This window comes from Mesorhizobium sp. B2-6-2 (assembly GCF_006440615.1).
Taxonomy (GTDB): Bacteria; Pseudomonadota; Alphaproteobacteria; order Rhizobiales; family Rhizobiaceae; genus Mesorhizobium.
The window spans coordinates 109,572-221,081 of sequence record NZ_VFUG01000001.1; the positions used below are offsets into that span (position 1 = coordinate 109,572).

117 protein-coding genes (2 of these 117 running past the window's edge) are annotated in these 111,510 nt (G+C 64.3%); 54 read left to right on the plus strand and 63 right to left on the minus strand.

Features of this window, described 5'->3' with window-relative positions; translation table 11 throughout:
- Window positions 1-1,579: the 3' portion of a membrane protein insertase YidC gene (gene yidC, locus FJ419_RS00625; protein WP_140686802.1), read on the plus strand. 251 nt of this gene lie to the left of the window's left edge; 1,579 of the gene's 1,830 nt are visible here — the last part of the coding sequence; the start codon falls outside the window, past its left edge; it ends in the stop codon at window positions 1,577-1,579.
- A gap of 199 nt (window positions 1,580-1,778) precedes the next feature.
- Here the strand turns inward: yidC and secB are convergent, their stop codons facing one another.
- Both secB and FJ419_RS00635 read right to left on the minus strand, forming a co-directional pair.
- Window positions 1,779-2,282, minus strand: a complete 504-nt coding sequence (gene secB / locus FJ419_RS00630; protein ID WP_140542956.1) for a protein-export chaperone SecB — start codon at window positions 2,280-2,282, stop codon at window positions 1,779-1,781.
- Window positions 2,283-2,771: 489 nt separating this feature from the next.
- The gene (locus tag FJ419_RS00635; protein WP_140542957.1) at window positions 2,772-3,266 is read right to left on the minus strand and encodes an FxsA family protein; all 495 of its coding nucleotides are present in this window, start codon (window positions 3,264-3,266) and stop codon (window positions 2,772-2,774) included.
- Between the two features lie 201 nt (window positions 3,267-3,467).
- On the opposite strand from FJ419_RS00635, the gene FJ419_RS00640 reads away from it, so the two are divergent.
- The 4 genes from FJ419_RS00640 to FJ419_RS00655 are packed head-to-tail and all read left to right on the plus strand — an operon-like array spanning window position 3,468 to window position 6,210.
- Window positions 3,468-4,175, plus strand: a complete 708-nt coding sequence (locus FJ419_RS00640) for a Tim44/TimA family putative adaptor protein (RefSeq protein WP_095767958.1) — start codon at window positions 3,468-3,470, stop codon at window positions 4,173-4,175.
- Between the two features lie 23 nt (window positions 4,176-4,198).
- A complete protein-coding gene (locus FJ419_RS00645; protein ID WP_140686803.1) occupies window positions 4,199-5,302 on the plus strand; it encodes a murein transglycosylase A in 1,104 nt (367 codons plus the stop codon).
- A complete protein-coding gene (locus FJ419_RS00650; protein WP_140686804.1) occupies window positions 5,299-5,823 on the plus strand; it encodes a Smr/MutS family protein in 525 nt (174 codons plus the stop codon). Before FJ419_RS00645 ends, FJ419_RS00650 begins: the two co-directional genes overlap by 4 nt.
- 24 nt (window positions 5,824-5,847) lie before the next feature.
- On the plus strand, window positions 5,848-6,210 hold the full coding sequence (locus tag FJ419_RS00655; RefSeq protein WP_140686805.1) for a helix-turn-helix transcriptional regulator: 363 nt from the start codon (window positions 5,848-5,850) through the stop codon (window positions 6,208-6,210).
- 220 nt (window positions 6,211-6,430) lie between these two features.
- Here FJ419_RS00655 and FJ419_RS00660 read toward each other — a convergent pair whose 3' ends face one another.
- From FJ419_RS00660 to FJ419_RS00675, 4 genes are all read right to left on the minus strand, one after another.
- A complete protein-coding gene (locus FJ419_RS00660; RefSeq protein ID WP_140686806.1) occupies window positions 6,431-6,670 on the minus strand; it encodes a hypothetical protein in 240 nt (79 codons plus the stop codon).
- Window positions 6,671-6,947: 277 nt separating this feature from the next.
- Window positions 6,948-7,565, minus strand: a complete 618-nt coding sequence (locus FJ419_RS00665) for a transglutaminase-like cysteine peptidase (RefSeq protein ID WP_095767963.1) — start codon at window positions 7,563-7,565, stop codon at window positions 6,948-6,950.
- A gap of 187 nt (window positions 7,566-7,752) precedes the next feature.
- Window positions 7,753-9,030 carry a polyhydroxyalkanoate depolymerase gene (locus tag FJ419_RS00670; RefSeq protein WP_140686807.1) on the minus strand — a complete coding sequence of 426 codons (1,278 nt, stop codon included), beginning with the start codon at window positions 9,028-9,030 and terminating at the stop codon, window positions 7,753-7,755.
- A 303-nt stretch (window positions 9,031-9,333) separates the two neighbouring features.
- Entirely contained in the window at window positions 9,334-9,696 is a 363-nt protein-coding gene (locus FJ419_RS00675; protein ID WP_095767965.1) for a septal ring lytic transglycosylase RlpA family protein, read from the minus strand.
- A gap of 309 nt (window positions 9,697-10,005) precedes the next feature.
- On the opposite strand from FJ419_RS00675, the gene FJ419_RS00680 reads away from it, so the two are divergent.
- Window positions 10,006-10,191 (plus strand): hypothetical protein, encoded by a 186-nt coding sequence (locus tag FJ419_RS00680; RefSeq protein WP_140645963.1) that lies wholly within the window; start codon window positions 10,006-10,008, stop codon window positions 10,189-10,191.
- 633 nt (window positions 10,192-10,824) lie between these two features.
- Window positions 10,825-12,165, plus strand: coding sequence for an FAD/NAD(P)-binding protein (locus FJ419_RS00685; RefSeq protein ID WP_140686808.1), 1,341 nt, complete (start codon window positions 10,825-10,827; stop codon window positions 12,163-12,165).
- A 4-nt stretch (window positions 12,166-12,169) separates the two neighbouring features.
- On the opposite strand, the gene FJ419_RS00690 is transcribed toward FJ419_RS00685, so the two are convergent.
- On the minus strand, window positions 12,170-12,940 hold the full coding sequence (locus FJ419_RS00690; protein WP_140686809.1) for a type 1 glutamine amidotransferase domain-containing protein: 771 nt from the start codon (window positions 12,938-12,940) through the stop codon (window positions 12,170-12,172).
- Window positions 12,941-13,052: 112 nt separating this feature from the next.
- Between FJ419_RS00690 and FJ419_RS00695 the strand changes: the two genes are divergently transcribed.
- Window positions 13,053-13,406, plus strand: coding sequence for a helix-turn-helix domain-containing protein (locus FJ419_RS00695; protein ID WP_140542967.1), 354 nt, complete (start codon window positions 13,053-13,055; stop codon window positions 13,404-13,406).
- Window positions 13,407-13,500: 94 nt separating this feature from the next.
- On the opposite strand, the gene FJ419_RS00700 is transcribed toward FJ419_RS00695, so the two are convergent.
- Window positions 13,501-14,148: a cysteine hydrolase gene (locus FJ419_RS00700; protein ID WP_140686810.1), complete on the minus strand. Its 648-nt coding sequence runs from the start codon at window positions 14,146-14,148 to the stop codon at window positions 13,501-13,503.
- Window positions 14,145-14,474, minus strand: a complete 330-nt coding sequence (locus FJ419_RS00705) for a hypothetical protein (protein WP_140542969.1) — start codon at window positions 14,472-14,474, stop codon at window positions 14,145-14,147. The genes FJ419_RS00700 and FJ419_RS00705 overlap by 4 nt, the downstream gene beginning before the upstream one ends.
- 170 nt (window positions 14,475-14,644) lie before the next feature.
- Between FJ419_RS00705 and FJ419_RS00710 the strand changes: the two genes are divergently transcribed.
- The 5 genes from FJ419_RS00710 (at window position 14,645) to FJ419_RS00730 (ending at window position 20,200) form a co-directional block, all read left to right on the plus strand.
- Window positions 14,645-15,043, plus strand: a complete 399-nt coding sequence (locus FJ419_RS00710; protein WP_140686811.1) for a RidA family protein — start codon at window positions 14,645-14,647, stop codon at window positions 15,041-15,043.
- A gap of 248 nt (window positions 15,044-15,291) precedes the next feature.
- Window positions 15,292-16,683, plus strand: a complete 1,392-nt coding sequence (locus FJ419_RS00715) for a pyridoxal-phosphate dependent enzyme (protein WP_140688055.1) — start codon at window positions 15,292-15,294, stop codon at window positions 16,681-16,683.
- Window positions 16,680-17,849: a PLP-dependent aspartate aminotransferase family protein gene (locus FJ419_RS00720; RefSeq protein ID WP_140686812.1), complete on the plus strand. Its 1,170-nt coding sequence runs from the start codon at window positions 16,680-16,682 to the stop codon at window positions 17,847-17,849. Before FJ419_RS00715 ends, FJ419_RS00720 begins: the two co-directional genes overlap by 4 nt.
- 268 nt (window positions 17,850-18,117) lie before the next feature.
- Window positions 18,118-19,359 (plus strand): D-amino acid dehydrogenase, encoded by a 1,242-nt coding sequence (locus FJ419_RS00725; RefSeq protein ID WP_140686813.1) that lies wholly within the window; start codon window positions 18,118-18,120, stop codon window positions 19,357-19,359.
- Between the two features lie 40 nt (window positions 19,360-19,399).
- A complete protein-coding gene (locus FJ419_RS00730) occupies window positions 19,400-20,200 on the plus strand; it encodes an aspartate/glutamate racemase family protein (RefSeq protein WP_140686814.1) in 801 nt (266 codons plus the stop codon).
- A gap of 45 nt (window positions 20,201-20,245) precedes the next feature.
- On the opposite strand, the gene FJ419_RS00735 is transcribed toward FJ419_RS00730, so the two are convergent.
- On the minus strand, window positions 20,246-21,136 hold the full coding sequence (locus tag FJ419_RS00735) for a LysR family transcriptional regulator (protein WP_140686815.1): 891 nt from the start codon (window positions 21,134-21,136) through the stop codon (window positions 20,246-20,248).
- A 96-nt stretch (window positions 21,137-21,232) separates the two neighbouring features.
- Here FJ419_RS00735 and FJ419_RS00740 point away from each other — a divergent pair, with 96 nt between their 5' ends.
- Window positions 21,233-22,228: an aldo/keto reductase gene (locus FJ419_RS00740; RefSeq protein WP_140686816.1), complete on the plus strand. Its 996-nt coding sequence runs from the start codon at window positions 21,233-21,235 to the stop codon at window positions 22,226-22,228.
- A gap of 261 nt (window positions 22,229-22,489) precedes the next feature.
- On the opposite strand, the gene FJ419_RS00750 is transcribed toward FJ419_RS00740, so the two are convergent.
- From FJ419_RS00750 to infC, 8 genes are all read right to left on the minus strand, one after another.
- Entirely contained in the window at window positions 22,490-23,092 is a 603-nt protein-coding gene (locus FJ419_RS00750; protein WP_140686817.1) for a nucleotidyltransferase family protein, read from the minus strand.
- A 39-nt stretch (window positions 23,093-23,131) separates the two neighbouring features.
- Window positions 23,132-25,540, minus strand: coding sequence for a phenylalanine--tRNA ligase subunit beta (pheT, locus tag FJ419_RS00755; protein ID WP_140686818.1), 2,409 nt, complete (start codon window positions 25,538-25,540; stop codon window positions 23,132-23,134).
- Window positions 25,537-25,974 (minus strand): GFA family protein, encoded by a 438-nt coding sequence (locus FJ419_RS00760; protein ID WP_140686819.1) that lies wholly within the window; start codon window positions 25,972-25,974, stop codon window positions 25,537-25,539. Before FJ419_RS00760 ends, pheT begins: the two co-directional genes overlap by 4 nt.
- Window positions 25,971-27,068 carry a phenylalanine--tRNA ligase subunit alpha gene (pheS, locus tag FJ419_RS00765; RefSeq protein WP_140686820.1) on the minus strand — a complete coding sequence of 366 codons (1,098 nt, stop codon included), beginning with the start codon at window positions 27,066-27,068 and terminating at the stop codon, window positions 25,971-25,973. Before pheS ends, FJ419_RS00760 begins: the two co-directional genes overlap by 4 nt.
- A gap of 141 nt (window positions 27,069-27,209) precedes the next feature.
- Entirely contained in the window at window positions 27,210-27,611 is a 402-nt protein-coding gene (rplT, locus tag FJ419_RS00770) for a 50S ribosomal protein L20 (protein WP_140686821.1), read from the minus strand.
- A gap of 93 nt (window positions 27,612-27,704) precedes the next feature.
- Entirely contained in the window at window positions 27,705-27,908 is a 204-nt protein-coding gene (rpmI, locus tag FJ419_RS00775) for a 50S ribosomal protein L35 (RefSeq protein ID WP_027166935.1), read from the minus strand.
- Between the two features lie 190 nt (window positions 27,909-28,098).
- Window positions 28,099-28,746, minus strand: a complete 648-nt coding sequence (locus FJ419_RS00780; protein ID WP_140686822.1) for an isoprenylcysteine carboxylmethyltransferase family protein — start codon at window positions 28,744-28,746, stop codon at window positions 28,099-28,101.
- A gap of 123 nt (window positions 28,747-28,869) precedes the next feature.
- Window positions 28,870-29,406: a translation initiation factor IF-3 gene (gene infC, locus FJ419_RS00785; RefSeq protein ID WP_095767981.1), complete on the minus strand. Its 537-nt coding sequence runs from the start codon at window positions 29,404-29,406 to the stop codon at window positions 28,870-28,872.
- 213 nt (window positions 29,407-29,619) lie between these two features.
- On the opposite strand from infC, the gene FJ419_RS00790 reads away from it, so the two are divergent.
- From FJ419_RS00790 to FJ419_RS00805, 4 genes are all read left to right on the plus strand, one after another.
- The gene (locus FJ419_RS00790) at window positions 29,620-30,393 is read left to right on the plus strand and encodes an alpha/beta hydrolase (protein ID WP_140686823.1); all 774 of its coding nucleotides are present in this window, start codon (window positions 29,620-29,622) and stop codon (window positions 30,391-30,393) included.
- Window positions 30,393-31,535, plus strand: a complete 1,143-nt coding sequence (locus FJ419_RS00795; RefSeq protein WP_140546772.1) for a benzoate/H(+) symporter BenE family transporter — start codon at window positions 30,393-30,395, stop codon at window positions 31,533-31,535. The genes FJ419_RS00790 and FJ419_RS00795 overlap by 1 nt, the downstream gene beginning before the upstream one ends.
- A gap of 116 nt (window positions 31,536-31,651) precedes the next feature.
- A complete protein-coding gene (locus FJ419_RS00800; protein WP_140686824.1) occupies window positions 31,652-32,131 on the plus strand; it encodes a DUF2852 domain-containing protein in 480 nt (159 codons plus the stop codon).
- A gap of 120 nt (window positions 32,132-32,251) precedes the next feature.
- Window positions 32,252-33,010 carry a M48 family metallopeptidase gene (locus FJ419_RS00805; RefSeq protein WP_095767984.1) on the plus strand — a complete coding sequence of 253 codons (759 nt, stop codon included), beginning with the start codon at window positions 32,252-32,254 and terminating at the stop codon, window positions 33,008-33,010.
- Between the two features lie 252 nt (window positions 33,011-33,262).
- Here the strand turns inward: FJ419_RS00805 and FJ419_RS00815 are convergent, their stop codons facing one another.
- Entirely contained in the window at window positions 33,263-33,478 is a 216-nt protein-coding gene (locus tag FJ419_RS00815; RefSeq protein WP_140686825.1) for a hypothetical protein, read from the minus strand.
- 110 nt (window positions 33,479-33,588) lie between these two features.
- On the opposite strand from FJ419_RS00815, the gene FJ419_RS00820 reads away from it, so the two are divergent.
- The 6 genes from FJ419_RS00820 (at window position 33,589) to FJ419_RS00845 (ending at window position 39,442) form a co-directional block, all read left to right on the plus strand.
- Window positions 33,589-34,248 carry a phosphoribosylanthranilate isomerase gene (locus FJ419_RS00820; protein ID WP_140546384.1) on the plus strand — a complete coding sequence of 220 codons (660 nt, stop codon included), beginning with the start codon at window positions 33,589-33,591 and terminating at the stop codon, window positions 34,246-34,248.
- 26 nt (window positions 34,249-34,274) lie between these two features.
- Entirely contained in the window at window positions 34,275-35,525 is a 1,251-nt protein-coding gene (trpB, locus tag FJ419_RS00825) for a tryptophan synthase subunit beta (protein ID WP_140546382.1), read from the plus strand.
- A 2-nt stretch (window positions 35,526-35,527) separates the two neighbouring features.
- The gene (gene trpA / locus FJ419_RS00830; RefSeq protein ID WP_140686826.1) at window positions 35,528-36,367 is read left to right on the plus strand and encodes a tryptophan synthase subunit alpha; all 840 of its coding nucleotides are present in this window, start codon (window positions 35,528-35,530) and stop codon (window positions 36,365-36,367) included.
- A 95-nt stretch (window positions 36,368-36,462) separates the two neighbouring features.
- Entirely contained in the window at window positions 36,463-37,389 is a 927-nt protein-coding gene (accD, locus tag FJ419_RS00835; protein ID WP_140686827.1) for an acetyl-CoA carboxylase, carboxyltransferase subunit beta, read from the plus strand.
- A gap of 254 nt (window positions 37,390-37,643) precedes the next feature.
- A complete protein-coding gene (locus tag FJ419_RS00840; protein WP_140686828.1) occupies window positions 37,644-38,969 on the plus strand; it encodes a folylpolyglutamate synthase/dihydrofolate synthase family protein in 1,326 nt (441 codons plus the stop codon).
- A 53-nt stretch (window positions 38,970-39,022) separates the two neighbouring features.
- A complete protein-coding gene (locus tag FJ419_RS00845; RefSeq protein ID WP_140686829.1) occupies window positions 39,023-39,442 on the plus strand; it encodes a VOC family protein in 420 nt (139 codons plus the stop codon).
- Window positions 39,443-39,528: 86 nt separating this feature from the next.
- Here FJ419_RS00845 and FJ419_RS00850 read toward each other — a convergent pair whose 3' ends face one another.
- The 16 genes from FJ419_RS00850 to FJ419_RS00930 form a co-directional block, all read right to left on the minus strand.
- A complete protein-coding gene (locus tag FJ419_RS00850; protein ID WP_140686830.1) occupies window positions 39,529-39,942 on the minus strand; it encodes a type II toxin-antitoxin system VapC family toxin in 414 nt (137 codons plus the stop codon).
- Window positions 39,939-40,187: a type II toxin-antitoxin system VapB family antitoxin gene (locus FJ419_RS00855; protein WP_140686831.1), complete on the minus strand. Its 249-nt coding sequence runs from the start codon at window positions 40,185-40,187 to the stop codon at window positions 39,939-39,941. Before FJ419_RS00855 ends, FJ419_RS00850 begins: the two co-directional genes overlap by 4 nt.
- Before the next feature lie 95 nt (window positions 40,188-40,282).
- Entirely contained in the window at window positions 40,283-41,059 is a 777-nt protein-coding gene (locus FJ419_RS00860) for a sulfite exporter TauE/SafE family protein (protein ID WP_348642806.1), read from the minus strand.
- Window positions 41,060-41,101: 42 nt separating this feature from the next.
- The gene (locus tag FJ419_RS00865) at window positions 41,102-41,383 is read right to left on the minus strand and encodes a cupin domain-containing protein (RefSeq protein WP_140686833.1); all 282 of its coding nucleotides are present in this window, start codon (window positions 41,381-41,383) and stop codon (window positions 41,102-41,104) included.
- Between the two features lie 131 nt (window positions 41,384-41,514).
- Complete coding sequence (gene trxA, locus FJ419_RS00870) at window positions 41,515-41,838, minus strand: thioredoxin (RefSeq protein ID WP_095767992.1); 324 nt, start codon at window positions 41,836-41,838, stop codon at window positions 41,515-41,517.
- A 74-nt stretch (window positions 41,839-41,912) separates the two neighbouring features.
- Complete coding sequence (gene addA / locus FJ419_RS00875; RefSeq protein WP_140686834.1) at window positions 41,913-45,425, minus strand: double-strand break repair helicase AddA; 3,513 nt, start codon at window positions 45,423-45,425, stop codon at window positions 41,913-41,915.
- Complete coding sequence (gene addB, locus FJ419_RS00880; protein WP_140686835.1) at window positions 45,422-48,541, minus strand: double-strand break repair protein AddB; 3,120 nt, start codon at window positions 48,539-48,541, stop codon at window positions 45,422-45,424. The genes addA and addB overlap by 4 nt, the downstream gene beginning before the upstream one ends.
- Complete coding sequence (locus FJ419_RS00885; RefSeq protein WP_140686836.1) at window positions 48,538-49,260, minus strand: nucleotidyltransferase family protein; 723 nt, start codon at window positions 49,258-49,260, stop codon at window positions 48,538-48,540. Before FJ419_RS00885 ends, addB begins: the two co-directional genes overlap by 4 nt.
- Entirely contained in the window at window positions 49,257-50,768 is a 1,512-nt protein-coding gene (gene tsaE / locus FJ419_RS00890; protein ID WP_140686837.1) for a tRNA (adenosine(37)-N6)-threonylcarbamoyltransferase complex ATPase subunit type 1 TsaE, read from the minus strand. Before tsaE ends, FJ419_RS00885 begins: the two co-directional genes overlap by 4 nt.
- A 10-nt stretch (window positions 50,769-50,778) precedes the next feature.
- Window positions 50,779-53,358 carry a PAS domain-containing sensor histidine kinase gene (locus FJ419_RS00895; RefSeq protein ID WP_140686838.1) on the minus strand — a complete coding sequence of 860 codons (2,580 nt, stop codon included), beginning with the start codon at window positions 53,356-53,358 and terminating at the stop codon, window positions 50,779-50,781.
- Between the two features lie 189 nt (window positions 53,359-53,547).
- The gene (ahcY, locus tag FJ419_RS00900; RefSeq protein WP_140686839.1) at window positions 53,548-54,948 is read right to left on the minus strand and encodes an adenosylhomocysteinase; all 1,401 of its coding nucleotides are present in this window, start codon (window positions 54,946-54,948) and stop codon (window positions 53,548-53,550) included.
- Between the two features lie 292 nt (window positions 54,949-55,240).
- Window positions 55,241-55,537, minus strand: a complete 297-nt coding sequence (locus FJ419_RS00905) for an HPr family phosphocarrier protein (protein ID WP_095767997.1) — start codon at window positions 55,535-55,537, stop codon at window positions 55,241-55,243.
- A complete protein-coding gene (locus tag FJ419_RS00910) occupies window positions 55,534-55,935 on the minus strand; it encodes a PTS sugar transporter subunit IIA (protein ID WP_140546869.1) in 402 nt (133 codons plus the stop codon). Before FJ419_RS00910 ends, FJ419_RS00905 begins: the two co-directional genes overlap by 4 nt.
- Window positions 55,936-56,099: 164 nt before the next feature.
- Complete coding sequence (locus FJ419_RS00920; protein WP_140686840.1) at window positions 56,100-56,561, minus strand: HPr kinase/phosphorylase; 462 nt, start codon at window positions 56,559-56,561, stop codon at window positions 56,100-56,102.
- Window positions 56,562-56,574: 13 nt separating this feature from the next.
- Window positions 56,575-58,359 (minus strand): sensor histidine kinase, encoded by a 1,785-nt coding sequence (locus FJ419_RS00925; RefSeq protein WP_140546871.1) that lies wholly within the window; start codon window positions 58,357-58,359, stop codon window positions 56,575-56,577.
- A 138-nt stretch (window positions 58,360-58,497) separates the two neighbouring features.
- The gene (locus FJ419_RS00930) at window positions 58,498-59,199 is read right to left on the minus strand and encodes a response regulator transcription factor (RefSeq protein WP_006201274.1); all 702 of its coding nucleotides are present in this window, start codon (window positions 59,197-59,199) and stop codon (window positions 58,498-58,500) included.
- Between the two features lie 340 nt (window positions 59,200-59,539).
- Between FJ419_RS00930 and FJ419_RS00935 the strand changes: the two genes are divergently transcribed.
- The 5 genes from FJ419_RS00935 to FJ419_RS00955 all read left to right on the plus strand — a co-directional run bounded on the left by FJ419_RS00935 (window position 59,540) and on the right by FJ419_RS00955 (window position 64,336).
- Window positions 59,540-61,150, plus strand: a complete 1,611-nt coding sequence (locus tag FJ419_RS00935) for a phosphoenolpyruvate carboxykinase (protein WP_140686841.1) — start codon at window positions 59,540-59,542, stop codon at window positions 61,148-61,150.
- A gap of 82 nt (window positions 61,151-61,232) precedes the next feature.
- Window positions 61,233-61,670, plus strand: a complete 438-nt coding sequence (gene arfB / locus FJ419_RS00940; protein ID WP_140686842.1) for an alternative ribosome rescue aminoacyl-tRNA hydrolase ArfB — start codon at window positions 61,233-61,235, stop codon at window positions 61,668-61,670.
- A 178-nt stretch (window positions 61,671-61,848) separates the two neighbouring features.
- Window positions 61,849-62,325 carry a peptidoglycan-binding protein LysM gene (gene lysM, locus FJ419_RS00945; RefSeq protein ID WP_140543261.1) on the plus strand — a complete coding sequence of 159 codons (477 nt, stop codon included), beginning with the start codon at window positions 61,849-61,851 and terminating at the stop codon, window positions 62,323-62,325.
- Window positions 62,326-62,429: 104 nt separating this feature from the next.
- Window positions 62,430-63,047 carry an alpha-ketoglutarate-dependent dioxygenase AlkB gene (locus FJ419_RS00950; protein ID WP_140686843.1) on the plus strand — a complete coding sequence of 206 codons (618 nt, stop codon included), beginning with the start codon at window positions 62,430-62,432 and terminating at the stop codon, window positions 63,045-63,047.
- Window positions 63,048-63,160: 113 nt separating this feature from the next.
- On the plus strand, window positions 63,161-64,336 hold the full coding sequence (locus FJ419_RS00955) for a glycosyltransferase family 87 protein (RefSeq protein ID WP_181170567.1): 1,176 nt from the start codon (window positions 63,161-63,163) through the stop codon (window positions 64,334-64,336).
- A gap of 242 nt (window positions 64,337-64,578) precedes the next feature.
- Here the strand turns inward: FJ419_RS00955 and FJ419_RS00960 are convergent, their stop codons facing one another.
- The 8 genes from FJ419_RS00960 to hisA all read right to left on the minus strand — a co-directional run bounded on the left by FJ419_RS00960 (window position 64,579) and on the right by hisA (window position 71,839).
- Complete coding sequence (locus FJ419_RS00960; protein ID WP_140686845.1) at window positions 64,579-66,078, minus strand: hypothetical protein; 1,500 nt, start codon at window positions 66,076-66,078, stop codon at window positions 64,579-64,581.
- Between the two features lie 226 nt (window positions 66,079-66,304).
- Window positions 66,305-67,855 (minus strand): hypothetical protein, encoded by a 1,551-nt coding sequence (locus FJ419_RS00965; protein WP_140686846.1) that lies wholly within the window; start codon window positions 67,853-67,855, stop codon window positions 66,305-66,307.
- Entirely contained in the window at window positions 67,852-68,028 is a 177-nt protein-coding gene (locus tag FJ419_RS30670) for a hypothetical protein (protein ID WP_181170568.1), read from the minus strand. The genes FJ419_RS00965 and FJ419_RS30670 overlap by 4 nt, the downstream gene beginning before the upstream one ends.
- A 72-nt stretch (window positions 68,029-68,100) precedes the next feature.
- Window positions 68,101-69,060, minus strand: a complete 960-nt coding sequence (gene coaA / locus FJ419_RS00970; RefSeq protein WP_140686847.1) for a type I pantothenate kinase — start codon at window positions 69,058-69,060, stop codon at window positions 68,101-68,103.
- A gap of 72 nt (window positions 69,061-69,132) precedes the next feature.
- Window positions 69,133-69,456, minus strand: a complete 324-nt coding sequence (locus FJ419_RS00975; protein WP_140686848.1) for a phosphoribosyl-ATP diphosphatase — start codon at window positions 69,454-69,456, stop codon at window positions 69,133-69,135.
- 9 nt (window positions 69,457-69,465) lie between these two features.
- The gene (hisF, locus tag FJ419_RS00980; RefSeq protein ID WP_181170569.1) at window positions 69,466-70,260 is read right to left on the minus strand and encodes an imidazole glycerol phosphate synthase subunit HisF; all 795 of its coding nucleotides are present in this window, start codon (window positions 70,258-70,260) and stop codon (window positions 69,466-69,468) included.
- Window positions 70,257-71,096, minus strand: coding sequence for an arginase family protein (locus tag FJ419_RS00985; RefSeq protein WP_140633647.1), 840 nt, complete (start codon window positions 71,094-71,096; stop codon window positions 70,257-70,259). The genes hisF and FJ419_RS00985 overlap by 4 nt, the downstream gene beginning before the upstream one ends.
- The gene (gene hisA, locus FJ419_RS00990; protein ID WP_140686850.1) at window positions 71,093-71,839 is read right to left on the minus strand and encodes a 1-(5-phosphoribosyl)-5-[(5-phosphoribosylamino)methylideneamino]imidazole-4-carboxamide isomerase; all 747 of its coding nucleotides are present in this window, start codon (window positions 71,837-71,839) and stop codon (window positions 71,093-71,095) included. The genes FJ419_RS00985 and hisA overlap by 4 nt, the downstream gene beginning before the upstream one ends.
- A 261-nt stretch (window positions 71,840-72,100) precedes the next feature.
- Here hisA and FJ419_RS00995 point away from each other — a divergent pair, with 261 nt between their 5' ends.
- Entirely contained in the window at window positions 72,101-72,382 is a 282-nt protein-coding gene (locus FJ419_RS00995) for a hypothetical protein (RefSeq protein WP_140686851.1), read from the plus strand.
- Here FJ419_RS00995 and hisH read toward each other — a convergent pair.
- From hisH to hisB, 3 genes are read right to left on the minus strand one after another with little or no spacing between them, the layout of a single operon-like run.
- Entirely contained in the window at window positions 72,379-73,029 is a 651-nt protein-coding gene (hisH, locus tag FJ419_RS01000) for an imidazole glycerol phosphate synthase subunit HisH (protein WP_140686852.1), read from the minus strand. The genes FJ419_RS00995 and hisH overlap by 4 nt on opposite strands.
- A gap of 1 nt (window position 73,030) precedes the next feature.
- Window positions 73,031-73,504: a DUF2628 domain-containing protein gene (locus tag FJ419_RS01005; protein WP_140686853.1), complete on the minus strand. Its 474-nt coding sequence runs from the start codon at window positions 73,502-73,504 to the stop codon at window positions 73,031-73,033.
- A gap of 4 nt (window positions 73,505-73,508) precedes the next feature.
- Window positions 73,509-74,105, minus strand: coding sequence for an imidazoleglycerol-phosphate dehydratase HisB (hisB, locus tag FJ419_RS01010; RefSeq protein ID WP_140686854.1), 597 nt, complete (start codon window positions 74,103-74,105; stop codon window positions 73,509-73,511).
- A 214-nt stretch (window positions 74,106-74,319) separates the two neighbouring features.
- Here hisB and hslV point away from each other — a divergent pair, with 214 nt between their 5' ends.
- The 5 genes from hslV (at window position 74,320) to FJ419_RS01035 (ending at window position 78,559) form a co-directional block, all read left to right on the plus strand.
- Window positions 74,320-74,871, plus strand: a complete 552-nt coding sequence (gene hslV, locus FJ419_RS01015; RefSeq protein ID WP_140543275.1) for an ATP-dependent protease subunit HslV — start codon at window positions 74,320-74,322, stop codon at window positions 74,869-74,871.
- A 66-nt stretch (window positions 74,872-74,937) separates the two neighbouring features.
- A complete protein-coding gene (locus FJ419_RS01020; protein WP_140686855.1) occupies window positions 74,938-75,462 on the plus strand; it encodes a GNAT family N-acetyltransferase in 525 nt (174 codons plus the stop codon).
- A gap of 4 nt (window positions 75,463-75,466) precedes the next feature.
- Window positions 75,467-76,066, plus strand: a complete 600-nt coding sequence (locus FJ419_RS01025) for a DUF2585 domain-containing protein (protein WP_140686856.1) — start codon at window positions 75,467-75,469, stop codon at window positions 76,064-76,066.
- A gap of 5 nt (window positions 76,067-76,071) precedes the next feature.
- Window positions 76,072-77,382 carry an ATP-dependent protease ATPase subunit HslU gene (hslU, locus tag FJ419_RS01030; protein ID WP_140686857.1) on the plus strand — a complete coding sequence of 437 codons (1,311 nt, stop codon included), beginning with the start codon at window positions 76,072-76,074 and terminating at the stop codon, window positions 77,380-77,382.
- Between the two features lie 217 nt (window positions 77,383-77,599).
- On the plus strand, window positions 77,600-78,559 hold the full coding sequence (locus tag FJ419_RS01035) for a DUF1402 family protein (protein ID WP_140686858.1): 960 nt from the start codon (window positions 77,600-77,602) through the stop codon (window positions 78,557-78,559).
- 9 nt (window positions 78,560-78,568) lie between these two features.
- On the opposite strand, the gene FJ419_RS01040 is transcribed toward FJ419_RS01035, so the two are convergent.
- The 3 genes from FJ419_RS01040 to FJ419_RS01050 are packed head-to-tail and all read right to left on the minus strand — an operon-like array spanning window position 78,569 to window position 81,267.
- Complete coding sequence (locus FJ419_RS01040; protein WP_140686859.1) at window positions 78,569-79,798, minus strand: FAD-dependent oxidoreductase; 1,230 nt, start codon at window positions 79,796-79,798, stop codon at window positions 78,569-78,571.
- 5 nt (window positions 79,799-79,803) lie between these two features.
- Window positions 79,804-80,118 (minus strand): MocE family 2Fe-2S type ferredoxin, encoded by a 315-nt coding sequence (locus tag FJ419_RS01045; RefSeq protein WP_140686860.1) that lies wholly within the window; start codon window positions 80,116-80,118, stop codon window positions 79,804-79,806.
- Between the two features lie 42 nt (window positions 80,119-80,160).
- Window positions 80,161-81,267 carry a fatty acid desaturase family protein gene (locus FJ419_RS01050; RefSeq protein WP_181170570.1) on the minus strand — a complete coding sequence of 369 codons (1,107 nt, stop codon included), beginning with the start codon at window positions 81,265-81,267 and terminating at the stop codon, window positions 80,161-80,163.
- 173 nt (window positions 81,268-81,440) lie between these two features.
- On the opposite strand from FJ419_RS01050, the gene FJ419_RS01055 reads away from it, so the two are divergent.
- From FJ419_RS01055 to FJ419_RS01090, 8 genes are all read left to right on the plus strand, one after another.
- On the plus strand, window positions 81,441-82,472 hold the full coding sequence (locus FJ419_RS01055) for a LacI family DNA-binding transcriptional regulator (RefSeq protein WP_140686861.1): 1,032 nt from the start codon (window positions 81,441-81,443) through the stop codon (window positions 82,470-82,472).
- A 488-nt stretch (window positions 82,473-82,960) separates the two neighbouring features.
- Window positions 82,961-83,902, plus strand: a complete 942-nt coding sequence (locus FJ419_RS01060; protein ID WP_140686862.1) for a sugar ABC transporter substrate-binding protein — start codon at window positions 82,961-82,963, stop codon at window positions 83,900-83,902.
- Window positions 83,903-84,083: 181 nt separating this feature from the next.
- Window positions 84,084-85,160 (plus strand): ABC transporter permease, encoded by a 1,077-nt coding sequence (locus tag FJ419_RS01065; RefSeq protein ID WP_140686863.1) that lies wholly within the window; start codon window positions 84,084-84,086, stop codon window positions 85,158-85,160.
- A gap of 2 nt (window positions 85,161-85,162) precedes the next feature.
- Window positions 85,163-85,933 (plus strand): ATP-binding cassette domain-containing protein, encoded by a 771-nt coding sequence (locus tag FJ419_RS01070; RefSeq protein WP_140543283.1) that lies wholly within the window; start codon window positions 85,163-85,165, stop codon window positions 85,931-85,933.
- Between the two features lie 80 nt (window positions 85,934-86,013).
- Window positions 86,014-87,006: an inositol 2-dehydrogenase gene (iolG, locus tag FJ419_RS01075; RefSeq protein ID WP_140686864.1), complete on the plus strand. Its 993-nt coding sequence runs from the start codon at window positions 86,014-86,016 to the stop codon at window positions 87,004-87,006.
- A gap of 302 nt (window positions 87,007-87,308) precedes the next feature.
- Window positions 87,309-88,103 (plus strand): SDR family oxidoreductase, encoded by a 795-nt coding sequence (locus FJ419_RS01080; RefSeq protein ID WP_140686865.1) that lies wholly within the window; start codon window positions 87,309-87,311, stop codon window positions 88,101-88,103.
- A 127-nt stretch (window positions 88,104-88,230) separates the two neighbouring features.
- Entirely contained in the window at window positions 88,231-88,497 is a 267-nt protein-coding gene (locus FJ419_RS01085; protein ID WP_140686866.1) for a type II toxin-antitoxin system prevent-host-death family antitoxin, read from the plus strand.
- A complete protein-coding gene (locus tag FJ419_RS01090; RefSeq protein ID WP_140686867.1) occupies window positions 88,494-88,916 on the plus strand; it encodes a type II toxin-antitoxin system VapC family toxin in 423 nt (140 codons plus the stop codon). Before FJ419_RS01085 ends, FJ419_RS01090 begins: the two co-directional genes overlap by 4 nt.
- Window positions 88,917-88,973: 57 nt before the next feature.
- Here the strand turns inward: FJ419_RS01090 and FJ419_RS01095 are convergent, their stop codons facing one another.
- The gene (locus tag FJ419_RS01095) at window positions 88,974-89,264 is read right to left on the minus strand and encodes a hypothetical protein (RefSeq protein WP_140686868.1); all 291 of its coding nucleotides are present in this window, start codon (window positions 89,262-89,264) and stop codon (window positions 88,974-88,976) included.
- Window positions 89,265-89,422: 158 nt separating this feature from the next.
- Between FJ419_RS01095 and FJ419_RS01100 the strand changes: the two genes are divergently transcribed.
- Window positions 89,423-90,514 carry a 3-deoxy-7-phosphoheptulonate synthase gene (locus FJ419_RS01100; protein ID WP_140686869.1) on the plus strand — a complete coding sequence of 364 codons (1,092 nt, stop codon included), beginning with the start codon at window positions 89,423-89,425 and terminating at the stop codon, window positions 90,512-90,514.
- A gap of 21 nt (window positions 90,515-90,535) precedes the next feature.
- On the opposite strand, the gene FJ419_RS01105 is transcribed toward FJ419_RS01100, so the two are convergent.
- Window positions 90,536-91,171, minus strand: coding sequence for a LysE family translocator (locus tag FJ419_RS01105; RefSeq protein WP_140686870.1), 636 nt, complete (start codon window positions 91,169-91,171; stop codon window positions 90,536-90,538).
- A 126-nt stretch (window positions 91,172-91,297) separates the two neighbouring features.
- Between FJ419_RS01105 and FJ419_RS01110 the strand changes: the two genes are divergently transcribed.
- A complete protein-coding gene (locus FJ419_RS01110; protein WP_140686871.1) occupies window positions 91,298-92,002 on the plus strand; it encodes a YafY family protein in 705 nt (234 codons plus the stop codon).
- A gap of 20 nt (window positions 92,003-92,022) precedes the next feature.
- On the opposite strand, the gene FJ419_RS01115 is transcribed toward FJ419_RS01110, so the two are convergent.
- The gene (locus FJ419_RS01115; protein WP_140686872.1) at window positions 92,023-92,820 is read right to left on the minus strand and encodes a class I SAM-dependent methyltransferase; all 798 of its coding nucleotides are present in this window, start codon (window positions 92,818-92,820) and stop codon (window positions 92,023-92,025) included.
- Window positions 92,821-92,997: 177 nt separating this feature from the next.
- Here FJ419_RS01115 and FJ419_RS01120 point away from each other — a divergent pair, with 177 nt between their 5' ends.
- Both FJ419_RS01120 and FJ419_RS01125 read left to right on the plus strand, forming a co-directional pair.
- Entirely contained in the window at window positions 92,998-93,711 is a 714-nt protein-coding gene (locus tag FJ419_RS01120; RefSeq protein ID WP_181170571.1) for an FAD-dependent oxidoreductase, read from the plus strand.
- Between the two features lie 56 nt (window positions 93,712-93,767).
- Complete coding sequence (locus tag FJ419_RS01125) at window positions 93,768-94,400, plus strand: hypothetical protein (RefSeq protein ID WP_140686874.1); 633 nt, start codon at window positions 93,768-93,770, stop codon at window positions 94,398-94,400.
- Between the two features lie 61 nt (window positions 94,401-94,461).
- Here FJ419_RS01125 and FJ419_RS01130 read toward each other — a convergent pair whose 3' ends face one another.
- From FJ419_RS01130 to FJ419_RS01145, 4 genes are all read right to left on the minus strand, one after another.
- Window positions 94,462-95,538, minus strand: a complete 1,077-nt coding sequence (locus FJ419_RS01130) for a nitronate monooxygenase (RefSeq protein ID WP_140686875.1) — start codon at window positions 95,536-95,538, stop codon at window positions 94,462-94,464.
- 212 nt (window positions 95,539-95,750) lie between these two features.
- Window positions 95,751-96,287 carry a GNAT family N-acetyltransferase gene (locus FJ419_RS01135; protein WP_140686876.1) on the minus strand — a complete coding sequence of 179 codons (537 nt, stop codon included), beginning with the start codon at window positions 96,285-96,287 and terminating at the stop codon, window positions 95,751-95,753.
- Window positions 96,287-96,592: a DUF1778 domain-containing protein gene (locus FJ419_RS01140; protein WP_140686877.1), complete on the minus strand. Its 306-nt coding sequence runs from the start codon at window positions 96,590-96,592 to the stop codon at window positions 96,287-96,289. The genes FJ419_RS01135 and FJ419_RS01140 overlap by 1 nt, the downstream gene beginning before the upstream one ends.
- 90 nt (window positions 96,593-96,682) lie before the next feature.
- Window positions 96,683-97,789 carry a LacI family DNA-binding transcriptional regulator gene (locus FJ419_RS01145; protein WP_176477055.1) on the minus strand — a complete coding sequence of 369 codons (1,107 nt, stop codon included), beginning with the start codon at window positions 97,787-97,789 and terminating at the stop codon, window positions 96,683-96,685.
- A gap of 612 nt (window positions 97,790-98,401) precedes the next feature.
- Here FJ419_RS01145 and FJ419_RS01150 point away from each other — a divergent pair.
- From FJ419_RS01150 to FJ419_RS01180, 7 genes are all read left to right on the plus strand, one after another.
- Window positions 98,402-99,364, plus strand: coding sequence for a sugar-binding protein (locus tag FJ419_RS01150; protein WP_140543292.1), 963 nt, complete (start codon window positions 98,402-98,404; stop codon window positions 99,362-99,364).
- Window positions 99,365-99,486: 122 nt separating this feature from the next.
- Window positions 99,487-101,052 (plus strand): sugar ABC transporter ATP-binding protein, encoded by a 1,566-nt coding sequence (locus tag FJ419_RS01155; RefSeq protein WP_140686878.1) that lies wholly within the window; start codon window positions 99,487-99,489, stop codon window positions 101,050-101,052.
- Window positions 101,049-102,044, plus strand: coding sequence for an ABC transporter permease (locus tag FJ419_RS01160; protein WP_140543294.1), 996 nt, complete (start codon window positions 101,049-101,051; stop codon window positions 102,042-102,044). The genes FJ419_RS01155 and FJ419_RS01160 overlap by 4 nt, the downstream gene beginning before the upstream one ends.
- 195 nt (window positions 102,045-102,239) lie before the next feature.
- Window positions 102,240-103,082, plus strand: a complete 843-nt coding sequence (locus FJ419_RS01165) for a transporter substrate-binding domain-containing protein (RefSeq protein ID WP_246679097.1) — start codon at window positions 102,240-102,242, stop codon at window positions 103,080-103,082.
- A 130-nt stretch (window positions 103,083-103,212) separates the two neighbouring features.
- Window positions 103,213-103,959 (plus strand): ABC transporter permease subunit, encoded by a 747-nt coding sequence (locus tag FJ419_RS01170; RefSeq protein WP_224525923.1) that lies wholly within the window; start codon window positions 103,213-103,215, stop codon window positions 103,957-103,959.
- A 9-nt stretch (window positions 103,960-103,968) separates the two neighbouring features.
- Window positions 103,969-104,700 (plus strand): ABC transporter permease, encoded by a 732-nt coding sequence (locus FJ419_RS01175; protein WP_181170572.1) that lies wholly within the window; start codon window positions 103,969-103,971, stop codon window positions 104,698-104,700.
- A complete protein-coding gene (locus FJ419_RS01180) occupies window positions 104,700-105,515 on the plus strand; it encodes an ATP-binding cassette domain-containing protein (RefSeq protein WP_140686880.1) in 816 nt (271 codons plus the stop codon). Before FJ419_RS01175 ends, FJ419_RS01180 begins: the two co-directional genes overlap by 1 nt.
- Window positions 105,516-105,799: 284 nt before the next feature.
- Here FJ419_RS01180 and phnN read toward each other — a convergent pair whose 3' ends face one another.
- The 7 genes from phnN to iolD all read right to left on the minus strand — a co-directional run.
- Window positions 105,800-106,426, minus strand: coding sequence for a phosphonate metabolism protein/1,5-bisphosphokinase (PRPP-forming) PhnN (gene phnN, locus FJ419_RS01185; RefSeq protein ID WP_181170573.1), 627 nt, complete (start codon window positions 106,424-106,426; stop codon window positions 105,800-105,802).
- Window positions 106,423-107,562 carry an alpha-D-ribose 1-methylphosphonate 5-triphosphate diphosphatase gene (locus FJ419_RS01190; protein ID WP_140686881.1) on the minus strand — a complete coding sequence of 380 codons (1,140 nt, stop codon included), beginning with the start codon at window positions 107,560-107,562 and terminating at the stop codon, window positions 106,423-106,425. The genes phnN and FJ419_RS01190 overlap by 4 nt, the downstream gene beginning before the upstream one ends.
- Window positions 107,563-107,684: 122 nt before the next feature.
- Complete coding sequence (locus tag FJ419_RS01195; RefSeq protein WP_140686882.1) at window positions 107,685-108,392, minus strand: DUF1045 domain-containing protein; 708 nt, start codon at window positions 108,390-108,392, stop codon at window positions 107,685-107,687.
- 247 nt (window positions 108,393-108,639) lie between these two features.
- Complete coding sequence (gene iolB, locus FJ419_RS01200) at window positions 108,640-109,452, minus strand: 5-deoxy-glucuronate isomerase (RefSeq protein WP_140686883.1); 813 nt, start codon at window positions 109,450-109,452, stop codon at window positions 108,640-108,642.
- A 404-nt stretch (window positions 109,453-109,856) separates the two neighbouring features.
- Window positions 109,857-110,069 (minus strand): DUF3329 domain-containing protein, encoded by a 213-nt coding sequence (locus FJ419_RS01205; RefSeq protein WP_140686884.1) that lies wholly within the window; start codon window positions 110,067-110,069, stop codon window positions 109,857-109,859.
- Between the two features lie 64 nt (window positions 110,070-110,133).
- The gene (iolE, locus tag FJ419_RS01210) at window positions 110,134-111,048 is read right to left on the minus strand and encodes a myo-inosose-2 dehydratase (RefSeq protein WP_140686885.1); all 915 of its coding nucleotides are present in this window, start codon (window positions 111,046-111,048) and stop codon (window positions 110,134-110,136) included.
- Between the two features lie 36 nt (window positions 111,049-111,084).
- On the minus strand, window positions 111,085-111,510 hold the 3' end of the coding sequence (iolD, locus tag FJ419_RS01215; protein ID WP_140686886.1) for a 3D-(3,5/4)-trihydroxycyclohexane-1,2-dione acylhydrolase (decyclizing). 1,419 nt of this gene lie beyond the right edge of the window; only the last 426 of its 1,845 coding nucleotides appear in the window; its start codon lies beyond the right edge, outside the window; the stop codon is at window positions 111,085-111,087.

Sequence of the window (111,510 nt, forward strand, 5' to 3'; positions counted from 1 at the left end):
CCAGGCGATTGCCGCCACCAAGCGCGTCAAGATCGACACGCCCAGCCTCGCGGGTTCGATCAACCTGACCGGCGCGCGCCTCGACGACCTGAGGCTCAAGCACTACACCGAGACGGTCGACAAGAACTCGCCCGAGATCGAGTTGCTCAACCCGTCGTCGCTGCCCAATGGCTATTTCGCCGAGATCGGCTTCGTCGGCAACGACACCACCGGCACTGTGCCCGGCGCGGATACGGTGTGGAGCGTCGACGGCAATCCGACGCTGACGCCCTCGACGCCGGTGACGCTGACCTTCACCAACGACAAGGGCCTGACGTTCAAGCGCACCATCTCGATCGACAACGAATACATGTTCACCGTTTCCGACGCGGTGCAGAATTCGGGAACGGCCGCCGTCTCGCTCTACAATTACGGGCGCGTCACCCGTTTCGACAAGCCGGCCGTCGCCAGCACCTATGTGCTGCATGAGGGCCTGATCGGCGTGACCGGCAGCGAGGGGCTGCAGGAATACAAATACGCCAAGATCGAGAAGGACAAGGAATACACGCCCAGCAAGTCGACCAATGGCTGGCTCGGCATCACCGACAAATACTGGGCCGTGACGCTCATCCCGACGGAGAAGCAGCCCTTCCAGCCGAAATTCTCCTATTTCGAGTTCAAGGACGGGCCGCACAGCCACAGCTACCAGTCTGACTACCTGTCCGACGCGATCAGCGTCGCGCCCGGCCAGTCGACGACGGTCGAGTCCGAGATCTTCGCCGGCGCCAAGGAAGTCTCGACCATAAACGCCTATGCCAAGGACCGGCAGATCCGCCAGTTCGACCTTTTGATCGACTGGGGCTGGTTCTATTTCATCACCAAGCCGATGTTCTGGCTCATCGACACGCTCTACAAATTCTTCGGCAATTTCGGCTTGGCGATCCTCGCCACCACCGTCGTCGTCAAGGCCATCTTCTTCCCGCTCGCCAACAAGTCCTATGCCTCGATGGCGAACATGAAGAAGGTGCAGCCGAAGATGGTCGAGATCCGCGAGAAATACGCGGACGACAAGATGAAGCAGCAGCAGGCGATGATGGAGCTCTACAAGACCGAGAAGATCAATCCGCTGGCCGGCTGCTGGCCGGTGGCGCTGCAGATCCCGGTCTTCTTCTCGCTCTACAAGGTGCTCTACATCACCATCGAGATGCGGCACGCGCCGTTCTTCGGCTGGATTCACGACCTTGCGGCGCCCGATCCGACGTCGATCTTCAACCTGTTCGGCCTGCTGCCGTTCGCGGCGCCCGCCTTCCTGCCGCATATGGGCGCCTGGGCGGTGGTCATGGGCATCACCATGTTCCTGCAGATGCGCATGAACCCGGCACCGCCGGACCCGACGCAGGCGGCGATCTTCACCTGGATGCCGGTGATCTTCACCTTCATGATGGGCAGCTTCCCGGCCGGCCTCGTCATCTACTGGGCCTGGAACAACACGCTGTCGATCCTGCAGCAGGGCGTGATCATGAAGCGCCAGGGCGCCAAGATCGAATTGTGGGACAATCTGACATCGATTTTCCGCAAGAAACCATCGCCGGCGGAATAGACGGCTCCTGAACTGCTAAGACGAAAAAACCCCGGCATCGTTTTGTCCGGGGTTTTTGTTGATCAGGCTCAGCGAGCAGCCGTCAACCTTCGAGATTGGCCGTGGCCATGTTCCCGGTCGTCATTCCAGGGCGGAACAAGCAGCGAAAAAAAGCCCGGCGCGAAGCCGGGCTTTCGATAGGGTGTAGCGCTGGTTCGCCTCAGCTCACCTGGACCTTGTCAGCCGCAGCCTGGTCCTCGGCGATGCGCTGCTGGAACATCTGCGCGAAATCGATCGGATCGAGCATCAGCGGCGGGAAGCCGCCATTGCGGGTGGCGTCGGCGACGATCTGGCGGGCGAAGGGGAACAGAAGCCGCGGACATTCGATGAACAGCAGCGGCAGCATGTGCTCCTGCGGGAAGCCGCTGATGGCGAAGACGCCGCCATAGACCAGCTCGACGTTGAACAGCACTTCCTGGTCGAAGGAGGCCTTGGCGTTCAGCGTCAAGTTGACGTCGAACTGCTTGTCCGAGAGCGGGTTGGCGTTGACGTTGACATTGATTGCGATGCCTGGAGCCTTGTCGCGGCCGCGCAGCGAATTCGGCGCGCCGGGGCTTTCGAAGGACAGGTCCTTCACATATTGCGCAAGCACATTGAGCGAGGGCTGGTTTTGGGTGCCGTTGCCGTTGGCGGCGCCGGTCGCGGCGTCATCGTTGCTGGCCATGAGCCTTTAAGTCCTTTTGCCTGGGCAGCATTGCTGACCGGATTGAAATCGCGGGTTCGCTACCATGCTCGGCCGGACAAAACAAGTTTTGCCGCCTCTGTCGGGCGATAGGTCCGGGACTGGTTCCCCGTCACAGGGATTTTGAAAGGTTGCGGTTTGTCTTGGTGCAAGTTTTTCCGTTCATTTCCGTGAAATCAGCGCAAACGCCGGGGATTGGTTGAAGCCGCCCCAACCTCGTCATTCTATGGCGGAGCAAGGAGCGAAGCGACGCGCGCAGACCATAGAATTCCGTGACTTGGAAGCGCCGCCACGGTGCAGAATTCTGGTCCGTTGCACGCCTTCGCGAAGGTAACGGCATGGATTCCAGGGTCTTCGCGACGGAGCTTCGCTCCTGCTCCGCCCTGGAATGACGATCGCGATAGGGCGTTTCGGCCAATCTCCAAGGCATGCCGCCTGCCAGAGCCGACCGGGCAAAATCCCCGTCCGGGACTAATCGTTCTTCAGCCGCCGCCAGGGCGAATTGTGGTCCGGCCGGTCCGGATAATCGTCGCGAGAATAGTCGCTGTCGTCGAGGTCGATGACGTGATCGCGGCGGCGCGCCGAAAAGCCGCGGCTGAAGCTAGTCGCCATGACGATGCGATTCTTGAGCAGGCGCCAGGCGAAGTCGCGCACCGGCGGCAACAGGAGAAGAATGGCGAAGAAATCGGTGATGAAGCCCGGAATGATCAAAAGGATCGCCGCCAGCACGATCATCGCCCCATGCGCGAGCTGGCGGCTGGGGTCGCGCCCGGCGTCCATCTCCGTGCGCACCCGCGCCATGACGCCAAAACCCTGAAGCCTCAGCAGCAGGCTGCCCGCGACGCTGGAAAGGATGACCAGCCCGACAGTCGCCAAAGCCCCGATCTCGCGGCCGACGACGACGAAGCCGGCGATCTCCAGAAGCGGCAGCAGGAGCAGGAACAGCGGGATGAACGAAATGCGCAAGTCTTGACCGATCGCTTTCTTCTTTTGCGGCGCTGGCGGACAATCGCCGCTGGCCTTGGCGCCTTTAGATAGGTATGGCTGCCTTTGATTTGAATGATTGCGCCTGCCGTTCTATATGCTTTGGGTGTTGAACGCTATGCGACCGCGGTCCCCAGGGGTTACGCCGGTCCGGCACGGACAGGGATCGAGTTGGCGGAAAATATGGGTTTCTTCGACTTCGGCACGATTTTCTTTCTGATTGCGGCGGTTGTGATCTTTTTCCAGCTGCGCAACGTGCTTGGACGTCGCACCGGAAACGAGCGCCCGCCCTTCGATCCTTATTCGGCGAGCCGCACGCGCGAGGCCGATGCGGCGCAAAAGCCTGAAAATGTGGTGTCGCTGCCGCGCAAACGCGCGCCGGGCGAAACCGCGCCCGAGATCTATGCCGACATCGACGCCTTCGCCAAACCCGACACCGATCTCAACAAGGGCCTGCGCTCCATCAAGGACAATGATGCGTCCTTCGAGCCGAAGGGCTTCGTCGACGGCGCCAAGATGGCCTATGAGATGATCGTCATGGCCTATGCCGACGGCGACCGTAAGACGCTGAAGAACCTTTTGTCGCGCGAAGTCTATGACGGTTTCGTCGCCGCGATCGGCGATCGCGAGGCCAAATCGGAGAAGATCCAGTCCTCCTTCGTCGGCATCGACAAGGCCGACATCGTCGCCGCCGAAATGAAGGGCTCGGAAGCGCATATCACGCTGCGCGTCGTCTCCGAGCTGATCTCGGCGACCCGCGACAAGGCCGGCGCCGTCATCGACGGCGACCCTGAAACGGTGGCCGAGGTCAAGGATGTCTGGACCTTCGCCCGCGACACCCGCTCGCGCGACCCGAATTGGAAGCTCGTCGCCACCGAAGAAGAAGATTGAGATCAAGCGGCGGGGCCCCAGTCGTGCCGCTCTCTTCCGCATTCGGCATAAAATCCTTCAGCGACCTTCCGGGTTGGGGCGAAGATGACCACGCCGCGGCATTCGCCGCGTTTCGTCGCTCGGCCTTCCGCGCGCCGATAAAATCTTACCGGACCGGATCGCTCGGCGTCGATTTCAATGCTTTTGCCGATGCCTATGCCGAGGCGCGTGCCGTTTCGGCGCCGAGCACGTCCGAGGCGCGATCCTTTTTCGAACGGCATTTCGTGCCGATGAAGGTGCGGCCCGAAAACGGCTCGGGTCTCGTCACCGGCTTCTACGAACCCGAGGTCGAAGCCTCGCCGGTCAGGACCGGGCGGTTCACCGTTCCGCTGCTGTCCCGCCCCGCCGACCTGATCGACATCGACGACGGCAACCGTCCGGCCGGCATGGATGCCTATCTGGCATTCGCCCGCCGGACCGATGGTGCTCCGGTCGAATATTTCGATCGTGGCGAAATCGAGCGCGGCGCGCTCGCCGGCCGGAACCTCGAAATCGCCTGGCTCGCTGAGAAGGTCGATGCGTTTTTCATCCACGTGCAGGGCGCGGCGCGCCTGAAGATGACCGACGGCAGGCTCGCCCGCGTCACCTATGCCGCCAAGTCCGGCCAGCGCTTCACCGGCCCCGGCAAGATCTTGAGCGATCTCGGCGAGATCCCGCTGGAAAAGGTAACGATGCAGTCGATCCGCGCCTGGTTCAAGGCGCATCCCGATCGGGTCGACGAGATCCTCTGGCTGAACCGCTCCTATATCTTCTTCCGCGAGGCCGCGGTCGATGATGCTTCGCTCGGCCCGATCGCCGCCGCCAAGGTGCCGCTGACGCCGGGTCGCTCTGTCGCGGTCGACCGCCTGCTGCACACATTCGGCACGCCCTTCTATATCGACGCGCCGACGCTCACCGCCTTCGACGAAAAGCCGTTCCGGCGGCTGATGATCGCGCAGGACACCGGCTCGGCCATCACCGGTCCGGCGCGGGGCGACCTCTTCGCCGGCTCAGGCGACGCCGCCGGCGAGGTCGCCGGCGTGGTCCGCAACGCGGCCGATTTCCATGCGCTGGTGCCGCGTGCGCTTCTGGACGGAGCGACCCCGTGAGCCGCCGCGACGATCATCTCAGCGACGACGACCGTATCCTGTGGAACCTGGTGGCGCGCTCGGCGCGGCCGCTGAAGGGCAAAACCGCCGTCGAGATCCCCGACATCGTCGAGCCCAAGCCCGAGACGCCCCGGCCCGCCGCCAATGGCGTAGCGGGCGTGGCCGCCAAGCCGAAGGCGCCGCATGTGGCGCATTCGCTCGACGACCAGACGTTGCACAAGCTGAAGAAAGGCCGGCTGCCGATCGAAGGCCGCGTCGACCTGCACGGCATGACGCAGGGCGAGGCCTATTCGCTGCTGCTCACCTTCCTCAACCGCGCGCATGCCGGCGGCATCCGTTACGTGCTAATCATCACCGGCAAGGGTTCGTCCTCGGGCGGCGACGGCATATTGCGCCGCGCCGTGCCGGCCTGGCTGTCAACGCCGGCCTTCCGGCATCTGGTGTCCAGCCACGATCATGCTGCCCGCAACCATGGCGGCTCGGGCGCGCTCTATGTGCGGCTGCGGCGGATACGGTCATGAGGATTTGGCGATGAGCCAGCCGACATGACCCCGTTCGGCGAGAAGCTCAGGACGCTGCGCGCCGAGCGCGGCGTCAGCCAGAAGGCGATGGCCAAGGCCATCGGCGTCAGCGCCGCCTATCTTTCGGCGCTCGAGCACGGCCGCCGCGGCGCGCCGACCTGGACACTGATCCAGAAGATCATCGGCTATTTCAACGTCATCTGGGACGACGCCGAGGATCTTGCCCGCCTCGCCGAAAGCTCGCATCCGAGGGTCAGGATCGACACATCCGGCCTGTCGCCGGCGGCCACCGAGCTGGCCAACCTTTTGGCCGAGAGCATCGAGAGGTTGGATGAGGCGGAGCTGAGGAAGATCACGGCATTGGTCCGAGCTGCGCTGAGGGGATAGTTTGCCCGGATGAAACGGGTGCGGCTAGCCGACGCCGCCCGAACTTCGTCATCCACGGGCGGAGCGGGAGCGAAGCGGACGCGCAGACCCGAGGATCCATTTCGCGGTTTCGCGCGAAGGGCAAGGCGGCGCAGAACAGAGATCGTTCTGCACCGCGGTGACGTTCAGCGAGGGCCACGGCTTCCGTGTGCTAGGCCGCGGACAGCCCTTATTCCTGAAATCACTGCTTGCCGGCGCCGGCGCCGTTCGTGCTACCGCGTCCGCCATTGTTGTTGTGATCGCGGCCGCCGTTACCACCGCCCAGACAAGCCGAGGAGCTGACGCTGCAGCAGCGGCCGCTCCACAGGTCGTTGAGATTGGTCTTGGCGCAGCTTTTGGTGGTCTCGTCCGCCAGGGCCGATCCGGTCAGGGCCGACACCGCGATGGCGGCAAGCAAGGTGTTTCGCAGGAAAGCAGTCATTGAAATTCTCCATGGTTGGGTTTGTCATCCACGGCTGTGTGTCGCCGGCCGGACGGAAACGGTTCATGGAGTTGCGTGAAAATTTTCGGCACGGCCGGGCTTTTTTGTTGTCATCGCCCGTTGCGCCAGAAGCGCCCCGCTCAATCCACCGCCACCTCCAGCCACAGAGCCTTTTCGCCGAGCGTCGAAACCAGCTTGGCATGCGCCCGCGCGGGGCGCTTCCTACCCACAGCGGAGGGGGTAGAGTGCCTCGCGAAGAAAGCAGGGTGTTCGAGGCTTACTGCACCGAGCCCACAAGCACAGGCTGGCCGTCGCGGATCGAGACCCAGCGTCCGGTGTTGTCGATCGCCTGCCGCTTGAGGAAGCGATAGCCGGTCGCGTCCCAGGCTTTGACCTTGTCGGTCAGGTTGTCGAGCACATAGTCGCCCTTGTCGGTGCGCACCGTCAGCACCGAATGGCCTTCGCCGTCCGGCTTGCGCACGACGGTGATCAAAAGGTCGGCCAGCGACATGCCCAGACGGTAGAGCTGGCGGCGCTTTTCCAGCACATAGTCCTCGCAGTCGCCATAGCCGTCGTCCGGATAGGCCCAGACTTCGTCCTTGCCGTAGTGATCGAGATCGCTCAGCGGCTTGACGGCGGCGTTGACCTTGGCGCTGACGCTGACCAGCCTGCGCCACAGGCCGTCCGTCATCGTGGCCGGCCCGAGATTGACCGGGCGGATGTTGCATTCGCTGGGATGCGATTTGCAGAAATCATAGTGGCCGATCGGCTGCGACGTCAGGCCGCCCGTGGCCATCGCGCCCGCCGCCCAGGCCGGCACCGCCCAATGCGCAGAGATCGCCAGTCCTGCGGCCGCACACAAGCGCAGAATCCGCGTCATCGCTGAGGAAGTCATTGTCCCCGCCCTGTTCTTTATTAACGAAACGTTAAAGGCGATTTACAGTCCGTGTCAATTGGAGACGATGGTCAGTTTGGCGGGATGGTTACCTGCGCGATCCCGTAGCGGCACTTTCGCAACAGAAGCGCGGATGCAACACCGCTGGCCGCCAGGTGGCGGCTAGGCTGATGCCGGGCTCCGGAGTTCAGCTTTTGGCGGAACGAACCAGTTTCGGCTTCGCCGCCACCCGGTGCTGGCGGCCATAGCTGGAAATGAAGTCGACAATGCGCGGCACGATCTCGGAGCGGAAGCGCGAGCCGTTGAAGACGCCGTAATGGCCGACGGCTGGTTGCACGTAATGCGCATGCCTGTCGGCCGGGATGTTGACGCACAAATCATGCGCGGCCTGGGTCTGGCCGAGACCGGAAATATCGTCGTTCTCGCCCTCGATGGTCAGCAGCGCGACGTTGCGGATCGCCCTCGGATCGACCGGCTCGCCGCGATGCGCCATCTCGCCTTTCGGCAGAGCGTGGCGCACGAACACGGTGTCGACCGTCTGCAGGTAGAATTCCGCCGTCAGGTCCATCACCGCAAGATATTCGTCATAGAAGTCGCGGTGCTTCTCGGCGCTGTCGCCGTCATGCTTCACAAGGTGCATGAAGAAGTCCTTGTGCGCGATGATGTGGCGGTCGAGGTTCATGCTCATGAAGCCCGAGAGCTGCAGGAAGCCGGGATAGACCGGACGACCGAAGCCCGGCACCGGCCACGGCGCCGGCATGACGACATTGTCGCGGAACCAGTCGATGCCCTTTTCCTTGGCCAGAAGATTGACCGCGGTCGGGTTGCGGCGCGTATCAACCGGTCCGCCCATCAGCGTCATGGTGGAGGGCACGAAGGGATCGCCGCGCTTTTCCATCAGCGCCACCGCCGCCAGCACCGGCACGGAGGGCTGGCATACCGCCATCACATGCGTGTCGGGGCCGAGCGCGTGGAACATCTCGATGATGTAGTCGACATAGTCGTCGAGATCGAAGCTGCCTTGCGCCGCCGGCACCATGCGGGCATCGACCCAGTCGGTGATGTGCACGTCGGCATGGGGCAGCATCGCCTCGACCGTGCCGCGCAGCAGCGTCGCGTAGTGGCCCGACATCGGCGCCACGATCAAAAGCTTCGGGTCGGGCTTGCGGCCGGCGGTCAGCGCGCGCTCGAAACGGATCAGGTCGCAGAACGGCTTCGACCAGACCGTCTTTTCGGTGACGCCGACGCTTTTCCAGTCGACCACGGCCTTGTCCAGGCCGAACTGCGGTTTGCCGTAGCGACGGGTGGTCCGCTCGAAGAGCTCCGCGGTCGCCGCGACCGAGCGGCCGAAGGGGGTGTGGGAAACCGGATTGAGCGGGTTGGAGTAGAAGAGCCGCACCGCGTCGGCATAGAAGCGGGCCGGCTGCAACGCCGCATGGTTCATTTCGTAGAGCTGGTAGAACATCGCGAACCCCGCTGCCGTCCGACGACCAAAAGGACGACGAACTGCGCCGAGCCTTGAATGTCTCCTGGCGAGGTTAACAAGATATTGTTGCGATGCAATACGTCATTTTGTCTGACGAATGCATCTTTCGTTCAACCTGTTGAAAACCGGCCTTAAGCGGGCGAGCCGGCTCAATGTGCGCTGCCGAAATGTGAAGGATATGTGTCCGGCTCCCTCATGCCGGGGATTGGTCGAAACCGTCCAATCTCGTCATTCTATGGCGGAGCTTCGCTCCTGCTCCGCCCTGGAATGACGAAGAGCGGCTCAGACGCGCGCCATGCAGACGGCGGTATGGCCCGAACCGATGAAGCCCAGTTGGCCGGCGGCGCCGCGGGAGAGATCGAGCATGCGCCCCTTCACGAACGGACCGCGATCGTTGATGCGCACGACGACGCTGCGGCCGTTGTTCTTGTTGGTGACCCGAAGTTTGGTGCCGAAGGGCAAGGAGCGATGGGCTGCAGTCAGTGCCGAGGGGTTCATGCGTTCCCCTGAAGCGGTTCTGGAATGCAGCGCATACCAGGAAGCGCGGCCGCACTGCGCGGCGGCGGAGGAGGCGGATGAGGCGCCGGCCATCAGGCCAGCCGCGATCGTTACCGCGACAAGCGCAGTCTGGTTGGTTTTCTTCATGCTTTGGGGATGGCTCCGTTAGAGATATGCCCCGCCGATAGGTGCCGAATGAGGCGGGAAATGCGGCATTGATCTGGCGGTTCCATGGCGACAGCACACGTTTGGAGTCGCCGCGAAACAGTTTGTCATGATATTCACAGCCCGTTAAGGCGTATTCTTAATGAATATCGGGCCGGCATGCGGGACATTCTGGGCAAGATCGGCCCACAAGATTTGAGGTACTGAGGGACGGAACTGCTTCGGTTCCTCGACGTCTTTTGTTGCGTCCCCATTGACGTTCAGGATCGACTTCCGGAGAGGGTCCAGCCGATGCGATTGATCAGGTTTGTGCTGGCGCTGATTGTGCTGGGGCTGGGTGCGCTGTGGTCGCTGCAAGGCCTCGGTCTGGTCAAGGGCAGTTTCATGACCGGGCAGACGCAATGGCTCTATATCGGCCTCGTCACCATGCTGGTCGGCGTGGTCGGCCTCCGTTGGGCGAACCGCTCGCGCATCTGACCTTGCCGGACGGGCGGAGACGGCTGGCGAAAAAGGTTAGTCTGCGACCCGATCATTGCGACCAGTGCCGCCAGGCCCAGTAGAAGCTCTCGTCGCGTGGCGGCAGGCCGTCGCGTTCGCGGAAAGCAGCATCCTTGCGCATTGGCTGAGCGTCTCTTCGTCATTCTAGGGCGGAGCAAGGAGCGAAGCGACGCGCGCAGACCCTAGAATCCATTCCGTGACATAGAAGCGATGCGGCGGTGCAGACTATCCGGTATCGCGAGGCCTTCGTCTGCACCGGGGTGCCTATCATGGATGTAACGGCATGGATTCTAGGGTCTTCGCTCCGCTTCGCGTCGCTCCGCCCTAGAATGACGAAGGAAGATGGTCGCCGCCCTCCCACGAACACCCCAGCGAACGAAAAATCCGCCTGTCATCCCATTCAAGCAAATCCATGCCACAAAGGGCGGGCGAATTGGGACCTTGGTTTCGTGCTTGGTACGGTTAGTATAGTAATCTTATCAACATTGGCAGTGAGAGAACGATGCGCGACCTTCAAAAAACCGTTCCGGCGATCGTTCGTGGCTTGCGGCTGAGGCCGCCCGCGGCGCTCGCCCCGCGCTGATCGCTCAAATCACGTTTCGGCTAGCAGTCATGGTGGGACGCGGCAACTCCATCATCATTGTCGGCGGCGGCGCAAGCGGCGTCGTGCTGGCCGCGCATCTGTTGAAGTCGCCCAATCCGGATCTGCGCGTCACATTGATCGAGAAGCGGCCGCATTTCGGCCAGGGCATGGCTTACTCGACGCTGCTTTCGGCGCATGTGCTCAATGTCAACGCCTCCGGCATGAGCGCCTATGCCGACGACCCGACGCATTTCGCGCGCTGGGTGCTGGAACGCGGCCTCGCCAGGCCGGACCAGGGACCGTTCTACGCGCCGCGCAGCCTCTATGCCCGCTATCTGCAGGATGTGCTCGAGGGCCTCGAGGAGCGCGAGCGCGAGACCGGGCGTCTCAGGTTGATCCGTGAGGAGAGCCTGTCGATCGCGCCGACCTCGTCGGGCGTCGAGGTCGCACTCGCCAACGGCACCAGCGTCGTGGCGCATCTCGCCGTCATGGCCACCGGTCACGACGAGCAGCCCGGCGCCTTCCAGGGTCACGCCGTCCGGATGGGGACGGAGGCCGACACCGCGCTCGATCCTGAAGCCCAGGTGCTGCTGCTCGGCACCGGCCTGAGCATGGTCGACGCTTTCCTGTCGCTGGAGCAGCGCGGCCATCGCGGTTCGATCGTCGCGGTGTCGCGGCGCGGCCTGCTGCCGTCGCCGCATCGCAAGGGCAACCCGATCAAGCTCGATATCGCCGATATCCCGCTCGGCACCCAGCTTTCCTATTTCGTCGGCTGGTTCCGCAACCTGATCCGCGAGACCCAGAAAGCCGGCGGCGACTGGCGCGACGTCGTCGATGGTCTCAGACCCTTCAACCAGACGATCTGGCAGAATTGGCCGTCCTCGGCCAAGCGCCGCTTCGTCGAGCACACCAAGGCCTGGTGGGACATCCACCGCCACCGCATGGCGCCGGAAGTCTATGCGCGCGTCACCGAGGCGGTCGCCTCAGGCCGCATCCGCCTCGTCGCCGGCCGGGTGGTGGACATAGAACCGAACGGCGGCTTTATCGTGAAGATCCAGCCGCGCGGCACGCAGGACGTCGAGACCCTGGACGTCGCCCGCCTTTATGATTGCATGGGCATCGCCCGCGACATTTCGCGGACGTCGAACGGCGTCGTGCGCTCGTTGGTCGAGCGCGGCCTGGCGCGTCCCGATCCGCTGCGCCTCGGCCTCGATGTGACCGCGAAATGCGAGCTGATCGCGGCCGACGGCACGGTGTCGTCGAAGCTGCTCGCCGTCGGACCGCTGACGCGCGGCACCTTCTTCGAGATCGACGCCATTCCCGACATTCGCGTGCAATGCGCGAAGCTGGGCAAGCAACTGCTCGGATAAGGCTCTAGCCGCCAAGCGCCTCGATGACGACGCGGGCGGTTTCGGCGCCGGAAAAATTCTGCTGCCCGGTGATCAGGTTGCCGTCGCGTACGGCAAAGCCGCGCCACAACCCGGCCTGGATATAATTGGCGCCGATCGCCTTGAGCTCGTCCTCGATCCGCCACGGCATCAAATGCTTGCCGCGTTCGAGTGCCCCCATCGCCCAGGTCGCGTTGTCGGCAAAATCCTCCTCGACATTGGCAAAGCCGGTCACCGTCTTGCCCGCGGCAAGCAGCGATCCGTCGGCGCGCCTGGCATAGCGCAGGATGGCGGTGCCGTGGCAGAGCGCGGCGGCCACCTTGCCGGCCTCGTGGAAAGCGACGAAGATTTGCTGGAGACCGGTCGCGCCTTCATAGGTGAACATCGGCGACTGGCCGCCGGCGACGACGATGGCGTCGAAGCCAGCGACATCGATCTCGGCCACCGGCCGTGTGTCGTCGACCAGCGCCTGGAGCTTCGGGTTCGAAATGAAACCGAGCGAGATGAGATCGGTCTCCGAATAGCCCGACGGATCGCGCGGGTCGCTCAGCGCATCGGCTTCGCATTTGCCGCCGTCGGGCGAAAAGATCTCGACCTCGTAGCCGCGCTCGGTGAATGCGAACCAGGGATGGGTGAGCTCGCTCCACCAGAAGCCGACCGGCCACCCCGTTGTGGTGGAGACGGCCGGATTGGCGATCACGATCGCCACCCGCTTCGGCTTTCGTGCGTTGACCGGATTGGGGTCCCGAACACTCATTTTGCTCTCCCTTTTATGAAGTCGTCGCCGACAAAGCCGGGCACGGCAATCTGGCCATATGGCGGGGTAAATTCCGCTTTTGCCGCGCGCGGCCCTTGCCTAGGATCGGCGCATGACACAACGCGGTAGACTCTATGGCTGCCCGGTCGAGTTCGCGCTCGACGCGCTCGGCGGCAAATGGAAGACGGTGATCATCGCGCGGATCAAGCAAGGACCGCTGCGCTATTCCGAACTGCGCCGGCTGATCCCTTCGCTTTCCGACAAGATGCTGACGCAGCGCCTGGCCGATCTAGTCGAGATCGGCTTCGTCACGCTCGAAACCTCGCCGGATGGCAAGGCGCGCTACGCGCTGACCGAGCGCGGCCGCGACCTCGCAGCGGCGCTGCAGGCACTCTACGACTGGGGCATCCTGCATGGCCGCGCCGAGGGGGTGCGCTTCCGCACCGACATCGAAGCAGCGGCCTAGCGCAATTCCAGGAAAGCGCGTAGCGGTTAGGCTCGGCGACTTCGCCGTAGCCTTCCGTCCGCAATTGCGTAAAAACAAGGCCTCTGGCCTGAGATCAAGCGGCATCGGCAAGCGCGCCGCAAAAGCCCGCGACATCGGTGACGATGGCTTCGCCAAGAAAGCGCAGCGTCGCCATCGAGCGGTCGCGCGCTTCGCTATTGCCGAAGCCGCAGGCGTCCTCGATCACGACGGCGACGAACCCGTTGTCGGTCGCCTGGCGCGCGGTCGGCTCGATGCCGATCTCCATGGCGATGCCGGCGAGCGCCACCGCGCGAATGCCGCAGTCACGCAGCGCAAAGCCGAGCGAGGTGGAATCGAAGGCCGACATGGTCAGCTTGTCGAACACCGCCTCGTCCGCGCGCGGGGCGAGCTCCGGCACGATCCGCGTCGCTTCGGCATCGCGCGGGAACCATGGCTGGACCGCGTCGGGGCTATCACGCCGCTGCCAGGCCATGGCGGTGCGCAGCTGCGTGGCGCCCATCCATTTTTTCGGCAACGACAAATGGCGCGTGAATGCCACCCGCATGCCGGCCGAGCGCGCCGCTTCCAATGCCGTGCCGGTGCGCTCGACGATCGCCGCGGCGCCTTCCACCTGGCGGCAGATGCCGACCTGCATGTCGTAGACGACCAGCGCCATGCGGCGCGGATCGCACCATTCGGCCAGGCGCTGCGGAATCTCGATGCCTTCGCCAGAGCGGATCATGCCGCCGTCCGATCCCAGGGTTTAGCGATGTCGACTGTCGGGTCGAACAGGAATTCCAGCGGCAGCGGCGCGTCGAAAGCGATGAAATGCCATTCCAGCAGCCCGGCCTTGGAGAGCGGGAAATCATCGGTATAGCGCATGGCCTGCTCGACGCTGTCGAGCTCGAAAACGATGATGACGCCGCCGACATCGGCGCGCGCATAGTTCTCGCGCACGATGCCTTGCTTCCACAGCCGCCATACATTCGAGACCTCGTCGCGCAGATAGGGCCTGAGATCGTCGAGCGTGACGCCGGGCTTGAAATTGTCATAGGCAAGAATCTTCATCGGCCGCTCCTTGGCACGCGCTGTTCGTCCCGCGCTTCGTTCGGCTAGCATGATGGAAAAGGCATCGGCAACGAACGACATGGTGCGTTGAACAAGCCCTCAAGCTGGGCCTCCGTGTCGCTTTATTGAGGCAAAATGCGGCCGGTCATTGCCGGCACGGAGGAACGAGAATGACCATCGAAAGGTTGAACCCGCAAGGCATGCACAGCAATCCCGCCTATTCGCAAGGCGTGTCGCTGCCTGCTTCCGCGCGCATCGTGCTGGTCGGAGGGCAGAACGGCGTCGATGCCGAAGGCAACATCGTCGGCAAGGGCGATCTCGCGGCGCAGACGACGCAGGCGCTGGCCAATCTGGCCAAGGTTCTGGAAGCTGGCGGAGCGACGCTGGAGAATCTCGTCAGCCTGTCGGTCTATATCGTTGGCGATCAGGATATCGCTCCGGGCTTTGGCGCCTGGATGGCGTTCTGGGCCAACCGTGCTCCGCCGCCCATCATCAAGGCGCTGCGTGTTGTCGGCCTCGGCAATCCGGACTTCCTGATCGAGATCGAGGGCCAGGCGGCGATTGCGTAGACTCCCGCTTGAAGGGACACACTACGCGTCCGTGAAATTCCATTCCTCCACTCGCCGTCGGATTGGCACGATCTATCTTCTTTCCTGATGAAAAGGGCTGGACAAGACAGGGCGCGCGATCCGCGAAACCGGAATGGATTCCCGCGGCTCCACGCGCGAGATTGCCGACATCCCCCTCGAACTGCTTCGATGGAGCACTCAAGATGAGCGAGCAGACAAAAGCGGCGCCGCAGCGCGCGCGCATCAACATGTCGAGATTGCGTCCGCCTTACGCTTCGGTGCTCGACCTGATCGGCCAGACGCCGGTCGTCGAGCTGACCAGATTCGACACAGGCAAATGCCGGCTGTTCATCAAGCTCGAAAGCCAGAATCCCGGCGGCTCGATCAAGGACCGCATCGCGCTGTCGATGATCGCGGCGGCCGAGGCATCGGGCGCGCTGAAGCGTGGCGGCACCATCGTCGAGGCGACCGCCGGCAACACCGGCCTCGGCCTCGCCCAGGTGGGCATCCCGAAGGGCTACCGCATCGTCCTCGTCGTGCCCGACAAGATGTCGCGCGAGAAGATCCAGCATCTGCGCGCTTTGGGCGCCGAGGTGCGCATGACGCGATCCGATGTCGGCAAGGGCCATTCCGAATATTACCAGGACATGGCCGAGAAGATCGCCGCCGAGACCCCTGGCGCCTTCTATGCCAACCAGTTTGCCAACCCCGCCAATCCTCTGGCGCATGAGACCACCACCGGCCCGGAAATCTTTTCGCAGCTCGAAGGCGATGTCGACGCGGTAGTAGTCGGCGTCGGCTCCGGCGGCACGCTCACCGGCCTCGGCCGCTTTTTTGCGAAACACTCGCCCAAGACCGAGATGGTGCTCGCCGATCCGGTCGGATCGGTGCTGGCGCCGCTGATCAAGACCGGCAAGATGGAGGAGGCCGGCAGCTGGACGGTCGAAGGCATCGGCGAGGATTTCGTCCCGCCCAATGCCGATCTGTCGCTGGTGAAAAAGGCCTATTCCATTCCCGACAAGCAAAGCATGCTGGCGGTGCGCGATCTGTTATCCAGGGAAGGCATCCTGGCCGGCTCGTCCTCCGGCACGCTGCTGTCGGCAGCGCTTCGCTACTGCCGCGAGCAGACGACGCCAAAGCGCGTCGTCACCTTGGTCTGCGACAGCGGCAACAAGTATCTGTCGAAAGTCTTTGACGACATCTGGCTGGCCGAGCAGGGCCTGGCCGACCAGGAACAGCATGGCGATTTGCGCGACCTGGTCATGCGCTCGCCGCGCACCGGCGACATTGTGACCGTCGGCCCGGAGGAAACCCTGCTCAACGCCTACGGCCGCATGCGCCGCTCCGACGTCTCGCAGCTGCCGGTGCTGGACGAAGGCAGGCTGGTCGGCATCGTCGACGAGAGCGATATTTTAGCCAAGGTCGATGGACCCTATGACGGCCGCTGGGACCGTTTCAACGCGCCGGTGCGCACGGCCATGACCTCCAACTTGCACACGCTGCAGGCCAATCAGACGCTCGACGCGCTGCTGCCTGTCTTCGATCGCAACGAGGTCGCCATCGTCTTCGATGGCGAAGAGTTCATCGGCCTGATAACTCGTATCGACCTGATCAACCATCTGAGGCGCCGCGCAACATGATTTCGAACGGCAAGAACCGCCTGGCCTTTTCCACTCGCGCCATCCATGGCGGCCAGAGCCACGATCCGCTGACCGGCGCCGTGATGGTGCCGATCTACGCCACCTCCACCTACGGCCAGCAGTCGCCCGGCGTGCACAAGGGCTTCGAATATGCCCGCAGCCAGAACCCGACGCGCTTCGCCTTCGAGCGTGCCGTGGCCGACCTCGAAAGCGGCTCGGCCGCCTTCGCCTTTGCCTCCGGCCTGGCGGCGATCGGCACGGTGCTCGAGCTCCTCGATGCCGGCGCCCATATCGTCGCCACCGACGACATCTATGGCGGCTCGTTCCGCTTGATGGAGCGGGTGCGCAAGCGCTCGGCCGGGCTGCAGGTGAGTTTTGCCGACTTCACCGACCTCGCCGCGGTCGAGGCGGCGATCCGCCCGGAAACAAAACTGCTCTGGGTCGAGACGCCGACCAACCCGCTGCTGCGCATCGTCGATCTCGAAGGCGTCGCCGCGCTTGCCAGGCGCAAGGGGCTGCTCACCGTCGCCGACAACACCTTTTGCAGCCCCTATATCCAGCGCCCGCTGGAGCTCGGCATCGACATCGTCGTCCATTCGACGACGAAATATCTCAACGGCCATTCCGACATGGTCGGCGGCGTGGCGGTCGTCGGCGACAACAAGGATCTCGCCGCCCAGCTGAAATTCCTGCAGAACGCCATCGGCGCCATTTCTGGTCCGTTCGACAGTTTTCTCGCCTTGCGTGGCATAAAAACCCTGGCGCTCAGGATGGAGCGTCACTCGTCCAACGGCCTGAAAATAGCGCAATGGCTGGAAACGCGAAAAGATGTCCGCCGGGTCATCTATCCCGGCCTCGCCAGCCACCCGCAGCATTCCATCGCCGTCCAGCAGATGCACGCCTTCGGCGGCATGATCTCGGTCGACCTCGACCGCGACCTGGCGGGAACAAAACGCTTCCTCGAACGCACGCAGCTCTTCACGCTGGCCGAAAGCCTCGGCGGCGTCGAAAGCCTGATCGAGCACCCGGCGCTGATGACGCACGGCTCGATCCCGGCGGAAAAGCGCGGTGCGATCGGAATATCGGATTCGCTGGTGCGGCTGTCGTGTGGGATCGAGGACGGCGATGATTTGATCGCGGATCTGGAGCAGGCGCTGGGAGGTTAAACGGGCTTCGTCGCGATCCTTCGCGCCCCTCTCTGTCCTGCCGGACATCTCCCCCACGAGGGGGGAGATTGGCAGCTTCGGCGCCTCGCTCTTTCTGTGGCGTAGGCGATTGGCGAAAGCCGCGGTGACGGCTGATCTCCCCCCTTGTGGGGGAGATGTCCGGCAGGACAGAGAGGGGCGCTGTCCCGCTGACCTCTCGGTATGTGTGCCATTGCACACCACAATCCACGCTCTAAACTGCCCTCAACCTGCGATCTCCGGAGGCGCCATGCGCGTGATCGTGTTGGGTGGCGGCGTTGTCGGCGTCACCACGGCCTATCAGCTGCAGAAGGACGGGCACGAGGTCGTCATCCTCGAGCGCCAGCAACAGGTCGCTGCGGAGACCAGCTGGGGCAATGCCGGCATGATCGCGCCGGGGCATTCCTTTGTCTGGTCGTCGCCCAAGGCGCCGATGATCCTCTTGAAATCGCTGGTGCTGAAGGACCAGGCGCTGCGCTTCAAGCTTTCGACCGATCCGCGGCTCTACAGCTGGTCATGGCTGTTCCTGATGGAATGCACGGCCGGCAAGGCCAGGCGCAACACGCTGCTCAAGCATCGGCTGGCCGTCTATTCGCAATCCGTCCTGCACGAGGTCGTCGCCGATGAGCGAATAGAATACGACCGCAACGATCGCGGCATCCTCTATTTCTATCGCAGCCAGCAGGCGCTCGACAAAGGCGTCGAGCACATGAAGCTGCTGGAATCCGACGGCCAACTGATCAAGGTGCTCGACCGCGATGCCATCGTCGCCCTCGATCCGTCGTTGGCTTCCGCCAAGGAAAAAATCGCCGGCGGCATCCATTGCCCGACCGACGAGACCGGCGATCCGGCGAAATTCACCCGCGCGTTGGCCGCGAAGGTAGCCGAGCGCGGCGGCGAGATCCGCACCGGCACGACCGTCACCGGCATCGAGACGTCCGGCGACGGCGTCGCCCGGGTGCTGACCGACAAGGGAAGCGTCAAGGGCGATGCCTATGTGCTGGCGCTCGGCTCCTACAGCCCGCTGGTCGCGAGCACCGTCGGCATCAGCCTGCCGATCTATCCGATCAAGGGCTATTCGCTGACCATTCCGATCGGCAACCGTCCGGCGCCGCCGACCATCGCCGCGATCGACGAGCACAATCTGGTCGCCGTGTCGCGCTTCGGCGACCGGCTGCGCGTCACCGCTACGGCCGAGTTCGCCGGGTACGACACCAGCCACAAACCGGCCGATTTCGCCTTCATGAAAGGGGTGACCGAGGAGCTCTATCCCGAAGGCGCCGACTACGACCGCGCCGAGATGTGGGCGGGCCTGCGGCCGATGACGCCCAACAATCTGCCCGAATTCGGCCGGCGCCGCCTCAGCAACCTCTATCTCAACACCGGGCACGGCCATATCGGCTGGACCATGTCGCATGGTTCGGCCCGCATCACTGCCGACCTGATCGCAGGCCGCAAGCTGGCGATCTCGATGGACGGAATTTTGAACTGAGAGCATGATCCCGAAGGGGTCAACCAGAAGAGGGAATGCCATGTCTGTCAGCGCGGCCGCTACCCGCCCTCAATCGCCAGGGCCGATCGATTTGGGCGTCCTTCCGTCGGAGATCGATGGCGGCCTCGCCTCGCGCGCGGCGATCGGCCTGGCGATCCTCGCCACCGACCAGACGCTGGAGCACGAGTTCCGCGCCTTGATCCGCATTCCGGGCGTCGCCTTCTACGAGGCGCGCCTGTTCAACGACAACGACATCACGCCGGACACTTTGCGCGCCATCGGCCCGCGCATCGCGCCGACCGTCGACCTCATCCTGCCCAGCATCCCGCTCGATGTCGTCGGCTTCGGCTGCACCTCGGCCACCATGACGCTCGGCGAGGAGGCCGTCTTCGCCGAGATCAGGAAGGCGCGGCCGGGCGTCGCCTGCACCACCCCGGTCACCGGCGCTTTGGCCGCCTTCAAGGCGCTCGGCGCCAAGGGCATCGGCCTGCTCACGCCGTATGCGCCCGAGATCAACCAGGGCCTGGTCCGCTATTTCACCGGCCGCGGCCTCGACATATCAGCCGTCGCCACTTTCGACCGGCGCGACGACCGCGAGGCGGCCCGCATCTCGCTGGATTCGATCGAGGCGGCGGCCGAGACGATGGCCGCCGTGCCGGGGGTGGAAGCGATCTTCATCTCCTGCACCAGCCTGCGCGTGGCGGAAGCGGTCGCCGAATTGGAGCGGCGCATCGGCATTCCCGTCACCTCCTCCAACCACGCCATGGCCTGGCACTGCCTGCGGCTTGCCGGCATCGATGACGTCGTGCCGGCCGGCGGACGGTTGTTTGCGCTACCGTAGCGGCCGGAATGGGGGCTGGCGCTACCGGCCGCCCACGGGAGGTGGCTAGCCGCTCATCTTGAAGAAATCCACGAACGCCCTGAGCGCTGGCCGCATTTGCCGGCGGCTCGGATAATAGACGAAGAAGCCGTCGAAGAACGGGCACCAGTCCTCCAGCACGCGGATCAGCCTGCCATCGGCGAGCGGCGCCTTGACATAATCCTCGAAGACGAAGGCAAGCCCGGCGCCGTCGACTGCCGCTTGGGCGATAAGATGGTCCTCGTCGAGGATCAGCGGCCCTTCCACCGCGATCTCGATTTCCTCGCCGTCCTTCTCGAACTCCCAGCGGTAGAGAATGCCGCTGGAAAAACGGAAGCGGATGCAGCGATGGCCTGCGAGATCACGCGGATGACTGGGCTTCGGCATGGAAGCGAAATAGGACGGCGCTGCGACCACCGCGCCGCGGATGTTCGGCCCGATGCGCACCGCGATCATGTCGCGCTGCAGGCTTTCGCCGAGCCTGACGCCTGCGTCGAAGCCGCCTTCGACCACATCGGTGAAGCGATCCTCGATGACGATCTCCAGCACGATGTCGGGATAGGCGGCGGCGAAGGCGCCGAGCCGCGGCGTCAGCACCAGATGCGCAGCGGTGCGCGGCACGCTGAGCCTGAGATTGCCGGCCGGCCGGTCGCGCGCCTCGACTGCCGTTTCCAGCGCGAGGTCGATCTCGGACAATGCCGGCCGCAGCCGTTCCAGAAGCTGTGCGCCTTCCTCGGTCGGCGCGACGCTGCGCGTGCTGCGCGCCAGCAGCCGCACACCGAGCCGTGCTTCCAGGCTCGACACCGCATGGCTGACCGCGGAAGGCGCGATGCCGAGCTCGCGGGCGGCGCCGCGGAAGCTGGCGCATTGGGCGACCGCGGCCAGCACGGCGAGTTGCGAGAGGTTCGTCCGATTCATCGTTCTATTTTATAGAGCAACCCGTACAAAAGAGAAAGAATTATCGAACGCATTGCGAGGCGCTATCTCTCCCCCATCGCAACAAGGAGATGCGCCATGAAAACCCGCAAACTTGGAACTGAACTCGAAGTCTTCCCCGTCGGCCTCGGCTGCATGGGCATGAGCTTCGGCTATGGCGGCCAGCCGGAGGCGGAAGCGATCGCCACGCTGCGCCGCGCCGTCGAGATCGGCGTGACCTTCTTCGATACGGCCGAAGTCTATGGTCCATACGAGAACGAGATCCTGCTCGGCAAGGCGCTGAAGCCGGTGCGCGACAAGGTGACGATCGCCACCAAGTTCGGCTTCAAGATTTCCGAGCACGGCGAGGGCACCGACCGCATGGTCGGCGTCGACAGCCGCCCCGAGCACGTCAAGGCGGTGGCCGAGGCCTCGTTGAAGCGGCTCAACACCGACGTGATCGACCTCTATTACCAGCACCGCGTCGATCCGAACGTGCCGATCGAGGACACGGTCGGCGCCATGGCCGAGCTGGTGCGCGAAGGCAAGGTCCGGGCGCTGGGCCTGTCGGAGGTGAGCGGCGTGACGCTGCGCCGGGCGCATGCCGTGCACCCGATCGCCGCGGTGCAGAGCGAATATTCGCTGTGGAGCCGCGATCCCGAGGATGAGGTGTTCGACGTCTGCCGCGAGCTCGGCATCGGCTTCGTCCCCTACAGCCCGCTCGGCCGCGGCCTGCTCACCGGCGCGATCGCCAAGCCGGACGCGCTCGGCGCCGGCGACTGGCGCCTCACCTTGCCGCGCTTCCAGGCCGAGGCGATGGAAGCCAATAACGCGGTCATCGCGGTGCTGGAGAAGATGGCGGTGCAGAAGGGCGTGACAGCGGCGCAGCTGGCGCTCGCCTGGGTGCTGCACCAGGGCGATTTCATCGTCCCGATCCCCGGCGCAAGGAAGATACGCCACCTTGAGCAGAACACGGCGGCGGCGAATATCGAGCTGAGCGCGGCCGAGGTCGCGGCGATCGGTGCCGCGCTGTCGCCCGACAAGGTGGTCGGCAAGCGCTATACCGAGGAACTGCTGGCGCTGGTGAATGGGTGATAGTTGAAAGGGGCGCTTCGGCGCCCCTTCTATTTGGGACGCTGGCGCGAGGCGCCCCCCTCTGTCCTGCCGGACATCTCCCCCACTTGGGGGAGATTGGCTGTCACCGCCGCTTTCGCCAATCACCGAGGTTGAAAGAAGAGGCGCAGCGCCGAAGCTTCTGATCTCCCCCCTCGTGGGGGAGATGGCCGGCAGGCCAGAGGGGGGCGCTGTCCCTCCGGCATAAGGCCTTCTCACCTCCGCTGTGTAGCCCCGAACTGCCTACCACGGCACCACTTCAATCTCCGGCCAATACTCCCGCGCCCTTCTCCCCTTCGCCTCGTGCGTCCGCTGATTGTCCAGCACCCGGTTCGGCGTGATGCGAAACGAAAAAAGATCATCCAGCCCGAACGGTGCCACCAGCTCCAAATCTCCGTCGGCGTCGTACCGCACCCCCACCGCATGCGTCTTCGACGCAAAATAGCTCACCGACTGGCTCGCGCTCGCATAGCGCGGGCATTCCTGCCCGAACTTCACCGGATACCACAAATGCACCCGCGCCTGGTTGCGCAGCTCGACCGGCAGCGGCAGCCCCTCGAAATGCTTCGCCGCCCGCTTGATGACGGCATCCTCGGCCTCGTAGGACAAGTCGGTGTCATCGAAGTAGAACAGGTCGACGTCCTTGATGCCGTAGCCCGGCGGCTTGCCGGTCAGGTGGTTCCAGACGCTGTTGTAGAGCGCGCCCGAGACCACCAGCCAGTCCGGCAGCGCAAGCGCCCGCACCCGCGCAAGCGTTTCGGCAAGCAAAGGGTCGCCCGCGACGATCGCGAGGAACGCCGCGCGCTGGTCTTCGAAGGGCAAGCCGGAATAGCGAAGATGGTGCATCGCCCTTTGGAAGGCGATTCGCCACCGCTGCGCAATGTTTTACGCCCTCAGCACGCCGCCCGTCTGCTTGTTGACGTTGTCGACGATGCGTCTTGCGAGCGCCTCGAAATCCTCGTCGGTCAGCGTCTTTTCGACCGGCTGGATCGAGACCTCGATGGCGATCGACTTCTTGGCCGCCCCCAGCGAGGCGCCTTCGAAGACGTCGAACACCGAAATGCCGGTGACCAGCTTCTTGTCGGCGGCCAAAGCCGCCCGCACCAGCGTGCCGGCCTCGACCGTCTTGTCGACGACGAAGGCGAAGTCGCGCTTCACCGCCTGGAAGGGCGAGAGCTCGAGCTTCGGCTTGGTGCGCGTCGGCTTGGCCTTAGGCTCCGGCACGGCATCGACGAAAACCTCGAAGCCGCAGATCGGACCTGACGCGTCCAGGCCGTCCAGCGTCCTCGGATGGAACTCGCCGAACGTGCCGAGCACCGTCTTTGGCCCGAGCTTGATCGTGCCGGAGCGTCCCGGATGATACCAGGCCGGGCCGCCGTGCTCGATCTGCAGCCGGTCGACCGGCGCGCCGCAGGCCTCGAGCGCCGCGATCGCGTCCGCCTTGGCGTCGAACACCCCGACCGGCCCGGCATTGCCGGTCCAGCTGCGACCCGAGCCGTCGAGCTTGGCGGTACCGCGCCGCACGCCGGCGGCCACGCGCCGCTGCTGGTCGGCGCCATCGCCCTCATAGGTGCCCGAGACCTCGAACAGCGCCACGTCGCCGATGCCCTTGTCGGCATTGCGCTGCGCGGCCGCGATCAGCCCCGGCAGCAGCGACGGCCGCATGTCGGACATGTCGGCGGCGATCGGGTTGGCGAGCTTGAGGGCCGTCTGGCCGCCGCCGAACAGTTCGGCGTGTCTTGCGGGGATGAACGACCATGTGACGGCCTCCATCATGCCGCGCACGGCGAGCGCGCGCTTGGCGGCGCGGGTGCGCACCTGCAGCGTGGTCAGGATCTTGCCGTTGACCGCGTCATGCGAGGTAAGCGGCTGGGCCAAGATGTTGTCGACGCCATGGATGCGCATCACCTCCTCGACCAGGTCGGCCTTGCCGTCGACATCCGGCCGCCAGGACGGCACCTCCACCTTGACGACGTCGCTCAGTCCTTTCGGCTCGAAGCCGAGCCGGGTCAGGATGCCAAGGGCTTCCTCTCTCGGCACCTCGATGCCGGTCAGCCGTTTCACTTCCGACAGCGGGAAGGAGACGATCTTCGGCTTGTGGCCGGCATAGCCGGCAACCTCGATTTCAGAAGGCGTGCCGCCGCAGAAATCGAGCACCAGCTTGATTGCCAGCTCGACGCCCGGCACCATGAACTCGGGATCGACGCCGCGCTCGAAGCGGTAGCGCGCGTCGGTGATGATGCCCAGCGCGCGGCCGGTGCGGGCCGTGGCGATCGGATCCCAGAGCGCCGATTCGACCAGCACGTCGGTGGTGTTCTCGTCGCAGCCCGAATGCTCGCCGCCCATGATGCCGGCGATCGATTCCACGCCATTGTCGTCGGCGATCACGCACATCTCCGGCGTCAGCGTGTATTCGCGGCCGTCCAGCGCCAGCACCTTCTCGCCGTCCTTGGCGCGCCGCACCACGAGGTTGCCGGCGACCTTCGCGGCATCGAAGACATGCAGCGGCCGCCCGCGGTCGAAGGTGACATAGTTGGTGATGTCGACCAGCGCGCTGATCGGCCTGAGCCCGATGGAGATCAGCCGCTGCTGCAGCCATTTCGGCGACGGACCGTTCTTGACGCCCTTCACCAGCGTCAGCGCGAAGCCGGGACAGAGCTCGGGCGCCTCGATCGTGACCTTGACCGGGCACAGGCCTTCGCCGGCATGCGGCATGATCCCGCCGCCGGTGAGCCGGCCAAGCCCGCTCGCCGCGAGGTCGCGCGCGATGCCGTAGACGCTGGTCGCGTCCGGCCGATTCGGCGTCAGATTGATCTCGATGACCGGATCGTCGAGATGCGCGTAGGCGGCGAAGCTGGTGCCGACCGGCGCATCCTCAGGCAAATCGATGATGCCGTTATGCTCGTCTGAGATTTCCAGCTCGCGCTCCGAGCACATCATGCCATGGCTCTCGACGCCACGGATCTTGCCCACCGAGAGCGTCACGTCGATGCCGGGAACATAGGTGCCCGGCGCCGCGAAAGCGCCGATCAGGCCCGCGCGGGCATTGGGCGCGCCACATACGACTTGAACAGGCGGCTTGCCGTCGCCGGTGTCGACGGTCAGCACGCGCAGCCGGTCCGCATCGGGATGCTGCACGGCGGTCAGCACCTTGGCGATGACGAAGGGTTTAAGGCCGGCCTTGTCGTCGACATGCTCGACTTCAAGGCCGATCGCAGTCAGCCGCTCGACGATCTCGGCAAGCGAGGCGTCGGTCTCGAGATGGTCCTTGAGCCAGGAGAGGGTGAATTTCATGCTTCTGTTCCGTTCGGTCCTTGCCCATCAGGTCTGGGCACGCTGGTCTTCAGCTCGCGCGGCAGCGCGTCGGGCATGTGCAGGAAGGGCAGTTGCTCGCGCACATGCGCATGCACGGTCGGCCTGAAATAGGCCGGCATGTCCATGGCGCCGAGCATGAAATAGATCTGGTTGTCGAGCCGCTGGTCGAGATAGGCGATCGGCGAGCCGCAGGTGCCGCAGAACGTGCGCTCCACCGGGCCGTTGCGGTAGCTTTTCAGCGATTTGCCGTTGAGCGCGACCTGATCGGCCATGAAGCCGACAAAGGCCGACACCGGCGCGCCGCTGGCGCGCCGGCAATCGCCGCAATGGCAATAGCTTATGTGGTGCGGCTCGGCCGAGGCCTCGAACCGCACCGCGCCGCAACGGCAGCCGCCGGTGTGAGGTGCCGTCATGCACTCAGCCCCCCGAACAGCGTCGGCAGGTCGAGCGGCCGGAAGCCGTAATGCGCGAGCCACCGCACGTCGGCGTCGAAGAAGGCGCGCAGGTCCGGCATGCCGTATTTCAGCATGGCGATGCGGTCGATGCCCATGCCCCAGGCAAAGCCCTGATATTCGTCGGGGTCGAGCCCGCCGGCGCGCAGCACGTTTGGGTGCACCATGCCGCAGCCCAGTATCTCCATCCAGTCGGAGCCTTCGCCGAAGCGCACTTCACCCGGACGCGAGCGGTCGCACTGGATGTCGACCTCGAGACTGGGCTCGGTGAACGGGAAGAAGGACGGACGGAAGCGCATCTTGACCGACGGCACCTCGAAGAAGGCCTTGCAGAACTCCTCCAGCACCCACTTCATGTTGGCGACATTGGCTGATTTGTCGACCACCAGCCCCTCGACCTGATGGAACATCGGCGAGTGCGTGGCGTCCGAATCCTGCCGGTAGGTCTTGCCGGGGATGACGATGCGGATCGGCGGCTTCTGCTTCTCCATGGTGCGGATCTGCACGGGCGAGGTGTGCGTGCGCAACAGCTTGCGCTCACCCTTCTCGTCCGGCTGGAAGAAGAAGGTATCGTGCATCTCGCGCGCCGGATGTCCCTCGGGAAAATTCAGCGCCGTGAAATTGTAATAGTCGGTCTCGATATCGGGGCCTTCGGCGATGGCGAAGCCGAGATCGCCGAAGATCGCCGCGATCTCGTCGATCACCTGGCTGATCGGATGGATGCGGCCGCGCTCGGCCGGCGATTGGCGAACGGGAAGCGTGACGTCGACCTTCTCAGCCGCGAGCCGGGCGGCGATCGCCACATCCTTCAGTTCCGCCTTGCGCTGCGTGAGCGCTTCGGTGACGCGGTTCTTCAGGCCGTTGATCGCCGGGCCCTTGACCTGGCGCTCCTCGGCGCTCATCGCGCCCAGCGTCTTCAGCATTTCGGAGACTGAACCCTTCTTGCCCAGCGCAGAGACGCGCACCGCCTCGATCGCGGCCTCGTCCGCGGCCGCCGCGATTTCGGCGAGCAACGAGCCTTCCAGGGCTTCAAGATTTCCAGCAGTGGCGTTCACGGCGAAGCTCTCTCGATCGGGCGACTCACCATTTCGGTTTCGTCGTCGCCATTTTGGTTACATCAGGCAAGAAAAACCCGCGCCAGCCGTGCCAGCGCGGGTTCCCCAAATCAGAATTGCGTATGCTTGGGAAGCGCTGGCTTAGGCGACAGCGCTCTCAAAAGCATTCGGCGTGGTGTTCTTCAGATATTCGAGCGCGATCTTGGCCTTGGCGACCAGCGCGGCGAAAGCCTGCGGCTCGTGGATGGCCATGTCCGAAAGAACCTTGCGGTCGATCTCGATGCCGGCCTTGTTGAGGCCGTCGATGAAGCGGCCATAGGTCAGGCCATGCTCGTGGGTCGCGGCGTTGATGCGCTGGATCCACAGCGCGCGGAACGAGCGCTTGCGGTTCTTGCGGTCGCGGTAAGCGTATTGCAGTGACTTCTCCACCGCCTGCTTGGCGATGCGGATGGTGTTCTTGCGACGGCCGTAGAAACCCTTGGCGGCCTTCAAAACCTTCTTGTGCTTGGCGTGGGCGGTAACGCCTCTCTTTACGCGTGCCATGTCATGATCTCCTTAAAAGCAATTCCAGGAAAAGTGTTCAGCGGTTTTCCGTTCGGAATTGCGTAAAAACAAAAGTGGTTCCAAGCCGAGGGATTAGAGGCCGTTCGGCAGAAAATTCTTGATGACCTTCTTGCCGTCCGGTTCAGCCAGAACCATCGTGCCGCGGGCATCGCGAATGAACTTGTTGGAACGCTTGATCATGCCGTGGCGCTTGCCGGCGGCAGCCGACAGCACCTTGCCGGTGGCAGTAATCTTGAACCGCTTCTTGGCGGCCGATTTGGTCTTCATCTTGGGCATTTTGCTACTCCGTATTGGTGGCGCACCATCGCGCTTCTTGTCTCGCTTCGGGCCGACCAAAGCCCGAAAAGCAAATGAAACCGCCACGGCATGCCCTGCCGGGCGGTTTTCTTGGAACGGCGGTCCTATAGATCAAAGATGGCCGGCGTGCAACACCTCAACTAACGCGCCGTTCCGTTTGCCGGCCACCCTAAGGCAGCGTGAACCACACCGGCAGCATCCCCGACTGCTGCATGCCGTCGATCAACTCAAAGGCGGGCAGCGCCACCAGGAACACCAGGCCGTCGAGCAGCGTGTTCAAGAGTAGGCGCGGCCTGAAGCTGCCGGTATCGCCTTCCTGGTAGAGCGCAAGGTTCGGGAAGAAGCGCGGCACCTTGGCCAGATAAGCCCGGTAGGGCGCGCCAAGCAGTTCCTTCAGGTAACGCTCCTCGCGCAGGATGACGATGTGGAAGGCGCCGGCGCAGAGCAGCGAGAACAGGATGATGCCGCTGAACGAGCCGATCTGCGCGCCGACGCCGGCGGCGGCCACGGTCGAAAACAGATAGAGCGGGTTGCGGGTGATCGAATAGGGACCGCTGGTGACCACCTCGGCCGATTTGCGCCCGCCGATATAGAGCGTCGACCACAGCCGACCGACGATGCCGAGCAAGATCAAGAGCACGCCGAACATCTCGATCGACTCATGCATCAAGGTCTCGGGTGGGAAGCTCGATTGGCCGAACAGCAATGCGCAGAACAGCACTACGATCAGCACCGCCAGCACGATCCGGCGCATGTGCTGATAACCGCCAAGGCCTTCTGTTTGCCCGGCGGGCTCGGACTTCGCTTCATCGGTCATGACCAAACCCGATCGTCGATTTGCTCGCGATCGGCTACCCGATCGCGAGTTTGAGGGCGATCGGATAGAAAACAGGCGCCCCGCCGATCGTCGGGACGCCTTGCACCCTAATTTTGGCGGGATTTAGCGCGGCGCCAGAACCATCATCATCTGGCGGCCTTCGAGCTTCGGCTCCGCCTCGACCTTGGCGATCGTCGCAACTTCCTCGCGCACCTTGTTCAGAAGCTGCATGCCGAGTTCCATATGCGCCATCTCGCGGCCGCGGAAGCGCAGCGTCAGCTTGACCTTGTCGCCTTCCTCGAAGAAGCGCCGCACGGCCTTCATCTTGGTCTCGTAGTCATGGCTGTCGATGTTCGGGCGCATCTTGATCTCCTTGATCTCGATGACCTTCTGGTTCTTGCGCGCTTCGGCCGCCTTCTTCTGGTTGGCGTATTTCAGCTTGCCGAGATCGAGGATCTTGACGACGGGCGGCACCGCATTGGGCGATATCTCGACGAGATCGAGCCCGGCCTCTTCGGCCAGCAGCAACGCGTCGTTGATGGAAACATCGCCTCGGTTCTGGCCGTCGGCGTCGATAAGCTGGACCCGGGGCACCCGGATGTCTCGGTTGGAGCGCGGCCCGTCCTTGGTGGGTGCCGCTGCTTTGAAAGGTCTGCGAATGGTCGTGGTCTCCTCGGCCGTTTCGTTCTGGGTTCTTTAGACAAAAGTAGGTGGACGCGCCTATGTGGGGAGCGCGGGGCGTGAGTCAATAGCATAGCCGCGCCGCAAAATCACCTGCTGCCTGGTAATTGTCTGCACCAAGCAAAGAAACGCCGCGAGCACTTTTCGTTGAACCACCGCCTGTGCCAAAAGACCGGCGGGAAGGACAAGCTCATGGCCGCCAGCGCTCCGGTTTTCATCGATGTGGACGGGTCGGGCATCGCCGTCAGGCAGGCGCCCGGCGCGGCGCCAGGCGTGGTCTGGCTCGGCGGCTACAAGTCCGACATGCAGGGCACGAAGGCGCAGACGCTTGCCGCCTGGGCCGCGAGCGAAGGCCACGCCTGTCTGCGCCACGACTATTCCGGCCATGGCGAGTCGGGCGGCGAATTCGCCGACGGTACGATCTCGAAGTGGTTGGCCGAGAGCCTCGCCGTCTTTCGCCGGTTCAGCAAGGGCAAGCAGGTATTGGTCGGCTCCTCGATGGGGGCGTGGATCGCCTTGCGCATGGCGCAGGAACTGCGCAAGGCGGGCGACACGAGGGTTGCCGGCCTGGTGCTGCTAGCCCCGGCTCCGGACTTCACCGTCGAGTTGATCGAGCCGGTGCTGACCGACGCGCAACGGCACGATCTGAAGGAAAAAGGCTTCTTCGCCGAGCCGTCCGATTATTCGGACGAGCCTTATATCTACACGCGCGCGCTGATCGAGGACGGCCGCGCCAACCGGGTGATGACCGGGCCGATCGACACCCATTGCCCGGTGCACATCCTGCAGGGCCTGGCCGACCCGGACGTGCCGTCCGGCCATGCCTTGAAGCTCGCATCCATGCTGCCCGCCGACGATGTGACGCTGTCGCTGATCCCGGACGGCGACCATCGCCTGTCCCGCCCCGAGGATCTCGACATGCTCAAGCGGGCCGTAGGCGACATGGTCAAGCGAGTGGCCGGATAATGCGCATCTCCATCCCGATATCCGCCTTCGTCGCGGCGATCGTCGGCTTCGGCGGCACGCTGGCCCTGGTCATCGCCGCCGCCAAGGCGGTCGGCGCCACACAGATCGAGACCGCGAGCGGCGTGACGGCGATCTGCCTGGCCATGGTCGTTGAATGTCTGTGGCTCTCCTGGCGCACCAAGATGCCGGTCATCACCGCCTGGTCGACGCCCGGCCTGGCGCTGATCGCGGCCTCCAGCGGGTTTACGATGCCGCAGGCCGTCGGCGCCTTCATGGTCACCGGCGTCCTTCTGGTCGCCACCGGCCTGTTCAAGCCGTTGACCAGGCTGATCGCGAAAATCCCGCCTTCGGTCGCGTCCGGCATGCTGGCCGGCATCCTGGTCAGCTTCGCCGTCAATGCGGTGAAAGCCATTCCGGCCGACCCTTGGCTGATCCTGCCGCTGATCGCCGCCTTCTTCGTCATCCGCCTGTTCAACCCGGCTCTATCGGTGCTGGTAGTGCTGATCGGCGGCGGCCTCGCCGCTTTCCTCACCGGCCGCGTCGGCAGCCTGCCGGCGCCGGAACTGTCGACATTGACATTGATTGCGCCGCAATTCACCGCCTCGGCGATCATCGGCCTTGCCCTGCCGCTCTATCTGGTCACCATGGCCTCGCAGAACCTTTCCGGTCTCGCGGTGCTGCGCGCCGCGGGCTACCATCCGGAGCCCGGTCCGCTGATCGGCGTCACCGGCCTGTTTTCGCTGCTCTCGGCGCCGTTCGGCGCCGCGACCACCAATCTCGCGGCGATCTCGGCCGCTATCTGCACCGGCCCCGATGTCCATCCCGACCCGGCCGAACGTTGGAAGACCGGGCCGTTCTACGCGCTCGCCTATCTCATCTTCGCGATCTTCGGCGCCTCGCTGGTGGCGATCTTCGCCGTCCTGCCGCAAAGCCTGATCGTGCTGGTCGCGGGGCTCGCCTTGACGGCGCCCTTGGCCAACGCGCTGTCGATCGCGCTGAAGGACGAGGCCGAACGCATGCCGGCCACCGTCACCTTCGCCGCGACGGCTTCGGGACTCACGCTCTTCGGCGTCGGCGCGGCATTTTGGGGACTCGTCGCCGGAATGGCGGTGCTTTTCCTCGAGAAGCTCAAAAAGCGATAATCATTTCAGATGCTTCGCCGGTTTTGGGCGGGTTTGCCTTGAATCGCCGATTTCGCTTTCCCATTTCGATTCCACGCAGCCGGTTTGGCTGTCTCCAATGGAAGGATTGGGAGAAAATGAACACAAGTGCATTGATCCGTCCGGCCTGGACGCCGGCCACCATCGCGCTGATGGTCATCGGCTTCATGGTGTTCTGGCCGCTCGGCTTCGCCATGCTCGCCTACATCATCTGGGGCGATCGGTTGGAAGGCTTCAAGCGCGACGTCAACCGCGCCACGGACGGCATCTTCACCGGTTGCCGTCGTCGCTCGGAAAAGGCGGCCCGCTGGGGCCACGGCTCGGCCCGCACCGGCAACGTCGCCTTCGACGATTGGCGCGAGAAGGAACTGGAGCGCCTCGCCGAGGAGCGCCGCAAGCTCGACGAGATGCTCTCCGAGTTCGACGAGTACGCCCGCGAACTGCGCCGCGCCAAGGACCAGGAAGAGTTCGACCGCTTCATGGCCAACCGCAACAAGTCGACCGCGCCAACCTCGACCGGCTCGAACGAGAAGGCGGGTCCGGAGGGTGGTAAAGGTACCAACCTGCTCGACGACTGAGATCCGGCGACACGTCTCGGTATGATATGCGGCGTCGCGTTTAGCGGCGCCGTTTCTTTTTTGTTCTCTATGTAGCTTCCCTCCACTGGCCGTTTTTTTCGAATCGCGTATCGTCCAGCCATGACCCTCGGCTTCCTTCGCAACCTGACCAAGCCAAAGCCCACGCCTGTTGTCGAGCGCGAGCATTGCGTCGCCGGCCGCACGCTGCCGCTCAAAATCGTTGAGAGCGCCAGGGCCCGGCGGCTCACGCTGCGCATCGATTCCGGCGGCCAGGGCCTGCGTGTCACCGTGCCGCCCGGCCTGCGCCGGGGCGAGGTCGAGAAATTCCTCGACCGCCACCAGGACTGGCTGGAGCAGCGGCTGGCCAAGGTGCCGACGAGGCCGCAGGTTCGCCCCGGCATCCGGATCCCGATCCGCGGCGTGCCGCACCGCATCGTGCACGAGCCCTCGAGGCGCGGCACCGTCACCGTCGCGCGCGACGATCGCGGCCCGCTCTTGATCGTCCATGGCGAGCGCATCCATTTGCCGCGCCGCATCGGCGATTACCTCAAGCGCGAGGCCAAGAAGGAAATCGAGAGGCTGGTGATCAAGCACACCGAGACGATCGGCAAGCGTGCCAAGGCGATAAGGTATAAGGATACCTCCAGCCGCTGGGGGTCATGCACCTCGGAGGGCAATCTCTCCTTCTCGTGGCGCATCATGATGGCGCCGCCGGCGGTGATAAACTACCTCGTGGCGCATGAGGTGGCGCATCTCAAGGAGATGAACCACGGCCCGAAATTCTGGAAGCTGTGCGAGAAACTGTGCCCGGATACCGACCGCTGCAAGGACTGGCTGAAGCGCAACGGCGGCGCGCTGCAAGCTATTGTGTTTGAGTAGCTACTCTGATGTTGCGCGCGGATCCGCGCGCAACATCCAGACGCCGAGTTCCTTCGTGCCCCCCTCTGCCCTGCCGGGCATCTCCCCCACAAGGGGGAGATCAGCAGCTCGGGCGCCTCGCTCTTCCTGCCACGCTGGTGATTGGCGAAAGCCGGCGTGAAATCCAATCTCCCCCCTCGTGGGGGAGATGTCCGGCAGGACAGAGGGGGGCGCTGTCCCGCCGACGCTTGCCGGGTTCACGGCATAAGCAGTTCAATCGTCGTTCGCCGCGTTCAGCTCTTCCGGCCGCAGTCCTTCCTCGGTATGCGGCCACGGCAAAAAATCCCGATCAAACGTATCGCTGCCGAAATAATCCAGCGCCCGGTGCGCCTCGGCGCCGTTGAAGGCGGCCTTGTCCATCAGATGCGCGATCACCTCGCGCGCCTGCGCGATCTTCTGCTTCAGTTCGGCGACGGTCCGGTCGGCCATGATTATCCTGCTCCCGCCTGTGGTTCCTATATGAAGGTAGTGTTTTCCGCAGAACCGGCAACAGCATGCTTTTTCTCGACTCTTTAGCCGTTTCGTGCCAATCCCGCGCCATGACGCTCGACATCAAGATCTGCGGATTGAAGACCGACGCCGCGATGGCCGCCGCGCTTGCCGGCGGCGCCAGCCATGTCGGCTTTATTTTCTTCGCCAAGAGCCCGCGCTATGTCGAGCCCGCCGAGGCCGGCCGTTTGCGTCAAGCGGCGCGCGGCAAGGCCCTGGCGGCAGCCGTCAGCGTCGATGCCGATGATGCCTTTCTCGACGAGATCGTCGCCAAGATGCAGCCCGACATGCTGCAATTGCATGGTTCGGAAACGCCTGAGCGCGTTACCGAGATCAAGGCGCGTTACGGCCTGCCGGTGATGAAGGCGCTGCCCATCAGCGAGGCGGCGGATATCGATCGCATAAAACCCTTTATCGGCATCGCCGATCGCTTCCTCCTGGATTCCAAGCCGCCGAAGGGCTCGCAACTGCCTGGCGGCAACGGCGTCGCCTTCGACTGGCGCATCCTTGCCGGCCTTGACGCCGGGCTCGAATACATGCTTTCCGGAGGGCTCAACGCCGCCAATATCGGCGATGCCCTGAGACAGGCCAATCCACCCGGAATAGACGTTTCGTCCGGCGTGGAAAGCGCTCCGGGCGTCAAGGAACCGGCGCTGATCGAGCAGTTTTTCCGGGCCGTCAGGGCCGCGCGCGACGACCGCGCCGCCTGAATGCAATTCACATCAGGAGATCGGCGATGAACAAGCCGGCAATGCCCAATTCCTTCCGCACCGGGCCCGACGAGCAGGGCATGTTCGGCATTTTCGGCGGCCGCTTCGTCGCCGAGACGCTGATGCCGCTGATCCTCGATCTCGAAGAGCAGTGGAACAAGGCCAAGACCGATCCGGAGTTCAAGGCCGAGCTGCAGAACCTCTCCACCCACTATGCCGGGCGGCCGTCGAAGCTTTATTTCGCCGAGGGCCTGACCAGGCATCTTCGTGAGGTTTCCTCGGCCAAGGGCCTCGGGGGCGGCGCCAAGGTCTATTTCAAGCGCGAGGACCTGAACCACACCGGCTCGCACAAGATCAACAATTGCCTCGGCCAGATCCTGCTTGCCAAGCGCATGGGCAAGAAGCGCATCATCGCCGAGACCGGCGCCGGCCAGCATGGCGTCGCGTCGGCCACCGTCGCGGCGCGCTTCGGCTATCCTTGCGTCGTCTACATGGGCGCCACCGATGTCGCCCGCCAGAGCCCGAATGTCTTCCGCATGAAGCTGCTCGGCGCCGAGGTGCGGCCGGTCACCGCCGGCCACGGCACACTCAAGGACGCCATGAACGAGGCCCTGCGCGACTGGGTCACCAATGTCGAGGACACTTATTACCTGATCGGCACCGCCGCCGGCCCGCACCCCTATCCGGAGCTGGTGCGCGACTTCCAGTCGGTGATCGGCACGGAGGCCCGCGCCCAGATTCTGGAGCAGGAAGGCCGGTTGCCGGACGTGATCATCGCCGCCGTCGGCGGCGGCTCCAACGCCATCGGCCTGTTCCATCCTTTCCTCGACGACAAGGATGTCCGCATCATCGGCATCGAGGCCGGCGGGCGCGGCCTCGACGGCGTCGAGCATTGCGCCTCGATGAATGCCGGCAAGCCCGGCGTGCTGCACGGCAACCGCACCTATCTGTTGCAGAACTCGGATGGCCAAATCCTCGATGGCCATTCGATCTCGGCCGGCCTCGACTATCCGGGCGTTGGCCCCGAGCATTCCTGGCTGCGCGATTCCGGCCGCGTCCAGTATGAGCCGATCCTCGACGACGAGGCATTGGAAGCCTTCCAGCTCACCACCCGGGTCGAAGGCATCATCCCGGCGCTGGAATCGGCGCATGCCATCGCGCATGCGATGAAGATCGTGCCCACGATGGACAAGGACCAGATCGTCATCGTCAATCTGTCCGGCCGCGGCGACAAGGACGTGCACACGGTGGCGAACATGCTGGGCATGGAGATCTGACAATGACCACCCGCATCGACCGCCGCATGGCCAAGCTCAAAGCCGAAGGCCGCCCGGCTTTGGTCACCTATTTCATGGGCGGCGACCCGGACTACGACACCTCGCTGTCGATCATGAAGGCGCTGCCGATCGCCGGCGCCGACATTATCGAGATGGGAATGCCCTTCTCCGACCCGATGGCCGACGGCCCGGCGATCCAGGCCGCCGGCCTGCGCGCGCTGAAGGGCGGCCAGACCCTGGTCAAGACGCTGAAGCTGGCGGCCGACTTCCGCGCCGGCGACGACGAGACGCCGATCGTGCTGATGGGCTACTACAATCCGATCTACATCTATGGCGTCGACCGCTTCCTCACGGACGCCAAGGCGAGCGGCATCGACGGACTGATCGTCGTCGACCTGCCGCCGGAGATGGACGAGGAGCTTTGCATTCCGGCGCTGAAAGCCGGCGTCAACTTCATCCGCCTGGCGACGCCGACCACCGACGACAAGCGCCTGCCCAAGGTTTTGGAAAACACCTCCGGCTTCGTCTACTACGTCTCGATGACAGGCATCACCGGCTCGGCGTTGGCCGACACGGGCAAGGTAGCCGCGGCTGTCAACCGCATCAAGGGCCACACCGACCTGCCGGTCTGCGTCGGCTTCGGCGTCAAGACCGCCGAGCAGGCGCGTGTGATCGGCGCCAATGCCGACGGCGTCGTCGTCGGCACAGCGATTGTCAATGCGGTCGCCAATGTGCTCGGCCCCAAGGGCGACAAAACAGCCGATCCGGCCGAAGCCGTCGCCACTTTGGTCAGCGGTCTTGCCCAGGGCGTCCGCTCGGCCCGCCTTGCTGCGGCCGAATAGCCCGACTATTTGTTCTTGAGCAATTCCGGCCGGAAAACCGCCACAGACTTTCCCTGGACTTGCTTGAAGTCCTTTCCAGGACAGGAGCCGAAGCCATGAACTGGATCACCAATTACGTCCGCCCGAAGATCAATTCGATGCTCGGCCGGCGCACCGACATGCCGGAAAACCTCTGGATCAAGGATCCCGAGACCGGCGAGATGGTCTTCCACAAGGATCTCGAATCCAACCAGTTCGTCATCCCGGCTTCCGGCCACCACATGAAGATCTCGGCCAAGGAGCGGCTGAAATATTTCTTCGACGACGGCAAATACGAGGTGCTGGAAAATCCCAAGGTCGTCCAGGACCCGCTGAAGTTCCGCGACGAGAAGCGCTACACCGACCGGCTGAAGGAGGCCAAGGCCAAGACCAGCCTCGAGGATGCGATCCTCAACGGGGCCGGCACCATCGACGGGCTGCCGGTCATCGTCACCGTGCAGGACTTCGCCTTCATGGGCGGCTCGCTCGGCATGGCCGCCGGCGAAGCCATCGTACATGCTTTCGAGGTCGCGCTGCAGCGCAAGCGGCCGCTGATCCTGTTCGCCGCTTCCGGCGGCGCCCGCATGCAGGAAGGCATCCTGTCGCTGATGCAATTGCCGCGCACCACGATCGGCGTCGACCGGCTTAAGGAAGCCGGCCTGCCCTATATCGTGGTGCTGACCAACCCGACCACCGGCGGCGTCACCGCCTCCTACGCCATGCTGGGCGACGTCCATATCGCCGAGCCTGGGGCGCTGATCGGCTTTGCCGGACCGCGCGTCATCGAGCAGACCATCCGCGAAAAACTGCCCGACGGTTTCCAGCGCGCGGAGTATCTGATGGAACACGGCATGGTCGACATGGTCGTGTCGCGCCTCGATATGCGCCGGACCATTTCCCGTCTCTTGAAGATGCTGCTCAAGATGCCGGAGGCCGAGAAGCCGCTGGAGCCGGAGATCCTGCCGCCGGCGATGGTCAATGCCGAGGCGCGGCCGCAAGCCTGACGCGATGTCGGCCTGAAGCGATATATCGGCTTGGCGCGACATCGCTCGCCGCGAACCGCGAGTTGCGCCGCCTGTTGCGTGCTGTAGCCTCTGATTTGCGCACGGCTCGTTCGAACCGATTCCCGGTTTCGGGAACCGCCCGCGAAAGCAATTCCAGGAAATGTGAAACGGTTTTCCGTTCGGAATTGCGCCAACAAAAAAGAGAGAGCGGTTCTGCATTCCATGAGATGATGAACCGCTCTAGGATTCCAATCATGACAACGCTTTCCGCCGAACGCGAAATCGAACATCTGATGACGCTGCATCCGAAAGGCTTCGACCTTTCGCTGGATCGTGTCACGGGGCTTCTCGAGCGCCTCGGCAATCCGCAGGATCGGCTGCCGCCGGTCATCCACATCGCCGGCACCAACGGCAAGGGCTCCTGCGCCGCCTTCGCGCGCGCGCTGCTGGAGGCCGCCGGCCACCTTGTCCACGTCCACACCTCGCCGCATCTGGTGAACTGGCATGAGCGCTACCGGCTGGCGGCCGAAGGCGGCGGCAAGCTCGTCGAGGACGATATCTTCGCCGAGGCCATCGCGCGTGTCGCGGAGGCCAATGGCGGCCAGAAGATCACCGTCTTCGAGATCCTCACCGCCGTCACCTTCATCCTGTTTTCGGAGCATCCGGCGGAGGCGGCAATTATCGAGGTCGGCCTCGGCGGCCGCTTCGACGCCACCAATGTCATCAAGCGGCCGGCGGTTTCGGTGATCATGCCGATATCGATGGACCATGAAGCCTATCTCGGCGACCGCGTCGAGCTGATCGCCGCCGAGAAGGCCGGCATCATGAAGCGCGGCTGCCCGGTGGTGATCGGCGCCCAGGAAAGCGACACCGCGCTTCAGGTGCTGATCGAGTCGGCCGAGCGGCTGGATTGCCCGACCGTGGTTTATGGCCAGGATTTCCTCGCCTTCGAGGAAAACGGCCGCATGGTCTATCAGGACGGGGACGGGCTGATGGACCTGCCCTCGCCGCGCCTGCCGGGCCGCCATCAATACGCCAACGCCGCGGCGGCGATCGCCGCCGTCAAGGCGGCCGGCTTCGAGATCGGCCACCGCGCCGGCGAGCGGGCGATGACCCATGTCGCCTGGCCGGCACGTATGCAGAAGCTGACCCAAGGCAAATTGGTCGACCTGGCGCCGAAGGGCGCCGAGATCTGGCTGGACGGCGGCCACAACCCCGGCGCCGGCATCGTCATCGCCGAGGCGCTGGCCGAGCAGGAGGAAAGGAACCCGCGGCCGCTGATCCTGATCTCCGGCATGATCAATACCAAGGACCAGACCGGCTATTTCAGCGCCTTCAAGGGCCTCGCCCGCCATGTCTACACCGTGCCGGTGACCAGCAGCGACGCCGGCGTTCCCAACGACGAGCTGGCCTTGCGTGCCGAAGAGGCCGGCCTGTCGGCCGAGCCGGTCAGCTCCGTCGCCAACGCGCTGATGCTGTTGCGCGACTCTTGGGACGGCCCGGCGCCGCGCATCCTGATCGGCGGCTCGCTCTATTTCGCCGGCGCCGTACTGGCCGAGAACGGCACGCCGCCGACCTGAGGCGAAACCGGGACAGCATTGCGGATTTCGGCGGGGGCCGAAAGGAACCGGCCATGATCAAGGTGAAGCAGCTCGCCCATGTTTGCATCTTCGCGCACGACCTGGAGGCGACGCGCGGCTTCTACCGCGATGTGCTCGGCATGGACACGCAGTTCAATTTCCTGCGCGACGGCAAGATCTTCGGCTTCTATCTCGACTGTGGCGGCCGCAGCCATGTCGAGGTGTTCGAGAAACGCGAATCCAGCTACAGCGAGGCAAACCAGATCAACCACTTCTGCCTCGAGGTGGAAGACATCGAGGCAGCCATCGCTCATATCCGATTGAAGGGCGTCGCGGTCACGCCCAAAAAGCTCGCCTGCGACGACACATACCAGGCCTGGATCACCGATCCCAACGGCGTGAAGATCGAGCTGTTCGAATACACCGCCAAAAGCGCGCAATTCACCGGCGGCGACCGCGTCGCCGATTGGTAGCTTGAAGCGGTTCCATTTGAACGCAGGCGTATTCGCCGTCATTAGCCGGCCGGCGGTCTGAGGCAGTTGGCCCTGGAGGGGACTGCTCAGAAGTCCCACGGTGAGATTAGGTCAAGCCCGGTTGAGTTAAAGTCGCTCAGATTGCGTGTTGCCAGCCGACCGCCATTCACGCGCGCTATCGCTGCAATCATGCCGTCCGGAGCCGACATGCCTCGGCCTTGGCGCGTGGCGGTCCCCATGATCTCGCCATAGGCAAGGGCAGCTTCCTCCGTCAGCCCAAAAATGCGGTCGGCAAAGCGATGGCGCCACTGAGAAAGCCCGTGCTCCAGGCGACCGGCGCGCTCATCCGGCCGTATCTTTTGGATGCCGAAAGCGATTTCACCAATCGCCACTGTGGGAAGGGCGAGCTCCGCATCGTTCCGCACAAGCCAGGCCAAAACGGCCGCATCCGGTGCCTTCTTAAGCGTCTCCGAGATCACGTTGGTGTCGATGAAAATCAAAGCTCCGGTCCCGTATGGACTTGGCGGCCTTGTCGGATGATTTTCTCCAGCTCAATATCGACGCCGCTGCTTGCCGCCAATCGGGCGTAGAAAGTTGACGCGGGTTCGCGTCCCGCTTCGCGAATCTCATAGGACTCAAGCGCGCGCTCGACGACATCCGCTATGGAGCGATTTTCGCGACGCGCAAGTCGGTGAGCAAGGTCTCGTGCTTTTGCGCTGCGTACCGAGAGCTGTGGTTCGGCCATATAAAAAACTCCGTTTTGACCAATATAGGGCCACCGAAGCAAGCCATCAAGATGGCAATTGATGGCTTGCCACCTTCCGCCTTTCCTGGAGCGCCCTAGACGGCAAGATGCATCGCGGTGGGAAGCGCCAGCGAGAGCCCTGACAGGAAAAGCAGAACAAAGACGATCTTTCGCATTGTCCCTTGCGACAATGACGGTGGCCAGCGGCGTGCCGAATAGGTCATCAGCATTACGGCCGGTATGGCGACGACGAGCGCGACAGGCGACATGGTCGGCAGGTTGCCGCTTGCCGCCACCAGGATAAGCCGGACCACCTGCGCGGCCCCGAAAGCGGTGACCAGCGTTTCGCGGATTCGTACATGCGGCATTGGCTGGCGAAAGAGATGATAAACGAGCGGCGGGCCGCCGGTCGCAAACAGCCCACTCATCAGGCCCGAAACGACACCGAAGCCGACGAAACTCGCGTCCGACGACCGTTTTGCCAAGCCGGCAGGCCTGATGGCCAGTTGCAGGCTGGACATCATGATGACCAGACCGAGTCCGATTTTCAGCAGGTCGGCCCGCGTGTCCGCCAGCCATTCCAACAGGGCATAACCGACGAGCAAGGAAGGAAGGCTTGCGACCAGGATAAGCCTTAGCTCCCGGCGCGCAATCTCGCGCCAGCCGCCCTGGATCAGCATCTGCGTGGCGTTGACCAGGGTCAGCATGCCGACCATCGCGGCTGCGTCGGGCAGCGGCAGCAAGCCGACAAGCGCAATCGCGCCCATCATCACCAGGCCGAAGGCGAAGCCCGTCAGGGTCTGGACATAAGCGGCCACGGCCGCAAAACCGGCAAAGGCGAGGAGAGGCGTTAGACCCACGACATCCCGCACGAGGCCGGAAAGGAAACGTGCAAGCCGGCAATCACGGCCGCCCTACCTCAGCTCGATCTCGATGAAGGCGTATTCGCCGTCATTGGCATTGATGACGTCGTGCTCGACACCCTCCCGGCGGAAATAGGGCGCGCCTTGCTTCATCTCGGCGAAGGATTCGCCGTCCTTGGTCACCAGCTTCACCTTGCCGTCCATCAGCGGCACGACGACATAGTCGTGGCCATGGCGGTGCCAGCCGGTATTGGCGCCCGGCGCGAAGCGGTATTCGGTGACGATGACGCGCTCATTGTCGACGTGAACTATGGCCTTGGCGGTTCCGGTCATGGAGCTCTCCCTTTCCTGCGAACAGAGGACACGGAGTGCCCGCAGGCGAGAGCCAGAGCGCAACGAGCCATGACGCCAAAGAAAAGCCCGGCGCGATGGCCGGGCTTGGATCTTGAAAACTTCAGATTGGCTCAGGCGAGGCTGCCGTTGATCCAGTGCGACAGCGCGGTCTTCGGCGCGGCGCCCACCTTCATGTCGGCGACTTCGCCGCCCTTGAAGATCATCAGCGTCGGGATCGAGCGCACGCCGTACTGCGCGGCAAGCTCCGGGTTCTCGTCGATGTTGAGCTTTGCGACCTTGATCTTCGCGCCAAGCTCGTTGGCGATGTCTTCCAGCGCCGGCGCGATCATCTTGCAGGGGCCGCACCATTCCGCCCAGAAATCCACCACGACCGGCTCCTTGGCGTTGAGCACATCGGCCTGGAAATTGCCCTTGTCGACCTTGACGGTGGCCATGCTGAAATCCTTTCGAAAACTCGGGTTGCACCAAATGTGGTGGTTTTGGCGGCGATGTTCAAGCAGTTCTTGTGTCACGCTGCCGTGAGTCGGGCAAGGGCGTCATCCATGGAGGGGGCGGGCAGCTCGATCAGGCGCGGCGCCTCGGTGAACAGCAGCGCCGCTGTCACCTCGCGGCCCGGATAGAGCGGCTGAAGCAGCGCGCGGTAGAGCGCAAGCTGCAGCACATAGGCAGGCGGCACCTCGGCCAGGTTCCCGGGCGCCGGTCGGTTGGTCTTGTAGTCGATGATCGATACCTTTTCGGGCGTGACCGCCAGCCGGTCGATCTTGCCGGAGATCGAGCGCAGCTTGCCCTTCGCCTCGAGGCTGCCCATCACCGCGACTTCCGCGCGTGACAACGGCGAGAACAGCGCGCCGAAGCGGTTGTCGGACAGGATGGCGAGCACCGCGTCCAGCGCCTTGTCGCGCTCGCCGTCCGGCCAGGCGGCGCCGGCGCGCGCCAGGTAACGCTCGGCGGCGCCCCGCCTTTCCTCCTCCGCGATGCCGGGCAGCACCTGCAGCAATTTGTGCAGGGCAAGGCCGCGCATGATCGCAAAGCCGGGTTCGGCGGCGGCGTCGAGCACCGGCGAGCGAGTGTCGGGGACGGCTTCTTTCGCCTCGTCGATCAGCGCCGAGGCGCCGGAAGGCGAAAGCGGCCGCGGCAGTTCCTCATAGGGCGGCAGCGGCCGGAACAGGTCTTCAGGCAGCGGCGCTGTGTGCTCGAACGGCCCTGCCTCGTCGATGCCGGTCAATGCCACCGGCGGCAGCCTCGTCATGTGGAAGCGATGTACCGCCACCTCGGCCGTCGCCGGATGCCGGCGCTCGGAGCTCTCAGGCGCGCCGAGCAACGCGCGGCTGACGATCGAATGCCACGTGCCGGGGCTGGGCTGACGCTTGCCGTGATAGCCGCAGACGACCAGCCGGTCCTCGGCGCGCGTCATGCCGACATAGAGCAGCCGCCGGTATTCGTCGTCTGCCAATTCGCGCGCCCGGACCGAAGCCGCCTTGGAGACGCCATTGGCGACGTCGCTGGCCGAGCGCCACAGATAGCCCTTGCCTTTCCATTGCGCGCCCGAGCCCTCGAACGGCATCAGCCGCGGCAGATGCTGGTCGCTGAACGGCGCCGAGCCGCCGTCGACCAGGAAAACCACCGGGGCTTCGAGACCCTTGGCGGCGTGCACGGTCATGACGCGGACCTCGTCGCGCGTCTGGTCCATCTCGCGCTTGATCTCGGGACCGGCATTTTCCAGCGTCGAGAGGAAGGATTCCAGCCCCGGCAGGCCGGTGCGTTCCTCGGCCAGGCAGAAGCTCAGGAATTCGTCGAGGATATCGCCGGCTTCGGGTTCCAGCCGCGCCGTCATCTTGCGGCGCAACCCGTCGCGCGCCAGCGCGGCGGCGTAGAATTCGAACACCGGCTTGAAAGCCACTTCGGTTGCCCAGCCGTCGAGCCGGCTAACGACAGCGGCGAGTGCCACATCCTCGGCCGCATGTTGCCTGAGCGAGGCGATCAGCGACTGGCCCTTGGGCCTCGATCCGGCGAGCGCGAGCAAGCTTTCCTCCGAAACCTCGAAGATCGGGCTACGCAGCACGGCGGCCAGGGAAAGATCGTCCTCCGGCTGGACCAGGAAATGTCCGAGCGCGATCAGGTCCTGCACGGCGATATGGCCGGGCAGGCTCAGCCGGTCGGCGCCGGCGACCGGGATCTGCCGGTTCTTGAGGCTGCGCGACAGCGCATGGACGAAACGATCGCGCTTGCGCACCAGGACCAGGATGTCGCCGGCGGTCAGTTTCCTGCCCTTGCCTTCGATGACCTCGCCGCTGCGCAGCCAGTTCTGGATGGTCGTTGCCACGTGCTCGGCGACACGCACCGCCGGTGCGCTGGCATGGTTGACCGGCAGCGTCCAATCGTCCGGCTCCTCGACCATCTCGGCGCCGACCGAGGGCCACACCTCGACATAGCCCGGCGCGTCATTGCGGATCGCCTTGTGGCTCAAAGGGTCTGGATCGTGGCTGATACCGCGCCTGACGCCAGGCTCGGCAAAGACGCGGTCGACTGCAGCCAGCACGTCGTCGCTCGAACGAAACGACCAGGTGAGCTTGAGATTGGCGAAGGCGGCCTCCGCGTCGCGCACGCGGCCGGCGAACAATAGCCGGCTTTCGGCAAAGGAATCGGGCGCCGCGCCCTGGAAGGAATAGATCGACTGCTTCTCGTCGCCGACGGCAAAGACAGTCCGGCGCACCGCCTCGCGCTGGCCAAGCCCGGCAAAGAACTCTTCCGTCAGCTTCTTCACCACTTCCCACTGGTCCGGGCTGGTGTCCTGCGCCTCGTCGAGCAGGATGTGGTCGATGCCCTGGTCGAGCTTGAACTGCACCCAGGGGCCGGCATCCGGTCGCGACAAGAGACTGACCGTGCGGGTGATGAGGTCGTTGAAGTCGAGGAAGCCCCGTCCGCGCTTCAACTGCTCATAGCGCGCGATCAGCCAGCCGGCGACGGTGAGCGCTGCCGCTGTCCCTTCCAGCATGCGGAACAGCGCCAGCCGGTCGGTTACGTCGAGGATTGCCTTCGCCACCACGAAATAGCGGTCCGGCAGGTCGGGCAGGCGGTCGACCAGCGCCTTCCTGAAGATTTTGGGCGGATCGTAGGGGTCGCCGTCCGCACGCAGGAATGCCTTGGCGAGCAGGCGCAGCCGCCGGATCGGATCGGCCTCGGCAAAGGCGCTCTGCGCATAGGGCAGCACATTGTTCAACACCTGCTTGGCGTCGGCTGCCTCGGCGGCGCGAGCAAATTCGGCGAACTGGCCAGGCGAAAAGCCAGGCAGCGGCCACAGCGAAGCAGCAATGTCCTCGGCCGTCTGTTCAGACCTGAAGCCGAATTCGGCGAAAAGCGGCCGGAAGTCCCGATTCTTGCCGAACTTGGCGATGAAACCGCGCAATTCATCGCGCTTGCCGACGATCTCGGCAAGCAGCGTATCGAGCCCGAACTCGCCGCCGCGTTCCAGCACGGTGGCAAAGGCTTCCGCCAGCCCTTCGACGCCGGCGCCCGCGCCCGAGATCATGTCGCGGCGGGCGTCCGCGAACAGCGAGGCCTCCATCTGCGGATCGAGCATCTCGAAATGCGCCGGGATGTTGGCTTCGAGCGGGAACTGGTGCAGCACGGATTCGCAAAAGGCGTGGATGGTCTGGATCTTCAGCCCGCCCGGCGTCTCGAGCGCCTCGGCGAACAGCCGGCGCGCGCGCCGCATCATGTCGCGGTCGGCGCCGCGGCCGTCCAGCGCCGCGATCCTGATCGCCAGTTCCGCATCTGGCAGCGCCGTCCATTCCGACAGGGTCGAGAACACGCGGTTCGACATGTTGGCGGCGGCAGCCCGCGTGTAGGTGAGGCACAGGATTTTCGACGGGTCGGTGCCGTTGAGCAGAAGCCGGATGACGCGCTGCGCCAAGACATGCGTCTTGCCCGAACCGGCATTGGCCGACACCCAGGCAGAGTAGGCGGGATCGGAGGCGCGCGCCTGGCTGGCGGCGGTATCGGAGGGGATCGGATATTTCATCCTTCCGCCTCGTCCTCGCTGGCGCCGCCGGCCGACCATTCCAGCACGCGCGCCAGATGATCGTAGTCGCCGTCGGCCTCGCCCTCTCGGAAGGGCAGGGCGCGCGACAGATAGCCGGTGGTCGGGTCGGCATAGTGGAAAAGCAGCCGTTCCAGCCGCGCCCAGGCTTCCTCGGACAGATCATTGGCGGTGCGCGGCTTGCGGTTGTATTCGAGGATCGATTCCTCGAACACCTCGCCATTCGGCTTCAGCCGCACGAAGGCAAGCTGTGAGGGCTCGCGAATGCCGAGCTCCTTGAAGGCGCCGCGCCTGAGCAACGCGCCCTCCAATGCAAGCTGCGGCGACAGCAGCGTGTGCGCCTGCGCTTTCGAGGGCGAGGAGCCGGTCTTGTAGTCGAGGATGTCGGCCATGCCGCCGGCAAGCAGGTCGACGCGGTCGGCATAGCCGGAAAGCGTCACCCCGGTGCGGCCGACCACCGTCTTCTCGGCGCGCTCCTCGGCATAGCGCCTCGCTACCGCGTCGGCGCGGCCATGCTCCCATTCGATGATGTTTTCGGCGAGCTTTTCGAAACGCGGCCACCAGATAGCCTCGATATCCGGCGGAAGCTTTGCGTCGGCAAAGCAGGTACGGCCCGCTTCGATGAGGCTGGCCAGCGCGCTCGGCGCCCTTGGATCCTCGACCCGCCGCGAGAACAAATGCAGGATCTCATGGAACAAAGTTCCGCGTTCGGCGGCGCCCGGATCGCGGATCAACGGCTCGAGCGGCATCAGGCCGAGGATGCGCCGCGCATACACCGCATAGGGGTCGCGGCGTAGCGTCTCGATCTCGGTGACCGAGAAATGCTGCGGACGCAGGCTGAGCGGCGGCTTCGGCTGCGGGCGGGAGGCAAAATCCTTCTTCTCGCCGGCATCGAGCGTGCGCGCCCAGGCAAGCAGCGCGTCGCCGCGGCCGCGCAGTACCGCCGCCGGCTCCTTGCCGAGGAAGGTCAGGATGCGCTGCAGCCAGCGCGACGGCACCGCCGGCGCGTCGCCCGAGCGTGCCGAACGCGTCAGCACCACTTCGCCGGCGCCCATCGCCATCTGGAAATCATGCGCGGCAAGGCCGATGCGCCGCTCCGGCGGCTCGAGGTCGATGCCGGTCTTCATCAGCCGCGACATGAATCGGTCGCTCTCGGGTTTGCGCGGCCACACGCCCTCGTTCAGCCCGCCGATGACCAGCGTGTCGACATTCTGCAGCCGGGCTTCCAGCGCGCCCCAGATGGCGATGTTGCGATCGGTGCCTTGCGCCGGCTTCACCGTCTCGGGCGCGATCAGCGCCTGCATCACGTCGGGCCACTCCGAAGCGGCGAAAGTGAAGGGCGAGGACGCGGCCACTAACCCACGCAGCAGCTCGGCGAGCTTTTCGCCGGCATCGCCGGCGTAGAGCTCCGCCAGGCCGCCGTCGGCGGCGCGGCCCAGATCCTCCAGCGCGACGACGCTTGCGCGCGTCAGCGTCGCGATGTCGGCGTCTTTCTCGTCGCGGATCGCGGTGAGCGGCAAGAGCGAATTGGTAAGACGGCCAAGCATTCCGCGCGCTTGCTCGATGCCGCGCACGGTCAGGCGCGAAAACCAGAAGGGCTGCCTTGTGTCGCCGCTCAGCTCCGCCAGCCGTGTCTCGAAAAGCGCGCCGAGCGATGCGACATCGGGCCGGCCGGTGCCGCCGCGCAGCGCCACCAGCTCGATAAGCTCGGCCGCCTTGCGCACGGTCTGGCGTTCGAGGCCGAGCCCGAGCAGCGGATGCTTGAGCAAGGCAAGCAGGCCGACGGGATCGCCCGGCCGGAAGGCGGCGCTCAGCGCGAGCCTGAGCAGGCTGGCGGCCGGTGTGTTGACTAAAGGCGCGCCGCCGGAATCGTCGGCGACGACGCCGAAACGCAGCAGCTCGGCCGAAACCTGCCGCGCCAGCGCGCGGTCGCCGGTGACGAGCGCTGCGCGCTTGCCCGGAGCCTCCACGGCGCGCTTCAGCGCGATTGCGATTGCCGCTGCCTCGTCGCGTTCGTTCGCCGCTTCCACCAGCGTCACGCCGCCAAGCGCCTGTTCGACGTCGAGTGCCGTGAAGCGCGGCCGTGTCTCGGTCCAGTATTCGGTGGTTTCGGCCGGCCGCAGCGCCTCGCCGACCAGGGTGGCGCGCAACGCAAGCGGCGGTGGCGCGGCGACGATGTCCTCGACGTCCCGGCGCGGAATGCCGATGCCGCCGATCAGCTTGGCGAGGCCGTATTGCGGGTGGCCGAGCGTCGCCGGACGCGCGCCGGGCGCCGTGATCGCCGTGAAGGATGCGTCGTCGAGCTCCCGGTCGAGCCCGGGCAGCACGACGGCGCCATTGGGCAGTCCGGCGATCACGCCAAGCAGTTCCGCCGTGGCGGGGATGGAGCCGGTCGAACCGGCGGCAATCACCGGTCCGGCCGGCGGAGTGCGCTTCAGCCGCGCCGCCTCCAGCCGGATCAGCGCGCTGCGATGCGCGGCCGGATTGGAGCGGTCGCGCTCCTTGAGCAATTCCGGCCAGTTGTCGGTGACGATGCCGAGGAAATCCAGCGTCACCTGCCACCATCCGGCAAGGTTGCCTGTGACCAGCGTCGCGAGCTTCGCCCAGTCCGTGCCTTCGGTCTCGATCTCGTCCATCAGCCGGGCAAGGTCGCGCGCCAGCCAGATGGCGTCGGCGGCCGAGGTCGGCACGACGAATTCCTCGTTGAACCGCTCTCTTATGTGCGCCGGCAGGCTTTCCTTCCAGGCGCGCACCAGCGGTGCCAGCAACAGCAGCCGCTCCTGCGCGGCGATCGGCGGCGCGAGGTCTATTGCCGGCGCCGCTTCCGCGTCGAAAGCGGCCTCCTCCTCGTCGAATTCGCCAAGCGGCCGCACCGTCGGCAGGATGGCGGAGCGTTTTCCTAAAACGTCGACGAAGGCGCCGCGCAGCGCCCGCGCCGCGCGGCGCGTCGGCACATAGATGGTGGCGTCGGCGAGCGCCAGCGGGTCGCCGTCGAAGCGGAAGCCGGGGATCAGGCGCCCGTCGAGCAACGCCCCCGCCAGCGTCGGCAGGAACGGCGCTCCGGGCGGAATGGAAAAGACGCGGCGCGTGCCGCTCATACCGCCTTCGCTAGGGCACCGGCCACGGCTGCCTCGGCCGCCGGAATGGCGTCCGGAGTGCCGACGGTGATCCAGCGCCCGTTCATCTTCATGCCGAACAGGCGCCCTGCGGCGATCGCCTTGTCGAAATAGACATTGAGCGAATGCGAGCCCATGGGCGCGTCCTTGAAGACGCGCGGGTGGATGATGGCGGCGCCGGCATAGATCAGGCCCGCCGCATCGCCCTTCGAGCGCCGTAGAGCTCCATCGGGGGCAACAAAGAAATCGGTGCCGACGCAATGCCCGGTCGCTGAGTCGAGATCGGTAAGCATCAGCAGAATATCCATTCTCGCGGCGTCCCATGCAAGGGCAAGACGCTCGAGACTGGGCTGACCGCTGTCGATCCAGAAGGTGTCGGCATTGATGACGTAGAAGGGCTCGCCACCCAGAAGCGGCAGCGCCTTGACGATGCCGCCCGCCGATTCCAGCAGCGCCTCGCGCTCGTCGGAGATGACGATCTTCGGCACCTTGCGGTCGGCGACATGCGCGACGATTTGCTCCGGCAGATAGTGCACGTTGACGACGGCCTTGGCGACGCCGGCGGCTTTCAGGCTGTCCAGCCCCCAGTCGAGCAAGGTCTTGCCGGCGACCTTCACCAGCGGCTTCGGCATCGTGTCGGTGATCGGCCGCATGCGCTTGCCAAGCCCGGCAGCCAGCACCATCGCGGTCGCCGGCTTCATGGGACCCGTTCCTCGAGCAGGCCGTGGGCCATGTAGAAATCCTTCAGGCCGGCAAGCGCCGGATGCGCCAGCGCCCGCCTCAGATAATCGCGGATGCGCGGCAGGTGCTTCAGATAGTAAGGCTTGCCGTCGCGTTTTTCGAGCCGCACGAAGATGCCGAGGATCTTCGAATTGCGCTGCGCGGCCATGATCGCATAGGCCTCGGCGAAGCCGGCTTCGTCGAAAGCGCCGGCGGCGCGCCGCGCCGCGACATAAGCCGCGACGGTGCGCCACTCGATCTCGGGTGAGATGGTGACGCGCGCATCCATCGCCAAGGAAGCGACGTCATAGGCGGCAGGCCCGATCAGCGCGTCCTGCACATCGACGATGCCCAGCCGGTCGAGGCCGGCGCGCTCGGCCCGCCAGATGATGTTGGGCGAATGGAAGTCGCGCAGCATCAGCGTGTATTCGCTGCCTGCCAGGCGATCGAGGAGCGCGTTCCATACCTCGTGGTAGCCTGCCCGCAACGCGTCGTTTGCCGGTTCGCCGGTGATCCATGGCACATACCAGTCGACCAAAAGGTCGGCCTCGATCAGCATGGCTTCCCGGTCGAAAGGCGGCACGTCGTGGAATACGCCGGGCGCCGCTTCCAAGCGTGTGGGCCAGGTCTTGCCATGCATCATGGCCAGCAATTCGGCCGCCGCCTCATAGCGTTTGGCGATGGGCTGGCCGTCGCGGCCGAGGAAACCTTCCGAGCCGAGATGCTCGATGAGCAGAAAACCCTGGTCGAGATCCTGGGCATGAATCGCCGGCACGCTGACGCCGGCCCCAAGCAGCGCCCGGTCGATGGCGACGAAGGCGACGACGGATTGCGCCGTGTGGGCGATCACCGCATAGGGCTTGCCGTCGCGAACCGGCGGCCCGAGCACGAGCCGCGGCGAGTTCATCAGCACGCGCGGCGCTTGGCCGGGCAGCGCGACGATCTCATAGGAGCGGGCGGAGGCGTCGCCGACGAAATGGCGGCGGCTGGCTTCGCCCCATCCGGCGGAGGCCAGGAAATCGCGCATCGTCAGCGATCGCGCCACGCGCTCGAAAACCGGTCCCTGCCCGGACAGCCTTGCCACGCGGCCTTCGCCCTGCTCGGCAAGATCGATCCACAGCGCCGTTTCCGGCAAGCGGTCTGCGGCCCGTTCCGGCCATTCGATGAGCGCCGCGCCTTGGCTGAGCGCGTCGTCGAGGCCGAGCTCGTCGAGCTCGTCCGGCGCGGACAGCCGATAGAGGTCGAAATGATGCACCGGAATGCGCGTCTCGTAGCTTTGCACCAGGGTGAAGGTTGGGCTCGGCACTTCGAGATTGGCGTCGTCGGCAAGCGCCCGGATCAGCGCGCGGGCCAACGTCGACTTGCCGGCGCCGAGATCGCCTTTCAGCGCGATCGCATCGCCAGCGCGCAATGCCATGGCAAGGTCCTCGCCAAGCCTTGCCGTTGCCGCCTCGTCGGCGAGAAAACGCTCCAGCACCGTTCCTGCCATACGGGCCGCGCTACTCGGCCGCGTCGCGGATGCCCGCCGGCGTATCGGGGATTCCGGAGGGCTTGTCCGGGAAGGTGCAGATCACCGTGGTGCCCCTGTCCTGGCCGGTCTCGATGCGCACGGTTCCGCCATGCAGTTCGACGAAGCTCTTGACGATCGAGAGCCCCAGCCCGGCGCCGCGCCGCCGTCCGCCATTGGTGCGCGGCTCGAAGCGGCGGAAGACCGATTCCAGCACGTCCGGCGGCATGCCGGGGCCGTCATCATGCACCGAGAACCCGACGCCGTCGGCCAGCCGGCGGCAGGTAAGCCGGATCGTGCTCGCCTCCGGCGCATAATTGGCCGCGTTGCTGAGCAGGTTGTAGAGGATCTGGCGGATGCGGGTCTCGTCGCCATGGAAGCTCGCCGGCGCCTCCGCCGCATCGATCTCGAGCTTGATTTGATGCTCGTCCAGCCGGTCGGCGACCAGCTCGGCGGCCGCGGCGATCGTCCGGTCGATGTTCATTTCGGAGATGTCGAGCTGCATGATGCCGGCATCGACGGTCGCCAGGTCGAGGATGTCGTTGACGATGGTGAGCAGCACCGACGACGACGAGCCGACATGCTCGACATATTCGCGCTGCTTCGGCGTCAGCGGTCCGGTCGCGGGCAGCGACAGAAGCTCAGTGAAGCCGATGATGTTGGTCAGCGGCGAGCGCAGCTCATAGGAAACGTGCTGCACGAATTCGTTCTTCAGCTGGTCGGATTTCTCCAGCGCCTCGTTCCTGTCCTTCAGCGCCCGCTCGACGTTGACGGTGTCGGTGACGTCGACGAAGGTGATCATCACCTGGCCGTTGGGCAGGTGGATCACCGCGTAGCTCAGCACCGTCCCGTCGACAAGCTCGATCTGGCCGCGGCGGTCGCGGCGCTCGTCGTCGAAGCCGGTGACCGCGGCCACGAAGCCGCCCCAGGGGCTGTTCGCCGCACGCTGGTCGCACAGGTCGCGGATCGCCGAAACATGGACATTCGGCTTGACCGCCTCCACCGTCAGCCCCCACAGCGCGACGAAGGCCGGATTGGACAGCCGCAGCCGCCCGTCCGGACCGAACACGACCACGCCTTCGGCGAGATTGTCCAGCGTCTCGCCCTGCACCCGCACGGCGGTCTGGTAGCGGCTTTCGAGGTCCATCTTCTCGGTCAGGTTCTCGAACACCCAGGTGACGCCGCCCTTCGGCTGCGGGTTCGCCACGACGCGGATCGTCTTGCCGTCCGGCAGGTGCCACCAGTGTTCCTGGGATTCGACGGCGCGATAGGCGCTGAGCAGGTTTTCCTTCCAACGCCGCCATTCCGGCTGCTCGGCGATCCTGCCTTCGCTCCGCAGCCGGTCGAGCAGCAGCGTGTTGGAGGGAGCGCTGAGCAGGAAGCCCGAGTCGAGGCCCCACAGCTTCTGGAAGGCCTGGTTGAAGAAGCGCAGCTTTTCCTCGGTGTCGAAGATCGCCACGGCGGTGTTCAACTGGTCGAGCGTGTCGGCATGGCTGCGCACGGTCCGCTCATATTCGGCGCGGATCGTCTCGGCAGCGCTGGTGTCGCAGGCGAGCCCCGCCGAACCGTCGGCGCCGGCGAAATCGGTGACCGCGAACATGCGGCGATCGCCTTCGATCACGGTGGAAAGCGTCTGTTCGAAGACCGGGCGCGACTTGTGCTGCTCGGCGATCTGATCGCGCGCCTGGCCGCCAAGGAATTCCGTCGCGTCGCGCACGGCCGCGGCGGCGCTTCCTGCTTCCACGGCCTCGGCATAGGCGCGGTTGACCCATTGCAATCGCCCGTCCGCGCCACGCAGCCATGCCGGCATCTTCAACGCGTCGAGTAGGCCTATCATGGTGTCGTAGTCGGCGCTGAGCCGCTGGTTCTCGATCTTCAGCCTGGCCTGGTTACGCAGCGTCTCCGACAGCGAGACGAAGCGCACCAGCACATGCGCCGCGCTCTTGCGGCCATGCACCTCCAGCGGCACGCCGGCCTGCGTTTCGATGACCAGATCGAAGGTCTTCGCCTGCTCGCGCAAGGCGGCAACCGCGTGCTCCAACGCCGCCGCCGAGCGCGGCATCAGCCAACGGCCGAAGGCGAGGAAGGCGGACCTGTCGTCAGGCGCGCCGCTTTCCAGCGGCAGGCTGCCGATGAGTTCGGGTTTCTTGTTGTCCGTGGTCCACACGATCAGGCGCTGGTCGCGCAGATTGAGCAGCGCCTCCGAACGCTGCAGCGCCGCGTTGACGTCCGCGATGCGGGCCCTGAGCTGCAGGTTCTGCGAGGCGGTGCGTGCGCGCTCGCGGATAAGGAAAATGGCCGAAACCAGTGCCGCGCCCATGACGCCCACGAACATGGCGAGCTGCATGACCTCGAGCGTGCTGACCGGCGCCGCGGCCTTTACCGGAATGCCCGTCTCGGCGTGGGCGGTAAAGGCGAGCAGCGGGCCGGCAAGCGTCGAGGTCGCAAGCAGCAAGGCCAGCCGCGAGCCGGCACGAAAACCGCCGCGGCTCACGCCGGGGCCGGCATCGTTCGAATCCTCATGGCCGCCGGAAACGGCCGTTCCCGCGCGTGGCGGGTAATCCCCCGGCATGTCTTGGTCCTCTTCGCCGCTTGAATGCAAGACCGCCCTGATGCGTCCCCGGCCCAACATGTCCCCGGACCGCGAATCACAACAATAACGCTTGCTGGAATCGGCGTGAAGAATCATTGGCGCAAAAAATAAAGCCGGATGGAAAGTCAACCACCCGGCTTCAATATATGGTAGATAATTTCGCTTTGGTTAATAGCGGTAGTGTTCAGGCTTGTACGGGCCCTGCGGCGTCACGCCGATATAGGCGGCCTGTTCGCCGGACAGCTCGGTCAGCTTGGCGCCGAGCTTGTCGAGATGCAGCCGCGCGACCTTCTCGTCGAGGTGCTTGGGCAGCACATAGACCTGGTTCTCGTACTGGCCGTGCTTGCTGAAAAGCTCGATCTGCGCCAGCACCTGGTTCGTGAACGAGGCCGACATGACAAAGCTGGGATGGCCGGTGGCGTTGCCGAGATTGAGCAGGCGGCCCTCGGACAGAAGGATCATCCGCTTGCCATCCGGGAAGGTGATCAAATCCACCTGCGGCTTGACGTTGGTCCATTTCAGGTTGCGCAGCGACGCCACCTGGATCTCATTGTCGAAGTGGCCGATATTGCCGACGATCACCATGTCCTTCATCGACCGCATATGGTCGAGCGTGACGACGTCCTTGTTGCCGGTGGTGGTGATGACGATGTCGGCGGTCGGGGCCGCGTCTTCCAGCGTCACCACCTCATAGCCGTCCATCGCCGCCTGCAGCGCGCAGATCGGATCGACCTCGGTGACTTTCACGCGCGCGCCGGCGCCGCGCAGCGAGGCCGACGAGCCCTTGCCGACATCGCCATAGCCGCAGACCACCGCGACCTTGCCGGCCATCATCGTATCGGTGCCGCGGCGGATGCCGTCGACCAGCGATTCCTTGCAGCCATATTTGTTGTCGAATTTCGACTTGGTGACGGAATCGTTGACGTTGATCGCCGGGAAGGGCAGCAGGCCCTTCTTCTGCAGCTGGTAGAGGCGGTTGACACCGGTGGTGGTCTCCTCGGTGACGCCGCGGATCGCTTCCCGCTGCTTGGTGAAGAAGCCGGGCGAAGCCTTCAGGCGCTTCTTGATCTGGGCGAACAGGATCTCTTCCTCCTCGCTGCCGGGATTGGACAGCACGTCCTCGCCGGCCTCGGCGCGCGCGCCGAGCAGGATGTACATGGTGGCGTCGCCGCCATCGTCCAGGATCATGTTGGAGGTACCGCCATCGGTCCACTGGAAGATGCGGTCGGTGTAGTCCCAATAGTCTTCCAGCGACTCGCCCTTGATGGCGAAGACCGGAATGCCGGCCTCGGCGATGGCCGCGGCCGCGTGGTCCTGGGTCGAGAAGATGTTGCAGGAGGCCCAGCGGACGTCGGCGCCCAGCGCCTTCAGCGTCTCGATCAGCACCGCCGTCTGGATGGTCATGTGCAGCGAGCCGGTGATGCGCGCGCCTTTCAGCGGCTTCTTGGCGCCGAACTCCTCGCGGCAGGCCATCAGGCCCGGCATTTCGGTTTCGGCGATCTCGATCTCCTTGCGGCCCCAGCCGGCAAGCGAGATGTCGGCGACCACATAGTCCTTGCTACCCGTCATGGCAGTGCTCCGGTGTGATTTTTTCTCAAGGCGCGCCGACGCCGGGAGGCGCATGGGAGGGCGCGGTTGCCGGCTTGACTACCAGATCGGTCGCCGCACGACAATGGGACATAAAGAAATCTTTATGCGCGCATGTCTTCGGAAAAGCGAGATGTTCGGTGAATCAGCACAAACGCCGGGGATTGGTTGAAGCCGCCGCAACGACGCGATGGGCGTTTTCGGCCAAATCTCCAAGGCATGCCGCCTGCCAACGCAAACAGAGCCGACCGGTCAAAATCCCTGTGCTGAGGAACTAGATTTCCTCGCCGAAACGCGAGGCGATCAGCTGCTCCAACGCGTCCATGGCCGGCACGGCTTCCGGGCCGCTGGCGATGACGCGGATCGAATAGCCCGGGCTCGCCGCCAGCATCATCAGGCCCATGATCGAGGTGCCGCCGACCTTCACGCCATCCTTCTCGACATGGATGGTGGCGTCGAAGCCGCTGGCAACCTGGACGAACTTGGCCGAAGCGCGCGCATGCAGGCCGCGCTGATTGATGATCGGGAACTCCCGCACCACCTCATCCGTCCGCGGCGCCGATGCGTTCATTTGCTGCTCAGGAGCTGGCTGGCGACGTTGATGTATTTACGGCCCGCCGCTTGCGCTTCGTCGAGCGCGGCTGCCATGTTGTCGCCCTTGCGGATCGAGGAGAGCTTGATCAGCATCGGCAGGTTCATGCCGGCGATGACCTCGGTGCGGCCGGATTCCATCACCGAGATGGCGAGGTTGGAAGGCGTGCCGCCGAACATGTCGGTGAGCACGATGACGCCTGCGCCGGTGTCGACGCGCGCGACCGCGTCGACGATATCGGCCCGGCGCTGCTCCATGTCGTCGTCGGCGCCGATCGCCACGGTTTCGAAACTGTCTTGCGGCCCGACGACATGCTCTACGGCATGTCGGAACTCGGTAGCGAGTTGACCGTGCGTTACGAGCACGAGTCCGATCATTCTCTGGTGGCTCCCGTCATCGCCGCTTCACAGGCGTATCTTATGTTCGCCAGCCATTCCAGGCGGCGGGAGCGCTATCTTGTCGACGCACGGCCGGTTGACAAGCCCAAAATTGCGGCGGCCCGGGCCATTTTGACGCATCGCAGCAAAAAAACCGGAGCGGATCATGAAAAAGGCTGGATCGAGAGCCGCGCCATCAGCATGGGCAACGCGGCGGTGACATTTCGCCGGGCGATGTCGACGCGGGGCAGCCGGCATCCGCCGATCGTCTCCGTGGTCTCGTCCTGCAGACGCGCCATGTCCGCCGGTTCGACAAGCCGCGCCACAAGGTCGATCACGGCGGCCGGTTCGAAAGCCAGCGGCCGCGGTCCGATGCCATGCACCTCGGCGAGGCCGGCGATGCTCGCCGGCGCGCGGCATACCAGCCGGCCGCGATGCGCGGCCGCAAACAACTGGTCGTCGCCGACCAGCCGGGCAAAAAGGCCCTGCGCGCGGCAATGATCGACAAGCGCCAGCGCCAGCGTCGTCTTGCCGGCGCCGGACGGCCCGGTGATCAGCACGCCGCGCTCGCCGACCAGTATGGCCGTCCCATGGATGTTGCGGGGCTTTGCGGCGGCGCTTGGCATGTCGGTTCGGCGATCAGCCTTCCGCCGGCAGCGTCACCACGAAACGCGCGCCTTTGATCTCGCCGGGCTTGGTGCCGGGGATGTTCTCGGCCGTCAGCGTGCCGCCATGTGCCTCGACGATCTGGCGGCTGATCGACAGCCCGAGGCCGGAGTTTTGGCCGAATGCTTCGCCGGCCGGCCGGTCGGTATAGAAGCGCTCGAAGATGCGATCGATCTTCTCGGCGCGGATACCCGGGCCGTTGTCGTCGACGGTGATGATGTTGAACTTGCCGGCGCGCGCCAACGAGATCGCGATGTGGCCATGCTCGTCAGGCACGAAGGAACGCGCGTTCTCGATCAGGTTGGTGATGACCTGACCGATCCTGAGGTCATGGCCGACGACGAAATAGCCTTTGGCGCCGGCCGGCAGCTTGGCGACCTTGAGGTCGATCTCGACGGCCTTCTTGTTGCGCGTCGTCTCGCGCGAGACGGCGATGAGGTCGGTGATGAACTTCTTCAGGTCGACGGTCGCCGCATCGTCGCGCGCCAGCTCGGCATCGAGGCGGGACGCATCCGAGATATCGGTGATCAAGCGGTCGAGCCGCCTCACATCGTGCTGGATGATCTCCATCAGGCGCGCGCGGGAGGCATCGTTTTTCGCCAAAGGCAGCGTTTCCACGGCGCTGCGCAGCGACGTCAGCGGGTTCTTCAATTCGTGCGACACGTCGGCGGCGAAACTTTCGATCGCCTCGATTCTCGCGTACAGCGCGTTCGTCATATCGCGCACGGCAATGGACAAATTGCCGATCTCGTCCTGACGATCGGAAAAATCGGGGATTTCCTCGCGGCTCTTGACGCCGCGCCGCACCCTGACGGCGGCGGCGGAAAGCCGGCGCAGCGGATTGGCGATGGTGGAGGCGAGCAGCATCGACAGGATCGCGGTGACGAGCGCCGCCACCCCGAACACGCGCAGGATCGCCTTGCGTTCGGCCGCGACGATCTTGTCGATGTCGCCGCCTTCGGTGGACAGCATCAAGACGCCGAGCACGGCGCGGAAGCGCTGGATCGGCACCGCGACGGAAACGATCTGTTCGCCCTGCTCGCTCACCCGCACGATGGTCGAAGGGCTGCCGGTCAGCGCCTTGACCACTTCGGGAAAGGCCGCGCCGTTGCCGCCGGGCTGCTCGTGGTAGACCGGCAGGTCCTTGTTGCGGAAGAAGTCGAAGATGAACTTCTCCACTCGCTCCACCACGCCCGGCTGCTCGTCGTCGACGGGCGGCAGGTCGTAGCGCAGGATCTGGCCGCGCGAATAAAGATGCCGCGAATCGAGCAGCAGGTTGGCGTCGCGGTCATAGATGCGGGCGCGGGTGCGCGTCGGCGAGATCAAGCGTCGCAGCACCGGCGCGACGCGCTCGGGATTGATCGGGAAATCGAGGTTGTCGAGCTGGTCCGACCCCGGCCCCAGGCTTTCGCCCGCCTGCAGCTCCAGCAGCTTTTCCGGATCGATGCTGATCGAATCGGTCTCGACGGTCGCCGAAGCCGCGATCGCGCCGGCGATGATCTCGCCCTGCGTCATCAGGCTTTCGACACGCGCGTCGATCAGCCCGTCGCGAAAGGTGTTGAGATAAAGGATGCCGGTGACCAGCACGGCGAGGCCGGCCAGGTTGAGGAACAGGATGCGCCGCGTCAGGCTGGAGAAGATGTGATGGCCGAGAAACCGGCGCATCGGCACCGTGATTTTCGAAACGAAGGCGGGCACGATCCGCGGCGGACGCCTTGCCGCGCCCGCCCGTCTGCCTCGCTCTACTTCCACTGCCATCGAATAGCAGGCCCTGTTTGGTGAACGGTCAATGGTGAATGGTGAATGGTGAATGGAAACATGGGCCTCAAAGATAGAGGCAGGTCATAGAGCGGGCCGCTCGTACCATTCACCATTGACTATTCACCATTCACTATCTCAAGCTTCGCGGAACCGGTACCCGACTCCGTAAAGGGTTTCGATCATCTCGAAGTCGTCGTCGACGGCCTTGAACTTCTTGCGCAGCCGCTTGATGTGGCTGTCGATGGTACGGTCGTCGACATAGACCTGTTCATCATAGGCTGAATCCATCAGCGCATCACGGCTTTTTACCACACCCGGGCGCTGCGCCAGCGAATGCAGGATGAGGAATTCGGTCACCGTCAGCGTCACTGGCTCGCCCTTCCAGGTGCAGGTGTGCCGCTCCTGGTCCATCACCAACTGGCCGCGTTCGAGCGAGCGGGCCTGCTGGCTGGGCGCCTTGGCCGCCGCCTCGCGGGCGCTGGTGCGGCGCAGCACGGCGCGCACGCGCTCGACAAGCAGGCGCTGCGAGAACGGTTTGCGGATGAAGTCGTCGGCGCCCATCTTGAGGCCGAACAATTCGTCGATCTCGTCGTCCTTCGACGTCAGGAAGATGACCGGGAGGTCCGATTTCTGGCGCATGCGGCGCAACAGCTCCATGCCGTCCATGCGCGGCATCTTGATGTCGAGGATGGCGAGGTTCGGCGGTCGCGCCGCCAGGCCCTCCAGCGCCGACGCGCCATCGGTGTAGGTTTCGACCCGATAGCCCTCGGATTCGAGCGCGATCGATACCGAGGTCAAAATGTTGCGGTCGTCGTCGACAAGCGCGATTGTTGCCATTTCAAGCGGCTCCCTCATGAGCTGTCCCTTCTGTCGTCGAGAAGGGGCTTTTGCAGGACAAATTGGGTACAAAATGTGGCACGGGCCTTGTCCGAAGTCACGGGCGGCCTGCCGTCACACGCCATCGCACCCACAGTGGGATTGGACGAACCGAGCCTGCCAATCCTTTGGGCAACCTCTATGGTTTTTTGCACATATAAACGATTTAAACAACTTTCAAATTTTTTAAATCGATTAATGATTTGATATCATTCGGCTTTTCTGGTTCTGAACCTGACGGCCCCAGCGCGGGCTCCGGGAAGTAACCCGTCAGATGCGGCCAATCCAGAGAGGAAATTTGATGTCGGAAGCCGGCAAACGCAACCCCGACTGCGCCATCGACGCGATCGGCCTGAAGACAATGGGCATGGTACGCTATAATTTTGGCGCGGCCGAACTCTACGAGGAAGCGATCCGGCGCGGCGAGGCGAGGTTGACCGCGCAGGGCGCGCTGGTCGCCGAGACCGGCCAGCACACCGGGCGTTCGCCGAAGGATAAATTCGTCGTGCGCGACGAGGCGACCGGCGGCCAGGTCTGGTGGGACAACAACAAGGCGATCTCACCGGGCGAGTTCGAAGCGCTGCTGGCGGATTTCAAGGCACATGCAGCCGCCAAGGACCTCTACGTGCAGGACCTCGTCGGCGGCGCCGACGCCAATCTGAAGCTGCCGACCCGGGTCATCACCGAATTCGCCTGGCACTCGCTGTTCATCCGCAATCTTCTGATCCGTCCCGAAGCCGCGGAGATCGAGCGTTTCGTGCCGCAGCTGACCATCATCGACCTGCCCTCCTTCCGCGCCGATCCGGCACGTCACGGCACCCGCACCGAAACGGTGATCGCGGTCGACCTCACCCGCAAGATCGTTCTGATCGGCGGCACCTCCTATGCCGGCGAGATGAAGAAGTCGGTTTTCACCATGCTGAACTATCTGCTGCCGGCAAGGGGCGTGATGCCGATGCACTGTTCGGCCAATGAAGGTGCGGACGGCGACGCGGCCGTCTTCTTCGGCCTGTCCGGCACCGGCAAGACGACGCTGTCGGCCGACCCCTCGCGCACGCTGATCGGCGACGACGAGCATGGCTGGGGCCCGCAGGGCATCTTCAATTTCGAGGGCGGCTGCTACGCCAAGACAATCAGGCTGTCGGCGGAGGCCGAACCGGAGATCTTCGCCACCACGCAGCGCTTCGGCACGGTGCTGGAGAACGTGGTGCTCGACGCCGGCCGCGTTCCGGATTTCAACGATGGCAGCCTGACCGAGAACACGCGCTGCGCCTATCCGCTGGACTTCATCCCCAACGCCTCGAAGACCGGCCGTGCCGGGCATCCGAAGAACATCATCATGCTGACCGCAGACGCCTTCGGCGTCATGCCGCCGATCGCGAGGCTGACGCCGGCGCAGGCGATGTACCATTTCCTGTCGGGCTATACCGCCAAGGTTGCCGGCACGGAAAAGGGCGTCACCGAGCCGGAGGCGACGTTCTCGACCTGCTTCGGCGCCCCGTTCATGCCGCGCCATCCGTCCGAATACGGCAATCTGCTGCGCGAGCTGATCGCCGGCCATGGCGTCGACTGCTGGCTGGTCAACACCGGCTGGACCGGCGGCGCCTACGGCACTGGCCGCCGCATGCCGATCAAGGTGACGCGTGCCTTGCTGGGCGCCGCGCTCGACGGTTCGCTGAAGTCGGCCGAGTTCCGCACCGACGCCAATTTCGGCTTCGAGGTGCCGGTGGCGGTCCCCGGTGTCGACGGCGCCATTCTCGACCCGCGCTCGACCTGGGCGGACAAGGCCGGTTACGACCGCCAGGCCGCGAAGCTGGTCAACATGTTCGCCGTCAATTTCGAGAAGTTCGAACGCCATGTCGACGCGACCATCCTCGGCGCGGCGCCGCGGATGCAGGAAGCGGCTGAATAGCAGTCACTGCCAATGTCTTCCTCCAGGGCCTGGCTCGCGCCGGGCCTTTTCTTTTTGCCGCCGTCGCGTCATGAGTGCGTGCATGGCAAGCGACGACGATATCATCATCTCCGGCGAAGCGGTCATCCGTCCTGGCGACCTGCATGAGGACTTCATCCGCTCCTCCGGCCCGGGCGGCCAGAACGTCAACAAGGTGGCCACCGCCGTACAGCTGCGCTTCGACGCGGCGAACGCATCCGGCCTGTCCGAGCGCGTGCGCGAGCGCGCCCTCAAGCTGGCCGGCCAGCGCGCCACCAAGGACGGCGTCATCGTCATCGAGGCAGGCCGCTTCCGCACCCAGGAGCAGAACCGCGCCGACGCGCGGGCGCGGCTGACCGCCCTGATCGCCAAGGCGGCCGAGCCGCCGCCGCCACCGCGCAAGAAGACCAGGCCGTCCAAAGGCGCCGTCGAGCGCCGCCTGAAGAGCAAGGCAGGCCGGTCGACGGTGAAGAAGCTGCGCGGCCGAGTCGAGAACGATTAGAGCAATTCCAGGAAAAGTGAGAGCGGTTTTCCGTTCGGAATTGCGTCAAAACAAGAGACAGAGCGGTTCGCCGTTTCCGTGAAACGGTGAAACGCTCTAAGCACGGTTGGATTAGCTGCTTCCAATTCAGGGTTGCAGATGGCAGGCTCCGATTGCTGCAACAACGAGGAGACCAGCAATGGGTATTTTCGATTTTGTCAAAGGCGTCGGCAAGAAGCTCGGCATCGGCGGCGACGATGAGGCATCGCCAAACGCGGACACGTTGAAGAAGGAACTCGACTCGCACAAGCTGGGCACGGACGGCGTCCAGGTGACCGTCCAGGGCGACACTGCGGTGTTGAAGGGTACAGTCAACGATCAGTCGGTCTTCGAAAAGGCGGTGATCGCCGTCGGCAACACGCTGGGCGTTTCCAAGGTGCAAGCCGACGAGCTGAAGGTCGCGCCCGAGGCCGGCACGGCGGCGCCGGCCAAGGAACCGACGCTCTATACCGTCCAGAAGGGAGACAACCTCTGGAAGATCGCCGAGAAATCCTACGGCAAGGGGAAGGGCGCGAAGAACAACATCATCTTCGAGGCCAATAAGCCGATGCTGACGCATCCCGACAAGATCTATCCCGGCCAGGTGCTGCGCATACCGGATATCGACCAGGCCTGACCGGCCATATCACGGGAATCTGGAAACGGCGGCTTTCGGGTCGCCGTTTTCTTTTGCCGGTGGCATGCTCGGCCAGTCAACCGCATCGGTAACCGGATCGATCCATGCTCGTTCTGCCCAAAGGCGTCCGCCATATGCCGGGCTACCTCGCGCGCCCGGCCCAGGAAGCGCTGGTCGAGGAGATCAGGCGCATCGTGCAGGCCGCACCCCTCTACGTGCCGGCCATGCCGCGCACCGGCAAAGAGATGAGCGTGCGCATGACCAATTGCGGCGCGCTTGGCTGGGTGACCGAGAAGGAGCGCGGCTATCGCTATCAGCCGACGCATCCGGTGACCGGCGAGCCCTGGCCGCCGATCCCGGAAATCCTGCTGGAATTATGGCGCGAGGTCTCGGCATATCCGCATCCGCCCGAGGCATGCCTGGTCAACTTCTATTCGGCGGATGCCAAAATGGGCCTGCATCAGGATCGCGACGAACAGGATTTCGCCGCGCCCGTGGTATCGGTTTCGCTGGGCGACGACTGCCTGTTCCGGGTCGGCCCGGACAGGCGCGAAGGCGGCACCAAGTCGTTCAGGCTGAAGAGCGGCGACGTCGTCGTGCTTGGCGGCGAAGGACGCCTCGCCTTCCACGGCGTCGATCGCATCTATCCCGCGACGTCGGCGCTGCTGAAGAATGGCGGCCGCATCAACCTGACGTTGCGGCGGGTGACGGTGCCTGGCTGAGCATGCCTGGCGTCGGGGCAACGCGATCTTAAGCATACCCGGGCTACAACCGCGGTTGCGAAACCGAGATCGCCATGCAACCTGATTGGATCAGAACCAGAAGCCTTTTGGACGTGGCCATCGTCACGGTCGTGTCGATCATCGCTCTGTGGATGACCGAATTCTACCTGAGCATGTTGTGGAACCTCGACGACCGAGGGTTTTCCGAACTTTCGCACAGGCTCCCCTACTGGGACTTCACCAACCTCTGGGCAGGTTCGCGCATGGCCATCGAGGGCCACGTTGCCGTTCTCTTCGACGTGGAGGCCTACCGCGCGGCGCTGCGCGCGATGTTCTCACCCGACCTTCCAAATCAGGAATGGAGCTATCCGCCGAACATCCTCCTGCTAGGCGTTCCGCTTGCCACCTTGCCGATTCTGCCCGCCTATCTGATCTGGACGGTCGGGACCGTGCTGTGCCTGTGGCTGGCGATCCGGCCGCTGAAGCTCGGAGCTGCCCTGGAACTGGCGATTGTCTTGAGCCCCGCCGTCATCTGGAACTCGGTGTTCGGCCAGAACGGCGCGCTGACCACCGCGCTGTTGATCGGAGGCCTTGTCGTGGCGCCCAGGCGTCCGCTGCTGGCCGGGATCCTGTTCGGCCTGTTGACGATCAAACCGCATCTCGGCATTCTCGTGCCCTTCTGCCTGCTCGCCAGCGGCAACTGGCGCGCCATTCTCGCGGCCATCGGCACCAGCGTCGTGATCGCCGTCGCCACCGGCCTGTTCTTCGGCTTCGATGTCTGGCGCCTGTTCCTGACCGAAACCCGCCCCTTGATGACGGCGATCATGGAGGCGCCTTATCCGCAGCCTTATCAGTACAACGCGATAACGGTGTTCTTCACGGCGAGAGCCTTCGGCGCCGGGGTGACCTCCGCCTATGGCGTGCAGGCGATCGCGACCATCGCTTCCATCGCCGCGGCGATCTGGCTCTGGCGGCCGGGCCGCGTGGTCTCGCATCAGGAACGCGTGGTGCTTACCGCTGTCCTTGCGATCCTGGCCACGCCCTATGGCTACACCTACGACACGATCGGTGTGGCCGTAGCGGCGGCGATGCTCGCCGCGATGGTTTCCAGGCCGCCTCGGCTGATCCTGGCGATTTGCTGGCTCGGACCTTTCGTCGTGCATTTTTTCACCTGGGGCGGATATTGCGTCGCTGTCCTGATCCCGCTGTTTCTTGCCGCGTGGATGCTGCATTCGATATGGACGAGAGGCCGGAAGGCTCAACTCTCGGGAGAACCGTCCCTAGCCTGAAGCAATCCCAGGATACATGCGCAGCGATAGGCTCGGCGCCGCAGCCTTCCGTTCGCCGCAGGAAGTACGAAGAATGGCGGCTATAATTTGAGGCGGTCGCGGGTATTCGTGCCTGACTAATTCCGGCGTTGCGCTGTAGCACCCGTACCTCGCCCCGCGCGCACCACGCCATCAATGACATCAGCGGCAGGAAAAGCGCGATGCCGATAAGCGCCAATTGATCTCGATTAGCCAGTGCCGCCCTAATTGCGTTCGGCGATATCGCTGCGGATGAACAGGGTTACAAAGGCGTTCTGATAGAGCAGACGATAGTCCCGCAAAGCCTTTGCGATCAAAGGGCTGTCACGCAACGGCGCCGTTGCGTGCGGCTGCGTCAGATGGAGCTTTACCGGTACGTCCGGTCCTGTGGTTCCGTCATCGGCAACGATATCGGGCCGTTTCGTGGCCAACTCACTGGCGATCGCCTGCGTGTAGTCCGCCCGCAAGGATGCGAGCCTGAGCCGGGTCGCGATATCTGGCCCAGATTCGATCAGGACCTGGGCATCATTGACCATCCAGCCGGACGGGTGGCGCCCAACCATGCGAGCGCCGGTCATTCGGACGAGCGGATTGCCGATCTGCAGCGCCGAGCCGATCGATATAAAGGTCGGGTGATCGGCGATCCGGTTGATGGCGGCCGTCGCCGCGTCGAGATCGCCACGCGGTTCGACGAATGCCAGGCCCTGCCGTGGCGCGACGGTCGTGACGAGCAAAAGCAGACCGAACCCGACACCCGCCTTTGCCAGCACAGGCAGGTCGCGCTGTGGCCGCAACCGGATAAACTGGAGCACAAAGGCCAACATGCCGAGCGTCAGGAACGGCATCGCCTGATAGGTCCAGCCTTTGCCCAAGACGACAAACCCAGGGACATAGCCAACACCTGCCAGCAGCAGGATCTTCGCATCGCGATCGGGCCGGTCAGGGTAGGCCATGGCCAACGTTGCCGCGGCCATGGCCACGAAAATCTTCACCGGCAAGAGCATCAACATGTCGACGACCGGCAAGCGCATCGGCAAATAGACCTCGCGCAGCAAAGGCAGGACATCGGTGAAGAAGGGCTGCATGAAAACCACAAGCACGACCAGATAGGCGACGGTCAAAACAGCGCCGAAGACATTCTCGGTCGTCAGCAGAGGCCGCGCCGAGCGTCGCTGCGCGGCAAGGACCAGCACCGGCGCAGCCAATGCCAGCACGCTGAAGGGCGGTTTGATCATGACGAAAATCGCGGCGCCAAGCCCGGCGGCAAGCCGCTCGGCCGTGCTGCCGGCGCGGAAATCCGCTGTCCGGTCGCGTGCCGCAAGCAGCGCCAGCCAAGGCAAAAGGCAGATGACTGCGATTTGTTCGCGCTGGCCGAAATCCGCCGGGGACAGCGCAAGCAGAAGAAACACCAGGACCGGAACTGCCCAGACGAATCGCGTCAGCGTTTGGTCGGCACGTACAAGGATTCGAGCTGAAAGCCAGACCGAACCGATTGCCAGCACTGCCATGCCGAGCCCCACCCAGAGCTCCGCCGAAAGCCCGGTCAACCGCTCAAGAATCAGGAATGGCAGATAGAGCCAGGTGGAAAAGGGCGGATTGGCCTCGGCGACGTCGACATAGAGGCGTTCGCCGCTCAGCACGCGGTCGCCGACGGTCAGCAGCCACGACACGTCGACATTGCCCGGCAAGACGCGCGAGACGACAATCGCATAGAGGGCGATCAACAATGTTGCGGCAGCAGGCGGGCCAAGACGAAATGCAGTTCCGGCCTGACGGGGCCGCAGATCGGCCTGCTCGCCTGAAGCAACCAATGGCGCATCCATGCCGGGAGCCTCAATAGCAGTACAGCGTTTGTGGCTTAGTTTCTAACGGATCGGCAGTTAAGCGCGCTTTAACCGGCAGGCACTGCTCAAAATCTTCCTCGCGACCTCTCCCGAAAAGGGCTGCGGGTCACTCTGCCTGGGCAGTTCCTGCATTGCGCAGCAGCACTTGAAGTTCGTCATTCTCGGCAATCTGCTGGTAGCCTCGCAGGAAGCTGACGTAGTCCTGCCACCGGGCAAGCTCCGCATTCCAGTCCCTGTCGATTTTCTCGACGATTATCATGGCAGGCTTCTGGTTATCGAGTTCGGCGATCTTGCTCTCGATGTAGCGATCGGCGATCTGCCGGTAGTGGGATGCCGCCTCCTGGTCGCCGTCCCGGCTTGCGATGCCCGAAAGATAAAGCGCCTGTTCACCCAGCCAGTCGTTGCAATGGCGTGAAATCCATGTCCCGCCGAGCATCCGGGTAAGCGGATGGCCCCCCGAGATGTCGGCGCCGACTAGCGCGACGGTCGGCTGAGGAGCCGCGGCCTTAAGCTTGGCGACAAACTCTGCAGTGAGCTTCTGTGTCTGCATGAACGGGATGGCGGCGGCGGCAATGATGGCAGCCAACAGCATCTTGCGCCTCAGGTCCATTGCCGTGCCCCGCGACTCGTATGTCGATGGGCCAGCTTGCGCCATCCTCAACAGGAGCGCCGCCAGAATCAGGCTGAAGGCCGGAAACGCGTGATAGGCCCAACCCTTGGCCTGGTAGATCAGCGGCACGGTTGCAGCCAGCGAAGCAACCGTGAACACGGTGATCAGCGGCGACAACGGCAATCCTGGGCGAAGAAAGCGCAGCGCCAGGAGCGCGATCAGGTAGATCGGCCCATAGGTCGTCAGCAACGCCTCCATATTCTGGATCCGCATGTAGGTGTCGGCCAGCACTGGGTAGATGACGCTTAGGAATTCCGGATGGAAATACTGCACGGCGACGATGTAGGCGACGCAAACCAGGCCGATCATGCAGTACTCGACGGCGAAAAGCGTTCGGATCGACCGGCGGTTCCAGGCCGCGTAGAGCGCCGGAACGAGCACGACCAGGGCATAATAGGGCTTCACCAGCACCAGGATGCTGCCGCTCAATCCGGCAAGGAGGGCCACCGGCAGGCTGGGCATTCGATCGTCGATTGGCGCCGCGCGCCAGGCCGTCAGCATGAGCAACGGCAAAAACAGCGCGATCCCGAGATGCTCCCGCTCGCTGAAGGCATTGCCGGGGAAGATGACCAGCACCGCCAGAAACAGAGGCAGCAGCGAAAACAGGATGCGGTTCTCGACAAAACCCGCCCGCCTCGCGATCCATGCGGCCAGGCCCAATCCCGCCAGGCAGATCGCATAGCTGTAGGCATGAACCGCGATTTCAGGCGAGATGCCGATCTTGTGCGCGAGCGCCACGGCCGGCATGAACATCCAAAGCGTGAAAGGCGGATTGACTTCGAAAATATCGACATAGAGCCGTGATCCGGCAAGCATCCGTTCGCACACGGTGATCACCCAGCTCGTGTCGGATATGACGCCCCATCGCATCTGCCAGGGAACGGCGGCTGCCAGCACCAGCAGGCAAAAAACCACGGTCCATGTCCGCGTGTTGCGCGCGTCGCTGATCGGCGCGTCTGCCGTCGGGCTGTCGAGCACGGCGGTCACCGGCTCCCTACTTCCGGGCAGAGGGGGCTATTGGCGTTGATGGGAACGCCTCCCACGAGGACAGGCTTGCGCAACGCCACGAGCAGAGGCGGCACGGCCTCTTCATTGAAGCCCGGAATGACCAGTGAATAGACCGGGGCCTCGCGTCCCGCGGCATTGCCCGCATCGATCACCGGTTCCCTCCCGACACCCGCTGGAGTTTGGCTGGCAACGCTAGTCGGGATTGCCTAAGGCGCCGTTAAGGGTCACAATTTCCTTAACGCCACCTCCTCGACCAGATGGTTGGTGCCCTTGCGCAGGATGAGATCGGCCCGCGCCCTGGTCGGCAGGATGTTCTCGCGCAGGTTCTTCAGGTTGATGTTGGCCCACAGCCCCTCGGCGATGGCCCGCGCGGCATCCTCGGAGAGCTGCGAATAGCGGTGGAAGAAGGAGTCCGGGTTGCGGAAGGCGGTTTCGCGCAGCCGCATGAAACGCTGGATGTACCATTGATGGATCAGCTTCTCGTCGGCATCGATATAGATGGCGAAATCGAAGAAGTCGGACAGGAACGGCACGATCTTGCCGTCCTTCGGTAGCTTGCCCGGCTGCAAGACGTTGATGCCTTCGAAGATCAGTATGTCCGGCCGGTCGATGGTCATGAACTCGCCGGGGATCACGTCGTAGGTCAGGTGCGAATAGACCGGCGCGCTGACGCTGCTTTGCGCCGACTTGATGCCGGACAGGAACCTGAGCAGCGCGCCGACGTCGTAGCTCTCGGGGAACCCCTTGCGTTCCATCAGGTTCTCGCGGCGCAGGATCTCGTTGGGCAACAGGAAGCCGTCGGTGGTGATGAGGTCGACCTTCGGGCTCGACGGCCAGCGCGCCAGGAGCTCCTTCAGCACGCGCGCCGTGGTCGACTTGCCGACCGCGACCGAGCCGGCGATGCCGATGATGAAGGGTGTCTTGACGACGTCCTGCGCGTTGAAAAAGGCTTGGCGCTGCCGGAACAGCAGCTGGCTCGCCTCGACATGTGCCGAAAGCAGCCGGGACAGCGAGAGGTAGATGCGCTTGACCTCTTCGAGGTCGACCGGGTCGTTGAGCGAGCGCAGCCGGTCGATCTCGTCCCCGGTCAGCGTCAGCGGCGTGTCGGCGCGGAACTGCGACCATTGCTCGGCGGAGAAGAATCGATAAGGGGAATACTTCTCGGTCGGAGCCAGCTGGTCCATCGGGTTTCCTGCCCTCCTAGAGCGTGCTGCCGAAAAGTGCGAAGCCGGGCGACATCATGCTCTCTCTTTCGATCAGCCCTGGGGCCGGGACGCCTTTTCGGCGGTACCCGAGCGGCCGGTTCGGCCCTCAAGCTCCTTCAGCACCTCGTCAAGCGGAATGCCCGCGATGCCAAGAACGACCAGCCAATGATATATAAGATCGGCGCTTTCCGAAACGACGGCTTTCTTGTCCCCCTTGACGGCGGCAATCACCGTCTCGACGGCTTCCTCGCCGAGCTTCTGCGCCGCCTTGTCGATGCCTTTGGCGAACAGCTTCGCCGTCCATGAGTCGGCGTCGCCAGAATGGGCGCGCTGATGGATGATCGTTTCCAGCTCGGCGAGTGAAAATTGAGCCATAGCAGCGGTTTAAGTCCGATGGGCGGCCGAGTCCAGCCGCATCGGCAGGCCGGCCTTGGCCATATGCGTCTTGGCTTCGGCGATGGTGTAGGTGCCGAAATGGAAAATCGAGGCGGCGAGCACCGCGCCCGCATGGCCGTCGCGGATGCCCTCGACCAGGTGATCGAGCGTTCCGACGCCGCCGGAAGCGATCACCGGCACGCGCACAGCGTCGGCAATCGCGCGGGTGAGCGCGATGTCGTAACCGCCCTTGGTGCCGTCGCGATCCATCGAGGTCAAAAGGATCTCGCCGGCGCCGCGCTCGACCATACGCCTGGCGAAGTCGACGGCGTCGATGCCGGTCTTCTCGCGTCCGCCATGGGTGAAGATCTCCCAGCGGTCGGTCTCGTCTTGCGCCGATACCTTCTTCGCGTCGATCGCCACGACGATGCACTGGTTGCCGAATTTGTCGGCGGCTTCCGCGACGAAATCCGGGTTCTTCACCGCCGCCGTGTTGATCGACACCTTGTCGGCGCCGGCCAGGAGCAGCTTGCGGATATCGGCCACCTGGCGCACGCCGCCGCCGACGGTGAGCGGCATGAAGCACTGCTCGGCCGTTCGGGCAACCACGTCGAAGATCGTCTCGCGATTGTCGGACGATGCGGTGATGTCGAGGAAGCAGAGCTCGTCGGCGCCAGCGGCGTCATAAGCCTTGGCGGCCTCGACCGGGTCGCCGGCATCGACGAGGTCGACGAAATTGACGCCCTTGACCACGCGGCCGTTTTTTACGTCGAGGCAGGGGATGACGCGGGCCTTCAGCATCACTTGCGCTCCAGCGTCGAGAGCAGGTCGACCACCAGCGCGCCGACCAGCGGCGGCACGTCGCCCTTGGGATCGAAGGCCGGGTCGTAGGCGGAAATGGTGAGCCCGGCGATGGCGAGCGGCCCGGCGAGACCGCACATGGCGGTGCGCAGCTGCTCGGGCGCCGGACCGCCGGGCGTGGTGTAGCGATTGGCCTGCAGCTTCTCGGGGTCATGCACGTCGAGGTCGACATGCATGTGAACCTGGCGTGCGCCGTCGGCCTTCAGTCTTTGCGCGGCGCTCTTCCAGTCCGGGCATTCGGTCCGGATGATCGGCAGCTTTTCCAGCAGTTCCTCTTCCGCGCTGTCGAGGTCGCGCGCATTGACCAGAACGCAGCGCGACGGATCGACCGGCTTGAAGCCCGGGATCTGCGCCGCTATCGATCGCCAGCACAGGCCCAGCACGGTGGCCAGCGCCATGCCGTCGAGAAAGCCCGTTGTGGTGGTTTCCGGCGTGTTGAGGTCGCCATGCTGGTCGGCCCAGATGATGGCGTCGGCACCGGCACCGGCCACGGCGCCGGCGGCGGTCAGGCAGTTGCCGGCCAGCACGATCGGAAACCGCTTCCTGTCCAGCGCCATGCGGACTTCGCCTGAAACGGCGTTGCAGACGGCAAATCCGGTACCGATCTCGCGCTCGGCTTCGTCCTCGACCACCTTGCCGATGTCGCTCACCTCGACATCGTGGCCGGCGAGCTTCAGCGCCTCGGCCAGCCCGCCCGAAATCAGCGCGTCCGGGCCCTGGCCGCAGCCGCCGTGGAAATGGCCGCTGTCATAGGACGCCAGGATGATCGAAATGTTCACGCTCTTGCCTCCGCCCGCTCGCCGCGCAGGATCGCCAGCGCCTCGGCCGGGTCAATACGGCCGTCATATAGGGCGCGGCCGGAGATCGCGCCTTCGAGTTTTTGCGCGTCGGGCATGGTCATGCGCACGATGTCGGCGATCGAGGCGAGGCCGCCGGAGGCGATCACCGGAATCGACACGGCCTCGGCGAGGTCGATGGTCGAATTCCAGTTGATGCCGGTCAGCACGCCGTCGCGGTCGATGTCGGTGTAGATGATGGCGGCCACGCCCGCACCCTCGAATTTCTTGGCCAGCTCGATGACGCCAAGCTCGGAGGCCTCGGCCCAGCCTTCGACCGCGACCTTGCCGCCCTTGGCATCGATGCCGACCGCTATTTTCCCGGGAAAAGCCTTGCAGGCCTCCTTGACCAGGTCGGGTTCGCGCACCGCCACGGTGCCGAGGATAACGCGCGTCAGGCCGCGATCCAGCCAATCCTCGATCTGCGGCAAGGTGCGGATGCCGCCGCCGAGCTGCACCGGGTTCTTCGTCGCCTTCAGAATGGCGCCGACCGCCGCCGAATTGACGCTCTGGCCCTTGAAGGCGCCGTTGAGGTCGACGACATGCAGCCACTCGAAGCCCTGCTCCTCGAAGGCTTTCGCCTGCGCCGCGGGGTCGTCGTTGTAGATGGTGGCCGTGGCCATGTCGCCGCGCTTCAGGCGCACGCATTGGCCGTCCTTGAGATCGATCGCCGGAAACAGGATCATTTTCGGGCACTTATCCCCAAAAAGAACAAAACTGGAACTGAGGATATGGTCGCGCGCTGGACTCTTTTGGGAGTCGTCCTTATGAGTCGATTCGCCATATCAAAAAGCCGGGTTAGCGGCCCGGCTTTTTGTGCCTTCACCACTTGAAGTGCCGAAGGCGATAGGATTGTTCCTACAGGTGTGCAGATTGCACATCGCAGATTCTGCGTCAACATTCCTTCTTTGGCCGGCACTTCGTTTTTCCTCCCAAGGAGAAGGACGATGGCTGTTGCCAATTTGGATGAAACGGAAGCGATCAAAGCCTGGGTGCTGCGCGCTTGCGAATGGAAGACCCGTAACATCGCGGCGCGGTTTGATGTCGACCCGCGTCGTTTGTACGAAGTTTGGGAAGAACAAGGACATAAGGGAACTCGGTTCAAAGCGATGCGTCTCTTTAGCCGCCTTCTGCCAAACATTGCCGTGGCGGGCAGATTTGAAGTCCACAAGCCCCGCTATCAGCGAGTAGCCAAACCGGAAAATGGGCAGATGACGTTGGAGTTTTAAGGCTTCCACCTCAGAAAATTGGTGATCAAGGCCAGGCCGAGCGCCTGGCTTTTTTCGGGATGGAACTGCGTGCCGGCGAGATTGTCGCGGGCAACCGCCGCCGTCACCGCGCCGCCATAATCAGTCGTCGCCATGATCTCGGCCGGGTTCTTCGTGTCCAGATGATAGGAATGGACGAAATAGGCGTGCAGCCCCTTCGGGCCGGTCTCGATGCCGGAAAACAGCGGGTGCTTGCGTTGGAGTTCGATCGTATTCCAGCCGATCTGCGGGATTTTCAGCGCCGGATCGGACGGCGTGATCTCCTTGACGTCGCCGGCGATCCAGCCAAAGCCTTTGGTGACGGTCTTCTCCAGCCCGCGCTCCGACATCAGCTGCATGCCGACGCAGATGCCGAGAAACGGCCGGCCCTTGACGATCGCCACCTCTTCCACCGCCTCCCACATGCCTGCCACCCCATGCAGTCCGGCGGCGCAGTCGGCATAGGCGCCGACGCCCGGCAGCACGATGCGGTCGGCGGAACGCACCCGCTCGGCGTCGGCCGTCAGCTCGATCGTCGCGGCAAGGCCCGCCTCATGCGCGGCACGCTCGAAGGCCTTGGTGGCCGAGCGCAGATTGCCCGAGCCGTAATCGATGATGGCTACCCGCATGTCAGGGCCTTCCAGGCGTATGGGTCAGGCCGAGCGCCATGCCTGTCTGCGGCGGACGTGCCTGCGATGCATCCGGCACGATGCGCGGCAGGGCGGGCTGCTCCTCGCTTACCTCGCCGGTTTCCAGCGCATGGCGCGTCTCGGCATCGGCGAGATTGCCGGCCTCGACCACGCCCCATTCGCGCCAGCCGCGCCGCCGCAGCGAGGCGATGCGCAGGCCCTGGCCTTCGAAGCCGACATAGAGCGAGACCAGCAGCGACAGCAGCGATCCGGCCCCTTCGAGCCCGAGCCTTTCGCCGGCCACCGACAGGATCGCCGTGACGATGAAGGTCAGGGCCGCCTCGATCCACATCCGGTGCCAGGCGAGCCAGAGCGGCGCGACCAGGAAACCCAGCCAGGTGAAGCTGTCGCGCACGAAAATTGCATCCTCGGCTTTGTTGCCGGCCGGCGGCGCCATCACGACATAGATCGCCATAGGGCTATCCTTTCAGGGATCCCTTGGTGGAAGGCACCGCGTCGGGCTGGCGCGGATCGGGCTCCAGCGCTGCGCGCAAGCTGCGCGCCACCGCCTTGAAGCAGGTTTCGGCGATATGATGGTTGTTGGCGCCGTAATGGTTGGTCACATGCAGCGTGATGCCGGCATTCTGCGCCAGCGCCTGGAAGAACTCGCGCACCAGCTCGGTGTCGAACGTGCCGATCTTCGGCGACGAGAAGCCGACATTCCAGACCAGGAACGGCCGGCCGGACACGTCGATCGCGGCCCTGGTCAGCGTCTCGTCCATGGCAAGGTCGATCGAGGCATAGCGCATGATGCCGCGCCGTTCGCCCAGCGCCTTGCTCAGCGCCTGGCCGATCGCGATGCCGGTGTCCTCGACCGTGTGGTGGTCGTCGATATGCAGGTCGCCCTTGGCCTTGACCGTCATGTCGATCAGCGAATGCCGCGACAGCTGGTCGAGCATATGGTCGAAGAAGCCGACGCCGGTCGAAATGTCGGATTCTCCCTTGCCGTCGACGTCGACGGAGACCGAAATCTCGGTTTCTTTGGTCTTGCGGCTGACTTCGGCCGAACGCGTCATCGCTTTGTCCTTGTTGCCCTGCTTGGAGGCGCCAGGGCTTGAAAACGAAAGCCTTCTATCAGCATGATCCGGCGATTGCCAGTTGCCATTCCGACCGCTATCGGCTGGGCCTGAGGTGGTTTGCAATCGTTGGCCCTATGCATACATATGGCCGATCAAACTCACTCGTACCGCGCCGTCGCCTTTTCGAGGGATAGCGCGCATCGGAGCTCAAATGTCGAATGAACTCACCATGCACGCCACGACCATCATCAGCGTGCGCAAGGGCAACAAGGTCGTGATCGCCGGCGACGGCCAGGTCAGCCTCGGCCAGACGATCATGAAGGGCAACGCCCGCAAGGTCCGCCGGATCGGCAAGGACGGCAGCGTCATTGCCGGCTTCGCTGGCGCTACCGCCGACGCCTTCACCCTGCTCGAGCGGCTCGAAGCCAAGCTCGAACAATATCCGGACCAGCTGACGCGCGCCTGCGTCGAACTCGCCAAGGACTGGCGCACCGACCGCTATCTACGTCGGCTGGAAGCCATGATGCTGGTCGCCGACAAGTCGGTCTCGCTGGCGCTGACCGGCAATGGCGACGTGCTGGAGCCCGAACATGGCGTCATGGCCATCGGCTCGGGCGGCAATTACGCGCTGGCCGCGGCCCGTGCGCTGATCGACACCGACAAGGATGCCGAGCAGATCGCCCGCAAGGCCATGCAGATCGCGTCCGACATCTGCGTCTACACCAACAACAATTTCGTCGTCGAAACGCTTGACGCCGCCTGAACGACCATGACCCCGAACCGAAGGACCGCGAAAGCGAAAGGTGGCCGCCGGTTTTCGGACAAGATCATGGTCGAACCAGCAGATACATATGATTTCCGGCCGGTCACGGAAAAAGACCTGCCGATGATCGCCGCTTGGCTGCGCGAGCCGCATGTCGCCCAATGGTGGGACGCTCCGGACAAGGAGATCGCCGAGATCCGCGAGCATATCGATTCGGTTTCGGTGGAACCGCTGGTCGTCGAGCTCGACGGCAGGCCGATCGCCTATCTGCAGAGCTATGATCCGCATATGGAGGACGACCATCCCTATGCCGACCAGCCCTTCGGCACGGTGGGTATCGATCTCACGATCGGCCCGCCGGAACTGGTCGGGGTCGGCCATGGCTCGGCCATCGTGCGCCAGTTCGTCGAGGAGCTTCTGGAGGAAGGCGCGCCGCGCGTCATCATCGATCCGCATCCCGACAATGGCCGCGCCATCCGCGCCTATGAGAGGGCCGGCTTCAGGGCGATCGGGCGCAGGCATTCGCAATGTGGGGATGTCGTGCTGATGGCCGTCGATGCGGCCGACGACGATGAACATCTGGGGGACTGATTGAATGACCGCATCCGGAGGGGACAAGACGCTTTCGGCCTATGAAGACAGCTGGCGCATGGGCCTGCTGCTCGTGCTGGCTTTGATCATCTTCCAGGCAGGCGCCTTGTACGCCATGGGCCACCCGCCGATCTGCACCTGCGGCTACGTCAAGCTCTGGCACGGCGTGGTCAACAGTTCGGAGAATTCCCAGCACATCGCCGACTGGTACACCTTCTCGCACATCATTCACGGCTTCCTGTTCTATGCGCTGGCCTGGGCGCTGTTCCCGCGCTCGCCGGTCGGCTTAAGGCTCGCCTTCGCCGTCCTCATCGAAGGCGGCTGGGAGATCCTCGAAAACAGCCCCTTCATCATTGACCGCTATCGCGCCGGCACCATCTCGCTCAACTATTACGGCGACTCGATCATCAACTCGGTGTCCGACACGCTGTTCATGGCGCTGGGATTTGTGATGGCGCGAAAGCTACCTATATGGGTGGTCGTGGCCCTGGCGCTCATCTTCGAGTTCGGCACGGGTTACATCATCCGGGACAATCTGACGCTCAACGTGATCATGCTGCTGCATCCGTTCGAGTTTATCAGGCAGTGGCAAAGTGGAATTTGAGTAATATGAGCACCTTCTCTCCCCGCGAAATCGTTTCGGAACTCGACCGCTTCATCATCGGCCAGAAGGACGCCAAGCGCGCCGTGGCCATTGCCTTGCGCAACCGCTGGCGCCGCCAGCAGCTGGAAGGCCAGATGCGCGAAGAGGTGATGCCGAAGAACATCCTGATGATCGGCCCGACCGGCGTCGGCAAGACCGAGATCTCGCGCCGTCTGGCGCGGCTCGCCGGCGCCCCCTTCGTCAAGGTCGAGGCAACCAAGTTCACCGAGGTCGGCTATGTCGGCCGCGATGTCGAGCAGATCGTGCGCGACCTCGTCGAGGTCGCCATCGGCCTGGCGCGTGAAAAGATGCGCGAGGATGTCGCCGCGCGCGCCCAGATCAACGCCGAGGAACGCGTGCTGGAAGCCCTCGTCGGCAAGACGGCGAGCCCGGCGACCCGCGACTCCTTCCGCAAGAAGCTGCGCGACGGCGAGCTCGACGATAAGGAGATCGAGATCGAGGTGGCCGACACCGGCACCGGCGGCATGCCCGGTTTCGATATCCCCGGCATGCCGGGCGGCAGCGTCGGCGTGCTCAACATCAACGACATGCTGTCGAAGGCGATGGGTGGCCGCAGGACCAAGACCCGCAAGACCACGGTGCGCGATTCCTATGCGGTGCTGGTCAACGACGAGTCCGACAAGCTGCTCGACCAGGACGAGGTGGTGCGCAGGGCGCTGGAATCGGCCGAGAATGACGGCATCGTCTTCCTCGACGAGATCGACAAGATCGCCGCCAGGAGCGACATTTCGGGCGGCCCGTCGCGCGAAGGCGTGCAGCGCGACCTGCTGCCGCTGGTCGAAGGCACCACGGTCGCGACCAAATATGGGCCGATCAAGACCGACCATATATTGTTCATCGCGTCGGGCGCCTTCCACGTCTCCAAGCCGTCCGACCTGCTGCCGGAGTTGCAGGGCCGCCTGCCGATCCGTGTCGAGCTGCGCGCGCTGGAGAAGGCGGATTTCATCCGCATCCTCACCGAGACCGAGGCTAGCCTCATCAAGCAGTATATCGCGCTGATGAAGACCGAAGGCGTCGAGCTGACCTTCACCGACGACGCTATCGATTCGCTTGCCGGCATCGCCGTCGATCTCAACGCCAGCGTCGAGAACATCGGCGCGCGGCGCCTGCAGACGGTGATGGAGCGCGTGCTGGACGAGATTTCCTATGACGCACCCGACCGCCACGGCACGGCGGTCACCATCGACGCCGCCTATGTCGAGAAGCATGTCGGCGACCTGTCGCGCAACACCGACCTGTCGCGGTTTATTCTTTAAGCTCTATCTGGGTTTCGGGCTGGCCGTCGAGCCGGCCTGAGACGCCCGTCCAACGCCCCGATTTCGGGCCGGCTCGGGCCAGCCTGAAATGCCCTTCCAATCCAAAGTGTGGCCAAATGGAAGCATCTGGCCACGATTTTTGGTGGCAGCTCGAAGCCTCCTCTCGACTCTGCCATGCGCTTTACCTAGTTTGCCGCGCATTCGAAGGCGGCGGCGTATGAAGAAACTTATCCTGCTTTTTCTCGGCATGGCCCTGGCGGCGGCGGTGGCAACCGCCGATGCCGCGACCATCGTGCCCCCAGGCAACCGCAACAGCGTGCAGCCGGATATTCCAGGCGCCTCCAGCCGGCGCACCCAGGCCACCAACACCACCTTCCAGGCCAAGTACCGCAAGGTCTACGCGCTCTTGCAGAACGATGCCGAGCTGCGCGGCAAGATCAGGAAGGCGGCAGCGGCCTACGGCATCGATCCCATGCATATCGTCGGCGCCATCGTCGGCGAGCATACCTACAATGTCGACGCTTACGACCGCCTGCAGACCTATTACGTCAAGGCGATCTCCTATCTGTCGAGCAAGCTCTCCTTCGCCTATCACGGCGAGGATGTCTCGGATTTCATCCAGCGGCCGGAATTCGAGAAATGCGCCGGCATGGACGACAGCTACGACCTTTGGGAATGCCGCGAGCAGGTGTGGAACCGCGCCTTCCGCGGCAAGAGCGTCGGCGGCGAGGATTTCCCCAACGATCGCTTCGGCGCCACCTTCTTCCAGCCTTATTATGCCGGCCAGACCTTCGGCCTCGGCCAGTTGAACCCGCTGACTGCGTTGCAGATGAGCGACCTCGTGCACAAGGTCTCGGGCCTGCCCAGGCTCGACGTCGGCGATCCCAACGCGGTCTACAAGACCATCATGGACCCGGACCTGACGCTGCCTTACGTCGCCGCGACCATCAGGAAGTCCATCGACGCCTACCGCGGCATCGCCGGCTTCGACATCTCGAAAAATCCGGGCCTCACCGCCACGCTCTACAATGTCGGCAACCCCGAAGAGCGCGCTTATGCTCTGAAGGCCGAGAACGAAAAGCGCCGCGCCGCCGGCGAGCCGGAAAAGCTGCCCGAAGAAAATTATTACGGCTGGCTGGTCAACGACAAGCTGGATGAGCTGAAGGCGCTGTTTTAGGCGGGTCTGTCACGCAGCCAGCAGCGACTTCAGCTTGACCGCCTGCGAGCCGAGCGCTTCCGGCGCCGGGCTCGCCCGCTTGGCGATCAGCATTTCCGCCAGCCGAATGTCGCGCGCCACCGCATTGCCGGGGCCGATGCCGCTGGCGGCGACCAGCCTTCCGTCCTCGGCCAGGTGGAAGACGATGAAGGCGCCGTCGTCGAGATCGCGCCGCACGATGCTCTTGCCTTCGTCGGACAGCCCGGCGATCTGCAGGGTCAGCCCATACTGATCCGACCAGAACCACGGCACGGCGGCATGCGCCTCACCGCCGCCCAGCATGTTCTTCGCGGCTAAGGCGCCCTGTTCCTGGGCGTTGCGCCAGGCTTCGAGGCGCACGCGCCGGCCGCCATAGACGGCAAGCGGGAACGAGCAGCAATCGCCCGCGGCGAAGATATCAGGGTCGGCGGTGCGCAATTGCTCGTCGACCGCGATGCCGTTGTCGATGGCCAGCCCCGCCTCGGCGGCAAGCGCGGTCACCGGCACGGCGCCGATGCCGATCACCGCGAGATCGGCGACGACCCTCTGCCCGTCGGCCAGCGTGATGCCGACCTCCGCGCCGTCATCGGCAATCGCCGCGATTCCCTGGCCGGTGCGGATCGCAACGCCCTCGGCCTCATGCGCCTTGTGGATGATCTCGGCGATCTCGGCCGGCACGCCGCGCATCAGGATGCGCGGCTGCGCTTCGATGACGGTGACGGCGGCGCCGAGCTTGCGCGCCGCGGCGGCAAGCTCGAGGCCGATGAAGCCGCCGCCGATGATGGCGACGCGGTTGCCGGCGCTGAGATGAGCGCGAATGGCCAAAGCGTCGTTGAACGTCCTGAGATAGACGCAACGCCCCCCGAGACCCGGCATCGGCAGCTTGCGCGGCACCGATCCGGTCGCCAGCAAAAGCTTTTCATATGGCAGGGAGGATCCGTCCGACAGTTGCACGACATGCGCGGCACGATCGATCGCGACGGCCCGGACGGAATGGATGTGGCGGATCGAGCGTTCGGCGAACAGCGCGTCGGTGGCGATCGCCTTGATCGCCGGCGCCTCGCCGGTCATCGCTTCCTTCGACAGCGGCGGCCGCTCATAGGGCAGATGCGGCTCGTCGCCGACCAGCGTCACCGGCCCCTCGAAGCCGAGATCGCGCAAGGCGAGCGCGGCGCGCCCGCCGCATTCGCCGGCTCCGATGACCACCATTCCTCCGGTCATCGTCGTCACCCGACCTGAACAAGAACTTTGCCGGCGTCGACCTTGACCGGATAGGTCTTCAGGTTGACGCAGACCGGCGCGCCTCTTGCGTCCCCTGTCTTGTAATTGAAGCGGCCATTGTGCTTCGGGCATTCGATGATGTCGTCCATCACCAGCCCGTCGGCCAGATGCACCTTTTCATGCGTGCACAGCCCGTCGGTCGCGAAATATTCGTCGTCCGGGCTGCGGTAGATGGCGAAGCTGCGGCCGGCATGGTCGAACCGCATCACGTCCTCCTCATCGATGTCCCCGGCCGCGCAGGCCTCGACCCAGTCGCTCATCTCGTCCTCCGCGAAAATCGGTTGGTTAAGCTCTTCGGCAGATCATTCGGCCGCGGCCGCCACCGGATTGTCGTTGTGCAGCTCTTCCCGGTAGGGCTTCGCCGTCGGCGGCAGCGCGCGCTTGAGGAAATAATCCTCGTTGCGCAGCTGGCGCAGGAAGGCCGGGATCATCTCGCGATAGCCGGCCAGGATCGACGGCGTCGGCGCCGGCAGGTCGTGCTTGATCATCTCATGCAGCTTCGGCAGCGCGTGATAGGGCACCATCGGGAACATGTGGTGCTCCACATGGTAGTTCATGTTCCAGTAGATGAAGCGGCTGATCGGATTCATGTAAACGGTGCGGCTGTTCAGCCGGTGATCGATGACGTTCTCGGCCAGCCCGCCATGCTGCAGCAGTCCGGTCATGAAGTGGTGCCAGGCGCCGTAGAGGCGGGGCAGGCCGATCAGCAGCAGCGGCAGCCAGGAATGCAGGTAGAGAGCCAAGGCGATCGTGGCGATGTAGATCGCGAGCCATAGGCGGGCGACGCGGATCGCCTTCGGCTGCTCCTGTTCGGGGATGAAGGTCTTTTCCGCCGCGCTGATGACGCCCGCGGCGTTGCGCACCATGTCGGTCATCGCATGCCAGGCGTCGAGAATGCCGAAGAAGTTCAAGACGAAGCGCAGCAGATCCGGCGGCCGCATGACGGCGATCTCGGGATCGCGACCGACGATGATGGTGTCGGTGTGGTGGCGTGTATGGCTCCAGCGCCATGTCACCGGATTGCGCATGATCATGAAGCAGGCAAGCTGGTAGACGGCGTCGTTCATCCACTGGGTGCGGAAGGCCGTGCCATGGCCGCATTCGTGCCAGCGGGAATCGGTCGAGGAGCCATAGAGCGTGCCATAGACGAAGAAGAACGGCACGCACCACCAGCTGCCCCAGAACCAGGCGCCGCCCGCGCCGCTGAGGATCAGCGCGCCGAGCCAGATGATGGTGTCGCGGATCGCCGGCTGATCGGAGCGCTGCATCAGCTCCTTCATCTGCTTGCGCGGGATCTCGGTGTGATACCACTCGGCCGCCGCCAGCCCGTTCTCGACCGCGAGCTTGGCGTCGCGGCCGGTCAGGCTGTAGTCGCGTGGCGACGCCGACGAAGACGTCATGGCCGTCATTGAGGTTCCTCCAACAGCGCCTGGCGAACGTTTTCAGCTGGTCTGGGCTCGTTCATGGCCGGCTTCCACTTCACCATACCGCCGGCCCATGATAGCCTCAACGTCAGGAAGATAGTTTCTATCATTTCCTATCAGAATGAGATATGCTGAGTCGGACAAGCAATGGAGCATTCATGGCAAAGCGGCCGACCATTAGCGATCTCGCGCACGTCTCGGGCGTCAGCGTCGCCACCGTCGACAGGGTCTTGAACAGCCGCTTGCCGGTGCGCGAAGAGACGGCGCGCCGGGTGTATGAGGCCGCCACCGAGATCGGCTACCACGCGGCGGGGCTGATCAAGCAGCGCATGCGCCAGGAATTGCCGGAATACCGGCTCGGCTTCCTGCTGCTGAGGGGCAATGACGTCTTCTATGGCGATTTTGCGAGGGAGCTCGAGCTGGCGGTTTCGCAATCGCAACGTTTCCGCGGCACTGCCGCGATCGACTTCGCTACGTCGCTGGCGCCCGATGAGATTGCGGGCCAGATGCGCAGGCTGGCGGCCAAGTCGAGAGCCATCGCCGTCGTCGGTCCGGATCACCCGACGCTGACGGCGGTGGTGGAGGCGCTGAAGGCGAGGGGGCAGCCGGTCTTCTCGCTGCTGTCCGATTTTGCCGCCGGAATCCGCGAGGGCTATGTCGGCCTCGACAACCGCAAGGTCGGACGCAGCGCCGCATGGATGATCGCCAAGGCCGCCAGGAAGCCAGGCAAGGTGGCGCTCTTCGTCGGCAGCCACCGCTTCCATGGCCACGAGCTGCGCGAGATCGGCTTCCGCTCCTATTTCCGCGAGCACGCGCCGGATTTCACCGTGATGGAGACGCTGGTCAACCTCGAGGCGAATGACGTGACGCATGACGCCATGCTCGATCTTCTGGCGCGCCATCCCGATCTTGCCGGTTGCTATGTCGCCGGCGGCGGCATGGAAGGCGCCGTCTCGGCGCTGAGAACGGCGAACCCGGCGGATATGCCGGTCGTCATCTGCAACGAGATCAACGCTGCCTCGCGCGCAGCACTTGCCGACAACATCCTTACCATGGTGATCTCGACGCCGCTCGCCGCGCTCTGCCGGGAGCTCGTGGGGCTTATGGCCCATGCCATCGAAAGCGGCGCCGCCAATGCGCCGGGGCAGACCTTCCTGCCCTTCGATATCTATCTGCCGGAAAACATCTAGAAGCTCCAGCGCAGGGATTTTGATCGGCCGCCCGTTTGCGTTGGCAGGTGGCACGCGTGGAGATTGGCCGAAACGCCCATCGCGTCGCTCCGCCATAGAATGACGAGGTTGGGGCGGGCTTCAGCCAATTCCCGGCGTTTGCGATGGAGTCGATGTGAAAGAATCCATCAGTCTGATGGATTCTTTCATGGCGATTTGCTCCGATTCGGACTCAGGTTTCGACGATCATGGCCTTCGTCACGGCGATCGGGACCGAAAAACCGGCCAATCTCGTCGGAATCGCCCTTGACGTTTCCAAAACGAAATGGAATAAATATTTCACCAACTAGGCCTTTTGGTTCTTTCGTTCCGGGAGCGTCTGCACGAACGGAGGAAGAGGCGTTCCAGTCGGATTGGGACGCCGCATGGTCGCAGGGAGAGATTCCCCGGGCAAACCGGGGATTCCGGTTCAAATGGGTGCAGCCGGACACCAAGTGGAGGAGAATAAAATGAAGAAACTGCTTTTGGGCGTCGCGCTTTCGGCGCTGATGTGCTCATCCGCCTTCGCCGCCAAGATCGGCGTTTCGATGGCCAAGTTCGACGACAACTTCCTGACCGTGCTGCGCAACGGCATGATCGCGCAGGCCAAGGGCATGAGCGGTGTCGAATTGCAGGTCGAGGATGCGCAGAACGACGTGGCCAAGCAGCTCGACCAGATCAAGAACTTCGCCGCCTCGGGCGTCGACGCCATCATCGTCAATCCAGTCGACACCTCGGCCACCCAGGCAATGTCGGACGCGGCCGCCGCGGCCAAGATCCCGCTGGTCTATGTCAATCGCCAGCCGGTCAATGTCGACCAGCTGCCGGACAACCAGGCTTTCGTCGCGTCGAACGAGGCGGAATCCGGCACGCTCGAGACCAAGGAAGCCTGCCGCCTGTTCAAGGAAGCCGGCAAGAAGGAAGCCAATGTCTACGTGATCATGGGCGAGCTCTCGAACCAGGCCGCGGTGCAGCGCACCAAGGACATCGAGGAAGTCATTGCCACGCCGGACTGCAGCTTCATCAAGATCATCGACAAGCAGACCTCGAACTGGGATCGTGACCAGGCGCAGAACCTGATGACCAACTGGCTGTCGTCGGGCAAGGCGTTCGACGGCGTCATCGCCAACAACGATGAAAGCGCCATCGGCGCCATCCAGGCAATGAAGGCCGCCAACATCGACATGAAGGCGGTGGTCGTCGGCGGCGTCGACGCCACGCAGGACGCGTTGGCCGCGATGCAGGCGGGCGATCTCGATGTGACCGTCTTCCAGGATGCTGCCGGCCAGGGCGCCGGTGCGCTCGACGCGGCGCTGAAGCTCGCCAAGGGCGAAAAGGTGGAACACAAGGTCTATATCCCGTTCCAGCTCGTCACTCCGGCGAACATCGACAAGTTCTTGAAGAAGAACTGAGGCGCGCCGGCGCAATTCCAGGAACGGTTTTCGGTACGGAATTGCGTGAAGACAAAACGCGGAGTGGTGCCGCGACGCATCGGACTGGCTGAAATCGGCTGCTGGCGAAGCGGCGCCGCTCTGTTCCTCTCCCGCCCGACAGGGCGGGAGAACGGGGCGCGGTCATTCGGAGGAAGAAGACGTGTCACAGACATCGCATGGCATTGGCGGGTTGAGCTATGACGCCAAGAAGCGTCCATGGCCGGCCGAGTTCAACGTGTTCCTGGCGCTGGTCATCCTCGTCGTCGCCTTCGAGCTGATCGGCCGCGTCTTCCTCGGCGACAGCTTCCTGTTCAACACGCGCGAGAATGTGTCGGGCCTCTTCAACGAGCAGCGCCTGCAGATCATCATCCTGCAGGTCTCGATCGTCGGCATCATCGCCATCGGCGTCACCCAGGTCATCATCTGCGGCGGCATTGATCTGTCCTCGGGCTCGATCGTCGGCGCCACCGCCATGATCGCCATGAGCTTCGCGCAGGTTGCGACCGTCAACGGCAATCCCAATCCCAAGGCGATGTTCATCGACTATGGCTGGACCGACCTGCCGGTCATCTTGCCGGTGCTGGTCGCGATCGGCTGCGGACTGATCGCCGGCCTGATCAACGGCCTGTTGATCGCCTATACCCGCATTCCGCCGTTCATCGCCACGCTCGGCATGATGGTCACCGCCCGCGGCATCGCAAAATGGTGGTCGAAGGGCCAGCCGATCTCGTTCCCGACCGACAGTTTCGCGGCCATCGGCAAGGGCCTGATGCCTGTCGTCATCTTCATCTCGCTGGCGCTCCTGTTCCAGCTCATCCTGAGCTATACGAAATACGGCAAGCATTGCTACGCGATCGGCTCCAACGAGGATGCCGCGCGCATGTCGGGCATCAAGATCGCCAACCACAAGGTGCTGGTCTATGCCATCGCCGGCATCCTCGCCTCGCTTGCCGCCGTGGTGCTCTGCTCCAAGAACCTTACCGCACAGGCCGGCATGGGCGTCATGTACGAGCTCGACGCCATCGCCATGGCAGTCATCGGCGGCGTTTCGCTGTCGGGCGGCCGCGGCTCGATCATCGGCACCGTGATCGGCTCGCTGATCTTCGGCGTCATCATTTCCGGCTTCACCTTCCTGCGCCTCGACGCTTACTATCAGGAGATGGTCAAGGGCGTGATCATCGTCGGCGCGGTCGTTCTCGATCAATGGCGCCAGCGCCGCCGCGCGATAGGAGCTTGACCATGTCCGACATCGTTCTGAAGACCGAAAACCTCACCAAGCATTATGGCGGCGTGCACGCCTTGCAGGAGGCGAATTTCGAGCTGCGCAAGGGCGAGCATGTCGCCATCATGGGCGACAACGGCGCCGGCAAATCGACCTTCGTGCGCCAGATCACCGGCGTCGAGCAGCGCACCGACGGCAAGATCTGGTTCGACGGCAAGGAAGTGAACTTCGCCGGCCCGATCGAGGCACGCGAGGCGGGCATCGAGACCGTGTTCCAGAACCTTGCGCTGGCCGACGATCTCGACGTGCCGTCGAACCTGTTCCTTGGGCGCGAGAAGGTGCTCTTCAATCTCGGGCCGTTCTCGATCCTCGACCGCAAGGCGATGCGCAAGGCGACCGAGGCGGCGCTGATCCGCACGGCGGTGAAGATCCCCAACCTCTCCAGCACCATCCGCCACATGTCCGGCGGCCAGCGCCAATGCGTCGCGATCGCCCGGACCGCGACCTTCGCCTCCAAGCTGATCATCATGGACGAGCCGACGGCAGCCCTCGGTGTGCAGGAAACCGCGCAGGTCGAAAACATCATCCGCACGCTGAAGGAAAACGGCGAGCCGCTGATCCTGGTCAGCCACAACATGCGCCAGGTGTTCGACCTGGTCGACCGCATCGTCGTCTTCCGCCGCGGCAAGATCGTCGCCAACCTGCGCAAGCAGGACACCGACGGCAACGACATCGTCGCCTATATCACCGGCGCCAAGACCGGACAGGCGGAACTGCAGGCCGCCTGACGGACGCCGCGACGGGATCAACCAATTGTCCGCGCCACCAGACGCGGGCGAGCCTTTAACATCATCTCGAAGGACATTCCATGACTCTCCGCTTCGCTCTTCTCGGCGCCGGTCGCATCGGCAAGGTGCATGCCCGCGCCGTCGGCTCAAATCCGCAGGCAAGACTGGTTGCCGTGGCGGATGCCTTCGAGAAAGCGGCGACTGAGCTCGCCTCCGCCTACGGCGCCGAAGTGCGCACGATCGATGCCATCGAGCAGGCCAAGGACATCGACGCCGTCATCATCTGCACCCCGACCGACACCCATGCCGATCTGATCGAGCGCTTCGCCATGGCCGGCAAGGCGATCTTCTGCGAGAAGCCGATCGATCTCTCCGTCGAGCGGGTCGAAAAATGCCTGGCCGTCGTCGAGAAGACCAAGGCCACGCTGATGGTCGGCTTCAACCGCCGCTTCGATCCGCATTTCGCCGCTGTCCGCAAGGCGATCGATGACGGCGCCATCGGCACGGTCGAGATGGTCACCATCACCTCGCGCGATCCGGGCGCCCCGCCGCTCGATTACATCGCCCGCTCGGGCGGCATTTTTCGCGACATGACCATCCACGACTTCGACATGGCGCGCTTCCTGCTCGGCGAGGAGCCGGTTGCCGTTAGCGCCCACGCCTCGGTGCTGGTCGACAAGAAAATCGGCGAAGCCGGCGATTTCGATTCGGTCAGCGTCATCCTCGAAACCGCCTCCGGCAAGCAGGCCGTCATCTCCAATTCGCGCCGCGCCACCTATGGCTACGACCAGCGCATCGAGGTGCATGGCTCCAAGGGCATGGTCGCTGCCGAGAACCAGCGCCCGGTGTCGATCGAGCTCGCCAACGACAAGGGCTACACCCGCCCGCCGCTGCACGACTTCTTCATGACCCGCTATCTCGACGCCTATGCCAATGAGATCGCGGCTTTCATCACGGCGGCGACGTCGGGCAAGAAAGCAGCGCCGAGCGGAACCGACGGTCTCGTCGCATTGAAACTGGCCGACGCGGCTTTGCAGTCGGCCAAGACGGGCAAGACCACACGCATCGATTGACTTAATGAGGCAGGTATTTCGATGGCGGTCGGATTGTCCGTCTCCAGGGCTTGGCGATTAGCCGGAACGCTTATCACGTCGTCATCCACGGGCGGAGCAAGGAGCGAAGCGACGCGGCGAAGACCCGAGGATCCATTCCGTGACGTTGAGGCGTTGCTTCGGTGCAGAATTCCGCGGCGCGGCACTCTTCGCGCGAGGTCACGGAATGGATTCCAGGGTCTTCGCGACGGAGCTTCGCTCCTGCTTCGCCCTGGAATGACGAATCTCGCAAGACCATAGAAACGTAACCAAGGAGCACAGCGATGAACGGTTTGGCCGGTCGCAATTCACAAACGCGCGCCATCGTCACCGGCGGCGCGCAGGGCATCGGCTTCGCGGTTGCGGAAGCCTTGGCCGACGAGGGCTGCCGCGCACTGGCGCTGATCGGCCGCTCGCAGGAAAAGGGCGACAGGGCGGTCGCAGCGCTGAAGAAGAACGGCGTCGACGCCATTTTCATCAGCGCCGATGTCGCCAAGGTCGCCGACTGCAAGCGCGCCGTCGAGACCGCGATCAAGCATTTCGGCACCTTGAATGCGCTGGTCAACGCCGCCGCCACGTCCGCGCGCGGGTCGTTGGTGGAGACCTCCGAGGAACTCTTCGACCAGATATTCGACACCAACGTGCGCGGCCCCTTCTTCTTGATGCAGGGCCTCGTCGCGCATCTCCTGGAGCGCAAGGCGCCGGGTTCGATCGTCAACGTGCTGTCGATGTCGGCGCATGCCGGCCAGTCTTTCCTGACGCCCTATTCGACCAGCAAGGGCGCGCTGATGACGCTGACCAAGAATGTCGCGAACTCCTATCGCAAGAACCGCATCCGCTGCAACGCCGTGCTGCCGGGATGGATGGACACCGAGGGCGAGGCGATCGTGCAGAAGAAATGGCACGACGCGCCCGACGACTGGCTGGCAAAGGCCGAGGTCGCGCAGCCCATGGGCCAGCTGGTCAAGCCGGCCCAGCTTGCCCGGCTGATCACCTATATGCTGAGCCCGCAGGCCGGCGTCATGACCGGCTCACTGGTCGACTATGATCAGAATATCGCCGGGGTCGTCGGCGAGTAGCGGCATCTTACGTCCAGCAGAGCTCGGGCCGTGTGTCCGCACCATCACGGCGCGCTTTAAAAGCCCTGTTGCCGCAGCATCGCTATTCCCATATAGTCAAGATAGTCAGAATAGTCATGGGATTGAAATGCGGCCCGAGCAGAAAGACGATGCGAACTGGACGGTCGCTGGGGCAAAAGCCCGACTGTCGGAGGTTATCGAGCGCGCGCAATCTTCGCCGCAGACGATCACCAGAAACGGTAAGCCAAGCGTGGTTGTCATTTCGGCCGAGGAATGGCAGCGAAAGACCGCACGTAAAGGCACGCTTGCGGAGTTCCTGCTGAAGTCGCCGCTGCGCGGCTCGGATCTGAACCTTGAGCGCCAGCGCGACGAACCGCGTGATCTGCCGTTGTGAGAGTATTGCTCGATACGAATGTCCTGTCCGAGGTGACGAGGCCGTCCCCGGATGCACGCGTTCTGGACTGGCTCGACCGGCTTGATGAGGATCGTTCATTCATCAGCGTGGTTTCGATCGCCGAAATCCGGCGCGGCGTTGCTCTTATGGATGAGGGCCGCAAACGCGAGGCGCTGGCTGAATGGCTCGCTCGGGATCTGCCGCAGCGCTTCGAGCAGAGGGTTTTGCCGGTGGACGAACCAGTTGCCTTGGCCTGGGGCGACCTGATGGGTTTTGCGAAGCGCCGCGGTCGCGGTCTGTCGTCGATGGACGGCCTGATGGCAGCCACTGCGATTGCGCAGCAGCTCACTCTGGTAACGCGCAACACCAGGGATTTCGAGGGCTTTGGAGTTGAACTCTTCGATCCGTGGACGGTATGACCGGGGGCGAGCTACCATTAGCCATCAGAGAACGTCTCGATGCATCCATATTGGATTTCAGTAACCGGTCATCTTGGCTTTGGCGTCACCGCTCGGTCGGAAGCTGACGCCTTGCAACTCTTCGCGCTTGCCTTCCCATTCGAAAATGTAATCAGCATCGAGATCATCAAGGATATGAACGATCTCGATCAGAACCACGTGACACCCAATTTGGGTGGGGCCGGCTGGCTTCGGCGTGGCATCTGGTTTCCGCAGGGCCAGGAGCGCATTGCAGGCTGAGACGATGCCTAACCTCAACAGGCGCGTGACAAACCCCCACGCTTCGACTATATGAGCCGCATGATCCACCTGACCGCCTCGTTTTGGTACTTTAGCTACGGTAGCTCGCTGGCGGCGGGAGGATTGCGCTCGATCTGAAAACTCCAGATCAAAAATCCGACAAGCCGCCAGATCTGGCGGCTTTTTTGTTTCAGCCGGCAGGTCTCCCAAACCAGGAGCAGAAAGCCGTGTTGACCACCACTGACGACCTTCGGGTCACCGAAATCAGGGCCCTGAGCGCGCCGGACGAGGTGATGCGCGAGATACCGCGCTCGCTCACCGCGACGCGTACCGTCGCCGCCTCGCGCAACGCCATCCATTGCATCCTTTCGGGGGCCGACGATCGACTGCTTGTCATCGTCGGCCCATGTTCCATCCACGATCCGGTCGCGGCCGTTGACTATGCCAGCCGTCTGGCGGCGCTGCGCGAGGCCCTGGCCGACCGGCTCGAGATCGTCATGCGCGTCTATTTTGAAAAGCCGCGCACCACGGTCGGCTGGAAGGGCCTGATCAATGACCCGGACCTCGACGGCAGCTTCAACATCGAAAAGGGGCTGCGCATGGCGCGCAACGTTCTGTCGGCCGTCAACAATCTCGGCCTGCCGGCGGCGACCGAGTTCCTCGACATGACCATCCCGCAATACATCGCCGACCTCGTCGCCTGGGGCGCGATCGGCGCGCGTACAGCCGAAAGCCAGATCCATCGCGAGTTGGCCTCGGGCCTGTCCTGTCCGGTCGGCTTCAAGAACGGCACCGACGGCAATCTCAGGATCGCCGGCGAAGCGGTGAAGTCGGCCGCCCAGCCGCATCATTTCATGGCGGTGACCAAGGGCGGCCGCAGCGCCATCGCGGCAACCACCGGCAACGAGGATTGCCATGTCATCCTGCGCGGTGGCATCGCGCCGAACTATGATGCCGCAAGCGTCGAGGCCGCCGCGGCCGAGCTCGGCCGCATCGGCGTCGCGCCGCGGCTGATGATCGACGTCAGCCACGCCAACAGCGCCAAGAAGCCGGAGAACCAGCCGAAGGTCGCGCACGACGTGGCGGGCCAGGTAGCCGCGGGCGACGAGCGCATCATCGGCGTCATGATCGAGAGCAATCTCGTCGCCGGCCGCCAGGACGTCGTGCCCGGCAAGCCGCTCGTCTACGGCCAGAGCATCACCGACGGCTGCATCGACTGGGCGACCACCGAGACGGTCCTGCACGGCCTCGCCGGCGCCGTCGAATGGCGCCGGTCGGTGAAGCGCGAGATGCTTGCCAGCCGGCAGGGTGCGGCTTGAGCGAAATGGAGAGGGCGGCGATCACGCCGCCCTCAACCCCTCCCAAGCGGTGAATATCGAAATGGCAAACAGCAGCAGCCCCGCCGCGCGGCCTGCAAATGTAGTCGCCTTCGGATTGTCGACCAGCAGGCCGCGGCTGCGCCCCGCCGTGACGGCGAGCCCGCCATAGATCGCGGCCTGCGTGGCGACCGTCAGCAATCCCATGATCGTCGCCTGCATCCAGATCGGACCGTAAGCCGGCTTCAGGAATTGCGGATAGACGGCGAGGATGAAGAGATAGGCCTTCGGATTGATCAGGCAGGTGACCAGGCCCTGGCGAAACGCCTTCCAGGCCGAGCGGCTCCCCGCAGGGCGGTCATCGCCGACGGTGATTGAGCTGCGCATCAGCGAAATGCCGATATAGGCCATATAGGCGGCGCCGGCGACCAGCAGCGGCGTGAACAGGACCGGTACGAAATGCATGAGCAGCCCGACGCCGATCGCGCCGTTCAGCGTATGCACTGCACCGCCCAGCATAATGCCGGCGGTGGCGGCCAGGCCCCTGTTGCTGCCGCCGGCCAGCGCATTGGCCAGCACGAACAGCATGTCCATGCCCGGAACCGCGATGATGCCGAACAGAAGCACGAAGAACAGCCAGAGATTTTCGCCATAGCTCATGTCAGTTGCCTGTCGCATTATCCGCATGCACGCAAAGGAATCTGTTGATTTTCAAGCGGGTAGGCGGCCCTATAGCGCATTCCAACTGACGGGGATGTGTCAGTTGAATTCCAGCCGGGTGAGAAAATGCGCAAGGCCTCGCGCCTGTTCGAGATCATCCAGATCCTGCGGCTGGCCAGGAGGCCGGTGACGGCGGCGACGATCGCCGAGCGGCTGGAAGTGACCGTACGCTCGGTCTATCGCGACATCGCGGCACTGCAGGCGATGCGCGTGCCGATCGAGGGCGGGCGCGGCATCGGCTACATCCTGCGACCAGGCTTCGACCTGCCGCCGCTGATGTTTTCCATCGAGGAGATGGAAGCGATCGTCTTGTCGCTGGCATTGCTGGAGCGCACAGGCGACGACGAGCTCAAGCAGGCCGCCAAACGCGTCGGCGCCAAGATCGCCGGCGCCGTGCCGCCGCCTTTGCGGCAGACGCTCGACGCCAACGCCCTCCATGCCTGGGGCTTTGCCGCACCCTCCGCTTCCGCCGTCGACCTCGCTTTGGTCCGCCGCGCCATCCGCGACGAGGAGAAGCTAAGCCTTTCCTATCGCGACGAGGCGGGACGTCCGACCGGCCGCATCATCCGTCCGGTCGCGCTGATCTATTATGCCGAGACGGCCAACATCGTCGCCTGGTGCGAGTTGCGGCAGGCCATCCGCAATTTCCGCAGCGACCGCATCGAGGATTGCCGGGCGGCCGGCCAATGGTTCAAGGGCGAAGGCGACCGGCTGCGGCAGGTGTGGGTCGACGGCTGGGAGATCAATGTCCCGGTGGCCGCCGGCAACTGACCAGTTGCCGGCTTTGAGTCTCAGGGCACGATGCCGCGGCAGGCCCAGGCGACATTGGCGAAGGATCGCGGGCCATCGGGCCAGCCGGCCTCGTAGGCATCGCGGACGGCCGCCTCGACGCGCTCCCGCTCGGCCGCGTCCAGTGTCATGTATCTGCCGAGCGGGCCTTCGCCGGCGCCGATCGGCGCCCAGAAGTCGTCGAAATCCGCGTAATCCATGCGGATCATCAGCTCGGCCTCCGTGACATCGGCCAGGCCTTGCTCGACAAAGCTCCGCTTCATCTCGCCCGGCTGCACCATCGGCTGGAAGCAATAGCGGCTGCGCATCTGGCGCCCGCTTTCGCTGAGCGCAGCAACTGTGTCGACCATCATGCGCATGGCGGTCATGCCGCCGTAGTGGTCCCAGACCACGGCCGCGACCACGCCGCCCGGCCGCGTCACGCGGCGCATCTCGGCCACCGCCTTGCCGGCCTCCGGCACGAAGTGCAGCACCAGCAGCGCCAGCGCGCGGTCGAACGCATTGTCGGCGAACGGCAAGGCGGTGGCATCCGCCTGCTGGATGGTGACGCGCGGATCGGTGTTCCTCTCCTTCGCCGCCGCGACGAAGATCGGCGAGAAGTCGATGGCCTGGATCTCGGCGAGATCGCCTGACTTCGCCAGCTCGAAGGTGAGGCTGCCGGTGCCGCAACCGACATCGAGGACTTTTTCGCCGCCGGCCAGACCGGCGAAGTCGATGAACTTGGGCGCGAGCCGGCGGCTCCAGCGTCCCATCAGTTGCTCATAGCCGGACGCCGCTTGAACGGTGAAGCTTGATGTCATCCCGCCCTCCCTTCGCTGAGGTCAGCCTAGACGTCCACGGAAGCCGTGCCAAGCAGCGAAAGCAGCGGATCGTTCCGTGACCGCACACAAGCGTAGGCCCTGGCGGCCCAGCACGTTGCCGGGATTGTGCACAGAAGCTAATATGGCGCCGAACCCTCGCGAACATTGGGGGACGGGGTGAGCAAGATCCTGATTTGCGGTGGAGGCATAATCGGGTTGTGCACGGCGGCCATGCTTGGCCGCGACGGTCATGACGTGACGGTCCTCGAGGCTGATCCGGCGGACCGGCCTTCGAGTTCCAGTCAAGGATGGGACTGGGAGCGCCCCGGCGTTGCGCAGTTCAGGCAGCCTCACAACCTCAGCTCGCGTTTCCGGATGGTCGCCGATCAGGAGCTGCCGGGGCTGACGGATATATTGCTGCGCGCCGGCTGCGTCTGGATGGACTTCTTCGACCCTCGATCGTTGCCCCCGACAATAACGGACAGGGAGCCCCGCCCGGGCGACGAAGCCATGCGCTTCGTCACCGGCCGGCGACCGGTGATCGAATGGGCCACGGCCGAGATGGCGCAAGCTGCGCCCAATGTGACCGTCCGGCGGGGGATCAAGGTTCGCGAGCTGATCACGGGAGCCTCAGCCATTCCCGGCGTGCCGCATATTGCGGGCGTTCGCACCACGTCCGGCGAGGAGATTCGCGCCGATTTGGTGATCGATGCGATGGGCGGCGAAGCCCTGCCTGCGAATGGATCGTTGCGGCGGGAGGCCGCAGTCCGAACGAGGAAGCCGAGGACAGCAATTTCGTCTATTTCACCCGCTATTTCACGGGCAGGCAGCGGCCGCGCCGAAAGGGCCGCCTGCTCACGCCGATGGGCCCGTTCTCGATTCTCACCCTAGATGGCGACAACGACACCTGGTCGGTCACCCTGTTCACCTCGGCGAGAAATAAGGCCATGCGCGCTTTGCGCGACACCGCCACCTTCCACCGTGTCGTGACGGCATGTCCGATGCAGGCCCATTGGCTTGACGGCGAGCCGATCACGCATGTCCTGCTGATGGCAGGCGTTCTCGACCGCTACCGGCGGTTTGTCGTCGACGGCCAGCCTGTCGTCACCGGGTTTGCGGCTGTGGCCGACGCCTGGGCCTGCACCAATCCGTCCGCCGGGCGGGGGTTGAGCGTCGGCCTTCTGCACGCGCAGGTGCTCAGGAATGTCGCTCGCCGGCACATCGGCGATCCTGCCCAATTTTCGCGGGAATACGATGCCGAGACCGAACGCCAGGTCGGGCCTTTCTATCGCAACCAGATCGCCGCCGATCGTGCCCGGATCGCGGAGATGGACGCCCTGGCGGACGGCATTCCTGTTCCGCCGCCAAATCCGGTCATGGCCCGGCTTTTCGCCGCCGCAAGCGAGGACGCCGACGTGTTTCGCGGCGTGGTCGAGATCGCCATGTGCGTTTCGCTGCCGCAGGACGTCGTCGCCAGACCGCATATCGCGGCAAAACTGGCGGAACTGGACGGTCGCCCCTTGCCGCCGAATCCCAACGTCATCGATCGCGACCGTATGGCATCCCTGCTTGCCGGTTGAGCTTTTCGCAATCCAGCGTCGACGCGCGGGATAAAGGCTTATCGGACGACGAAAGCTTCGCTTACGCAGGCGTCGTTTTGCCGGTCGAGAGAGCGTCGAACACTTGGCCCGTTTCGGCCACGAGCATTCGCACCAGTTGTCCGGCCGGAAGCTCCCTGTTCAGCGCCGCCGCTTGCCCATAGAGATGGAAGGCGAATTCCTTGTCGCCGCCGAGCGGAGCGCTGAGTGCGACCATTTGCGGGAAGTCCGGAAGCGGCACCCTGCGCTCCTCCATTTCCAGGGCGTAGCGGGTGCGTCTGGCCCGCGCCGCGCGGCCGGTGAAGGCAGCGGTGACCATCGTGTCCATGTCGGTCGCGGCGCGGATCACGGCGCGGCGCGGTGCGTCCGTGCCGGCCTCGTCACAGGACAGGAAGCCGGTGCCGATCTGCACGCCGCTGGCGCCAAGCGCGAAAGCGGCCGCTATGCCGCGGCCGTCGGCGATGCCTCCCGCGGCAATGACCGGGAGCTCGACGGCATCGACGACCTGGGGAACCAGCGCCATCGTTCCAACGCCGTCGCCAGGACCATTGGGAGCATGCGAACCGCGGTGACCTCCCGCCTCCCAGCCCTGGGCGATGACCGCGTCGGCTCCACCGTCGGCGAGCTTGCGCGCCTCGGCGACATTCGTCGCGGTGCCGATGATTGCGACCCCGGCTTGCTTCAGCCTGCCGACGGCAGCCGCTTCCGGAATGCCGAAATGAAAGCTCACGACCGGCGGGCGGATCTCAAGCAGCAGCTCAAGCTTTTCTTCATCGAAACCCGGTCCGATCGGCGGAAGCCTCCGCGAGGGTTCGCCGAGCGACATCTCCTCGTAGTAGGGCCGCAACCTGTCGATGACCTGGGTCAGCACGGCGTCGCCGGTGTCGGGCCTAGAAAAAACAAAGAAGTTGAGGTTGAAGGGACGCCCGCTCAAGACGTGCATCTGGCGCGCAACGCTGCGCAGGCCATCCGGCAGCATCGATGCGCATCCGAGCGACCCCAGCCCACCGGCATTGCTCACCGCGGCGGCGAGTTCCGGCGTCGCCGAGCCCGCCATCGGCGCCTGGATGATCGGATGCTCGATCTTGAAGAGATCGCATAAACGGCGGTTCGGCCACATGAGCGTTTTTCCTGTTGGCAAGGAACACACGCCCACCCATCATAAGCCGGTCTCGGGGCCGGGTCACCGGAATTGTGCGGGTACGCTCCCCACGCTCTCCGCTCGACCAGCGGGCATTCCAGCTTTGGTGATCGGATAGCGTCCGCGGCCGGGCGTCGGCGGCGGGAAGAGATGGCGGGCGATCTCCTCGTCATTGCAGTGGCCTGCACGCCTCAAGTTTTCGAGAACAGCGCCTGTATCGTCTCGATCGGCATCAGCATGACGCGCTCGCCCAGCGGAGACATAGTGAAGCCGTGACGCTGGTAGAAAGCAACAGCGACGTCGTCGATGGCGTGTGCCACCACGGCACGAACCGCGGCAATATCCGAAACCGCGAGGCAACGCCGCAGCGCATCGGAAAGCAGGTTGCCCCCGAGGCCCATTCCCTGGAACGCCTGATCGACCGCCAGACGGCCTATCAGCAGCAAGGGAACCTGCTCGGGCATGCCCCGGCGCAGCTTGGCGCTTGGCAGAGCGACCCGTTCTTCCATCGCTGTGGAGATCGCGTAGTAACCGACGACACGATTTTTCGTGTCCGCGTCGCAGACGACATAGGTTCGGGCAGACAGTCCCTCGCCGGCGAGGGCACGGTTTCGCAGCCAGTCATCAAGGTTGGGATGCCTGCCGTTGCGAAATTCTGCGACATCATGACTGATGGTCAGCCGTTCCGGAGCGCGGACTCGCGGGCCTTGCGATTGCCCAGCGGGCATCAGCGCTCCCAGGCCGGCTTGCGCGTCATGCGGGCGCGAAGCTCTTGCGACGACTTGTTCGGAGGATCAAGCAGGTCAAGAAATTTCTCATGCGCGTCGGCATCGAGAAAGAAGGCACGCTGGTCGAGAATGGTCTCCTCAGCCTGCTTGCGCGCACTGTCCAGCATGAACTCCGACAGTTTTTGCCCGCGCAAGCTAGCGGCGCGGTTGAGAATGGCCTTCGTCTCGGCCGAGGCGCGGATCTGAATCACGTCATCCTTGCGAACTGCGTTGTGATTGCTGCCAGCATGACTGGACTGCGCCATCGAAATCCTCCTGTGTCAGGGTCAGATATCTAGCGATTGTCAGTACAATGTCAATACGTTCCAAGTCTTGAAGCGGCGATCTGGGGCACCCTATCCCTTCACGCCTGCCACGCTCTCCCGCTCCACCAGCGGGCACTCCAGCTTGGTGATCGGATAGCGGCCGCGGCCGGGCGTCGGCGGCGTTTCGAGCTGCTCGATCGCCCATTGGCCCATCGCCAGATGCGGCAGGATGGAGGTCGTCAGCGGCGGGAAGAGATGGCGGGCGATCTCCTCATCGTCATAGCCGACCACGGAGATGTCCTGCGGGATATGCAGGCCGGCTTCCTTCAGCGCTTCGTAGCAGCCGATCGCAGTGCGGTCGTTCTGGCAGAAGATGGCGGTCGGTCGCTCCTTGAGCCCGAGCAGCTTGACCGTCGCGGCATAGCCGGCACTGGCCGACCAGTCGCCCTCGACCACCAGTTCCGGGTCGAACGGGATGTCGGCGGTGGCTAGAGCGCGGCGGTAGCCCTTGAGCCGATCTTGAGCGGCCTGCATCCACGGCTCGCCGGTGATGGTGGCGATGCGGCGATGGCCATGGCCGATCAGGTGTCTTGTCGCGCTCTGGCCGCCGGCGATCTCGGAGGGAACCACGGCCGGGAAGGCATAATCGGCGGTGTAGCAGTTGAGCAGGATGACCGGCATCTCGAGGCTGTAGAGGAAATCCGGCGCGGCGATCTCGCGGGTGAAGATGGTCATGTAGATCAAGGCCGTGATGCCGCGCCCCGTCAGCGCCTGGATGGCGCGCGGCTCCATCACCGCGTCGCCCATGGTCTGCGCCACCAGAAGCACGTTGCCGGCGTTCCACGAGGCCTGCCGCGCGCCCTCGATGGCGACCACCGCCTCGGGGCTGGTGGCGAGCTGGTCGACCGCGAAGCCGATGACGCCATCCAGGCCTTCGAACGGCGTCACCGGCGGCCGCAGCGCCGAAAAGACCGGCGGCGAATAGCCTAGCGCTCTGGCCGCCTCGATCACCCGGTCGCGTGTCTGCTGCGACAGCCTGATGCCCGGGGAATTGTTGAGCACGAACGAGACCGTCGCCTGCGAGCAGCCGGCGGCGCGTGCGATGTCGGTCATGGTGACGCGTCCTTTGGGCTTGGCGGCCGGCTTGCGGCGCCTGGAAGCCCCGGGAGGATCGCGCAGTTCCGTCGGTTCACTCATGGTCGGTTCCCAAACCCGGCCGGCTCTAAAGCAAAGGCCGATTGCAACGGCAAGATGGTCGGCACGCTCATCTAAAACGCACCATTGATAATAAGTATTATCAAGCGCGACATACAAATCGCCGGCCGCGCCGCATCGCGACGAAATCAATGCGACAAGGTCAGCAGCGCTGACAATTCCCGTGGGTTTCCGTGCGGTAGCAGGCTTTTGCCGCACGTGCACTCCTCATTCCCGGCGCATCTTTCGACCAGCGTCTCCTCCGCTTCGAAAGCGCGCGCCTCGGTCTAAAACTAATACTCTTTACTAATAGCTGTAAGCGTTCTACTGTCAACTCGTCGAAACCGTCCGGGCTTCCGCTCGGTGCCGGCAAAGTGCGAAGGATGCTTGCTCGAAAGCCGGCGGGATCGCCGGTTTGGGCTCGTGTCCATCCTCACGAAAATGTCAGACAAATCGGACTATTTACGAATGCCGCATGAGTGTCTAGTGTCTCGACCGCGGCCGGATCGGAACCGTTCTTAAGTCGGCGGACCTTTGCGCCACACCCTTGAGGAGGAGGGTTATCCGCGCCGCAGCCGAGACATCAGCGAAGAGTTCTACAAGGGAGGTTGAACTATGAAATCCATGATACGCAACGCATCCGTCGCCGCGGCGGCCTTGGCTTTAGGTCTGTCCGTAAGCGCCAGTGTGCGCGCCGACGACAAGCCGACGCTGGCCTTCGTCGTCAACGGTGCGTCAGACTTCTGGAAGGCGGCGGAAGCCGGCGTGAAGAAGGCGCAGGGCGAACTGCCCGACTACAATCTCGAGCTCAAATATCCGGAACAGTCTTCGGTCGCCATCCAGCAGCGGCTGATGGACGATCTGGTGACGGCAGGCGTCAAGGGCATCATGGTCTCGGCCGTCGATCCCAAGACCTCGACCGACGGGCTGAACAAGATCGCGTCGGAAACCGCGCTGTTCACCACCGACTCGGATGCCCCGCAGACCAAGCGTGTCGCCTATATCGGCTCGTCCAACGTCGATGCCGGCAAGCAGGCGGCCGAGATCGCCAAGAAGGCGATGCCCGACGGCGGCAAGTGCCTGGGCTTCGTCGGCCTGCTCGGCGCCGACAACGCCAAGGAGCGCATCCAGGGCATGAAGGACGGGCTCGCCGGCAGCAAGATCGAGCTGGTCGACGTGCGCGGCGACGACATCGACCAGGCCCGCGCCAAGAAGAATGTCGAGGACGCGCTGGTCGCCAGCCCCGACATCACCTGCATGGTCGGCTTCTACTCCTACAACACGCCGCGCATCTATGAAGCGCTGCGCGACGCCGGCAAGCTCGGCCAGATCACTGTCGTCGGCTTCGACGACGATCCGATCACGCTGGGTGGCGTCAAGGAAGGCACCGTCGCCGCGACCGTGGTGCAGCAGCCGTTCGAATGGGCTTATCAGGGCATGAAGCTGATGGCCGCCTACCTCAAGGGCGACAAGTCAGGCATCCCGGACGGCAATCTGATCATCATCCCGACCAAGATCATCGGCAAGGATGACGTCGACGCCTACGCCGCCAATCTCAAGGCGATGCAGGGCAAGTAGGTCCAAAACAGATGCGCCGGCTCAAGGGTCCGCCTTGAGCCGGCGTTCGTATTGACGGACCTGCCAAGGCCCGTCAGTCTGTGGGCCACCGGCTGTTGCCCCGTGCGGTAAACTATGGCGTGATGACCTCTACCGATTCCACTCAACCGACCACCGCTCCGTTCCTGAGCCTCGAGGCCGTGCGCAAGACCTATCCGGGCGTCGTCGCGCTGGACAGGTTCTCGATGGAGGTCCGGCCCGGCGAGGTCATAGGCCTGGTCGGCGAAAACGGCGCCGGCAAATCGACGCTGATGAAGATCCTCGGCGGCGTGACGCGGCCGGACAGCGGCACCGTCACCGTCGATGGCGCGGCGCATGACGGCCTGACCGTCGAGCAGAGCATCGGCTCCGGCATCGCCTTCGTGCATCAGGAATTGAACCTCTTCGAAAACCTCGACGTCGCCGCCAACATCTTCTTCGGCCGCGAGCCGCTGCGCGCCGGCCCGCTGAGGCTGGTCGACCGCGCGAAATTGCGCGAGATGGTGGCGCCGCTCCTGAAGCGGGTCGGCGCCAATTTCTCGGCCGACGCGCCGGTGGCATCGCTGTCGCTCGCGCAGCAGCAGATGGTCGAGATCGCCAAGGCGCTGTCGATCAAGGCTCGCCTTGTCATCCTCGACGAGCCGACCTCCAGCCTGCCGATGGCGGAAACCGAAAAGCTGCTCGACGTCATCAAGGGCCTGAAGGCGCAAGGCATCAGCGTCATCTTCATCTCGCACCGGCTGCATGAGATCGAGCGCGTCGCCGACCGCGTCGTGGTGCTGCGCGACGGCACGCTGGCCGGCACCCTTCCCAAGAGCCACATCAATCACGACGAGATGGTCAGGCTGATGATCGGCCGCATGCTGAAGGAGCGCGAAAAGGCCGGCGAGGCCACCCGCGCGCCGGGCAGCGTGGCCCTGTCGGCGGACGCGATCCGCACCAGCACCTATCCGGACCGGCCGGTCAGTCTGGAATTGAAACGCGGCGAGATACTCGGCCTCGCGGGCCTGGTCGGTTCCGGCCGCACGGAGCTCGCGCGCGTGCTGTTCGGGATTGACGAACGGCTCGCCGGCAGCGTTGCGCTCGACGGCAAGCCGCTTAATGTAGGCTCGGCGGCGGACGCGGTGGCGAACGGCATCTTCCTGGTGCCCGAGGACCGCAAGCTGACCGGCATACTGCTCGACCTGTCGATCGCCCAGAACATTTCGCTGCCCAATCTGCCGGCCCATGCCAGGCGCTCGCTGGTATCGGCCGGCGCCGAGCTCGCGACGGCGGAAAAGCAGAAGAAGAACCTCGGCATCAAGGCGCCGTCGGTCTTGACCCGCACCGGCACGCTGTCGGGCGGCAACCAGCAGAAGGTGGTTCTGGCCAAATGGCTGGCGATGAACCCCAAGGTGATGATCCTGGACGAGCCGACGCGTGGCATCGACATCGGCGCCAAGGCGGAGATCTACGGGCTGATGCGGGCGTTGGCCGATGCCGGCGTCGCCGTGCTGATGATCTCCAGCGACATGGAAGAAGTGATCGGCGTGTCGGACCGCATCGCGGTCATGCACGAGGGCCAGATCTCCGGCATCCTCGACAAGGACGATTTCAGCCAGGAGAACGTGCTTTTGCTGGCGGTCGGCAAGAAGCCGAAACTGCTGCAAGCGGCGGGAGGAGCGCTATGACCAAGAAAGATCTCGGCCTGCTGATCCTGATCCTGGTGGTCGGCGCGGTGGTGACGGCCATCAATCCGCGCTTCCTGTCGGCGATCAACCTCGCCAACACCTCCAACCTGGTCGCGCTATTCGGCATCCTTTCGATCGGCCAGGCCTTCGTCATCATCACCGGCGGCATCGAATTGTCGGTCGGCTCGGTGATCGCCCTGCTCGGCACGCTCTTCATCGACTTCATCGCGGTGCGCGAGGTGAGCTGGCCGCTTGCCTTCGTGCTGATCCTCGCGCTCGGCGCCATCATCGGCTTCGTGCATGGCTGGCTGATCACGCGGCTGAAACTGCAGCCCTTCGTGGTGACGCTGTGCGGCCTGCTCATCTATCGCGGCGTGGCGCGCTTCTATACCGCCGACGGCACGGCCGGCTTCGCCTTCGGGCAGAACTTCCCGACGCTCGAGTTCCTGACCGCAGGCCGCTCCTACGGCCTGCCGAACAGCTTCATCGCGCTGATCGTCATCGCCATCGTGATGTGGGTGGTGCTGCACCGTTCGGTTTTCGGCCGCTATCTCTATGCGATCGGCAAGAACGAGGAAGCGGCGAAATATTCCGGCATCCGCACGGGCCGGGTGATCATCGCCGCCTATGTCATCTGCGGCGTGCTGACGGCGCTGTCGGCGATCTATTTCGCCATGTACACGCGCTCGATCTCGCCGGCGAGCCACGGCCAGTTCTACGAGCTCTATGCCATCGCCGCGGCGGTGCTGGGCGGCTTCTCGCTGCGCGGCGGCGAAGGGTCGCTGGTCGGCGCCGTCCTTGGCACCGTGCTGCTGCAGGAGTTGCAGAACCTCGTCAACCTGCTCGGCATTCCTTCCTCGCTCAACTTCGCGGTGATGGGCGGCGTGATCCTGATCGGTGTGCTGGTCGACCAGCAATGGGGCGTCTTCCGCGCCCGGCGCCGAATGCTGGAGGCGTCTCGCAGGGGCGTCGCCGGCGCGCCGGCGGAGTAGTCTCGCTCTTCTGTCCACACCCGGACCGGGGTTCCGATTGGATCGACGCTCGCGGTGAAGCTGCGGGGCAAGTCCCGATTCGTGGACGAATTGCAACAACGCGTGAACCGGAAAACAGCCCTTGTCGCAGAATCGGGGCTGGGCTAAGCAATTGGTATCTGAGGGTTCCAAGAACAAAATATGGGAGAAATTACCGTGACATCTTCACGTTGGATCGCGCTCGCCGCGCTGGCGTTGACCTGCTCGACCCCGGCTATGGCCAAGGACTGGAAGACCGTGACGGTCGCGATGGAGGGCTCCTACGCCCCGTGGAACCAGACCGATGCCAGCGGCAAGATCGTCGGCTTCGAGGTGGACATCCTGAACGACGTCTGCGCCCGCGCGAAGCTCGAATGCAGCATCGTCGCGCAGGATTGGGATGGCGTCATTCCCGGGCTCACGGCAGGCAAGTTCGATATTGTCATGGACGGCATGTCGATCACCGAAGAGCGCATGAAGACCATCGACTTCTCGATCCCCTATGCCTCTTCGCCGGTGGCTTTCCTGGCCGACAAGAACGGTCCGCTGGCGCAGATGTCCAACACCGGCAAGATGATCGATCTGTCGAAGGACGACGCCGAATCCAAGGCTGCGCTCGACACGCTGCGCAAGGAGCTCGCCGGCAAGAATGTCGGCCTGCAGGTCTCGACCACTGAAGCGACCTTCGCCGACAAATATCTCAAGGATGTCGCCAACATCCATGAATACAAGACCACCGACGAGCACGACCTCGACCTGATGGCGGGCCGCATCGACGTTGCCTTCGCCGACACCACCTATTTCCTCGGCACGCTGGCCAAGCCCGATGCGAAAGACCTGGAATTCGTCGGCCCGCAATTCAAGGGCGGCCCGATCCTCGGACCGGGCATCGGCGCCGCTTTCCGCAAGACCGACAAGGACCTGCAGGACATCTACAACAAGGCGCTCAAGGCCGCGCTCGACGACGGCTCGGTGTCGAAATATTCCATGCAATGGTTCAAGATCGACATTACCAAGTAATGTCGCAACGGGAGTAGCCAAGGCTGCTCCCGTTTTGCATTGAGTGCATGTCGCCCGAAAGTGCGGGAAAACGACATGCACCGAAGCAGGAACCCGTCGATGCCTATCTCGGCGCCCGCAGGAGCCGTAAGTGGAGTTTCTCAACGATCTCAAGGACCAGGTGTCGACGGCCTATGAGCTGTTGGCCGCCGGCTGGGGCGTGCAACTGCTCTGGGGCATCGCCTGGACGCTCGCCGTCACCGTCGTCTCGATGCTGATTGGTGCCGTTCTCGGCTCGCTGGTGGCGGCGGCCAAGCTTTCGCATCGCGGCGGATTGAGGTTCATCGGCGAGAGCTACACGACCGTCTTCCGCGGCGAACCGGAACTCCTGATCATCTACCTGTTCTACTATGGCGGCACGCAGGTCCTGACCGGCGTGGCGCGCTCGACCGGATCGATCGGCTCGGCCGACATCTTGAACATGCCGAGTTTCCTCGGCGGCGTTCTCGCGGTCGGCATCATTTCCGGCGCCTACCAGGCCGAGGTTTTTCGCGGCTCGTTCCTGGCGATTCATCGCGGCGAGCTGGAAGCGGCGCGTGCCTACGGCATGTCGGCCTGGCTGCGGTTTCGCCTTGTGATCATGCCGCAGGTCCTGCGTCTCGCGGTGCCGGGGCTGGGCAATGTCTGGCAATTGACCATCAAGGACTCGGCGCTGATCTCCGTCACCGGCGTCGCCGAGCTGATGCTGACGGCCAACAAGGCGGCGCGCTCGACGCATCATTCGCTGCTTTTCTACACGCTCGCCGGCATCCTCTATCTGGTGATGACCTCGATCTCGACGCCGATCTTCGACAAAGCCGAGCGTTACACCTCGCGCAGCTTCACACGACCGAAATAAGAGGTGGCGGTGGATTTCGACTTCTACCTTTCGACCATGTGGAGCGTGCTGAAGGCGCTGCCGCTGACGCTCGAGATCTGGTTCTTCGGCATCGCCTTCGGGCTCCTCATCGCCACCGGCCTGACCTGGCTGCGGGCGTCCGGTTACAAATCGGGCGAGTATTTCACCCGCGCCTATGTCTTCGTCTTCCGCGGCTCGCCCCTGCTGGTGCAGCTCTATCTGGTCTATTTCGGGCTCTCCCAGTTCGACTTCGTGCGCCACAGCCCGATCCTGTGGCCGATCCTGCGCGATCCGATGTACTGCACCATCGTCGCCATGGCCCTGAACACGGCCGCCTATGAGAGCGAGATTTTCCGCGGCGCGCTGCGGGCGGTGCCTGTCGGCCAGATCGAGGCGGCCAAGGCGTTCGGCATGTCGGCCTTCACCCGCTTCCGCCTCGTCACGCTGCCGATCGCGCTGCGGCTCGCTTTGCCGGCTTATTCGACCGAAATCATCCTCATGACCAAGGCCACCGCGCTGGCGTCCGTAGTCACCATCATGGAGATGATGGGAACGGCGCAGAAGATCCAGCATGACACGTTCCGGCCGATCGAGGTGCTGACCTGCGCCGGCGTGATCTACCTGCTTCTCAACCTGTCGATCGCCCGGCTGTTCGCCTGGGTCGAGCACCGGCTTTCGCCGCATCTGCGTGCCCCGCCCGAGCAGGGCCAGCAAGTCAAACCCGTACCGGAGGTGTTGTGATGTCGGCAAATGTCGCCGCTGCCGCGAAAGCCGCGCCGTCCTCCGACGAGACGCCCGCCATCAGCGTCAAGGATCTGCGCAAGTGCTTCGGCGATCACGAGGTGCTCAAGGGCATTTCGCTCGAAGCCCACAAGGGCGACGTCATCTCGATTCTCGGCTCCTCCGGGTCCGGCAAGAGCACGATGCTGCGCTGTATCAATCTCCTGGAGACCCCCGATTCCGGCGAAGTGCGGGTCGACGGCGAGCTCATCCAGATGAAGCGGGGTCGCGACGGCCATCAAATGCCCGCCGACATCCGCCAGGTGGAGCGGATCCGCGCCAACCTCGCCATGGTTTTCCAGAGCTTCAATCTGTGGTCGCACATGACCGTGCTGGAAAACCTCGTCGCCGCGCCGACGCATGTGCTGAAGCGGCCGCGCGCCGAGTGCCTGGAGCAGGCCGAGGCATTGCTGAAGCGCGTCGGCATATGGGAGCGCCGCAACTACTATCCGCCGCATATGTCCGGCGGCCAGCAGCAGCGCGCCGCGATCGCCCGCGCCCTGGCGATGAACCCCAAGGTGATGCTGTTCGACGAGCCGACATCCGCGCTCGATCCGGAACTGGTCGGCGAGGTGCTGCGCGTCATGCGCTCGCTCGCCGAAGAAGGACGCACCATGCTGGTCGTCACGCATGAGATGGGTTTTGCCCGCGATGTGTCGAGCAAGGTGATGTTCCTGCACAAGGGGGAGGTGGACTCGGCCGGCGAACCGAAGGAGATGTTCGCCAGGCCGCCGACGCCGCAGTTCAAGCAGTTCATCGCCAACTTCAATAAGTGAAGCGCTGCGTTTCACCTTCTCCCCTTGTGGGGTGAGAAGCGGTCCGCGCTAGCGGACGAAAAGCCAATTGCTTGGCTTTTCGAGCTTCGAACGCCCTGAGCCTGCGAAGGGCCGGCCGTGGCCGCGAAGCGGCCGGATGAGGGGTGCTGGACGGAGCGAGGCGCTGAAGAATAGGATGCTTCAAGCGCCCATTTCTTCCTCGGAGCGATCCTTCCAACACCCCTCATCCGTCTCGGCGCTTCGCGCCGATCCACCTTCTCCCACAGGGGGAGAAGGGGAAGGCCTTAGATCATGTCCGACAGATCCGAGAACGCCATCGCCTTGCGCAGCACCTCGGCGAAGCGTTCGCCGGCTATTTCCTTGGCGCCGCTGTTGTCGATCGAGGTCACATCCTGTCCCGTCAGCTTGACGCTCGTGCTGCGCGCAAGGCGGGCGAGCACCTCGCCGCGCGATTCACGGCCGCGCGCCGCCAGCCGCTCGGCAAGGATTTCCGGCGTGGCGGTGATCTCGACCACGGCCAGGTTGGCATAGCGCTCGCGCAGCGCCGGGATGACCGCGCGGGAGACATTCGCCACGGCTACATGACCATTGGCGACCGCCCAGTCGACATCGGCTGGCAGGCCATAGCGCAGGCCGTGCGCGTCCCAGCACAGCGAGAACGCGCCGTCGGCCTCCGCCTCGGCAAAAGCGGCGTCGGCCAGCGTGTCGTGGTCCTCGCTTGCCGCATCGCTTGGCCGGGTGATGACGCGGCGCACAAATTCCAGCCGCGTCTCGCCGGCAAAGCGATGCTTGGCGTAGCCGATCACCGTATCCTTGCCGGCGCCGCTCGGGCCGACCACCGCGACGAAGACGCCGTTGCGGATCGGCAGGCTGTCGGCCAGCTCGCGCTCGATGAGGGCCGAGACCATCATGCGACTCGGCTGCCCAGGCGCCAAACGGTACGCACGACTGGCACATGGTCGTCCACGCGTACCCGCACAAGGTCGGCCCGGCGGCCGGGCTCGATGACGCCGCGGTCGGCAAGGCCGATCGCTTCGGCCGGGTTCTTCGAGACCATCGCGACCGCCTGCGGCAGCGAGATGCCCTCGACGACATCGCCGAGGAAGAAGGCCGACTGGATCAGGCTGAAGGGAATGTAGTCGGACGACAGGATGTCGAGCAGGCCGTCGGCGGCGAGCGTGCGCGCCGAGACATTGCCGGAATGTGAGGCGCCGCGCATGACGTTCGGCGCGCCCATCAGCACACCGAGGCCTGCGGCTTTCGAGGCCTTGGCCGCCTCTTCCGTCGTCGGGAACTCGGCGACGCGCACGCCCTGCTCGATCGCTTCGTCGACATGGCCGGCGGTCGCGTCGTCATGGCTCGCCAGCACGATGCCGCGCTCCTGGCAGGCGGCCGAGATGAAGACGCGGTTCGGACCGGAATTGCGGGCCGATTCGGCCATTCGCTTCTCGCAGAATTTCTGGAAGTCGCGGTCCGTCAACTTCAGCTTGCGCTGATAGTAGTAGGCATAGGTCTCGAGGTTGACGAACTGGCGCTGTCCGGGCGCGTGATCCATCAGCGAGGCGAGCTTAACCCGCTCGTCTGTCTCGAAATTGGCGAAAGCCTCGAGGCAGTCCGGCGCCGAGACCTCGCAGCGCAGATGGATGAAATGGTCGGCCCTGAGCCGATCCTGGCGCACGCTGTCCTCGATCGCGTCGGCCAGCTTGCGAACGTCGTCGGATTTCAGGTCGGCATCCTCGTCCATGCCGACGCGCAAGGCGTCGAGCACCGTGGTGATGCCGGCGGTCGCCACCTGGGCGTCATGGGCAAGCACGGCGGCGATCGGGTTCCAGCGCACTTTCGGGCGCGGCGCATAATGGCCCTCGAGGTGATCGGTGTGCAGCTCGACAAGGCCCGGGATGATGTAATCGCCGCCCATGTCCTCGCCGGCGCGAACGGCACCGGGCTCGACGGCGGCAATCACGCCGTCGCGCAACAACAGCGAGCCCTCGACGATTTCGTCTGGAAGCACGATGCGGGCATTGGTGAGAACGGTTTCGGCGGTCATCTCGGGCGGTCCTATCTCAAGCAGTCGTTTCAGAGCAATTCCAGGAAAAGTGCTTTGCGGTTTTCCGTCCGGAATTGCGTAAACAAAAAGATAGGGCGGTTCAGCGTTTCCGCTGATCCGTCCTATGCGGTCTTGCGGGCAGGCCTGCGGCCAAGCGCATGATGGGAAAGCACCATGAACGGGGCGCCGGGCTCGCTTTCGACGAACAATGTCAGTGCATCCACCGGCACCGGCTGCCGCAGCACGTCGGCGAACAGGCCGTCGATCGCTGCACGAAGACGTGGGCTTTCCTGTGGCCCGACCCGTCCGGAAAGCGTCATGTGGAAGCGGAACGTGTCGAAGACGTAAGGATAACCCCATTGGCAGAGGTTGCGGAACTCGTCCGGCTTCAGCGCATCGGGGCTGCGGCGCTCGATCTCGACCTCGGTCAGCGGCGCGCGGAACGGATCGAAGGCGCGCACCACCTCGCCGGCGAAATCGTTGAGCGGCGCAAACTGCATTTCCGGCACCAGCGCGAAAAAGCCGTCGATCTGGCCGACGACGAGACGCGGGATGGTCACAGGCGGCGTCGCCTCGGCGAAAGCGTCGAGCGCGGCGCGCAGCGAAGCTTCCGTCTCGTTCGGCGCCAGCCGGAACGGGGCTTTCAGCGTCGCATGGAATCCGTAGCGCCGGGCGGAGGCAGTATGGAAAGCGACTTCCGCGGCCGACAGATCGCCCACGGCCTCGACCGGCCGCGTCGCCGCGCCAAACGGGTCGCGGCCCAGCCAGTTGGCGGCAATGCGCGCCAGCTTCTCGTCCTGCCCCGGGGTGTAGTAGATCGCGTAGCGCATGGGCGTTCCTCGTCAAGCGCGCTGCGCGCCCCAAAGGAATATGCGACGCGCTTCAAGTCATTGTCTTGGCAAGTCGTGGCCCAAAACGCCGGAGCGCTTGCGGCGACATGCACCGGAACCGCTGCCATAGGTGATTTCCATGACGGATTGACGAAGCTTTCGTGGGTTTTCGAAGGCAAGTCCAGCACGGAGCTCGTTAGCCGACGATTTTTCAGGGGCTGGACCAACGGCTTTGCCGGCGTGCCGATCAGGCCTTCATCAGCCACTCATGCTCGGCCGCGTTGTGGAATTTCCATGTCCGCTTCGGTCCGGCCATGACGTTCAGGTAATAAAGGTCGTAGCCGTGGCAGGCGGCGCAGGGATGATAGCCCTTGGGCACCAGCACGACATCGCCGTCCTCGATCGCCATCGCCTCGTCCAGCTCGCGCACGCCGTTGCGGTCGGCATCGGTGTAGACGCGTTGGAAGGCAAAGCCCTGCGGCGGGTTGAGGCGGTGATAGTAGGTCTCCTCGAGATAGGATTCGGCCGGCAGATTGTCCTGGTCGTGCTTGTGCGGCGGATAGCTCGACGTGTGGCCGCCGGGCGTGATCACCTCGACCACCAGCAGCGAATCCGCCGGCTTGCCCTCGGGCAGGATGTTGGTGACATAACGCGTGTTGGTGCCCTTGCCGCGCACCTCCTGGCCGAGATCGTCAGGTCCGATGACGCGCACCGGCAGGCCGCCACCGAGGCCAGGCGCCGAGCAGACGGCAAGCTCCAGCTCGGTGTCGGCGGTCACCGACCAGTCGGCGCCTTGCGGCACATAGACCGACCACGGCTTGCCTTCGAAGGGCGACATGCGCTCCCCGAGCAGGCCGAGGTCCTTGCCGCCGGCCGACGCCTCGCCCTTGCCGGTGACGAACACCAGGCAGACCTCGCGCTCGCCCGTCTTTCCGGACGCTGTCTCGCCTGGCCGTAGCCGATGCAGATCGAAACCGACATAGGTCCAGCCGGCGCTTTGCGGCGTGACGTGGGCGACGTGGCCGTGGCCCTTATCGGCCTTGACGAGCAGTTTCGACATTTTTTGGCTCTCCTAATTCCTGGGCGCCCCATTGGCGCAGCTAAGAATCCGATGGACTATCGCGAAAACCTTGGAGATTGGCCGGTTCCCTCGCAACGTCGTCATTCTAGGGCGGAGCAAGGAGCGAAGCGACGCGCGCAGACCCTAGAATCCATGCCGTTACACCTGCCGTAGAATGCAGCGGTGCAGAAAGAGGCTGTCTGGGCCGGCGTTTCGGCGCCATTGTCTGCACCGTCGCGACACGTCAAAGTCATGGCATGGATCCTAGGGTCTGCGCCGCGTCGCTGCGCTCCTTGCTCCGCCCTAGGATGACGAAGCGAGGAGCGTTTCGGCTAATCGCCAACGTATGCGATCCGCCATGCACGCAGTATCCGATCCGTAGAAGCTCTCGAGCCATGGATCACTCACTCTTTTGGTTCGACGTCGGCCTTGTTCTCCTCCGCCGGCTTATAGAGGTAGAAAAACTGCCACACCGCGTAACCGGCGAAGCCCAGCGCGATGACGCCCCAGAAGGGTGTGCCGGAGGCGAATTCGATCACCGACCAGACCAAGCAGACCGCGACGACCGCGATACGGCGCCACAGCGGCCGGAAGAAGGGATGCTCATAGTCTTTCATCGCGCCAATCCAGGATTTTGCCAAAGCGCACCAGATAGACCGGGCGCCCCGACTAATCCACCGTTCAGGCTGGAAACCCTTGTGTCTCCACCGTGTAGCCGGCGGCCGTCATCACCCGCATCAGCTCCTTGTGGCCGACTTGAGCCATCTTCAGCGGCGGGTTCTTCTTCGGATCCTGCTCGGCTTCGACGACGAACCAGCCTTCATAGCCATGATCGGCGAAACGCTGCACGATGGCGCCGAAATCGAGTGAGCCGTCGCCCGGCACGGTGAAGGCGCCGAGCGCCACGGCGTCGAGGAAGGACTGTTTCGTGCGGTCGAGCCCGTCAATCACGCCCATGCGAACATCCTTCACATGGACGTGGTTGATGCGCTTGTGGTGATTGTCAATGGCGCGCAGCACGTCGCCGCCCGCAAAGGCGAGATGGCCGGCATCGAGCAGCAGCGGAATGCCTTCGCCGGAGTTGCGCATGAAGGCGTCGAGCTCCGGCTCGGTCTCGACCACCGCCGCCATGTGGTGATGGTAGGAGAGCGGCATGCCTTGCTCGGCACACCATTCGCCGAACTCGGTGACGCGGCGGCCATAGGCCTTCATCTCGTCATCTGAAAGTTTCGGCTTGGTGGCCAGAGGCTTGGAGCGGTCGCCCTGGATGGACCGGCCGACCTCGCCATAGACGATGCAGGGCGCGTCGACCGCCTTGAACAGGTCGATCATCGGCTGGATGCGGTCCTTGTTACGGGAGATGTCCTCATCGACCAGCGTGCCGGAGAACCAGCCGCCGCAGAGTGTGACGTCGGCCTGCTTCAGGATCGGCAGCATCACCTTCGGATCGTTGGGGAAGCGGCGGCCCATCTCCATGCCGGTGAAGCCCGCCGAGCGCGACTGGCGCAAACATTCCTCCAGCGACACGTCATCGCTCAGTTCCACGAGATCGTCATTCCACCATGCGATGGGGGACATGCCCAGTTTGGCTTTCAAGGCGTCACTCCAATGTCGGTTCGTTGCGAGGCCGGCTCAGCCCTGACGGCTGCTCACGGCTTCCTCGTAGTTCTTGCGCGCGGCGTTGACCTGCGGCCGCGCCGAGACTTCCGGCACGGCGACATCCCACCAATGGCCGCCGGCCTCGGTCGAGACCAGCGGATCGGTGTCGATCACCAGCACCGTCGTCTTGTCGTTCTTTTTCGCTTTGGCCAGTCCCGTCTCCAGCTCCGCGATCGACGCTACCTTCTCGGCAACGGCACCTAGGCTTGCCGCATGCGCGGCGAAGTCGACGTCCGGCATCACCTCGTGGCGCGCGTCCTTCAAGAGATTGTTGAAGTTGGCGCCGCCGGTCGCCATCTGCAGCCGGTTGATGCAGCCATAGCCGCGATTGTCGAGCAGCACGATGGTAAGCTTCAGGCCAAGCATCACCGAGGTGGCGATCTCGGAATTGAGCATCAG

Bases quoted from the DNA above. Each gene is read 5' to 3' on its own strand.
- FJ419_RS00805 (WP_095767984.1), top strand. From the start codon at position 32,252: ATGACCCTCGGCTTCCTTCGCAACCTGACCAAGCCAAAGCCCACGCCT.
- addA (WP_140686834.1), bottom strand. From the start codon at position 45,425: ATGAAATATCCGATCCCCTCCGATACCGCCGCCAGCCAGGCGCGCGCC.
- FJ419_RS00840 (WP_140686828.1), top strand. From the start codon at position 37,644: ATGACAACGCTTTCCGCCGAACGCGAAATCGAACATCTGATGACGCTG.
- FJ419_RS00735 (WP_140686815.1), bottom strand. From the start codon at position 21,136: ATGAATCGGACGAACCTCTCGCAACTCGCCGTGCTGGCCGCGGTCGCC.
- FJ419_RS00710 (WP_140686811.1), top strand. From the start codon at position 14,645: ATGACCATCGAAAGGTTGAACCCGCAAGGCATGCACAGCAATCCCGCC.
- iolB (WP_140686883.1), bottom strand. From the start codon at position 109,452: ATGTCGAAACTGCTCGTCAAGGCCGATAAGGGCCACGGCCACGTCGCC.
- FJ419_RS01160 (WP_140543294.1), top strand. From the start codon at position 101,049: ATGACCAAGAAAGATCTCGGCCTGCTGATCCTGATCCTGGTGGTCGGC.
- FJ419_RS00845 (WP_140686829.1), top strand. From the start codon at position 39,023: ATGATCAAGGTGAAGCAGCTCGCCCATGTTTGCATCTTCGCGCACGAC.
- FJ419_RS01130 (WP_140686875.1), bottom strand. From the start codon at position 95,538: ATGTGGCCGAACCGCCGTTTATGCGATCTCTTCAAGATCGAGCATCCG.
- FJ419_RS00930 (WP_006201274.1), bottom strand. From the start codon at position 59,199: ATGGCAACAATCGCGCTTGTCGACGACGACCGCAACATTTTGACCTCG.
- iolG (WP_140686864.1), top strand. From the start codon at position 86,014: ATGACTCTCCGCTTCGCTCTTCTCGGCGCCGGTCGCATCGGCAAGGTG.
- FJ419_RS01150 (WP_140543292.1), top strand. From the start codon at position 98,402: ATGAAATCCATGATACGCAACGCATCCGTCGCCGCGGCGGCCTTGGCT.
- FJ419_RS01145 (WP_176477055.1), bottom strand. From the start codon at position 97,789: ATGAGTGAACCGACGGAACTGCGCGATCCTCCCGGGGCTTCCAGGCGC.
- FJ419_RS00640 (WP_095767958.1), top strand. From the start codon at position 3,468: ATGGGTTTCTTCGACTTCGGCACGATTTTCTTTCTGATTGCGGCGGTT.
- hisB (WP_140686854.1), bottom strand. From the start codon at position 74,105: ATGACGCGTTCGGCCGAAGTCAGCCGCAAGACCAAAGAAACCGAGATT.
- FJ419_RS00685 (WP_140686808.1), top strand. From the start codon at position 10,825: ATGGTGGGACGCGGCAACTCCATCATCATTGTCGGCGGCGGCGCAAGC.
- FJ419_RS00795 (WP_140546772.1), top strand. From the start codon at position 30,393: ATGCGCATCTCCATCCCGATATCCGCCTTCGTCGCGGCGATCGTCGGC.
- FJ419_RS00910 (WP_140546869.1), bottom strand. From the start codon at position 55,935: ATGATCGGACTCGTGCTCGTAACGCACGGTCAACTCGCTACCGAGTTC.
- FJ419_RS00975 (WP_140686848.1), bottom strand. From the start codon at position 69,456: ATGGCTCAATTTTCACTCGCCGAGCTGGAAACGATCATCCATCAGCGC.
- FJ419_RS01140 (WP_140686877.1), bottom strand. From the start codon at position 96,592: ATGGCGCAGTCCAGTCATGCTGGCAGCAATCACAACGCAGTTCGCAAG.
- FJ419_RS00935 (WP_140686841.1), top strand. From the start codon at position 59,540: ATGTCGGAAGCCGGCAAACGCAACCCCGACTGCGCCATCGACGCGATC.
- FJ419_RS00760 (WP_140686819.1), bottom strand. From the start codon at position 25,974: ATGACGGCACCTCACACCGGCGGCTGCCGTTGCGGCGCGGTGCGGTTC.
- coaA (WP_140686847.1), bottom strand. From the start codon at position 69,060: ATGGACCAGCTGGCTCCGACCGAGAAGTATTCCCCTTATCGATTCTTC.
- phnN (WP_181170573.1), bottom strand. From the start codon at position 106,426: ATGATGGTCTCGGCCCTCATCGAGCGCGAGCTGGCCGACAGCCTGCCG.
- hslV (WP_140543275.1), top strand. From the start codon at position 74,320: ATGTCGAATGAACTCACCATGCACGCCACGACCATCATCAGCGTGCGC.
- hisH (WP_140686852.1), bottom strand. From the start codon at position 73,029: ATGCGGGTAGCCATCATCGATTACGGCTCGGGCAATCTGCGCTCGGCC.
- FJ419_RS00885 (WP_140686836.1), bottom strand. From the start codon at position 49,260: ATGAAGCCGGCGACCGCGATGGTGCTGGCTGCCGGGCTTGGCAAGCGC.
- FJ419_RS00865 (WP_140686833.1), bottom strand. From the start codon at position 41,383: ATGACCGGAACCGCCAAGGCCATAGTTCACGTCGACAATGAGCGCGTC.
- FJ419_RS01115 (WP_140686872.1), bottom strand. From the start codon at position 92,820: ATGACATCAAGCTTCACCGTTCAAGCGGCGTCCGGCTATGAGCAACTG.
- trpB (WP_140546382.1), top strand. From the start codon at position 34,275: ATGAACAAGCCGGCAATGCCCAATTCCTTCCGCACCGGGCCCGACGAG.
- FJ419_RS00905 (WP_095767997.1), bottom strand. From the start codon at position 55,537: ATGAACGCATCGGCGCCGCGGACGGATGAGGTGGTGCGGGAGTTCCCG.
- trxA (WP_095767992.1), bottom strand. From the start codon at position 41,838: ATGGCCACCGTCAAGGTCGACAAGGGCAATTTCCAGGCCGATGTGCTC.
- FJ419_RS01190 (WP_140686881.1), bottom strand. From the start codon at position 107,562: ATGACCGCCGAAACCGTTCTCACCAATGCCCGCATCGTGCTTCCAGAC.
- lysM (WP_140543261.1), top strand. From the start codon at position 61,849: ATGGGTATTTTCGATTTTGTCAAAGGCGTCGGCAAGAAGCTCGGCATC.
- FJ419_RS00670 (WP_140686807.1), bottom strand. From the start codon at position 9,030: ATGTTCTACCAGCTCTACGAAATGAACCATGCGGCGTTGCAGCCGGCC.
- FJ419_RS00925 (WP_140546871.1), bottom strand. From the start codon at position 58,359: ATGGCAGTGGAAGTAGAGCGAGGCAGACGGGCGGGCGCGGCAAGGCGT.
- FJ419_RS01025 (WP_140686856.1), top strand. From the start codon at position 75,467: ATGACCGCATCCGGAGGGGACAAGACGCTTTCGGCCTATGAAGACAGC.
- FJ419_RS00730 (WP_140686814.1), top strand. From the start codon at position 19,400: ATGTCTGTCAGCGCGGCCGCTACCCGCCCTCAATCGCCAGGGCCGATC.
- secB (WP_140542956.1), bottom strand. From the start codon at position 2,282: ATGGCCAGCAACGATGACGCCGCGACCGGCGCCGCCAACGGCAACGGC.
- FJ419_RS01005 (WP_140686853.1), bottom strand. From the start codon at position 73,504: ATGGCGATCTATGTCGTGATGGCGCCGCCGGCCGGCAACAAAGCCGAG.
- FJ419_RS01105 (WP_140686870.1), bottom strand. From the start codon at position 91,171: ATGAGCTATGGCGAAAATCTCTGGCTGTTCTTCGTGCTTCTGTTCGGC.
- FJ419_RS00700 (WP_140686810.1), bottom strand. From the start codon at position 14,148: ATGATCCGCTCTGGCGAAGGCATCGAGATTCCGCAGCGCCTGGCCGAA.
- FJ419_RS00695 (WP_140542967.1), top strand. From the start codon at position 13,053: ATGACACAACGCGGTAGACTCTATGGCTGCCCGGTCGAGTTCGCGCTC.
- FJ419_RS00720 (WP_140686812.1), top strand. From the start codon at position 16,680: ATGATTTCGAACGGCAAGAACCGCCTGGCCTTTTCCACTCGCGCCATC.
- FJ419_RS01205 (WP_140686884.1), bottom strand. From the start codon at position 110,069: ATGAAAGACTATGAGCATCCCTTCTTCCGGCCGCTGTGGCGCCGTATC.
- FJ419_RS00740 (WP_140686816.1), top strand. From the start codon at position 21,233: ATGAAAACCCGCAAACTTGGAACTGAACTCGAAGTCTTCCCCGTCGGC.
- FJ419_RS01125 (WP_140686874.1), top strand. From the start codon at position 93,768: ATGCGCGCTTTGCGCGACACCGCCACCTTCCACCGTGTCGTGACGGCA.
- FJ419_RS00950 (WP_140686843.1), top strand. From the start codon at position 62,430: ATGCTCGTTCTGCCCAAAGGCGTCCGCCATATGCCGGGCTACCTCGCG.
- FJ419_RS00995 (WP_140686851.1), top strand. From the start codon at position 72,101: ATGGCTGTTGCCAATTTGGATGAAACGGAAGCGATCAAAGCCTGGGTG.
- hisA (WP_140686850.1), bottom strand. From the start codon at position 71,839: ATGATCCTGTTTCCGGCGATCGATCTCAAGGACGGCCAATGCGTGCGC.
- pheT (WP_140686818.1), bottom strand. From the start codon at position 25,540: ATGAAATTCACCCTCTCCTGGCTCAAGGACCATCTCGAGACCGACGCC.
- FJ419_RS01040 (WP_140686859.1), bottom strand. From the start codon at position 79,798: ATGACCGGAGGAATGGTGGTCATCGGAGCCGGCGAATGCGGCGGGCGC.
- FJ419_RS00715 (WP_140688055.1), top strand. From the start codon at position 15,292: ATGTCGAGATTGCGTCCGCCTTACGCTTCGGTGCTCGACCTGATCGGC.
- rplT (WP_140686821.1), bottom strand. From the start codon at position 27,611: ATGGCACGCGTAAAGAGAGGCGTTACCGCCCACGCCAAGCACAAGAAG.
- hslU (WP_140686857.1), top strand. From the start codon at position 76,072: ATGAGCACCTTCTCTCCCCGCGAAATCGTTTCGGAACTCGACCGCTTC.
- FJ419_RS01155 (WP_140686878.1), top strand. From the start codon at position 99,487: ATGACCTCTACCGATTCCACTCAACCGACCACCGCTCCGTTCCTGAGC.
- FJ419_RS00790 (WP_140686823.1), top strand. From the start codon at position 29,620: ATGGCCGCCAGCGCTCCGGTTTTCATCGATGTGGACGGGTCGGGCATC.
- FJ419_RS01135 (WP_140686876.1), bottom strand. From the start codon at position 96,287: ATGCCCGCTGGGCAATCGCAAGGCCCGCGAGTCCGCGCTCCGGAACGG.
- FJ419_RS01110 (WP_140686871.1), top strand. From the start codon at position 91,298: ATGCGCAAGGCCTCGCGCCTGTTCGAGATCATCCAGATCCTGCGGCTG.
- arfB (WP_140686842.1), top strand. From the start codon at position 61,233: ATGGCAAGCGACGACGATATCATCATCTCCGGCGAAGCGGTCATCCGT.
- FJ419_RS01060 (WP_140686862.1), top strand. From the start codon at position 82,961: ATGAAGAAACTGCTTTTGGGCGTCGCGCTTTCGGCGCTGATGTGCTCA.
- FJ419_RS01055 (WP_140686861.1), top strand. From the start codon at position 81,441: ATGGCAAAGCGGCCGACCATTAGCGATCTCGCGCACGTCTCGGGCGTC.
- FJ419_RS01070 (WP_140543283.1), top strand. From the start codon at position 85,163: ATGTCCGACATCGTTCTGAAGACCGAAAACCTCACCAAGCATTATGGC.
- tsaE (WP_140686837.1), bottom strand. From the start codon at position 50,768: ATGGCAGGAACGGTGCTGGAGCGTTTTCTCGCCGACGAGGCGGCAACG.
- FJ419_RS01020 (WP_140686855.1), top strand. From the start codon at position 74,938: ATGGTCGAACCAGCAGATACATATGATTTCCGGCCGGTCACGGAAAAA.
- accD (WP_140686827.1), top strand. From the start codon at position 36,463: ATGAACTGGATCACCAATTACGTCCGCCCGAAGATCAATTCGATGCTC.
- FJ419_RS01080 (WP_140686865.1), top strand. From the start codon at position 87,309: ATGAACGGTTTGGCCGGTCGCAATTCACAAACGCGCGCCATCGTCACC.
- FJ419_RS00655 (WP_140686805.1), top strand. From the start codon at position 5,848: ATGACCCCGTTCGGCGAGAAGCTCAGGACGCTGCGCGCCGAGCGCGGC.
- FJ419_RS00815 (WP_140686825.1), bottom strand. From the start codon at position 33,478: ATGGCCGACCGGACCGTCGCCGAACTGAAGCAGAAGATCGCGCAGGCG.
- FJ419_RS01180 (WP_140686880.1), top strand. From the start codon at position 104,700: ATGTCGGCAAATGTCGCCGCTGCCGCGAAAGCCGCGCCGTCCTCCGAC.
- FJ419_RS00680 (WP_140645963.1), top strand. From the start codon at position 10,006: ATGCGATTGATCAGGTTTGTGCTGGCGCTGATTGTGCTGGGGCTGGGT.
- FJ419_RS01035 (WP_140686858.1), top strand. From the start codon at position 77,600: ATGAAGAAACTTATCCTGCTTTTTCTCGGCATGGCCCTGGCGGCGGCG.
- ahcY (WP_140686839.1), bottom strand. From the start codon at position 54,948: ATGACGGGTAGCAAGGACTATGTGGTCGCCGACATCTCGCTTGCCGGC.
- FJ419_RS00895 (WP_140686838.1), bottom strand. From the start codon at position 53,358: ATGCCGGGGGATTACCCGCCACGCGCGGGAACGGCCGTTTCCGGCGGC.
- FJ419_RS01050 (WP_181170570.1), bottom strand. From the start codon at position 81,267: ATGACGGCCATGACGTCTTCGTCGGCGTCGCCACGCGACTACAGCCTG.
- FJ419_RS00855 (WP_140686831.1), bottom strand. From the start codon at position 40,187: ATGGCCGAACCACAGCTCTCGGTACGCAGCGCAAAAGCACGAGACCTT.
- FJ419_RS00665 (WP_095767963.1), bottom strand. From the start codon at position 7,565: ATGACTTCCTCAGCGATGACGCGGATTCTGCGCTTGTGTGCGGCCGCA.
- FJ419_RS00725 (WP_140686813.1), top strand. From the start codon at position 18,118: ATGCGCGTGATCGTGTTGGGTGGCGGCGTTGTCGGCGTCACCACGGCC.
- addB (WP_140686835.1), bottom strand. From the start codon at position 48,541: ATGAGCGGCACGCGCCGCGTCTTTTCCATTCCGCCCGGAGCGCCGTTC.
- FJ419_RS00800 (WP_140686824.1), top strand. From the start codon at position 31,652: ATGAACACAAGTGCATTGATCCGTCCGGCCTGGACGCCGGCCACCATC.
- FJ419_RS00660 (WP_140686806.1), bottom strand. From the start codon at position 6,670: ATGACTGCTTTCCTGCGAAACACCTTGCTTGCCGCCATCGCGGTGTCG.
- FJ419_RS01085 (WP_140686866.1), top strand. From the start codon at position 88,231: ATGCGGCCCGAGCAGAAAGACGATGCGAACTGGACGGTCGCTGGGGCA.
- FJ419_RS00690 (WP_140686809.1), bottom strand. From the start codon at position 12,940: ATGAGTGTTCGGGACCCCAATCCGGTCAACGCACGAAAGCCGAAGCGG.
- FJ419_RS01195 (WP_140686882.1), bottom strand. From the start codon at position 108,392: ATGCGCTACGCGATCTACTACACCCCGGGGCAGGACGAGAAGCTGGCG.
- rpmI (WP_027166935.1), bottom strand. From the start codon at position 27,908: ATGCCCAAGATGAAGACCAAATCGGCCGCCAAGAAGCGGTTCAAGATT.
- FJ419_RS01045 (WP_140686860.1), bottom strand. From the start codon at position 80,118: ATGAGCGACTGGGTCGAGGCCTGCGCGGCCGGGGACATCGATGAGGAG.
- FJ419_RS00780 (WP_140686822.1), bottom strand. From the start codon at position 28,746: ATGACCGATGAAGCGAAGTCCGAGCCCGCCGGGCAAACAGAAGGCCTT.
- FJ419_RS00675 (WP_095767965.1), bottom strand. From the start codon at position 9,696: ATGAAGAAAACCAACCAGACTGCGCTTGTCGCGGTAACGATCGCGGCT.
- FJ419_RS00750 (WP_140686817.1), bottom strand. From the start codon at position 23,092: ATGCACCATCTTCGCTATTCCGGCTTGCCCTTCGAAGACCAGCGCGCG.
- FJ419_RS00705 (WP_140542969.1), bottom strand. From the start codon at position 14,474: ATGAAGATTCTTGCCTATGACAATTTCAAGCCCGGCGTCACGCTCGAC.
- FJ419_RS00920 (WP_140686840.1), bottom strand. From the start codon at position 56,561: ATGCCAAGCGCCGCCGCAAAGCCCCGCAACATCCATGGGACGGCCATA.
- trpA (WP_140686826.1), top strand. From the start codon at position 35,528: ATGACCACCCGCATCGACCGCCGCATGGCCAAGCTCAAAGCCGAAGGC.
- FJ419_RS00820 (WP_140546384.1), top strand. From the start codon at position 33,589: ATGACGCTCGACATCAAGATCTGCGGATTGAAGACCGACGCCGCGATG.